Here is a 96,666-nt window from a genome sequence, read left to right as displayed (position 1 = left end):
GATCAACGTCCACGACGAGGCGGCCTAGTAGCCGACCTGGTTCTCCCGGTCGTACACCCATCCGATCTGTTTGAGCAGGACCTGTGGGAGCAAAGCTTGCTCGCGAGGCGGCCTGACAGCCGACCTGTCTCTCCCGGTTGTACTTCGATCAAACTGTGGGAGCGAGCCTGCTCGCGAAGGCGGCCTTGTAGCCGGCCTATCTTTTCACGGATGTACCCGATCAGTTGTGTGTGGATTTGTTCGCGAAGGTCGCCTGAAGGCCCTGGTGTGAAGGTTGGTCATTTCATGCCTAAGAAAAATATGTTGACTTTTCAAGTAGACCTAATCTTTCGCTGTCCACATTCCATAAAACGTGGACAGTTCCCCGTGCTGTTTTTTGAGCTGTCAAAAATATTTACGAGTCCGTTCTGAGAAGATCCCAGCAGAGGTCGAAGCAATATGCCTATGTCCCGCCGACTACCAAACCCGTGGCGAGGGAGATTGCTCCCGCTGGGGCGCGAAGCGGCCCCAAGAGCAGCGACTGCATCCATCTGGCGTACCGAGGTGTCAGGTTTGGGGCCGCTTCGCAGCCCAGCGGGAGCAATCTCCCTCGTCACGGGGGTTGCAGCGCCAGGAGGTGTGATGAGTCATTCATTTTTGTCGGAAGGATCACCGGCCCCGAAAGGAAACATCCCACAGCTTTTTAGGGTTGTCGCTCGGAAGTGGGCTCTCTAACCTTTGAACGTCGCTGCCATTCAGCGACCGGGTGTGGAAACCTGAACCTTTTAACAGTGCATGGCTGAACATCGTGTTGCCGACGTCTCATTTCGTCTGCAAACTGCGTCTTGGCGGCTGTGCGTGGGCAGACTTCGGTCTGGCCGGGTCCTGTTAACCGGTATTTCCACCCCGCGTACCGCTGCCACCTATTGTCGCGTGGAAACGACACAGGGATGGTTCCAATTTTATACAGGAGTATTACATATGGATAAGTCAGTCCCCGACCCACCCTTCAACAAAACCAACCCCCTTTCCGGCTTCGACGCCATCGAAGACCTACTCAAAGACCGCGCCGCTGCCGAGCGCGCCCTCAATCATTACCTCAAACCAAAAGCTCCAGAGCCAAGCACCGATCAGCGCATCGACAGCCTGTTCTCCGTCACCGCCAAAGCCGACGCTGACACACTACTGACCAGCACCTCCGAAACCCTGGCCTCGATAAAAGCCATGGCCGAGGACCTGGCCTTTGAAGTGGAGGGCACGCGGCGCAGCGTGGCGCTGGGGATTCATCAGTTAGTAGAGTTGTGCCAGTTGCTGGTTGACAAGGCGTTGGATCAGTTGGAAGCGCCGGCGAGCCCAGCACCTTGAGAGCCTCTGTACAGGCATACACCTGACAGATCTGACAGTAGCGACGCTGCGCACCTGGAGGTAGGTTGGATCCAGGCGCGCTCCACTTCTGTAGCGATGCCGTCATTGCTTAATTCATTGGAAGAGGTGTAATCATGGCCGCTAAAGAAATTCGCATATCTATCGAAGACCTGGATCGTGACGGTAGCCCTGAGGTTCTATTTGAGTTCTACAGCGGTAAGGAGCTTGATTTTTCAACCTCTGTGTCCTCCTCGTTGAAAAATGGTCGCTACGACAAGGTGGACGTAAAAGGAGATGCCGACGGAGATGGCGATTTTGATGCGCAGGATGATGAATTGTTCATCCAGCTCGCTAAAGCGGCCGTTGCCTTGCTGAAATAAGAATGTGATGTAAGGACCGTGTCGCCAGGCTAAGGGGTCCTTCCACAACAGGCGGATCAATTGCCATGAGTGCAATTGACCCGCCCCCTCGAATGGTTACTGCATCAACACCTCAACCATCCCTTCCGCCGTCATCGACACCTGGCTGGTGCCCGCTTCCACTTCAGGCGTAACCGACCCTGCATCCATCGACGCCGCTTTCATCATCATCTGCGGGCGCATGTACGGTTGTGGATAACCATTGGTATTGAAGTTCAGGTTGACGATTTTGTAACCCTTGCCGCCCAGGGCGTCGGTGGCCAGTTGGGCGCGGGCCTTGAAGGCGTTGACGGCGTCCTTGAGCAGGGCATCTTCGCTGCTTTTGCGGGTGGCGGTGGCGATGGCGAAGTCCATGCCGGCCATTTTCAGGTCGCCCAGCAGTTCGCCAGTGAGTTTGGACAGGGCGGCGAAGTCGGCGCTTTCCAGGCGCAGTTCGGCGCGCTCGCGCCAGCCGGTGATTTTCCCGCCTTTGTTGTCGTAGACCGGGTAGCTGTTGCGGCTGCCTTGGCGCAGGTTGATGTCCTTGACCTGCTTGGCCTGGCCGATGGCTTTGTTCAGCGTGGTGCTGACGGCGGCGGCGAGTTTGGCCGGGTCGGTGTTCTGTTCCTCGGTGTAGAGGGTGACGATCATCAGGTCGCGGGCCACTTCCTGGCTGACTTCGGCGCGCAGGGAGATCTGGTTGTAGTGAAGCTCATCGGCGGCCAGGGCCGGCAGGCTGGCGACGGTGCCGAGGCTGAGGGCGAGCAGGGCAGCGGGGCGACTGAACGTGTGCATGAAAGCTCCTTGGAATGATGCGCAGGGGTTGGTTCCGGGCCTGCGTGAACGATAAGACTCTAGCTTTTATGAGTGGGTTCGCACAGTTACAACTTCTATACAGATGCGAAGGTCGGTGGAGCTTTTGTGGCGAGGGAGCAAGCATCCGGGGCTGTGGCGCTTTGCCGCATATCTGCCGCTGCAAGCCGCGCCTTGGTTATACTCCGTGCGATTCGCCTGGAGCGCTCATCAGGAGAGCTCATGCTCGCCCCTTTGCAACTGACTTCCGCCTCTCGCCAGAACCTCTGGCGCCTGACGTTCATCCGCATCCTGGTCCTGGCGGCCCAGGCCGGTTCCGTGGGGCTCGCCTATTGGTTCGACCTGCTGCCGCTGCCCTGGCTGCAACTGGCGATCACCCTGGTCTGTTCCAGCGTGCTCTGTGCGCTGACGGCGATTCGCCTGCGTGCCTCATGGCCGGTGACCGAGCTGGAGTATGCCGTGCAGCTGGCCGGCGATTTGTTTATCCATAGCGCGCTGCTGTATTTCTCCGGCGGCTCCACCAACCCCTTCGTCTCTTATTACCTGGTGCCACTGACCATCGCCGCCGTGACGTTGCCGTGGCGATTTTCGCTGATTCTTTCTGGCATCGCCCTGGCGCTGTACACCTTGCTGCTGGCGCGCTTCTACCCGCTGGAAACGTTCCCCATCGCCCGGGAAAACCTGCAGATCTACGGCATGTGGCTGAGTTTCGCCCTGGCCGCGGGGGTCATCACTTTTTTTGCCGCGCGCATGGCCGAGGAGCTGCGCCGCCAGGAAGAACTGCGGGCCATTCGCCGCGAAGAGGGCCTGCGCGACGAGCAGTTGTTGGCCGTGGCGACCCAGGCCGCTGGCGCCGCTCATGAGTTGGGTACACCGCTGGCGACCATGAGCGTGCTGCTCAAGGAGATGCGCCAGGATCACCACGACCCGGCGCTGCAGGACGACCTCAGTGTGCTCCAGGACCAAGTCAAGCTCTGCAAGGAAACCCTGCAATACTTGGTGCGCGCCGCCGAGGCCAATCGCCGGCTGGACATCGACATGCAGGCGGTCACCTTCTGGCTCGACGATGCTCTGAACCGCTGGCACCTGATGCGCCCCGAAGCCAGTTATCGCTTCCAGTGCCTGGGCAAGGGCGTAGTGCCGCGCATGGCGCCGCCGCCGGACCTGACCCAGGCGTTGCTGAACCTGTTGAACAACGCCGCCGATGCCTGCCCCGAAGGCCTGGAAGTGGCGCTGGACTGGAATGCCGATGAACTGACCATCAGTATTCGCGACCACGGCGCCGGTGTACCGCTGGCGATTGCCGAGCAGATCGGTAAGCCGTTCTATACCACCAAGGGCAAAGGTTTCGGCCTGGGCCTGTTTTTGAGCAAAGCCAGCGTGACACGCGCCGGCGGCTCGGTGAAACTCTACCCCCATGAGGAAGGCGGCACGCTCACCGAGCTGCGCCTGCCCCATGCCGACCGAGGAGACGAACATGAGTGACGAGATCCAAGTCGACGGCGAAGAACTGCCGCACCTGTTGCTGGTAGATGACGACGCCACGTTTACCCGCGTCATGGCCCGGGCCATGTCCCGTCGCGGTTTTCGCGTCAGCACCGCAGGTTCTGCCGAGGAAGGCCTGATCATCGCCCAGGCCGACCTGCCGGACTACGCCGCCCTGGACCTGAAAATGGACGGCGACTCGGGCCTGGTGCTGCTGCCCAAGCTGTTGGAGCTGGACCCGGAGATGCGCGTGGTGATCCTCACCGGTTATTCGAGCATCGCCACGGCGGTCGAAGCCATCAAGCGCGGTGCCTGCAATTACCTGTGCAAACCGGCGGACGCCGATGATGTACTGGCGGCGCTGTTGTCCGAGCACGCTGACCTTGACACCCTGGTGCCGGAAAACCCCATGTCGGTGGATCGCCTGCAATGGGAGCACATCCAGCGGGTGCTGACCGAGCACGAAGGCAATATCTCCGCCACGGCCCGCGCCTTGGGCATGCACCGGCGGACTTTGCAGCGCAAATTGCAGAAGCGGCCCGTGCGCCGCTGAACCTGCGCTGAACAGGTGTTGTCCACCCTCGCGACACATCGGGCCGTTGTTTTATGATCGGCCCGAGTTTTTTCCCTATTGAGCCTTAACCATGAATCAGAACGCTGAATATTCCGCGGTCAATGACGCGGTGCGCGGGCAGTTTTTCCGCCGTGTCTGGCAAATGACCACGCCGTACTGGCGCAGTGAGGAGAAGGGCAAGGCCTGGACGCTGTTGATCGCCGTGATCGCACTGTCACTGTTCAGCGTGGCAATCTCGGTGTGGATCAACAGTTGGTACAAGGATTTCTACAACGCCCTGCAAGCGAAGGACAGCGCGGCGTTCTGGCAGTTGATCCTGTATTTCTGCGGCATCGCGGCGGTGGCGATCCTGGGCGCTGTCTACCGCTTGTACCTCACGCAGATGCTCACCATCCGCTGGCGGGCCTGGCTCACTGAGCAGCATTTCGCCCGTTGGCTCAGTGACAAGAACTATTACCGACTGGAGCAGGGCGGTTATACCGACAACCCGGACCAGCGGATTTCCGAAGACCTCAACAGTTTTACCACCAATACCCTGAGCCTGGGCTTGGGATTGCTGCGCACCGTGGTCAGCCTGGTGTCGTTCTCGATCATTTTGTGGGGCGTATCAGGCAGCCTCGAAGTGTTCGGCTACACCATCCCGGGCTACATGTTCTGGTGCGCGCTGGTGTATGCGGCGGTGGGCAGTTGGCTGACGCACCTGATCGGCCGACGTCTGATCGGTCTGAACAACAACCAGCAACGCTTCGAAGCCGACCTGCGTTTCTCCATGGTACGGGTACGCGAAAACGCCGAGAGCATTGCACTGTACAACGGCGAGCCGAACGAGAACCGTCGCCTGAGCGGGCGTTTCGGCCTGGTCTGGCATAACTTCTGGGACATCATGCGGGTGTCCAAGCGCCTGACGTTCTTCACCTCCGGCTACGGCCAGATCGCGATTATTTTCCCGTTCATTGTCGCCGCGCCGCGCTACTTCACCGGCAAGATCCAGTTGGGCGAGCTCATGCAGATCAACTCGGCCTTCGGCAATGTGCAAGAGAACTTCAGCTGGTTCATCAGCGCTTATGCCGAGCTCGCTGCGTGGCGCGCCACCTGTGATCGTCTACTGAGCTTTCGCCAGGCCATGAGCGACAACGAAGACCGCGTGCCGGCCATTGACGTGCAAAACCAGGGCGATGCGTTGAAGGTGCGCAACCTGGGACTGGACCTGGCCGACGCTCGCCATCTGCTCAACAACGCCGACATGACTGTGGAGCCGGGCGAACGGGTGATGCTCAGTGGTCGTTCGGGCAGTGGCAAGTCGACACTGCTGCGGGCGATGGGGCATTTATGGCCGGCAGGGCACGGGACGATCCGGCTTCCGGCGGCGCGTTACCTGTTCCTGCCGCAGAAGCCTTATCTGCCGATTGGCAGCCTGCGTGAGGTATTGAGTTATCCACAGGCCGGCGATATCTATCCCACCGAACGTTATGCCCAGGTGCTAGACACCTGCCGCCTGCCCCACCTGATTGCACGGCTGGATGAAAGCAACCACTGGCAGCGCATGCTCTCGCCCGGCGAGCAGCAACGCTTGGCCTTTGCCCGCGCATTGCTTTATGCACCGCAATGGTTGTACATGGACGAAGCCACGTCGGCGATGGATGAAGAAGACGAGGCGACCCTGTACCAGGCGCTGATTGACCAGTTGCCGGGCCTGAGCATCGTCAGCGTTGGCCACCGAAGCAGTTTGAAACGGTTCCATCCACGACATGTGCGTATCGAAAATGGCCAACTCCTGGAGCGTGCAGTGACCGCCTGAGCACCACAAAACCTGTGGGAGCGGGCTTGCTCGCGATAGCGGTGTATCAGTTGATATGGATGTGGCTGACCCGCCGCCAGCGCGAGCAAGCTTGCTTTCACAAGGGTTTGTGGTGAGTCGGATGTTTTCGTCTACAACCGATTCAGTGTGGGAGCGAGCCTGCTCGCGATGGAGGCGACCCGGCCCCTGCACAAGACTCATTGATGCACCCACGGTGATCGTACAACCACGTTGCGCTATGATGATGCCATTCAGCCGTTTACCGAGACACAGCCCCATGGAAAACCCGATCGAAGTACCACGCTTTCCCCGCAAGCGTCGCAGCCTGGCGCAGGAGCTGGTGACGGTGTTGACCGAGCAGATTCGCGACGGCCTGCTCAAGCGTGGCGATAAATTGCCCACCGAGTCAGCGATCATGGAAGCCCATGGTGTCAGCCGTACCGTGGTGCGCGAGGCGATTTCCCGCTTGCAGGCGGCCGGCCAGGTGGAAACGCGCCATGGCATTGGCACTTTCGTGCTGGACACGCCGAGCCCAAGCGGTTTTCGCATCGACCCGGCCACGGTGGTCACTTTGCGTGACGTGCTGGCGATCCTGGAATTGCGCATCAGCCTGGAGGTGGAATCCGCTGGGCTTGCGGCGCAGCGACGCAGCGACGAGCAACTGGCCGCGATGCGCGCCGCCCTCGACGCCTTGAACGAAAGCGCCGCCCACGCCAGCGATGCGGTGGCCTCGGACTTCGCCTTCCACCTGGAAATCGCCCTGTCCACCGGCAATCGCTACTTCACTGACATCATGACTCACCTGGGCACCAGCATCATTCCACGTACCCGGGTGAACTCGGCGCGTTTGGCCCACGATGACCAGCAGCGCTACATGAATCGTCTGAGCCGTGAGCACGAGGAGATCTACGACGCCATCGCCCGCCAGGACTCCGAGGCGGCCCGCGCGGCCATGCGTCTGCACCTGACCAACAGCCGTGAAAGGCTGCGCCAGGCCCATGAAGAGGCGCAGGCACAGGGCTAGCTGCTGTCAGTTGAGATGAGGTGAGTCACACAGATACTGCGTTGCTGCTCGCTTACCAGCCGACAAACGCACGGAGATGGCTACTACGCCTTGACCCGCAACATTTGCGGCTCGGATGTATCGGGATCCCAGCTCTCGTAGCTAACCTCATAACGAAGCTCAACCAATTTGCCGATGTAAGCTGTCAAGTCGGCATTGGTTAGCGTCATTGTCACATCCTTGCAGGGCGTACCTTCCTCGCCCTCGGTCAGCGGTGTAAACGCGCCTACCGGAGTTGGAGACGTCGAGCCGACGCCCAGAGTCAGTCGGGCGTTTGAGTAGGGGTCGAAATCTGCATCCGGAATCTTCACGGTCAACGTCTCTACCTGTGACAAGTTGATCGTGACTTCCCCTGTGGTTGGAAAACCCTTGAGCGTCGGTTTCGCATAGCTCTTCGCCATGATGTCACTCCCTGTGAGGCAGCCCTGATCGTCGCGTACGGGCGACTCACTTAAAAGATTGTGAAAGGGACTACGGCCGTGCACAGCACAGCCATGCCTGGGTTATGCCCCCTTGCCATAACGGCGGCTACTGACAGAGTTGACAGTCGCGATGAGCGGTCCTAGTGCTCGTTCGGCAAGTTTCGTCAGTCTTTTCCCTCCGGCTCAAAAGCCCGATTTACAAGGTTTTGCGACAAACGCCTCAACCCCGACACCCGACAAAAGACGAAATGCAGTTGACGTTCATATTTTAAGTTGTACGATGACCTACAACTTCGCATGAAGCTGAACCGTTTCCTACAACACATCATTTGCGTCCAGGGTGTTCGAATAATGAATCCACAAGAACTGAAGTCCATCCTCTCGTCGGGCCTGCTGTCGTTCCCGGTCACCGATTTCACAGCCCTTGGCGATTTCAATCGCGACAGCTACATCAAGCGCCTCGAGTGGCTGGCCCCGTATGGCGCCTCTGCATTGTTCGCTGCGGGCGGCACCGGTGAATTCTTCTCCCTGGCCGCCAGCGAGTATTCCCAAGTCATCAAGACCGCCGTCGATACCTGCGCCACCAGCGTGCCAATCCTTGCCGGTGTTGGCGGTGCCACTCGCCAGGCCATCGAATACGCCCAAGAAGCCGAGCGCCTGGGTGCCAAGGGCCTGTTGCTGCTGCCGCATTACCTGACCGAAGCCAGCCAGGACGGCGTTGCCGCCCACGTTGAAGCGGTGTGCAAATCGGTGAAAATCGGCGTGGTGGTGTACAACCGCAACGTCTGCCGCCTGAACGCCACGTTGCTGGAGCAACTGGCCGAGCGCTGCCCGAACCTGATCGGCTACAAGGATGGCCTGGGCGATATCGAGCTGATGGTGTCGATCCGTCGCCGCCTCGGCGATCGTTTCAGCTACCTGGGCGGCCTGCCGACCGCTGAAGTCTACGCCGCGGCCTACAAGGCCCTGGGCGTGCCGGTCTACTCTTCGGCGGTGTTCAACTTCATCCCGAAAACCGCGATGGATTTCTACCACGCCATTGCCCGTGACGATCACGAGACTGTCGGCAAGATCATCGACGACTTCTTCCTGCCGTACCTGGACATCCGCAACCGCAAGGCCGGTTACGCGGTGAGCATCGTCAAGGCTGGCGCGAAGATCGTTGGTTATGACGCGGGCCCTGTGCGCACGCCGCTGACCGACCTGTTGCCCGAAGAATACGAAGCCCTGGCCGCGCTGATCGACAAGCAAGGCAAGCAGTAACAGACCCGATAAGGCCGCTGAGCAATCAGCGGCTTTTTGCGTAAGGCTTGATCGTTCCCACGCATCGCGTGGAAGCGCAGCCAGGGACGTTCTGCGTTCCTAGACCGCTTTTGTAGAAGGAGTAGCTCCGTGGCAGATTCAAAGCGTTTCGATAACTACATCAATGGTCAGTGGGTGGCCGGTGCTGACTACTGCACCAACATCAACCCGTCTGATTTGTCCGATGTCATCGGTGAGTACGCCAAGGCTGACGCAGCGCAAGTCAATGCCGCCATCGAAGCCGCCCGCGTCGCCTTCCCGGCCTGGTCGACCTCGGGCATTCAGGCCCGTCATGATGCGCTAGACAAAGTCGGCAGCGAGATCCTCGCCCGCCGTGAAGAGCTCGGCCAACTGCTGGCCCGGGAAGAGGGCAAGACCCTGCCCGAAGCCATTGGCGAAGTGACCCGCGCCGGCAACATTTTCAAATTCTTCGCCGGTGAATGCCTGCGCCTGTCGGGCGATTACGTACCGTCGGTGCGCCCAGGCGTCAATGTTGAAGTTACCCGCGAAGCCCTCGGCGTGGTCGGCCTGATCACGCCGTGGAATTTCCCGATCGCCATTCCGGCGTGGAAAATCGCCCCGGCCCTGGCCTACGGCAACTGCGTGGTGATCAAGCCCGCCGAGCTGGTGCCGGGCTGTGCCTGGGCCCTGGCCGAGATCATTTCCCGTGCCGGTTTCCCGGCGGGTGCGTTCAATCTGGTGATGGGCAGCGGCCGTGTGGTTGGCGAAGTGCTGGTCAATAGCCCGAAAGTCGACGGCATCAGCTTTACCGGTTCGGTGGGCGTGGGGCGGCAGATCGCCGTCAACTGCGTGTCGCGCCAGGCCAAGGTGCAGTTGGAGATGGGCGGCAAGAACCCGCAGATCATCCTCGATGACGCCGACCTCAAGCAGGCTGTCGAACTGGCGGTGCAGAGCGCGTTCTACTCCACCGGGCAGCGTTGCACGGCTTCAAGTCGCCTGATCGTCACCGCCGGTATCCATGACACGTTCGTCGAGGCCATGGCCGAGCGCATGCAGTCGATCAAGGTGGGTCATGCATTGAAGGCGGGCACTGATATCGGCCCGGTGGTTTCCGAAGCTCAGCTCAGCCAGGACTTGAAGTACATTGATATCGGCCAGAGCGAAGGTGCACGGCTGGTCAGCGGTGGTGGTTTGGTGACGTGCGACACTGAAGGTTACTTCCTGGCGCCGACCCTGTTCGCCGACAGCGAAGCCTCGATGCGCATCAGCCGCGAAGAGATCTTCGGCCCGGTGGCCAACGTGGTGCGCGTGGCTGACTACGAGGCGGCACTGGCGATGGCCAACGACACCGAGTTCGGTCTGTCGGCTGGTATCGCCACCACGTCGCTGAAGTATGCCAACCACTTCAAGCGCCATTCCCAGGCAGGCATGGTGATGGTCAACCTACCGACCGCCGGCGTGGATTATCACGTGCCATTCGGCGGGCGCAAAGGCTCGTCCTATGGTTCGCGTGAGCAAGGTCGCTACGCGCAAGAGTTCTACACCGTGGTGAAGACTTCCTACATCGGCTCCTGATACAGCGCAACACCCTTGTAGGAGCTGCACTCGACAGCTCCTACAGGGCGTAACACCGCGCTGACCCGTATAAAAATAATGAGTGGAAGTAGATTTACATGCAAGAAACCAAGCCGACTCGCGTCCGCTGTTTGATCCTGCTCATGCTGTTTTTGGTGACGACGATCAATTACGCCGACCGCGCAACCATCGCTATCGCCGGCTCCAGCCTGCAGAAAGACCTCGGCATCGATGCCGTTACCCTCGGTTATATCTTCTCCGCCTTCGGCTGGGCCTACGTGGCCGGGCAGATTCCGGGCGGCTGGCTGCTTGACCGGTTCGGGTCAAAAAAAATCTATGCTTTGAGCATCTTCACTTGGTCGCTGTTCACCGTGCTGCAAGGCTATGTCGGTGAGTTCGGTGTCTCCACCGCCGTGGTGGCGCTGTTCATGTTGCGTTTTCTGGTTGGGCTGGCCGAGGCGCCTTCCTTCCCAGGCAACGCCCGCATCGTCGCGGCCTGGTTCCCCACCGCTGAACGCGGCACCGCTTCGGCGATTTTCAACTCGGCCCAGTATTTCGCGACGGTGTTGTTTGCACCGCTGATGGGCTGGATTGTCTACCGCTTCGGCTGGCAGCACGTGTTCATCGTGATGGGCGTGGTCGGTATCGTGTTCTCGCTGGTCTGGCTGAAAATTATCCACAGCCCGCGTCAGCACCCGATGATCAACGAGGCCGAGTTCAATTACATCGCCGCTAATGGGGCGATGGTCGACATGGACCAGGATAAGGGCAAGGATAAGAACACCGACGGTCCGAAGTGGGATTACATCCGCCAACTGCTGACCAACCGCATGATGCTCGGCGTGTATCTGGGCCAGTACTGCATCAACGGCATCACCTACTTCTTCCTGACCTGGTTCCCGGTGTACCTGGTGCAGGAGCGCGGCATGACCATCCTCAAGGCTGGTTTCATCGCGTCCCTGCCGGCGATCTGCGGTTTCATCGGCGGCGTGCTGGGCGGGGTGATTTCCGACTACCTGCTGCGCAAGGGCCACTCGCTGACTTTCGCCCGCAAGGCGCCGATCATCGCTGGCCTGCTGGTGTCCAGCAGCATCGTGGCGTGCAACTACGTGGACATCGAATGGATGGTGGTGGGCTTCATGGCCCTGGCCTTCTTCGGTAAAGGCGTCGGCGCACTGGGCTGGGCCGTGGTCTCCGATACTTCGCCAAAACAGATCGCCGGTTTGAGCGGTGGCCTGTTCAACACCTTCGGTAACCTGGCATCGATCACCACACCAATCGTCATCGGCTACATCATCAACGCTACCGGCTCGTTCAAGTGGGCGCTGGTGTTTGTCGGCTGCAACGCGCTGGTGGCGGTGTTCAGCTACCTGGTCATCGTGGGGCCGATCAAACGTGTCGTGCTCAAAGAACCCACGGCCAAGGGTGATCAATTTTCCAGCCTGTCTGAAGCTAAATCCTGAAGGAGCGGCGTCCATGCAACTGATTGAACATGCCGATTCGCCGCGTTATATCCGCCTGCATGAGCGGGACAATGTGGTGATCGTCGTCAATGACCAGGGCGTACCGTCCGGGACCGAGTTCCCGGACGGCCTGGTCACCGTCGACTTTGTACCGCAGAGCCACAAGGTCACGCTGCAGGATATTCCCCAGGGCGGCGAGGTGATTCGCTACGGTCAGGTCATTGGCTACGCGCTGCAACCGATTCCCCGTGGCAGTTGGGTCAAGGAGGACCAGTTGCGCATGCCCACCGCACCGCCGCTGAACAGCCTGCCGCTGTCCACCGATGTACCGCTGGCCGATGCGCCGCTGGAGGGTTACACCTTCGAGGGCTACCGCAACGCCGACGGTACCGTCGGCACGCGCAATATCCTGGGCATCACCACCACGGTGCAGTGCGTGACCGGGGTGCTGGACCATGCGGTCAAGCGCATCAAGGACGAGTTGCTGCCCAAGTACCCCAACGTCGATGACGTGGTGGCGCTGACCCACAGCTATGGCTGTGGCGTGGCGATCACTGCCACCGACGCCTACATACCGATCCGCACCGTACGCAACCTGGCGCGCAACCCGAACCTGGGGGGCGAAGCACTGGTGATCAGCCTGGGCTGCGAGAAATTGCAGGCCGGGCAGGTGATGCATGAGAACGACAGCTCGGTGGACCTCAGCGAGCCTTGGTTGTATCGCTTGCAGGATGCCAGTCACGGTTTCACCGAGATGATCGAACAGATCATGGAACTGGCCGAGACCCGCCTGAAGAAACTCGACCAGCGCCGCCGTCAAACCGTACCGGCTTCGGAGCTGATCCTGGGCATGCAATGTGGTGGCAGCGATGCGTTTTCCGGCATCACTGCCAACCCGGCGCTGGGCTTCGCCTCGGACCTGCTGCTGCGGGCCGGGGCGACGGTGATGTTCTCCGAAGTCACCGAAGTGCGCGATGCGATCTACCTGCTGACCTCTCGGGCACAAACCCAGGAAGTGGCTCAGGAACTGGTGCGCGAAATGGACTGGTACGACCGTTACCTGGCCAAGGGCGAAGCCGATCGTAGCGCCAATACCACGCCGGGCAACAAGAAGGGCGGGCTGTCGAACATTGTCGAAAAATCCCTGGGCTCGATCGTCAAGTCCGGCAGCAGCGCGATCAATGGCGTGCTCGGCCCAGGCGAGCGCTTCAAGCAAAAAGGCCTGATCTTCTGCGCCACGCCGGCCAGTGACTTTGTCTGCGGCACGCTGCAACTGGCGGCGGGGATGAACCTGCACGTGTTCACCACCGGTCGCGGCACGCCGTACGGCTTGGCCATGGCTCCGGTGGTGAAGGTCTCGACCCGCACCGAACTGGCCCAGCGCTGGCCGGACCTGATCGACATCGACGCCGGCCGGATCGCCACCGGACGCGCGACTATCGAAGAGTTGGGCTGGGAGCTGTTCCACTACTACCTGGACGTGGCCAGCGGCAAGAAACAGACCTGGGCCGAGCGGCACAAGCTGTACAACGACATCACCTTGTTCAACCCTGCGCCGATTACCTGATCCTGGCCTTGGGGGGTAGCGATTGATCGTTCCCACGCTCCGCGTGGGAATGCCTCAACGGACGCTCCGCGTTCGATTCTTGGAACGCGGAGCGTCCTTGGCTGCATTCCCACGCAGAGCGTGGGAACGATCAGTGGGAAAGTGGCTTATCATTAGCCACCTAACGACACCCCTCTCAAGGTCCCCGGCATGCTGGCAATTTTCCTCGAAACCCTGAACATCACCGCGCCGGTGTTTGCCATGTTGTTTCTGGGGACGTTGCTCAAGCGCATCTATTGGATCAACGACAATTTCATCCACATGGCCTCGTCCCTGGTGTTCAACGTCACCATGCCGGCGCTGTTGTTCCTCGGTATCCTGCATGCCGATCTCCACGCGGCATTGCAGCCGGACCTGTTGATCTATTTTTCCATTGCCACCCTGGTGTGCTTTGCCGTGGCCTGGGGCTGGGCGATCTGGCGTTGCCCGCGTGAGGACCGTGGCATCTATACCCAAGGCGCCTTTCGCGGCAACAACGGCGTGATCGGCCTGGCACTGGCAGCGAGCATGTACGGCGACTACGGGATTTCCCTGGGGGCGATTCTTGCGGCGCTGGTGATCCTGTTCTACAACACTCTGTCGACCATTGTGCTGGCGGTCTACAGCCCGGTGATCAAGTCCGATCCCTGGAGTATCTGCAAAAGCGTGGTCAGCAACCCGCTGATCATCAGTGTGGTCGTAGCCGCGCCGTTGGCCTATTGGCAGGTAGGCCTGCCGAACTGGTTCGAAACCTCGGCCAAATACCTTGCCCAGATGACCTTGCCCCTGGCGTTGATCTGCATCGGTGGCACGTTGTCGCTGGCGGCCCTGCGTAAGAGCGGCAAGATGGCCTTGAGTTCGAGTCTGGTGAAAATGATCGGCCTGCCGCTGCTGGCCACCCTGGGCGCCTGGCTTTGGGGGTTTCGCGGGACGGAACTGGGGATCCTGTTCCTGTACTTCGGCAGCCCCACCGCCGCCGCCAGTTACGTCATGGCCCGGGCGGCCGACGGCAACCATGAACTGGCGGCGGCGATCATCGTGATCACCACGCTGATGGCGGCGATCACCACCAATTTGGGGATTTTTGTGTTGCAGTGGGGTGGGTGGATCTAGCTTCAGATTTGCAGCGTTCTTTCGATCCATTCGCGAGCAAGCCCCACATTCGACCGCGTTTCCATGGAAGAACGCCGTCAATGTGGGAGCGGGCTTACTCGCGAAGAGGGCTGACCTAACACTGCAAGACTCAGGCTTTTACTCCGGCTTCTGGTAGCTATCGATCACTTCCTGCGCCGCCCGAAATGCATCGATCGCCGCCGGCACGCCCGCGTACACCGCGCAATGCAGCAATGCCTCGCGAATCTCTTCCACCGTACAGCCGTTGTTCAGCGCGCCACGCACGTGGCCTTTGAGTTCCTGGGGGCACTTGAGGGCGGTGAGGGCGGCCAGGGTGATCAGGCTGCGGGTCTTCAGCGGCAGGCCTTCGCGGCTCCAGACGCTGCCCCAGGCATGCTCATTGACGAAATCCTGCAATGGCTGGGTGAATTCGGTGGCGTTGCCCAGGGCGCGGTCGACGAACGCGTCGCCCATGACCTGGCGACGCATGTCCAGGCCGGTCTTTGGAGTGTCGGTCATGGCAAATCCCTCTTGTGATGTTGACGGCGCCAGGCGCGCAGGGAGGTGAACAGCAAAAACGCGAGCAGGGTCGGCAGCACATAGAACAGCATCAGCCGTTCCAGTTGGCCGGCCAGGGGCATGCCGGTGGTGAAGGAGATCACGTGCAGCCCATAGGCCAGGTACAAACCCAGTAACAGCAGGCCTTCGGCGCGGGTGACACGATACCCGGAATAGAACACCGGCAAGCACAGCACCGCCACGCCGAGCATCACCGGCAGGTCGAAGTCCAGGGCGTTCGGTGAGACCGACAGTGGCGTGGGGGCGGCGAGGGCGGTTATGCCCAATACCCCGAGCAGGTTGAACAGGTTACTGCCGATGACGTTGCCGACCGCAATGTCCCGCTGGCCGCGCAGGGCGGCGATCAACGAGGTGGCCAGCTCCGGCAGCGAGGTGCTGACGGCGACAATGGTCAGGCCGATGATGCGTTCCGAGAGCCCCAGGTCCGTCGCCACTTCCACCGCTGCGGCCAGCAGCAGGTGCCCGGCGAAAACCAGCATGGCCAAGCCCAGCACGATCATCGACAGGCTCTTGGGCCAGGATCCCTGGGCCACGGTGATACGCAGGGCGTGCGGCCGCCCCGAGTGTCGCGATTGGCGTAGCAACAGACCCAGGTACACCACCAGGGCCACCAGCAGCCATACGCCGTCCAACCGGGTCAGTTCCTCATTCCAGGCCAGCACGAACACCAGCAGGCTGGCACCGATCATCAACGGGATGTCCAGGCGCACCAGTTGGCGTGAGACGCGCAACGGAATGATCAGCGCCGACAGCCCGAGGGTGACGAGGATGTTGAAGATGCTGCTGCCGATCACGCTGCCCACGGCGATGTCGGCGTTTTGCGCCAGGGTCGCCTGCAGGCTGACGGCCATTTGTGGGGCGCTGCTGCCGAACGCGACGACGGTCAGGCCGATGATCAGCGGTCGTACCTGCAAGCGTGCCGCCAGGCCCACGGCGGCGCGCACCAGCAGTTCGGCACCGCCGATCAGCAACAGCAGGGCGCCGAACAATTCGATCAGGCTGAGCAGCGGTAGGGCGGTGAGTAGGGAAATGGCCGGGCTCCGTCTATCAGTCGTCGAGGGCTTGCACCCGCACCCGTGCGGTGCCGCTGCGCAACATGCCCAGTCGCTCGGCGGCTTCGCGGGACACGTCGATCAAACGGCCACGAGTATACGGGCCGCGGTCATTGATGCGGACCACCACACTGTCGTTGTTTTTCAGGTTGGTGACTTTCACCCGGGTGCCGAACGGCAACCGGCGATGGGCGGCGGTCAGGCCATTCTGGTTGAAACGCTCGCCGCTGGCGGTGCGCTTGCCATGGTGCCGGGCACCGTAATAGGAGGCGACGCCGGCCTGGTCGTAGCCGTGTGGATCGACCGTCCCGCTCTGGCTGGCGCAACCGGCCAACAGGGACAGTAGCGCGCAGGCGCCGAGGAGACGCTTCATGTAGGGTTTTCCAAATACAAATGTGGGAGCGAGCAGTGGGGGCAAAGCCTGTGGGAGCAAAACTTGCTCGCGACGAACGATAACGCGGTCCACTGAGGGATCGAGGTGTCTTCATCGCGAGCAAGTTTTGCTCCCACAGGCTCGCTCCCGCAAGGGCGAAGGGAGCCAGGCGTGATATCTGGCTCCATGGCAATCAGCCCTCGAGCTTGCTTTTGAGCAGTTCGTTGACCTGTTGCGGGTTGGCCTTGCCCTTGGAGGCTTTCATGGCCTGGCCGACGAAGAAGCCGAACATCTTGCCGCGCTTGGCTTCGTCTGCCGCACGGTACTGTTCGACCTGCTCGGCGTTGGCCGCGAGCATTTCATCGAGCACGGCGCAAATGGCGCCGCTGTCGGTGACCTGCTTCAAGCCGCGCTTCTCGATGATCTCGTCGGCGCTGCCTTCACCATTGGCCATGGCTTCAAACACCATCTTGGCGATCTTGCCGGAAATGGTGTTGTCCTTGATCCGCACCAGCATGCCGCCCAGTTGCTCGGCCGAGACCGGCGACTCATCGATTTCCAGGCCCTGCTTGTTCAACAGGCTGCCCAGCTCGACCATCACCCAGTTGGCCGCCAGCTTGGCGTCGCCGCCGATGCTTACGACTTTCTCGAAGTAATCGGCTTGTTCGCGGCTGGTGGCCAGGACGTTGGCGTCATAGCTCGACAGCCCGAATTGCGCCTGGAAGCGCTCGCGTTTTTGCGGTGGCAGTTCCGGCAGGGTGGCGCGTACTTCGTCGAGGAACGTGTTCTCGATGACCACCGGCAGCAGGTCCGGGTCGGGGAAGTAACGGTAGTCGTTGGCTTCTTCCTTGCTGCGCATCGGACGGGTCTCGTCCTTGTTCGGGTCGTACAGGCGGGTCTGCTGGATGACCTTGCCACCGTCTTCGATCAGTTCGATCTGGCGCTGGATCTCGCTGTTGATCGCCTTCTCGATGAAGCGGAACGAGTTGACGTTCTTGATCTCGCAGCGGGTGCCGAATTCGACCTGGCCTTTGGGGCGGATCGACACGTTGCAGTCGCAGCGCAGCGAGCCTTCGGCCATGTTGCCGTCGCAGATGCCCAGGTAGCGCACCAATGCGTGGATCGCCTTGACGTAGGCCACGGCTTCCTTGGCGCTGCGCATGTCCGGCTCGGAGACGATTTCCAGCAGCGGCGTGCCGGCGCGGTTCAGGTCGATACCGGAGGCACCGTTGAATTCTTCGTGCAGGCTCTTGCCGGCGTCTTCTTCCAGGTGCGCACGGGTGATGCCGACGCGCTTGACCGTGCCGTCTTCCAGGGCGATGTCCAGGTGGCCCTTGCCAACGATCGGCAATTCCATCTGGCTGATCTGGTAGCCCTTGGGCAGATCCGGGTAGAAGTAGTTCTTGCGGGCGAACACGTTGTGTTGGCCGATCTCGGCGTCAATCGCCAGGCCGAACATCACCGCCATGCGCACCGCTTCGGCGTTGAGTACCGGCAGTACACCGGGCATGCCCAGGTCGACCAGGCTGGCCTGGGTGTTGGGCTCGGAGCCGAATGTGGTGGAACTACCGGAAAAGATTTTCGACCGGGTGGTGAGCTGTGTATGAATCTCCAGCCCGATCACGACTTCCCATTGCATGTGTTTCTCCTCAGAAGTCTTATCAGGGGATTTTGAAACGTCGCGAGCGAAGGTAAGGCAAGGCGAAAACTGGCGAGAAAGCGGAGTTGACTTTAGTCAATGAGCATTTCGAGCCAGTTTTCAACGCAGCATTACCGAGCGCAGCAGTTTCAAAACCCCTGAGGGGTGCGGGTGTGCCAGTCAGTGTGTAACTGATACTGGTGAGCCACGTTGAGCAGGCGGCCTTCCTGGAAATACGGCGCGAGCAACTGCACGCCCACCGGCAGGCCATCGACGAAACCGGCCGGCATGGACAGGCCCGGCAAGCCGGCGAGGTTGGCGGTGATGGTGTAGACGTCTTCCAGGTACTCGGCGACTGGGTCACTGTTCTTGGCGCCGAGTTTCCAGGCCGGGTTTGGCGTGGTCGGGCCGAGGATGATGTCGACCTCGTTGAAGGCGGCCATGAAGTCGTTCTTTACCAGGCGGCGGATTTTCTGCGCCTTGAGGTAGTAGGCATCGTAGTAGCCGGCGGACAACGCGTAGGCGCCGACCATGATCCGGCGCTGCACTTCGGCACCGAAGCCTTCGCCACGGGAGCGCTTGTACAGGTCGATCAGGTTTTCCGGGTTCTCGCAGCGATAGCCGAAGCGCACACCGTCGAAACGCGAGAGGTTCGAGGACGCTTCCGCCGGGGCGATCACGTAGTACGCGGGAATCGCGTGCTGCATGTTCGGCAGGCTGATTTCCTTGATGACCGCGCCGAGCTTCTCCAGCTCTTTGACGCTGTTGTGGACCCGCTCAGCGATACGTGGGTCGAGGCCGGCGCTGAAGTACTCCTTCGGCACGCCGATGCGCAGGCCTTGCAGCGAGCTGTTGAGGCTGGCGCTGTAGTCCGGAACTGGCTCATCGATGCTGGTGGAGTCGTTCGGGTCGAAGCCGGCCATGCCTTGCAGCAGGATCGCGCAGTCTTCTGCGGTGCGGGCCAGTGGGCCACCCTGGTCGAGGCTGGAGGCGTAGGCGATCATGCCCCAGCGCGAGACGCGGCCGTAGGTCGGCTTGAGGCCCGTGAGGTTGGTGAACGCCGCCGGTTGGCGAATCGAGCCGCCGGTGTCGGTGGCGGTGGCGGCCGGCAACAGGCGCGCAGCCACGGCGGCGGCGGAGCCACCGGAGGAGCCGCCCGGTACGTGCTCCAGGTTCCACGGGTTTTTCACTGCGCCGTAGTAGCTCGACTCGTTGGCCGAGCCCATGGCGAATTCGTCCATGTTGGTCTTGCCCAACGTCACGGCGCCGGCGGCGGCCAGCTTGGCGACCACGGTGGCATCGTACGGGGCCTTGAAGTTGTCGAGCATCTTCGAGCCGCAACTGGTGCGGATGCCCTGGGTGCAGAACAAGTCCTTGTGGGCAATCGGCGCACCGAGCAGGGTACCGGTTTCGCCGTTGGCGCGCCGGGCGTCGGCGGCCTTGGCCTGGCTCAGGGCCAGCTCTTGGGTGAGGCTGATGAAGCTGTTGAGCTGCGGATCAAGCTGGGCGATGCGCGCCAGCAGGACCTGGGTCAGCTCTTCGGAAGAAAACTTTTTATCGGCGAGTCCGCGGGCGATCTCGGCCAGGGTCATGTGATGCATGAGAGGCTCTTTCCCTTTAGTCGATGACTTTCGGAACCAGGTACAGGCCGTTTTCGACCGCTGGTGCGATGGACTGGTAGGCCTCGCGGTGATTGGACTCGGTCACGATGTCGGCGCGCAGGCGCTGGCTGGCTTCCAGCGGGTGGGCCAGCGGTTCGATACCGTCGGTATCGACCGCCTGCATCTCGTCGACCAGCCCCAGAATGCTGTTCAGGGCAGAAGTGATGTGTGGAAGATCGGCTTCATTAAGGCCCAGACAGGCCAGATGAGCGATTTTTTCCACGTCGGAGCGTTCAAGCGCCATGGGATTCTCCAGTGGAAAACAAAACGGACGTAGTCTGCCCGTGTGTTAGATTGTCGGAACACTACCGCATTTCTACGGTCCAGTGCCCTGTATCACAAATACTGTTCCTTTTTGACAGCGTCTATTGCCGTCATGCTGCGTTGCCGCTTCTCGCCATCGCGGGCTATGACTCTTCGCGGCGCCTTGCCTGGCGACAATAGTCACTCGGCAAAAAAAGGAACGCATTCGCGAAACAGGGCATTGGCCGCGATTGTGGGGTTTGGTGCACAGAAAAGCGGCCAATTTAACATATTGGCGCCTTGCCCAAAATCCCTGTCGTTGTTAGAGTTTGCCGCACTTTTTTACCCACGCGTTGCCTAGGGTCCCTTTCCCATGTTCAAGAAACTGCGTGGCATGTTTTCCAGCGATCTTTCCATTGACCTGGGCACTGCCAACACCCTTATTTACGTGCGCGAGCGCGGTATCGTTCTGAATGAACCCTCGGTCGTGGCCATCCGCACCCACGGTAACCAGAAAAGTGTCGTGGCTGTCGGTACGGAAGCCAAGCGCATGCTGGGCCGTACACCGGGCAACATCGCGGCCATTCGCCCAATGAAAGACGGCGTGATCGCCGATTTTAGCGTCTGCGAAAAGATGCTGCAGTACTTCATCAACAAGGTTCACGAAAACAGCTTCCTGCAGCCCAGCCCTCGTGTGCTGATCTGCGTTCCATGCAAGTCCACCCAGGTAGAGCGACGCGCTATCCGTGAATCGGCCCTCGGCGCCGGTGCCCGTGAAGTGTTCCTGATCGAAGAGCCAATGGCTGCTGCCATCGGTGCCGGCTTGCCGGTGGAAGAAGCCCGCGGCTCGATGGTCGTCGACATCGGTGGTGGTACCACTGAAATCGCGCTGATCTCCCTCAACGGTGTGGTCTACGCCGAATCCGTACGTGTGGGCGGCGACCGTTTCGACGAAGCGATCATCACTTATGTGCGTCGCAATTACGGCAGCCTGATCGGCGAATCCACCGCCGAGCGTATCAAGCAGGAAATCGGCACGGCCTATCCGGGTGGTGAAGTGCGTGAAGTCGACGTGCGCGGTCGCAACCTGGCCGAAGGCGTTCCACGGGCCTTTACGCTCAACTCCAACGAAGTGCTCGAAGCGCTGCAAGAGTCGCTGGCGACCATCGTCCAGGCCGTCAAGAGCGCCCTGGAGCAATCGCCGCCGGAGCTGGCGTCGGACATCGCCGAGCGCGGCCTGGTGCTGACCGGTGGTGGCGCGCTGCTGCGTGACCTCGACAAGCTGCTGGCCCAGGAAACCGGGCTGCCGGTGATCGTTGCCGAAGACCCGTTGACCTGCGTTGCCCGCGGCGGTGGCCGTGCGTTGGAAATGATGGACAAGCACACCATGGACCTGCTCTCCAGCGAATAAGTTGGCTGGAACGTCTATGTTGTTCGCTCCCGGGCAGCACTTTGCAGTGCTGCCCGTTGGCGTTTATCTTCTGTCATTCGTATCCAGGCCGGTTTGATGCCGTATGAATAAAGAAAACATTTGCCTGGGAGGAGCGGCCTATTAAACCGCTTTTCGCTAAAGGCCCCTCATTGGGTGTACGCCTGCTGGTGTTGACCGTGCTCTCGGTCGCGCTGATGGTGGTCGATGCCCGCTTCACGCTGCTCAAGCCAGTGCGCAGCCAGATGTCGCTGGTGTTGATGGAGTCCTACTGGATCACCGACCTGCCGCAGCGCTTGTGGCAAGGTGTGGCCAGCCAGTTTGGCAGCCGGACCGAACTGGTCGCCGAAAACGAAAAACTCATGACCGAAAACTTGCTGTTGCAGGGGCGCATGCAAAAGCTGGCGGCCCTCACCGAGCAGAACGTGCGGCTGCGTGAGTTGCTCAATTCTTCTGCGCTGGTCAACGAGAAGGTCGAAGTGGCCGAATTGATCGGCATGGACCCCAACCCCTTCACCCACCGCATCATCATCAACAAAGGGGAGCGCGACGGCGTCGTCCTCGGCCAGCCGGTGCTTGATGCCCGGGGCCTGATGGGCCAGGTGGTGGAGTTGATGCCCTACACCTCCCGGGTGTTGCTGCTGACCGACACCACCCACAGCATTCCTGTGCAGGTCAATCGCAACGGCTTGCGCGCGATTGCCAGCGGCACCGGCAATCCGGAACGCCTGGAACTGCGGCACGTGGCCGATACCGCCGATATCAAGGAAGGCGACCTGCTGGTCAGCTCCGGTCTTGGCCAGCGCTTCCCGGCCGGTTATCCGGTGGCTACGGTCAAGGAAGTCATCCATGACTCCGGTCAGCCGTTTGCCATCGTTCGCGCGGTGCCGACGGCCGCATTGAATCGCAGCCGCTATCTGCTGCTGGTATTTAGCGACAACCGCACGCCCGAAGAGCGTGCCAACGATGCCGCCGTGGCCCAGGAAGCCCAGGACCGCCAGGGCGGCGAGTCGGCTGCGACAGCAACGCCTGCGCCTGTCCCGGTCACGGTGCCAAAACCACCAGTGCCTGCACCGGCGACGGCGGCTCCGGCCACCACGCCAGCGGCAACCCCGGCCACCGCACCCGCCGCGCCTGCCGTGAAACCGACCCGGTCGGCCAGAAACGTGTCCGCCGCGCAGCCAGCTCAGCCAGCCCGGCCCGCCGTCAAACCGCCAGCCGCCACGCCGGCCACCGCGCCAGCCTCCAGGGGAGCACGAGAAGAATGAGCAGTACCCAATCCGGTAACGGCTGGATGGTCTGGCTGACCTTCGCCATCGGCCTGTTGCTCAGTGTTTCGCCGCTGCCGCAGTTCATGGAAATCCTGCGCCCACTGTGGCTGGCCCTGTTGCTGGCCTTCTGGGCACTGGCCTTGCCGCACAAGGTCGGCATGGTCACCGCCTGGTGCCTGGGCCTGGCCGAGGACGTGCTGTATGGCACGTTGCTGGGGCAGAACGCGCTGATTCTGACGCTGATCACCTTCCTGGTGCTGTCGTTGCAACAACGCCTGCGGATGTTCCCCATGTGGCAGCAGTGCCTGGTGATCCTGGTGATCTTCGGCCTGGCGCAACTGGTGCAACTGTGGCTCAGCGCGCTGACCGGCAATCGCCAGCCGACCCTGGCGCTGATCTTGCCAGCCCTGGTCAGTGCCTTGCTCTGGCCATGGGTCAGCTTCGGTTTGCGTGGCCTGCGCCTGCGTTTCAAAATCAACTGATTCGCTCAGGATATCTACACTTTTTGATGACTCACATCCCTGTGGCCAGAGGGTTCTGTAGGCGCTGGCGAAGCCTGCGATCTTTTGATTTTGATCTTTCGCTTGCGACTCAATTGTCTGGGACAAGATCGCAGCCTCGCTTCGCTCGTCAGCGCCTACACAGTTCCTACGGCGCAGCCCGGCGGGAGCAATCTCTGGCCACAAAAGCCGGCCGCGTTAGGGAGATGTCTTGATGAAACCGCTTTACCTCGCCTCAGGCTCGCCGCGTCGGCGTGAACTGCTCACGCAGATCGGCGTGCCCTTTACCGCCATCGGCGCAGACATCGACGAAACGCCCCTGGACCACGAAACCCCTGCGGCCTATGTCGAGCGCCTGGCGCGTGGCAAGGCCGAGGCGGGGCGGCGAGCCTTGGACGCCGGCTTCGATGTCTGCGTGTTGGGCGCCGATACGGCTGTGGTACTGGACGGACGAATTCTCGGTAAGCCCGTGGACCAGGCCGATTCCATGACGATGCTCTTGAGCCTGTCCGCTCGCGAGCATGAAGTATTGACCGCCATTGCCATACTGGATGGGCAGCGTTGCCAATCCCGCGTTGTGCGCAGCCGGGTGCGCTTTCGTTCGATCACGGAACAGGAGGCGGCGGCCTATTGGGCCAGCGGAGAACCCCGGGACAAGGCCGGCGGCTATGGTATTCAAGGACTGGGCGCGGTGTTCGTGGCCGGGCTTGAAGGCAGTTATTCCGCCGTGGTTGGCCTGCCGCTGTGCGAAACCGCAGAACTGTTGGGCCATTTCGGCATACCCTGTTGGCAAACCTTGAGCGCGCGCTGAGCGCCGTCTGACTTGATGCGGCCATAATCGTGAATATGCCTGAACGAGACCCTGCCATGAGTGAAGAGATCCTGATCAACATCACACCGATGGAATCGCGCGTGGCGGTGGTTGAAAACGGTGTGCTGCAAGAGGTCCACGTCGAGCGTACGCAAAAGCGTGGCATTGTCGGCAATATCTACAAAGGCAAGGTGGTGCGGGTGCTGCCGGGCATGCAGGCGGCATTCGTCGACATCGGCCTGGACCGCGCGGCGTTCATCCATGCTTCGGAAATTTCCATGCGTGAAGGGCCGGCCGTGGAGAGCATCAGCGCGCTGGTGCATGAAGGCCAGAGCTTGGTGGTGCAGGTCACCAAGGACCCCATCGGCTCCAAGGGCGCGCGCCTGACCACGCAGCTGTCGATTCCGTCGCGCTACCTGGTGTACATGCCGCGTACCGCCCACGTTGGCATTTCCCTGAAGATCGAAGACGAAGCCGAGCGCGAGCGCCTCAAGCAGGTGGTCAGCGACTGTGTGGAAAAAGAAGGCATCAAGGAAGTCGGTGGGTTCATCCTGCGCACCGCCGCCGAGGGGGCCGGTGCCGATGAGATCCTCATGGACATCCGCTACCTGCGCAGGCTTTGGGACCAGATAGCCGCGCAGATCAAGACTATTGCCACCCCCAGTGTGATCTACGAAGACCTGGGCCTGGCGCTGCGAACTTTGCGCGATCTGGTCAGCCCCAAGATCGAGAAGATCCGCATCGACTCCCGGGAAACCTTCCAGAAAACCACCCAGTTCGTGGCCGAACTGATGCCCGAAATCGCCGACCGTCTCGAGCATTACCCCGGCGAGCGGCCGATTTTCGACCTGTATGGCGTCGAGGACGAAATTCAGAAAGCCCTGGAGCGCAAGGTGCCGCTCAAGTCCGGTGGTTACCTGGTGGTCGATCCGGCCGAAGCCATGAGTACCATCGACGTCAACACCGGGGCGTTCGTCGGCCATCGCAACCTGGAAGAAACCATCTTCAAGACCAACCTGGAAGCCGCCACGGCCATTGCCCGGCAACTGCGCCTGCGCAACCTGGGCGGGATCATCATCATCGACTTCATCGACATGGAGGATGAAGAGCATCAGCGGCAGGTGCTGCGGACCCTGGAAAAACAACTCGAACGCGACCACGCCAAGACCAACATCATCGGTATCACCGAGCTGGGCCTGGTGCAGATGACCCGCAAACGCACCCGCGAAAGCCTCGAACAGGTGCTGTGCGAGCCGTGCAGCAGTTGCCAGGGCCGCGGCAAGCTCAAGACCCCGGAAACCGTGTGTTACGAAATCTTCCGGGAAATCCTCCGCGAGGCGCGCGCCTATCAGGCGACTGGCTATAGAGTGTTGGCGAACCAGAAAGTGGTGGATCGCCTGCTCGACGAGGAGTCAGGCAATGTCGCGGAGCTGGAAGCGTTTATCGGACGCACGATTCGCTTTCAGGTGGAAACCATGTATTCCCAGGAACAATACGACGTGGTGTTGCTCTGAAGAGCTTGGGAAGCGGCGGGCCCGCGGATTTGATTGTCTTTGCCAGGGGAGCCTACTGACATGGAGCGTCTGACACGCATGACGGCGACGCTGACCCGCTGGGGGCTGGGGCTGTGCGCGCTGCTGCTGGTGTTGCTGGCGTTGTACGTCAGCCTCGGTCGTGAGCTGATCCCGCTGGTGGCCGAATATCGCGCCGAGGTCGAGACCCGGACCGCCGCCGCCTTGGGCATGCCTGTGCACATCGGCAGCCTCGACGGTAGTTGGAGCGCCCTGTCGCCAATCCTGGCGGCGCGCGACGTGGTGGTCGGTGAAGGCTCCAACGCCTTGCACCTGGATCAGGTGCGAGCCGTGCCAGACCTTTGGGACAGCCTGCTGGCGCGGCAGGTGCGCATCGCCCACTTGGAAGTCAGCGGCCTGAAGATCAGCCTCAAGGAGGGCGCCGACGGCAAGTGGGCCCTGGAAGGCCTGCCGGTGAAGGAGGACCAGCCCCTCGATCCGCAGCAACTGCTCGAGCGCCTGCAGGTGGTTTCCAAGCTCTCGGTGCTCGATAGCCAAGTGACCTTGCAGCCCCTTGAGCAACCACCGCTGACCCTCACCTACGTCGGTTTGAGCCTGCGCATCGGCGCCACCCGCCAGCGGCTGGAGGTCCGCTTGACCCTGCCTGACGGGCAGCCCGTGGCGATCAACCTGCGCACCCGTATCCGCGCCAGTAATTGGAAGAATGGCCAGGTCGAGGCGTACCTGAGCCTGCCGCAAAGCGACTGGTCACAATGGCTGCCGAAACGCCTGACCCAGCAATGGAATTTTTCCCGGATCAAGGCCGGTGGCGAGTTCTGGCTGAGTTGGGGCGGCGGTACGCTGCAAAGCGCGGTCATGCGCTTGAACGCTCCTGACATCCTGGGTGCTTACGCCGAGCGCAAGCCGGTGCAGATCCATAACCTGGCGCTCAATGGCTATTTTCAGCGTGGCGACCAGGGGTTTACCGCGACCTTCGATTCCCTGGCGATGAACCTGGGTGAAACCCGCTGGGAATCACGCCTGCAACTGCAACAGAGTGCCGCCACCGAACAGGCCGAGGAGCGCTGGCACCTGCAAGCCGACCGTCTCGACTTGACCCCGCTCACGCCTTTACTCAATGCCCTGGCACCGTTGCCCGAAGGCCTGGCGACGACCATCGACCGTCTCAAGGTGACCGGTGCCCTGCGCAACGTGCTGCTGGACTACCGGCCGCAGAACACCGGTGACCAGAAAATCAGCTTCGCCACCAACCTGGACACCGTGGGCTTTGATGCCTATCGCGGCGCCCCGGCTGCGCGCAATGTATCGGGGAGCCTGAGCGGCGACCTCGGTGGCGGCGAGCTGCGCATGGACAGCAAGGATTTTTCCCTGCACCTGGACCCGATTTTCGCCAAGCCCTGGCAGTACCTGCAGGCCAACGCCCGGCTAACCTGGAAGCTCGACAAGCAAGGCTTCACCCTGATCGCGCCGTATTTGAAGGTGCTGGGCGAGGAGGGCCGGATTGCCGGCGACTTCCTGATCCGTCTGCATTTCGACCACAGCCAGGAAGACTACATGGACCTGCGGGTCGGCCTGGTGGACGGTGACGGACGCTACACCGCCAAGTACCTGCCGGCGGTCCTCAGCCCGGCGCTGGATGAGTGGCTGCGCACGGCCATCGTCAAGGGTGCGGTGGATGAGGGCTTTTTCCAGTATCAAGGCTCGCTCAATCACGGTGCTGAGGACGCGGCACGCAGTATCAGCCTGTTTTTCAAGGTGCATGACGCCGAACTGGCGTTCCAGCCGGGCTGGCCTTCGGTCAGCAAGGTCAGCGGCGATGTCTTCGTCGAAGACAGCGGCGTACGCATCTTCGCCAGTCAAGGCCAATTGCTCGATACCCAGGTCAAGGATGTTTCGGTGAGCATTCCCCATGTACCCAGCGGGCAGAGTTCTCATCTGCTGCTGGACGGCGGGTTCGCCGGTGGGCTGGGCGACGGTCTGAAAATCCTCCAGACCGCGCCGATCGGGACCGCCGAGACTTTCGCCGGCTGGGAAGGCGAGGGCGATCTGCAAGGCAGCGTGAAGCTCGACATCCCCCTGGTCAAAGCCGAGCAACCGAAGATTCTGGTGGACTTCGCCACCGACAAGGCCCGTCTCAAACTCAGCGAACCGCTGCTGGAACTGACCCAGCTCAAGGGCGATTTCCGCTTCGACAGCAACAAGGGGCTGAGCGGCAAGGGCATCAGTGCCCGGGCGTTCGACCGGCCCGTGACCGCGCAGATTTTCGCCGAGGGCCGCGCCGGAGCACTCAACACCCGGGTCGCCGCGTCCGGGCAGGTAGAGGTCAAGAAACTCACCAGTTGGTTGAATGTCACCCAGCCGTTGCCGGTATCTGGTGTCGTGCCCTACCAGTTGCAAGTGATCCTCGACGGCGCCGACAGCCAGTTGTCAGTCAGTTCCAACCTCAAGGGCGTGGCACTGGACCTGCCGGCACCCTTTGGTATGGCCGCCAATGTCGGACGCGACACGGTGTTTCGAATGACCCTGCAAGGGCCGGAGCGGCGTTATTGGGTCGATTATGGCAACCTGGCCAGGTTCACTTACGCCGCGCCGAGCGGCAAATTAGCCGACGGTCGCGGCGAATTGTTGCTGGGTGCCGGCGATGCCGTTCTGCCTGGGGCCAAGGGGCTGCGACTGCGCGGCACGCTGTCGGAACTGGACGTGAGTCCTTGGCAGGACCTGGTGAACAAGTACGTCGGTCAGGATCCGGGCGGCAGTGCCAAGCAACTGCTGAGCAGCGTCAATCTGACCGTTGGCAAGCTCACGGCCATGGGCACCACCCTGGACCAGGCGTCGGTGCAACTGGACCGCAAGCCGAACGCCTGGGCCTTGCGGCTTAACAGTCAGCAGGCCAAGGGCGATGTAAGCCTGCCGGATGCGAAGGCCACCCCGATTGGTATCAAGCTTGATTATGTGCGCTTGCCGGCCACAGATCCGACGGTCCAGGCGGATGAAAACGCTCCGGACCCTTTGGCGTCGGTCGATCCTGGCAAAATCCCGGCCATGGATATTGCCATCGACCAACTGTTTCAGGGCCCTGATCTCATCGGTGCGTGGTCGTTGAAAGTGCGACCGACCGCCAAGGGCATCGCGCTGAGCAATCTGGACATGGGCCTCAAGGGCATGGTGTTGAACGGCAGTGGTGGTTGGGAGGGTTCGCCCGGCTCCACCAGCAGTTGGTACAACGGCCGTATTGGCGGCAAGAACCTGGGTGACGTGCTCAAGGGCTGGGGTTATGCCCGGAGCGTGACCAGTCAGACATTCCGCCTGGATGTCGACGGCCGCTGGCCCGGCTCGCCGGCGTGGGTTGCCACCAAGCGCTTTTCTGGCAGCCTCGACGCGTCACTGAGCAAGGGCCAGTTTGTCGAAGTGGAAGGTAGCGCCCAGGCGCTACGGGTATTTGGCCTGTTGAACTTCAACTCCATCGGCCGCCGCTTGCGCCTGGACTTCTCCGACCTGTTCAGCAAGGGCCTGAGTTACGACCGGGTCAAAGGGCTGCTGGTGGCGAGCGACGGTGTGTACGTGACCCGCGAACCCATTACCCTGACCGGGCCGTCGAGCAACCTGGAACTCAATGGCACGCTGGACATGGTGGCCGACCGAGTCGATGCCAAGCTGCTGGTGACGCTGCCGGTGACCAACAACCTGCCGATCGCCGCGCTGATCGTTGGCGCACCGGCGGTGGGTGGGGCGCTGTTTCTGATCGACAAACTGATCGGTGACCGTGTAGCGCGCTTTGCCAGCGTAAGATACGACGTCAAGGGGCCGTGGAAAGAGCCGAAGATTACCTTCGACAAGCCGTTTTGACAGTTCGACGCCAACTCCCTTGTGGGAGCGGGCCTGTGGGGGCAAAGCTTGCTCGCGATTGCGGTGTTTCAGCCAGCCTGTATGTTGGATGTACCTGCCTCATCGCGAGCAAGCTTCGCTCCCACAGCCGCCTCCGGCGAGGATAAAAAGAGGGAAGCTTCATGCCAGTCGCAGTGATTCAAATGGTCAGCCAACGCGATGTGCTCGCCAACCTGGCCCGCGCCCATGTGCTGCTGGAGCAGGCTGCCGCAGGCGGCGCCAGGCTGGCCGTGCTGCCGGAGAATTTTGCCGCGATGGGACGGCGGGACATTGCCGATATCGGTCGAGCCGAAGCCTTTGGTCAGGGACCTATCCTGCCCTGGTTGAAACAGGTCGCGCGAGACCTCAAGTTATGGATTGTGGCCGGCACATTGCCGTTGCCACCGGTGGACCAGCCCGAGGCCAGGTCCCATGCCTGTTCGTTGCTGGTCGACGATCAAGGCCAGATCGTGGCGCGCTACGATAAGCTGCACCTGTTCGATGTCGATGTGGCGGACAATCGCGGGCGCTATCGCGAGTCGGATGACTATGCTTATGGCGCCAACGTGGTGGTTGCCGATACCCCCGTGGGTCGGGTGGGCCTGACGGTCTGTTATGACTTGCGGTTCCCGGAGCTCTACAGCGAGCTGCGGGCTGCCGGGGCCGAACTGATCGCGGCGCCGTCGGCGTTTACCGCGGTAACCGGTGCGGCCCATTGGGAGGTGCTGATCCGCGCCCGGGCTATCGAGACCCAGTGCTACGTGCTGGCGGCCGCCCAGGGCGGCGTGCATCCGGGGCCGCGGGAAACCTTTGGCCACGCCGCGATTGTCGACCCATGGGGCCGTGTGCTGGCGCAACAGGATCAAGGTGAGGCCGTGCTGCTGGCCGAGCGCGACAGCAGCGAACAGGCGTCCATCCGGGCGCGCATGCCGGTGGCCAGCCATCGGCGCTTTTTCTCGCAGGGCGCTCGACAGCGGCCTGTCCAAGACGACGAATTCAAGGCGTAAATCATATGAGCGGGTTGTTGTCCTCAGTCAGTGAACACCTTCTAGCCCCCGGCGGCGTGACCCTCGAAAGCCTGCAAGGCGTGCTGGGCGACCTGGCCGGCCCGGGCATCGATGCGGCCGACCTGTATTTCCAGGGGCAGATCTCCGAGTCCTGGTCGCTGGAAGACGGCATCGTCAAGGAAGGCAGTTTCAACCTCGACCAGGGCGTGGGCGTGCGCGCCCAGTCCGGGGAAAAGACCGGTTTTGCCTACAGCAACGCCATCACCCTCGAAGCCCTTGGCGCTGCTGCCCGTGCGGCCCGCTCGATCTCCCGCGCCGGGCAGAACGGCACGGTCCAGGCGTTCAGCAGCCAGGACGTGGCACAGTTGTATACGCCGGATAACCCGCTGGAAGTCATGAGCCGCGCCGAAAAAGTCGAGCTGCTCAAGCGCATCGACGTTGCCACCCGTGCCCTCGACCCGCGCATCCAGCAAGTGTCGGTCAGCATGGCCGGGGTCTGGGAACGGATCCTGGTGGCTTCCACCGACGGCGGCCTGGCGGCGGACGTGCGGCCGCTGGTGCGGTTCAACGTCAGCGTGATCGTCGAGCAGAATGGTCGCCGTGAGCGCGGCGGCCATGGCGGCGGCGGGCGCACCGACTACCGTTATTTCCTCAGCGAAGACCGCGCCATGGGCTACGCCCGCGAAGCGCTGCGTCAGGCGCTGGTCAACCTGGAGGCCATTCCGGCCCCGGCAGGTACGTTGCCGGTGGTGCTGGGGTCCGGTTGGTCCGGCGTGCTGCTGCACGAAGCAGTCGGCCACGGCCTGGAAGGCGATTTCAACCGCAAGGGCAGTTCGGCCTATAGCGGGCGCATGGGGGAAATGGTCGCCTCGAAACTCTGCACCATTGTCGATGACGGCACCCTGGCCGGGCGTCGCGGCTCCCTGAGCGTCGACGATGAAGGCACCCCGACCGAATGCACCACACTGATCGAGAACGGCGTGCTGAAGGGCTACATGCAGGACAAACTCAACGCCCGGCTGATGGGCGTGGCCCGTACCGGCAACGGTCGCCGTGAGTCCTACGCGCACCTGCCGATGCCGCGCATGACCAACACCTACATGCTCGGTGGCCAGAGCGATCCGGCGGAAATCATCGCCTCGGTGAAAAAAGGCATCTATTGCGCCAACCTCGGCGGCGGCCAGGTGGACATCACCAGCGGTAAGTTTGTGTTCTCCACCAGTGAGGCCTACCTGATCGAAGACGGCAAGATCACCGCACCGGTCAAGGGCGCGACCCTGATCGGCAATGGGCCGGAGGCGATGAGCAAGGTGTCGATGGTCGGTAACGACCTGGCGCTGGACAGCGGTGTGGGCACGTGCGGCAAGGACGGGCAATCGGTGCCGGTGGGCGTCGGCCAGCCGACCCTGAAGATCGATGCGATTACCGTGGGTGGCACGGGCGCATAAGCATGTACACGATCTCTGTAGGAACCCTGTAGAAGCTGTGTAGGAGCCGTGCAGGAGCTGTGTAGGAGCTGTCGAGTGCAACGAGGCTGCGATCTTTCCCCTGCCACTTGAATCTCAAGCGAAAGATCAAAAGATCAAAAGATCAAAAGATCAAAAGATCAAAAGATCGCAGCCTGCGGCAGCTCCTACAGAGCGGATGGAACTCAGCGCAGGCCGCGTTGGGTTTCGTCCAGCTCACGGATGTACTTGAAGATTTTACGGCTCGAGGCCGGTGGCTTGTTCTGCGCCAGTTCGTGCTGGGCCTGACGGATCAGGGAGCGCAATTGCTGACGATCGGCCTCCGGGTAGTCGATGACGAATTTTTCCAGGGTGCCGTCGTCGCCTGCGATCAAGCGATCGCGCCAGCGCTCCAGGTTGTGGAAACGTTCGTTGTACTGCCGGGTGGAGGCATCGAGTTGATCGAGCAGGACCAGGATGGCGTCAGTGTCCTGATCGCGCATCAGTTTGCCGATGAATTGCAGGTGCCGTTTACGCGCGATATTCGCGGTGTGCTTGGGCGCATCGGCCAGGGCCCGACGCAGGGCGTCGGTCAAAGGCAGTTTGGCCAGCAAGTCAGGCTTGAGTGTTGTCAGGCGCTCGCCGAGGTCAACCAGAGCATGCAGCTCGCGTTTGACCTGGGATTTGCTTTTTTCACCCTCGTAGAGGGAGTCGTCGTAAGAATCAACCATGGTGGCAGTCCGCAAAGAAACGCCGCCATGATAACCAGTCGGGGGCCGCTTGTCCGGCCCGGTCGCTCGATGGCCATCACCGAAAAGAGAATTTTAGTGGAGAACACCATGAGTGCAGTTCAAAGCGTCGGCCCGCAAGCATTGCCGGCACTGCAGGAGCAAGTTGAGCAGATCCTTGCCGAGGCCAAGCGCCAGGGCGCCAGTGCCTGTGAAGTAGCGGTGTCCCTGGAGCAGGGGCTGTCGACGTCGGTGCGCCAGCGCGAGGTGGAAACTGTCGAGTTCAATCGCGACCAGGGCTTTGGCATCACCTTGTACGTGGGCCAGCGCAAGGGGTCGGCCAGCACTTCGGCAAGCGGTCCGGAGGCCATTCGCGAGACCGTCGCCGCGGCACTGGCGATTGCCAAGCACACCTCCGAAGACGAAGCCTCGGGCCTGGCTGATGCCGCGCTGATGTGCAAGGAACAGCGGGACTTCGACCTGTTCCACGCCTGGGACATCACCCCCGAGCAGGCGATCGAACAGGCACTGCGTTGCGAAGCCGCGGCATTCGAGGCTGACAGCCGGATCAAGAACGCCGACGGTACGACGCTCAATACCCACCAGGGCTGCCGGGTCTATGGCAACAGCCACGGTTTCATCGGCGGTTATGCATCGACCCGCCACAGCCTCAGTTGCGTGATGATCGCCGAAGCCAACGGCCAGATGCAGCGCGATTACTGGTACGACGTGAACCGCCAGGGCACCTTGCTGGCGGACCCGGTAAGTATTGGCCAGAAAGCCGCGCAACGGGCGGCCAGTCGCCTGGGCGCGCGGCCGGTACCAACCTGTGAGGTTCCGGTGCTGTTTTCGGCCGAGCTGGCCGGCGGCCTGTTCGGCAGCTTCCTGTCGGCGGTGTCCGGCGGCAACCTGTACCGCAAGTCGTCGTTCCTCGAGGGCGCGTTGGGCCAGAAACTGTTTCCGGAATGGATGACTATCGACGAGCGTCCGCACCTGATGCAGGCCATGGGCAGCTCGGCGTTCGACGGCGACGGCCTGGCCACTTACGCCAAGCCGTTCGTGGAAAACGGCGAGTTGGTGTCCTACATCCTCGGCACCTATTCGGGTCGCAAGCTCGGCATGCCGAGCACCGCCAATGCCGGTGGCGTGCATAACCTGTTCGTGACCCATGGTGAAGAAGACCAGGCGGCCTTGCTGCGGCGCATGGGCCGGGGCCTGCTGGTGACCGAACTGATGGGCCACGGACTGAACATGGTCACCGGGGACTATTCCCGCGGCGCGGCGGGTTTCTGGGTCGAGAACGGCGAGATCCAGTTCCCGGTCCAGGAAGTGACCATCGCCGGGAACATGCGCGACATGTTCAAGCAGATCGTAGCGGTGGGCAACGATCTGGAACTGCGCAGCAACATCCGCACCGGTTCGGTGCTGATCGAGCGAATGACGGTGGCGGGTAGCTGACCTCAGTCGCCATGAAAAAGCGCGTCATCCTCGCGGGTGACGCGCTTTTTTTGTGTTCACAAACCCCTGTGCCGAGGGAGCAATCGCTACCGCGACGATGAATTTGTGCTGCTTCGTGGTTGTGTTGGTTATTATTATCATCTAATAATAAGTCTCATTCACCGAGTGAGCCCCGGTCATGAGTTCTGCCTTGCACGAACAACCCTGCCTTGAAAACTGGCGCTGGATGAGCCGCCAGATCCGTTGCGCGATGAACCCGGACGAGCCGCGGTTGATCGAGCACTACCTGGCTGAGGGCCGCTATCTGGCCTGCTGCACCGCCACTTCGCCATGGATGATCTCCGAGACCGCGTTCCGGCTGCTGCTCGACACCGCCTCGGATGTCGCGCTGCCCTGGCATTGGCGCAATCTCTGCCTCGACCAGGCCTGGCGCCCTCTGCGTGAGCTCGAACAACAATCACTGTGCCGCTGCCGCCTCAAGCGCTGGCAGGGTCATGCCTGGGCGCTGGCGACCTGCGCCTTGGAACCGTCGATTCCTCATATTGAACTGGTGCAAGGATCTCCCGATGAGTAATACCCGTATCGAACGCGACAGTATGGGCGAGCTGCAAGTCCCGGTGGATGCTCTCTATGGCGCCCAGACCCAGCGCGCCGTGAACAACTTTCCGGTCAGCGGACAGTGTATGCCGGCGCAGTTCATCCGCGCCCTGATCCTGGCCAAGGCTGCCGCCGCCCGGGCCAACGTAGAGCTGGAACAAATCAGCGCGGCCCAGGGCAAGGCCATCGTCGATGCGTCTCTGGGATTGCTCGAAGGCCGCTTCATGGACCATTTTCCGGTGGACATCTTCCAGACCGGCTCCGGCACCAGCTCCAACATGAACGCCAACGAAGTGATCGCGACCCTCGCCAGTCGCCTGCTGGGGGAAACGGTCAATCCGAACGACCACGTCAATTGCGGCCAGAGCAGCAACGACATCATCCCCACCAGCATTCATGTCAGCGCTGCGCTGGCCTTGCGTGAGCAACTGCTGCCGGCGCTGTTGCGCCTGGTGCAGGTGATCGAGCGCAAGGCCGCAGAGGTTCACCCATTCATCAAGACGGGTCGCACCCATCTGATGGATGCCATGCCGGTGCGCCTGAGCCAGGTGCTTGACGGTTGGGCGCAACAGCTCAAGGCCAATATCGACCACTTGGAGGATGTGCTGCCGAGCCTGCAATCCCTGGCCCAGGGCGGGACGGCGGTCGGCACCGGGGTCAATGCCCATCCACGTTTCGCCGAGCTGTTCAGCCAACAACTGACGCAATTGACCCAGGTGCAATTCACCCCGGGCAAGAATTTGTTCGCGCTGATCGGCTCCCAGGACACCGCCGTAGCGGTTTCCGGGCAGCTCAAGACCACTGCCGTGTCGCTGATGAAAATCGCCAACGACCTGCGCTGGATGAATTCCGGGCCGCTGGCAGGCCTGGGCGAGATCGAGCTCGAAGGCTTGCAACCGGGCTCCTCGATCATGCCCGGCAAGGTCAACCCGGTCATTCCTGAAGCGACCGCGATGGTGGCGGCCCAAGTGATTGGCAACGACACGGTGATTACTATCGCCGGTCAATCGGGAAACTTCGAATTGAACGTGATGCTGCCGATCATCGCCCAGAACCTGCTGAGCAGCATCGCCTTGATGTCCACTGCCAGCCGCTTGCTGGCGGACAAGGCCATCGCCAGCTTCAGGGTCAACGAGGCTCAGCTCAAGGAAGCGTTGTCGCGCAACCCGATCCTGGTAACCGCGCTGAATCCGATCATTGGTTACCAGAAGGCCGCTGAAATCGCCAAGAAGGCTTATCAGCAAGGCCGGCCGGTCATCGATGTCGCCCTGGAGCATACCGACCTGACCCGCCGCGAACTCGAAGTCCTGCTGGACCCGGAGAAGCTCACCGCTGGCGGCGTGTAATCCCGGCACCTGTGTGGAGGACTCATCATGGAACACTGGAAACGTACGATCGAACGGGCCAATCGCTGTTTCATGCTGGGTGAGTTGGTAGACGCCCGCGAAGCCTACCTGCAAGCCCTGGCGCTGGCCCAGGTGTTGTTCGAGCGTTGGGCGGATGCCGACGAAGCCGTGGCCGCGTGTGTCGTCTCCCATCACAACCTGGCGGACCTGCACTTGCGCCTGAACCAGCCGGAGGAGAGCGCCGAGTATCTGTGTGCGATCCACCAAAGGTTGTTGCAGGCGATGCAGGACGAACGCTTGGCGCCGGCCCTGCGCACCGCCGCGCTGCGTCAGAGCCACAAGACCTATGTCGAACTGCTGAATTTCATCAGCGAGCACGGTGAGTACCCACGCACCCAGCGCCTGCTGCACTGCACTGCCGCTACGCCCCGGCAGCGCAATGCCCCTCTTCATCATGGAGTTCATTGAAAATGGCTTTTACCTTACCTGCATTGCCCTACACCTATGACGCCCTGGAGCCGCACATTGATGCGCAAACCATGGAGATCCACTACACCAAGCATCACCAGACCTACATCAATAACCTCAACGCAGCGGTGGACGGCACCGAATACGCCGGGTGGCCCGTCGAAAAACTGGTGTCCAGTGTTGAGCAGTTGCCGGCAAGCCTGCAGGCCGCGGTGATCAACCAGGGCGGCGGTCATGCCAACCATTCGCTGTTCTGGGAAGTGATGACACCCCGGGGCGGCGGCCAGCCCGATGGCGCCTTGGCGGCGGCAATCGAAGCGCAGTTGGGCGGTATCGAGGGTTTCAAGGAAGCCTTCACCAAAGCGGCGCTGACCCGTTTCGGCAGTGGCTGGGCCTGGTTGAGCGTGACCCCGCAAAAGACCCTGGTGGTGGAAAGCAGCGGCAACCAGGACAGCCCGCTGATGAATGGCAACACACCGATTCTTGGCCTGGACGTCTGGGAGCACGCCTATTATCTGCGCTACCAGAACCGTCGTCCGGAATACATCAGTGCCTTCTACAACGTGATCAACTGGCCTGAGGTCGCCCGGCGCTACCAGGTTGCGTTGGCTTCGAGTCCTTCGTGAAAGCAACTCAAGGCTGACTATGGATACTCAAACACTGGCGATTGGAAGCGGACGGATGTTCCGCTATGCCTTGGGATCGCTGTTGCTGTTGGCCGGGATGACGTTGTTGGCGGCGCAGGGCCTGGCTTGGTTGGACCTGGACCCCAGGTTGTTGCGCGCGCTCGAGGGCGGCGGGCTCTGCGCCTTGGGCACCGCGCTGGGGGCGGTGCCGGTGTTGGTCATCCGGCGCATGCCCCAGGTGGTTAGCGATTCACTGCTGGGCTTCGGTGCCGGGGTGATGCTCGCGGCGACGGCGTTTTCGCTGATCGTGCCAGGCATTGCCGCAGCCGAACAATTGGGGTTAACGCCTTGGGCGGCCAGCGGTCTTATCAGTTTCGGCATTCTATTGGGAGCATTCGGGCTGTATCTGGTGGACCGCAAGGTCTCGGCCAGCCCCGAAAGGCGGGTCGCGGTGCCAGGTCGCCCGATCATTGCGGCGCGGATCTGGTTGTTTGTGTTTGCCATCATTGCCCACAACATTCCCGAAGGCATGGCAGTGGGGGTGTCGGCGGGCGGCGGCATGCCGGATGCCGATAGCCTGGCGATGGGCATCGCCTTGCAGGATGTACCCGAAGGGCTGGTGATCGCGCTGGTGCTGGCTACGGCGGGGATGTCGCGGGCCAAGGCGTTCTTGATTGGCGCGGCGTCAGGGCTGGTCGAACCCGTGTTCGCGCTGCTGTGCGCCTGGTTGGTGAGCCTGGCCGAGATGCTCTTGCCTCTGGGCCTTGCGTCGGCGGCCGGGGCGATGTTGCTGGTGGTGACTCACGAAGTCATTCCCGAATCTCGCCGCAATGGTCACGAGAAACTGGCGAGCCTGGGGCTGCTGGTGGGTTTTTGCCTGATGATGGTGTTGGATACGGCGTTGGCGTGATGCAAAAAAAACGCGGGGTCTGGAGCTTAAGGGGCGAGGGCGCTTCGCTTGGCTGCGCCGTTGGAGTTGTGTAGGAGCTGTCGAGTGCAACGAGGCTGCGATCCTTCCACCCCCCATTGAGTCAGGAGTGAAAGATCAAGATCAAAAGATCGCAGCCTTCGGCAACTCCGACATGCAGTCCCGCGGGAGCTGCTCGCCTCGGGTTTGGGGCAGTTATTCGCCTTCGTCGAAGTATCTGTTGATCAGGTCCACCAGGGCGTCCAGCGCTTCCTGCGCCTCTTCACCTTCGGTGTGCAGGTGGATCCTGGTGCCCTTGCCGGCAGCGAGCATCATCATCGCCATAATGCTTTTACCGTCAATTGCGGTTTCGGGTGTCCGGCCAACCCTGATGGTGGTGTCCTTGAACTGGCCCGCGACTCCGACGAACTTGGCCGACGCTCGGGCATGCAAACCCAGCTTGTTGATGATTTCAATTTCCTGAGCAGGCATCGCGATGTGAATCCTTTAGCTGAGGTCGCGGTGGCGAACCTGGACGTTCTTCAGGGATTGTTGCAGGAGTTGCCCCAGACGTTCGGTCAGGTAGACGGAGCGGTGATGGCCGCCGGTACAACCGATGGCGATCGTGACATAGGCGCGGTTGCTCGCGGCAAAGCGGGGCAGCCATTTGAGCAGGTAGCTGGAGATGTCCTGATACATTTCCTCGACATCCGGCTGGGCGGCCAGGTAGTCGATCACCGGCTGGTCGAGCCCGGACTGCTCGCGCAATTCCGGTTTCCAATAAGGATTGGGCAGGCAGCGCACATCGAACACCAGGTCGGCGTCTACGGGCATGCCACGCTTGAAACCGAACGACTCCACCAGGAACGCTGTACCCGGCTCGGGTTGGTTGAGCAGGCGCAGCTTGATCGTGTCGCGCAACTGATACAGGTTCAGGTGCGTGGTGTTGACCTTCAGGTCTGCCAGGTCAGCGATTGGCCCCAATAGCTGGCTTTCATCCTCGATGGCTTCGGCCAGGGAGCGGTTGGCATTGCTCAGTGGGTGGCGCCGGCGGGTTTCGGAAAAACGCTTGAGCAGTGTTTCTTCATCGGCATCCAGGTACAGCACGTCACACTGGATATGCCGGCTGCGCACTTCCTTGAGCAGTTCAGGAAAACGCGACAGGTGGCTTGGCAGGTTACGCGCATCGATGGACACCGCCACCAGTGGCTGCGCCAGCTCGGTGTGGATCAGGGCACGCTCGGCCAGTTCCGGCAGCAGGCCGGCGGGCAAATTGTCGATGCAATAGTAGCCGCTGTCCTCAAGCACGGCGAGGGCTGTACTTTTACCGGAGCCGGAGCGGCCACTGACAATGATCATGCGCATTTTTAATGACCGTTCTGCTCGTCCAGGACAACCTGGTACAACGCTTCGTTGCTCGGTGCGCTGCGCAGTTTTTCGCGCACTTCCTTGCGGTCCAGCATGCTAGCGATCTGGCGCAGCAGCTCGAGGTGCGCATCGGTCGCCGCTTCCGGTACCAGCAATACAAACAGCAGGTCGACCGGGGCGCCGTCGATGGCGTCGAAATCTATAGCGGTTTCAAGGTGCAACAGCGCGCTGATCGGCGCGGCACAACCCTTGAGACGGCAGTGGGGAATGGCGATGCCGTTGCCAAAACCGGTGGAACCGAGTTTTTCACGGGCAACAAGGGCCTCGAAGACGTCCTGCATTTCCAGATCCGGCACCTCGCGGTGGATCAGGTTGGCAATGTGTTCGAGGGCTTTCTTTTTACTGCCGCCCGGCGCGTTCACCTGGGAACGGCCGGGGGTCAGGATGGTTTCTAGTCGGATCATGGATTGGGGGGGTTAACGACCGGTTGCGCCCTGGAGGAGGCTCTGGGTCTTTTCCTTATGCTTTTTGAGTTGGCGATCCAGCTTGTCGGTCAGCAGGTCAATCGCGGCATACATGTCTGTGTGCTCTGCGTTGGCAACCACTTCTCCGCCGGGGATATGCAGCGTGGCTTCGATTTTCTGCAGCAGTTTCTCGACGTTCATCGTGACTTGCACGTTGGTGATCTTGTCGAAATGCCTCTCCAATCGGTCGAGTTTTTCGCCGATGTAGGTGCGCAGGGGGTCGGTCACTTCCAGTTGGTGTCCACTGATGTTGACTTGCATACAGCTTCTCCTTCGTTGCCAGTGCATAAAGCGGCAGGCAGAAATGCCTGCCACTGGAACGCTGTGGCGTGGCTCGTTACATCAACCGCTTGCGTTCGCTCGAAGGCGCGATCCCGAGGGATTCGCGGTATTTGGCGACGGTGCGGCGGGCCACCTGAATGCCTTGTGCCTCCAGTAAACCAGCGATCTTGCTGTCACTCAACGGCTTTTTCTGATTTTCCGCAGCCACCAGTTTTTTGATGATCGCGCGGATGGCCGTGGACGAGCATTCGCCGCCTTCGGAGGTGCTGACGTGGCTGGAGAAAAAGTATTTCAATTCATAGATGCCCCGAGGGGTATGCATGAATTTCTGGGTGGTTACCCGGGAAATCGTCGACTCGTGCATGCCCACTGCCTCGGCAATGTCATGCAGGACTAACGGTTTCATTGCTTCATCGCCGTACTCCAGGAAGCCGCGCTGATGCTCGACGATCTGGGTGGCCACTTTCATCAGGGTTTCGTTGCGGCTTTGCAGGCTCTTGATGAACCAGCGCGCTTCCTGCAGCTGATTCCGCATGAAGGTGTTGTCGGCGCTGGTGTCGGCGCGCTTTACAAAACCGGCGTACTGGGCGTTGACCCGCAGCTTGGGTACCGACTCCTGGTTGAGCTCCACGAGCCAGCGATCATTGTGCTTGCGCACGATCACGTCGGGGACCACGTATTCAGGTTCGGCGGATTCGATCTGCGAGCCAGGGCGTGGGTTGAGGCTCTGCACCAGCTCGATGACCTGGCGCAGCTCATCTTCCTTGAGCTTCATGCGACGCATCAGTTGGCTGTAGTCGCGGCCGCCCAGCAGGTCGATGTAATCGGTGACCAGCCGCTTGGCTTCGACCAACCACGGTGTCTTGGCGGACAACTGGCGCAGTTGCAGCAACAGGCACTCGCCCAGGTTGCGGGCGCCGATGCCGGCCGGTTCGAACTGCTGGATGCGATGAAGGACGGCTTCGATCTCGTCCAGCTCGATGTCGAGCTCGGGGTCGAAGGCTTCCAGGATTTCTTCGAGGGTCTCGTCCAGGTAGCCCTGGTTGTTGATGCAATCGATCAGGGTCACAGCGATCAGGCGATCGGTGTCTGACATCGGCGCCAGGTTCAGCTGCCACAGCAGGTGGCTTTGCAGGCTTTCGCCAACGGAGGTGCGGGTGGTGAAGTCCCACTCGTCGTCATCGCTGCTTGGCAGGCTGCTGGCGCTGGTCTGGTAGACGTCTTCCCAGGCCGTGTCCACGGGCAGTTCGTTGGGGATGCGTTCGTTCCATTCGCCGTCCTCGAGGTTGTCCACCGTCGGGGCGGCTTCCTGGTAGGCCGGTTCCGGGATTTCGGTATTGGTCTTCTGCTCGACGTTGTCGGCCAGCGGGTCGGTGTTGTCGAAGTCGTCGCCTTCTTCCTGGCGTTCGAGCATCGGATTGGACTCCAGGGCCTCCTGGATTTCCTGTTGCAGGTCCAGGGTCGACAATTGGAGCAGGCGGATGGCCTGTTGCAGCTGCGGTGTCATCGTCAGCTGCTGGCCCATTCTCAAGACTAGCGATGGTTTCATGGCAGGGGCTTAACACCTTATTCGCCGGCGCACATGCGCCATCCACTACAGGGCGCCGAAGCGCCAAACTTAAGCAAATTATATGCCTGAAACTGAAGTGTTTGCCTAGAGCGTCGCCATAATAAAATTAAACGACGCTCGGGCAATTCGCCAGACACTTGTGCTTACAGGCGGAACTCATGGCCCAGGTACACTTCCTTGACCAGGTCATTGGCCAGGATCGCTGCGGAGTCACCTTCGGCGATCAGCTGGCCGTCATTGACAATGTAGGCGGTTTCGCAGATATCCAGCGTCTCGCGCACGTTGTGGTCGGTGATCAGTACGCCGATCCCCTTGGCCTTGAGGTGATGGATGATCTGCTTGATGTCGCCCACCGAAATGGGGTCCACGCCGGCGAACGGTTCGTCGAGCAGGATGAACTTCGGTGCGGTGGCCAGGGCGCGGGCGATTTCCACGCGACGCCGCTCGCCACCGGACAGGCTCATGCCCAGGTTGTCGCGAATGTGGTTGATGTGGAATTCCTGCAACAGGCTTTCCAGCTCCTGGCGACGACCGGCCTTGTCGAGTTCCTTGCGGGTCTCGAGGATCGCCATGATGTTGTCGGCAACCGAAAGTTTGCGGAAGATCGACGCTTCTTGCGGTAAATAGCCGATACCTGCCTTCGCCCGGCCGTGCATCGGCTGGTGGCTGACGTCCAGGTCGTCGATCAGCACGCGACCCTGGTCGGCCTGGACCAGGCCGACGATCATGTAGAAGCAGGTGGTCTTGCCCGCGCCGTTGGGGCCGAGCAGGCCGACGATCTGGCCGCTGTCGATGGACAGACTGACATCACGCACGACTTGACGGCTCTTGTAGCTCTTGGCCAGGTGCTGAGCTTTCAGAGTTGCCATTACTGGGCCTTCTGCTCGTCGGTTTTCTTTTTCGGTTGGATCACCATGTCGATCCGCGGACGCGACTCGGTCACCTTGCTGCCGGTGGCGCGACCGGCGCTGGCGAGTTTCTTGTTGGTGTCGTAGACGATTTTCTCGCCTTGGGTCACGTTGTTGTCCTTGTCGATGACCTTGGCGCGGTCGATCAGGACTACGCGATCCTTGGCGGCGTGGTACTGGATGGTTACCCCGTAGCCCTGTACAGGTTTGGTATCGCCTGCGGTTTGCATCTGTTCGAAATAGGCCAGGTTGCCCACCGAGGTTACTACGTCGATGTCGCCGGACGAGGTGCGGGTGATGGTCACGGTATTGCCGGTGACCTTCATCGAGCCCTGGGTGATGATCACGTCGCCTTTATAGGTGGCGACGCCATTCTTGTCGTCGAGCTGGGCATCGTCGGCCTGGATGCGGATAGGCTGGTTACGGTCGTCGGGAAGAGCCCAGGCGCTCGCGCTTCCCAGTGCTGCGCCCAGACTGAGCAAAATAGGGAGGGTTTTAGCGAGCTTCATACTGTCCTCTTACGTTCGATAGCAGGTGTATCCTGCTTTCCTTCAAATACGCTTTCATTCCCGTGCCGGTCGATACACCCCCGGCGCCGTCGATTCTAACGGGTTGCTCGGTCTGCGCATATTCTTGCTGTGGGAACACGGTCATGCGCGTGCTGGTGATGATGGTTGTACGGTTTTTCTCGTCGGTTCGGGCGATGCGCACCGAGTCGATCAGTTCGACTTCGGTGCCGCCGGAATTGACTTCGGCGTGCTCGCTCTGCACATGCCAAGGAAACTCGGTGCCGCGGAACATGTTCAGGTCGGGCTTGGTGACCAGCGTAATGTCAGTGGCCTTGACGTGGTCGACCTTGTCGGACGTCATCTCATATTGCACTTTGCCGTCGGGCAGGTACTGCAGGGTATGCGTGTTGGTCGCGTACCAGTCGATCTTTTCCTCGATCTGGGCGGCAGGCCGGTCGAGAAACCGTTCGGGGCTGATGTTCCAGTAGCCCACCGCCGCGAAAATCGCCGCGATACAGCCGAACACCACGATGGTGCGAATTTTCTTGCTCAGCATAAATGGCTCACAGGTACGCGGCGTTGGCCGCTTCAAGGTGGCCCTGGGCGCGCAGGATCAGTTCACAGAATTCGCGGGCCGCACCTTCGCCGCCTCGCGCCGTGGTGACGCCGTGGGCGTGCTCGCGGACGAAGCTGGCCGCATTGGCGACCGCCATGCCCAGGCCGACCCGGCGAATCACCGGCAGGTCTGGCAGGTCGTCACCGAGGTAGGCTACCTGTTCATAGCTTAGGTTGAGTTGACCCAGAAGCTCGTCCAGCACCACCAGTTTGTCTTCGCGCCCCTGGTAAAGGTGCGCGATGCCGAGGTTCTTCGCGCGCCGTTCGACCACCGGGGTCTTGCGGCCGCTGATGATAGCGGTCTGCACGCCGGCGGCCATCAGCATTTTGATGCCTTGGCCGTCGAGGGTGTTGAACGTCTTGAACTCGCTGCCGTCTTCAAGGAAGTACAGGCGACCGTCGGTCAGCACGCCGTCGACGTCGAATACCGCCAACTTGATGGCTTGACCGCGTTGCAACAGGTCTGTGTTCATTTACATGACTCCCGCACGCAGCAAATCGTGCATGTTCAAGGCGCCCACCGGACGGTCTTCGTCGTCGACGACCACCAGGGCGCTGATTTTGTGGTCTTCCATGATTTTCAGGGCCTCGGCGGCGAGCATCTCGGCGCGGGCGGTCTTGCCGTGGGGCGTCATGACTTGCTCGATGGTGGCACTGTGGATATCGATGGTGCGGTCCAGGGTGCGGCGCAGGTCGCCGTCGGTGAAGATCCCGGCGAGCTTGCCGTCGGCCTCCAGGACCACCGTCATGCCCAGGCCCTTGCGGGTCATCTCCATGAGTGCGTCTTTGAGCAGCGTGCCGCGCAGCACTTGCGGCAACGCCTGGTCCGCGTGCATCACATTTTCAACTTTCAGCAGCAGGCGACGGCCGAGGGCGCCACCCGGATGGGAAAAGGCGAAATCTTCCGCGGTGAAGCCCCGGGCTTCCAGCAGCGCCACGGCCAGGGCGTCGCCCATGACCAGGGCCGCGGTGGTGGAAGAGGTCGGTGCCAGGTTCAGCGGGCAGGCTTCGTGTTCGACATGAACATTGAGGTTGACTTCGGCGGCCTTGGCCAGCGGCGAGTCCGGGTTACCGGTCATGCTGATCAACTGGATGCCCAGGCGCTTGATCAGCGGCAGCAGTGTGATGATTTCATGGGTGGAACCGGAGTTGGACAGGGCCAGGATGACGTCGTCCCGGGTGATCATGCCCATGTCCCCGTGGCTGGCTTCGGCCGGATGGACAAAAAAGGCCGTGGTGCCGGTGCTGGCGAGGGTGGCGGCGATCTTGTTGCCGATGTGCCCGGACTTGCCCATGCCTACCACGACCACGCGGCCTTTGGCGGCCAGAACCATCTCGCAGGCGCGTACGAAATCAGCGTCGATATGGGGCACCAAGCCTTGCACGGCTTCAAGCTCGAGGCGGATGGTACGTTGTGCCGATTGAATCAGGTCGCTGGATTGGCTCATGTCAGAAATCGTATAGCCCGATGAAAAGGCGGCGATTATAGCGGCAATGAACAATTCCCTCACGTAAGTTCGTCATGCTTTGTTCGAGGGGCCGCAAGGTTCGACATAAAATATGGCTTTTTACCTTAAGCCAGGCTTAACAGGCGGGGCGTTGGCCTTGGGCGCTTGGCTGTTGCAGTGATATAGTTCGCCGCCGGTTTGTGTGCCCGGCGGTACCGCCGCTTGTCGGCTGCCCTGGGCATTCGAATGTGAGGCTGCATCGCAAGGAGTTTAGATGAGTGCCGACAACGCCTACGCGGTCGAGCTGAAGGGACTGTCCTTCAAGCGAGGGACGCGCAGCATTTTCAATGACATCGATATTCGCATTCCGCGCGGCAAGGTCACCGGCATCATGGGGCCTTCCGGGTGTGGCAAGACCACGCTGCTGCGGCTGATGGGGGCACAACTGCGCCCCAGCGCCGGCGAAGTCTGGGTCAATGGCCAGAATCTTCCCGAGTTGTCTCGCGGCGACCTGTTCGATGCGCGCAAGCACATGGGGGTGCTGTTCCAGAGTGGTGCGCTGTTTACCGATCTCGACGTGTTCGAGAATGTGGCGTTCCCGCTGCGGGTCCATACCGACCTGCCGGAAGAGATGATCCGTGACATCGTCCTGCTCAAGTTGCAGGCCGTTGGGCTGCGTGGCGCCCTCGACCTGATGCCCGACGAGCTGTCCGGCGGCATGAAGCGTCGGGTCGCGTTGGCGCGGGCGATTGCCCTCGATCCGAAGATCCTCATGTACGACGAGCCCTTCGTCGGGCAGGACCCGATTGCCATGGGTGTGCTCGTGCGCCTGATCCGCCTGCTCAATGATGCGCTGGGCATCACCAGCATCGTGGTCTCCCATGACCTGGCCGAAACCGCCAGCATTGCCGACTACATCTATGTGGTTGGCGATAGCCAGGTACTGGGTCAGGGCACGCCCCAGGAGCTGAAGGACTCGGACAACCCGCGCATTCGCCAATTCATGAAGGGTGATCCGGACGGGCCGGTGGCGTTCCATTTCCCGGCCACGGATTACCGTACCGATCTGCTGGGGAAGCGCTGATGCGCAAGAAATCACTGTTGGAAAGAATTCGCCTGTTTGGCCACTCCGGCATCGATGTGGTGGCGGTACTGGGCCGTTCCTCGCTGTTCCTGATGCACGCCTTGCTCGGTCGCAACTCGACGGGCGGCGGTTTTGGCCTGCTGGTCAAGCAGTTGCACTCGGTGGGCGTGATGTCCCTGGTGATCATCGTGGTCTCCGGGATCTTCATTGGCATGGTGCTGGCGCTGCAAGGCTTCAGCATTTTGTCCAGCTACGGTTCGGAGCAGGCTGTCGGGCAGATGGTTGCGTTGACGCTGCTGCGTGAGCTCGGCCCCGTGGTGACCGCGCTGCTGTTCGCCGGGCGTGCCGGTTCGGCGCTGACGGCCGAAATCGGTAACATGAAGTCCACCGAGCAGTTGTCCAGCCTGGAAATGATCGGTGTCGACCCGCTCAAGTACATCATTGCCCCGCGCCTGTGGGCCGGTTTCATTTCCCTGCCGGTGCTGGCGATGATTTTCAGCGTCGTGGGGATTTGGGGCGGCTCATGGGTGGCTGTCGACTGGCTGGGGGTCTATGAGGGCTCCTACTGGTCGAACATGCAAAACAGCGTCGACTTCCTCGATGATGTCCTCAATGGCGTGATCAAAAGTGTCGTATTCGCTTTCGTCGTGACCTGGATCGCCGTGTTTCAAGGCTATGACTGTGAGCCCACGTCTGAGGGGATCAGCCGAGCCACAACCAAGACCGTGGTGTACGCCTCGCTGGCGGTCCTGGGCCTTGACTTTATTCTGACCGCCTTGATGTTTGGAGATTTCTGATGCAAAACCGCACCCTGGAAATCGGTGTCGGCCTTTTCTTGCTGGCTGGCATCCTGGCTTTGCTGCTGCTGGCCCTGCGGGTCAGTGGATTGGCGCCGACGGCAAGCACCGATACTTATAAACTTTATGCCAATTTTGACAATATCGCCGGTTTGACGGTCAGAGCAAAGGTGACCATGGCCGGTGTCACCATCGGCAAGGTCACGGCAATCGATCTGAATCGCGAGGATTTCACCGGTCGGGTGACGCTGCAGTTGGAAAAGCGTGTGGATAACCTGCCGACTGATTCCACTGCATCTATCCTCACGGCTGGGCTGCTGGGGGAGAAATACATTGGCATCAGCGTGGGTGGGGACGATGCCGTGCTCAAGGACGGTGGCGTCATCCACGACACGCAGTCTTCCTTGGTGCTTGAGGACCTGATCGGTAAATTCCTGCTCAATACCGTTAGCAAAGACGCCAAATGAGGAGCTTTTGAATGATCTCTATCTTGCGACGTGGCCTGTTGGTGTTGCTCGCGGCGCTGCCGCTGATGGCTAACGCCGTGGCTGCGCCTTCGGCCCATGACATCATCCAGGACACGACGAGCCGGTTGTTGGCAGACCTTTCGGCCAACAAAGAGAAATACAAGCAGGACCCCAGCGCGTTCTATGATGCGCTGAACGGCATCGTCGGCCCCGTGGTGGACGCCGAGGGCATCTCCAAGAGCATCATGACCGTCAAGTACTCGCGTAAGGCGAGCCCGGCGCAGATGATCCGCTTCCAGGAGAACTTCAAGCGCAGCCTGATGCAGTTCTATGGCAACGCCTTGCTTGAGTACAACAACCAGGGCATCACGGTTTCGCCGGCCAAGGACGAAAACGGCAACCGCACCAGCGTCGATATGCAGGTCAAGGGCAACAACGGCGCGATCTACCCAGTCTCCTACACACTCGAGAAAATCAACGACGAGTGGAAGGTGCGCAACGTGATCATCAATGGCATCAACATCGGCAAGCTGTTCCGTGATCAGTTCGCCGACGCGATGCAGCGCAATGGCAACGACCTGGACAAAACCATCAACGGTTGGGCCGGTGAGGTCGCCAAGGCCAAGGACGTGGCCGAAGACGCCAAAGAGAAGCAGGCACAATGATCGAGTCGGTGAGTGAGTCGGCCGTTCGTCTGGATGAGGCTGGCACGCTGATGCTCAGTGGCGTGCTGGATTACCGCACCGGCCCGGCTCTGCGCAAGCAGGGTCAGGCGCTGATCAAGTCCGTCAGTGCCGCCGAGGTGGTCATTGACTGTTCGGCGGTGCAGAAGTCCAGCAGTGTCGGCTTGTCGCTGCTGCTGTGCTTCATGCGGGACGCCAAGGCTGCCGGCAAAATGTGGAGCATCCGTGGGATGCCCGAAGACATGCGTGAAATAGCCCAGGTCAGCGAGCTGACCGAGTTGTTGGCGCACCCCTGACCCACATCGTTGGAAAAGTCCCCCCGTCAGAGTCCTGCTTCGCGGGGTTCGCAGGCACGGGGCTTTTTTGTATGATGTGCGACCCGCGCGCACAGGGCGCCGATTGAGGTTGAGCATGCAGGCTGTAGAAGTGAAGAGCTTCCTAGAAGGAAAGCTGCCTGGTACGCAGGTGGAAGTTGAAGGCGAAGGCTGCAACTTCCAGTTGAACGTGATCAGCGATGAACTGGCGGCGTTGAGCCCAGTGAAGCGTCAGCAGAGCATCTATGCCCATTTGAACCCATGGATCGCCGATGGCAGCATCCACGCGGTCACGATGAAATTTTTCAGCAGCGCGGCCTGGGCCGAGCGCACCTGAGCCCAAGGGCCTCGAGATTCTTATGGATAAACTGATTATTACCGGCGGCGTTCGTCTTGATGGCGAAATCCGTATTTCCGGGGCAAAGAACTCCGCCCTGCCGATCCTGGCCGCGACTCTGCTGTGCGATGGCCCGGTGACCGTGGCCAACCTGCCGCACCTGCACGACATCACCACGATGATCGAGCTGTTCGGTCGCATGGGCATTGAGCCGGTGATCGACGAGAAGCTCAGCGTCGAGATCGACCCGCGCACCATCAAGACCCTGGTCGCCCCGTACGAGTTGGTGAAGACCATGCGTGCGTCGATCCTGGTGTTGGGCCCGATGGTCGCCCGTTTCGGTGAAGCCGAAGTTGCCTTGCCTGGCGGTTGTGCCATTGGCTCGCGTCCGGTGGACCTGCACATTCGCGGCCTTGAAGCCATGGGCGCGGTGATCGACGTCGAAGGCGGCTACATCAAGGCCAAGGCGCCGGAAGGGGGCTTGCGCGGCGCACACTTCTTCTTCGATACCGTCAGCGTGACCGGTACCGAGAACATCATGATGGCCGCCGCACTGGCCAGGGGCCGCAGCGTGCTGCAAAACGCCGCGCGTGAGCCTGAAGTGGTCGACTTGGCGAACTTCCTGATCGCCATGGGCGCCAAGATCAGCGGTGCCGGCACCGACACCATCACCATCGATGGCGTCGAGCGCCTGCATTCGGCCACCTACAGAGTGATGCCGGACCGGATCGAAACCGGTACCTATCTGGTGGCCGCTGCCGTCACCGGTGGCCGCGTCAAGGTCAAGGACACCGATCCGACCATCCTTGAAGCCGTCCTTGAGAAACTCAAGGAAGCCGGTGCCGAAGTCACCTGCGGCGAAGACTGGATCGAAGTGAACATGCACGGCAAGCGGCCAAAAGCCGTCAACGTGCGGACCGCACCGTATCCGGCGTTCCCGACCGACATGCAGGCGCAGTTCATCTCCCTCAACGCCATTGCCGAAGGCACGGGCGCGGTGATCGAGACGATCTTCGAAAACCGCTTCATGCATGTCTACGAACTGCACCGCATGGGCGCCAAGATCCAGGTCGAAGGCAACACGGCCATCGTCACGGGGACCGAGAAGCTCAAGGGCGCGCCAGTGATGGCTACCGATCTGCGGGCCTCGGCCAGCCTGGTGATCTCGGCCCTGGTTGCCGAAGGTGATACCCTGATCGACCGCATCTACCACATCGACCGTGGCTACGAGTGCATCGAGGAAAAACTGCAGATGCTCGGCGCCAAGATCCGCCGCGTACCGGGCTAGTTCCGGCTGCATGGGCACAAGGACGTGCCCGTTGATTTCGTTTCAGGTCGAGGGTGTTTGCGCCCTCGATGTGTGTCCGGCGCCGCTTGCGACCGGGCATGAGTACCTTGATAAGGACTGACGTTTCCCATGTTGACCATCGCACTGTCCAAGGGCCGCATCCTTGACGACACCCTGCCGCTTCTGGCTGAAGCGGGCATCGTGCCGACCGAGAATCCGGACAAGAGCCGCAAGCTGATCATCCCCACGACCCAGGCCGATGTGCGCTTGCTGATCGTGCGTGCCACCGATGTGCCGACCTACGTGGAACATGGCGCCGCCGACCTGGGCGTTGCCGGCAAAGACGTGCTGATGGAATACGGCGGCCAGGGCCTGTACGAGCCCCTGGACCTGCAGATTGCCCGCTGCAAGCTGATGACCGCGGGTAAAGTAGGCGCGTCGGAGCCCAAGGGGCGTTTGCGCGTGGCGACCAAGTTCGTCAACGTTGCCAAGCGTTATTACGCCGAGCAGGGCCGTCAGGTCGATATCATCAAGTTGTACGGTTCGATGGAACTGGCGCCGCTGATCGGCCTGGCGGACAAGATCATCGACGTGGTCGACACTGGCAACACCCTGCGGGCCAATGGTCTGGAGCCCCAGGATTTCATCGCTGACATCACCTCCCGGCTGATCGTCAACAAGGCTTCGATGAAAATGCAGCACGCCCGTATCCAGGCTCTGATCGATACCCTGCGCAAGGCAGTGGAATCGCGACACCGCGGCTGATTCACCTGCGCGACCTTGAGTCGCGCCCGTCTATCCGTGTCATAGCCAATTTTCTCAGGTGCCCACGCGAATGGACTGGTAGCTTAGGGCGCCTGAGCATTTGCCATTAATGAGGCCCTCGCTATGACCGCTCCCACTTCGATTCGCCGACTCAACGCTGCCGACCCGGATTTTGCACATCATCTGGATCATCTGCTGAGCTGGGAAAGCGTGTCTGACGATTCGGTCAATCAGCGGGTGCTGGATATCATCAAGGCTGTGCGCGAGCGTGGCGATGCGGCCCTGGTGGAATTCACCCAGAAGTTCGACGGCCTGCAAGTGGCGTCCATGGCCGACCTGATCCTGCCGCGCGAGCGCCTGGAACTGGCCCTGACCCGGATCACCGCCCCCCAGCGCGAAGCCCTGGAAAAAGCCGCGTCCCGGGTGCGCGACTATCACGAAAGGCAGAAACAGGATTCCTGGAGCTACACCGAAGCCGACGGCACGGTGCTGGGCCAGAAGGTCACGCCGCTGGACCGCGCTGGCCTATACGTGCCGGGTGGCAAGGCGTCCTATCCGTCCTCGGTGCTGATGAATGCCATTCCGGCCAAGGTCGCCGGCGTGACCGAAGTGGTCATGGTCGTCCCGACCCCGCGCGGTGAAATCAACGAACTGGTGCTGGCCGCCGCCTGCATCGCTGGCGTGGACCGAGTGTTCACCATCGGCGGTGCGCAGGCCGTGGCTGCGTTGGCTTATGGCACCGAAAGCGTGCCGCGGGTCGACAAAGTGGTCGGGCCGGGCAATATCTATGTCGCCACCGCCAAGCGCCACGTGTTTGGCCAGGTCGGTATCGACATGATCGCCGGCCCCTCGGAAATCCTTGTGGTGTGCGACGGCCAGACCGACCCGGACTGGATCGCCATGGACCTGTTTTCCCAGGCCGAGCACGACGAAGATGCCCAAGCGATCCTGGTCAGCCCGGACGCCGAGTTCCTCGACAAGGTCGCCGCCAGCATCGACAAGCTGCTGCCGACCATGGACCGCGCCGAGATCATCAACACTTCGATCAATGGTCGTGGTGCGCTGATCAAGGTCGATGACATGGCCCAGGCCATCGAAGTCGCCAACCGCATCGCACCGGAACACCTGGAACTGTCGGTCGCCGACCCGCAGGCCTGGTTGCCGCAGATTCGTCACGCCGGTGCGATCTTCATGGGGCGCCACACCAGTGAGGCCCTGGGTGACTATTGCGCAGGCCCCAACCACGTGCTGCCGACTTCCGGCACCGCGCGCTTCTCGTCGCCGCTGGGGGTGTATGACTTCCAGAAACGTTCGTCGATCATCTTCTGCTCCGAGCAGGGCGCATCCGAACTGGGCAAGACTGCTTCGGTGCTGGCCCGTGGCGAATCGCTGAGCGCTCACGCGCGCAGTGCCGAGTACCGCATTCTTGACGAGCCATCCATCGAAGGGCAGGGGAACTGAAATGAGTAAATTCTGGAGCCCGTTCGTCAAGAACCTGGTGCCCTACGTGCCGGGTGAACAGCCGAAGCTGACCCGGTTGGTCAAGCTCAACACCAACGAGAACCCCTACGGCCCATCGCCCAAGGCCCTGGCGGCGATGCAGGGCGAGCTGAGCGATAATCTACGCCTGTACCCAGATCCCAACAGCGACCTGCTGAAAAGCGCCGTGGCCCGCTATTACGGCGTGCAGAGCAATCAGGTGTTCCTGGGTAACGGTTCGGATGAAGTACTGGCGCATATTTTTCACGGCCTGTTGCAGCACGACCGGCCGCTGTTGTTCCCGGACATCAGCTACAGCTTCTACCCCGTATATTGCGGGCTGTACGGCATCCAGTTCGATGCGGTGCCGTTGGATGAGCAGTTCCGGATCGACCCGGCAGACTACGCCAAACCCAATGGCGGGATCATTTTCCCCAACCCGAATGCGCCGACCGGCTGCCTGCTGGCGCTGGAGGCGGTCGAGCAGATCCTCAAGGCCAGCCCAGACTCGGTGGTGGTGGTCGACGAGGCCTATATCGACTTCGGCGGCGAGACGGCCATCAGCCTGGTGGATCGCTATCCGAACCTGCTGGTGACCCAGACCCTGTCCAAGTCCCGCTCCCTGGCGGGGCTGCGCGTGGGCTTGGCGGTGGGCCATCCGGACCTGATCGAAGCGCTGGAGCGGATCAAGAACAGCTTCAACTCCTACCCGTTGGATCGCTTGGCGAATGTCGGCGGCGCGGCGGCGTTCGATGATCGCGAGCATTTCGACCGGACCTGCCAGTTGGTCATTGAGCACCGTGAATGGGTCGTGGCCCAACTGCAAGCCAAGGGCTTTGAAGTGCTGCCCTCGGCGGCCAATTTCATCTTCGCCCGCCACCCCCGGCACGATGCGGCAGGGTTGGCAGCGAAACTGCGGGAGCAGGGTGTGATCGTGCGGCACTTCAAACAGGAGCGGATTGCCCAGTTCCTGCGGATCAGCATCGGTACACCGGAGCAGAACCAAGCGCTGATCGAAGCCCTTGGCGAACTCTAAACCCCTGCATTGAACCTGTGGGAGCAAAGCTTGCTCGCGAAGGCGTAGTGTCAGTCACCTCAATGTTGGCTGGACTGACGCCTTCGCGGGCAAGCCCGCTCCCACAGTTGTTTTGTGGCGTTCACAAAATCGGCGTTCCAGTGCACATCCCCCTGTGCGAGCTTGCTCGCGATGGGGCCTTTGGATCAGACCCTGAACTGATTGATCAACCGCCGCTGCTGCTCCGCCAATTTGGTCAATCCGGCGCTGGCCGCACTGGACTCGTCGGCGCCGCTGGCTACCTCGTTCGCTACTTGCCCGATGTTGATCACGTTACGATTGATGTCATCGGCTACGGCGCTTTGTTCTTCGGCAGCGCTGGCGATCTGGGTGTTCATGTCGTTGATCACCGACACGGCCTGGGTGATCGTTTCCAGGGCCTGGGCCGCTTTCGCCGCATGCTGCACGCTTTCGTCGGTACGGTGCTGGCTGTCTTCCATCACCCGCACCACGTCCCGGGTGCCTTGTTGTAACTGTTGGATCATCGTCTGGATTTCTTCGGTCGCCTGTTGCGTCTTTTGCGCCAGGTTGCGCACTTCATCGGCGACCACCGCGAAACCACGGCCCTGTTCACCGGCCCGGGCGGCTTCGATGGCCGCGTTGAGAGCCAGCAGGTTGGTCTGCTCGGCGATCCCGCGGATGGCGGTGAGGATCGCGTTGATGTTCTCGCTGTCCTTGGCCAGGGTCTGCACCACACCCACCGCCTTGCCGATTTCCACGGCCAGGGCACCAATGGAGGTGGAGGTGTCCCGCACGATCTGCATGCCCTGGCTGGCAGCCTGGTCTGCATGGCTGGCGGCTTGGGCGGCTTGGGTCGCGTTACGGGCCACGTCCTGGGCGGTGGCAGTCATTTCGTGCACGGCCGTGGCGACCTGATCGATCTCCGACATCTGCTTGTGCACGCCCTGGTTGGTGCGGATCGCGATATCGGCGGTGTGCTCCGACGAATCGCTGACGCTCTGCACCGACGTCACCACCTGAGTGATCATGCCCTGCAACTTGCTCAGGAAGGTGTTGAAGCCCCTGGCGATCGCCCCCAATTCATCGGCGCGGTCGCTGACCAGGCGACGGGTCAGGTCGCCCTCGCCCTGGGCGATGTCATCGAGCATCGCCACCATTTGCTTGAGCGGCCTGGCAATGCCGTGGCCCACCAGCCAGATCACCAGCAGACCGATGCCGGCAATCACCAGGCCCACCATTGCCATGCCGAAGATGTCGGTCTGGCGCTGTTGGTCGAGGTCTTTCTGCAGCGCCTGCAAGTCGGCCATGACCGCGTTCAGCGGCAGCTGCAACATCAGCGTCCAGCGAGCGTTGGTCTCGCCGATGCCGAACGGCATGTACACCTCGATATGCCCGTGTTCTTCGTCGATGTCGTAGCGCACTTCGCCAATGCTCAGCCTGGCGAGGTTATCCAGAGCACTGGCGTCCAGTAGGTCACTGGCCTTTTCCCCGAGTTTGCTCGGGTCCTTGGTGAAGGCCACCAGTCGGTTGTTGCTGGAGAGCAAGGCCATTTCCCCGGCGCCGTCGTACAACTTGCCATCGGCGGCCACGAGCATGTCCTGGATGAAGTTCACTGACAGGTCGGCGCCGACGATGCCCTGGAACTTGCCATCGATCATGATCGGTTCGATGAACGAGGCGAGCATGGTCATCGTGCTGCCAACGCGATAGGGCGCCGGGTCGATCACGCAGGCTTTCTTGCTGTCCCGGGAGCACAGGTAGTACTCACTGGCGCGGATGCCGGTGGAAAGCAGTTTCTGGTCGGTTACATCGGCGAGTTTTTCCAGGCCCAGGGAGCCGTCCTGGTTACGGAACCACCACGGCAGGAAACGCCCGTTGGTTTCCATGCCCACCACCTGGCTGTTCACATAATTGGCATCGTCGTGGTCGATGGCGTTCGGCTCCCAGGCGATGTAGGCGCCGAGGATCTTCGGGTTGCGCACCACGGTTTCGCGCAACAGGCTGATCATTTGCTCGCGGGGCACCTTCAGTTGCGGGTTGCCGTCCGTGCCGTTCATGCCCATCAAGGCGTTGCTGGTGGCCAGGCCACGGGCGAGCAGCAACGGGGCTTCCAGTTCCCGCTGGATCAGGCTGGCCTGGGTACGGGCCAGGGCCCTGAGGCGTTGTTCGATGAGTTGTTCGAACTGTGCCTTGGTCCGCTGTTGCACCATGTCCTGGGTGCGCGCGCCGGCAAACAGCGCGTACAGCACAAGGGCGGCCACCACGCTGAGCACAATGGCACCGGCCAGGGCTGCCACGGAAAACTGGATCGATCTGAATTTCATAAAGGCTCCGGACGCGTAAATGACGTCTGGATCAGTTATCGGCATTTCTGTGGCGCGGCATGAGGCGCTGTTCGTCGGCTGACTGTTTTAGCTGCGTGAGTGTCGTAAATGGCTCGTGTGGGGTCTGTCCGAAAAAAACGCTAATCGCTCGTTGTGTATCTGGCGCTGATACAAATCAAGGCCTAGGATACGCCCACGTTTCCAGGGAGCTTCTTTTATATGAACAAGACATTGATGGTGAGTGCTCTGAGCGCGGCTCTGCTGCTCGCCGGTTGCCAGTCGGTCAATACCACCAGCGGCGGAGCCGTGGGGGTGGAACGCAAGCAGTACATGTTCAGCATGCTGTCGACCGATGAGGTCAACCAGATGTACGCCCAGTCCTACCAGAAGACGATGGGTGAGGCGAGCGCCCAGGGCGTGCTGGACAAGACCAGTAAGGATGCCAAGCGCATCCAGGTCATTGCCGACCGCTTGATTGTCCAGGCGCCTGTGTTCCGCCCGGATTCGGCGCAGTGGAAATGGGAAGTGAACCTGATTAAGAGCGATGAGCTCAACGCCAATTGCGGTCCTGGCGGCAAGATCATGTTCTACACCGGTCTGATCGACAAGTTGAAGCTGACCGACGCTGAAATCGCCGCGATCATGGGCCACGAAATCGCCCACGCCCTGCGCGAGCACGGGCGCGAAGCGATGTCCAAGGCCTATGGCATCGAGATGGCCAAGCAGGGCGCTGGCGCCTTGTTCGGCCTGGGCCAGGACAGCCTGGCGCTGGCCGACACCGTCGCCAACTACGGCATGACCTTGCCCAACAGCCGCGGCAACGAGAACGAAGCCGACCTCATCGGTCTCGAACTGGCCGCCCGCGCCGGCTACGACCCGAACGCGGCGATCACCTTGTGGAACAAGATGGCCAAGGCCTCGGAAGGCGCGCCACCAGAGTTCATGAGCACCCACCCGTCGTCGAGCAGCCGTATCGCTTCGTTGCAGGCGGCGATTCCGAAGGTGATGCCGCTGTATCAGCAGGCCAAGAAGTAAGCATCGTTGTGGGAGCAGAACTTGCTCGCGACAGGGGCGAGGCAGACGTCAATCAGGCCGCGTCGTCGTTTATCGCGAGCACGCTATGCTCCCACCGTTATCCTCTGCCCAAGGTGTGACAGAAGGTCAAACCCATCCACTACTCTGCATCGCCTTGTACACCGCCACGATCGCCAGGACGAAGAATGCCGAGGCGGCCAGGCGGCGGATCAGGGCCAGGGGCAGCTTCTCGGCGGCGAAATTGCCCGCCAGGACCACCGGCACGTTGGCAATCAACATGCCCAAAGTGGTGCCGATGATCACCAGCCACAACTCCGGGTATTGCGCGGCGAGCATCACCGTGGCGATCTGCGTCTTGTCGCCGATTTCCGCCAGGAAGAATGCAATCAGCGTGGTCAGGAACGGGCCGAACTTGCGGGCCGTGTTCGCTTCCTCATCGTCCAGTTTGTCCGGGACCAGGGTCCACAGCGCCGTGGCCGTGAAGCTTGCCGCCAATACCCAGTGCAACACCGCATTGGAGAAAAAACCGCTGACCCAGGCCCCTACGGCCCCGGCGGCTGCGTGGTTGGCGAGTGTTGCGGCAATGATGCCGGCGATGATCGGCCAGGGTTTGCGAAAGCGAGCGGCCAGGATAAGCGCGAGCAATTGCGTCTTGTCGCCGATTTCGGCCAGCGCAACGATAGCGGTAGGTACGAGGAGTGAGTCCAGCATCAGGAGTTCCTAAAGGGGCGGGTCGACACGGCTATGACACGTACAGCCTTCCCGCCCCGGGTAAGGTGTGCGTGTCATAGGTCTTGTCAAACCCAGCGACCATCTGCGTGGACGCTTGGGCCGCATACGCCATGGTCTGCTGACCAAGTATGTTGACGTATGCCGGGCGAGCATGACGCTCGCGGGAGACTACTCCCCTAGGACGGAGCGGATTCTGCCTAGGCAAATTCGATTGAGCAAGTGCTGTTTCCTAAAAGATTTCAACCGCGCTTGGCCCGGTAGATGCGAAAGCCCTGGCCTTCGGCCTTGATGGCGCAGACGCCCAAATGCTCCTCGATCAGCGGCTGGTACTTGAGGAAACTATTGGCAACCAGCCGCAGTTCTCCACCGTTTTTTAGATGTTTGGCCGCTTTTCGCAGCAGATTTTCCGTGGCGTGGTAATCGGTGTGCACGCCGACATGGAACGGTGGGTTACTCAGGATCGCGCTCAAGCCCATCGGCGCGGCGTCGATGCCGTCACCGGTCAGCACCTCGGCCTCCAGGCCGTTGGCGGCCAGGGTCAGGCGACTGCTGGCGGCGGCGAATGCGTCGACGTCCAACAGGGTGACGGTATTGTGCGGATAGCGCCGCTTGACCGCCGCCCCCAGCACCCCGGCACCGCAGCCGAAGTCCAGCAAATGCCCGCTGGGCAGTTTATCCAGGTGTTCCAACAGCAGCGCACTGCCGCGGTCCAGGCGACCATGGCTGAACACCCCTGGCAGGCTGATGACCTTCAGCGGGCCTTCGGCCAGGGGCAATTCGTAGGTCTGGGCCAGGCTTTCCAGGGGCATGGCCTCGGGCGCGTTGGCGACGGTGACCTGCCACAGTTGGCAATGCCGCGCACTGTCGAGCTTGCGCGGCTTGCCGAACGGGTTGAGCTGTTTGGACGCCCCTTCGATGCCGCTGCGCTTTTCCCCCACCAGGTACACCTCGCGCCCGGCCAGGCGCGCCGCCACGGCATTGAGGATGTAGTCGGTCAAGTCCTTGGCTTTGGGCAGGAACACCACGGCGGTGTCGAACCCATGCTCGGGTACGTTCACGCCAAAGTGGCAGCGCTCGGGGAAGCGAGCGTCCAGCGCCGCCTGATCCCCGGCATGCCAGCACCAGCCATGAGCCTCTGGCAAACGGCCGAGCAGATCGTCAGCGGGCAGGCCGGCCAGCAAGACCGAACCCTGGAATAACTCGGCCTGACGAAGCAGTACTTCACTGCGCGGATCCATGGTCTGTTCCTTGAGAAAAAGTGCGGCAGTTTATCAACTGACGACCCGCCGCGCTGTACCGCTGAAAAAGCCCTGGGCGTTTTCGCTCATTTGCCCGACGATCCGTTGCCGCGCCTCGCGGCTGCCCCAGGCGTTGTGCGGTGTGACGATCAAGCGGGGAATATCGCCGGCCAGCAGCGGGTTGCCTTGGGTCGGCGGCTCCACGCTGAGCACGTCGGTGGCGGCGCCCCCCAAGTGACCGTTGCGCAGGGCTTCGGCCAGGGCCTGTTCGTCGATCAGGCCGCCACGGGCGGTGTTGACCACGAATGCACCGGGCTTGAGCTGCGCCAGTTCGCGGGCGCCGATGAAGTTCCGAGTGTGCTCGTTGAGCGGGCAGTGCAGGGTCAGGGCATCGACCTGCGGCAACAACTGCTCCAGCGGCAAGCGGTCGGGACGGACCGGGCGCCCGGGGATCTGCCCCAGCAGCACACGCATGCCAAAGGCTTCGGCCAACCGCCCGACGGCACTGCCCAATTCGCCATGGCCCAGCAGGCCCAGGGTCTTGCCTTCCAGTTCGACAATCGGATAGTCCAGCAGACAGAACTGCGAAGCCTGCTGCCAACGACCTTCACCCACTGCTTTTTGATAATCGGCCAGGCGCGTCGCCAGGTTCAGCAACAGCATGATCGTATGCTGGGCCACCGACGGTGTGCCGTAACCCTGGCAATTGCACACCGTGATGCCATGGCTGCGGGCGGCGGCCAGGTCGACATTGTTGGTGCCGGTGGCGCTGATCAGGATCAACTTCAGTTCGGGGCTGGCCGCCATGGCCTGTGCATCGATCACGATCTTGTTGGTGATCGCCACGGTGGCGCCCTTGAGCCGCTCGATGACCTGCTCCGGCGTGGTCCGGGCAAACAGTTGCAGGTCGCTGAAGCAGTTGCGCAGCGGGCCCAGGTTCAGATCGCCGAGGTCAAGGGAAGGGTGGTCGAGGAAAACTGCACGAGCGGTGTTCGTCATCAGCTGTACCTTTTATGTCAAGAACCGAAGGCGTAATGTGGCGAGCCTATCAGATGAAATGCGGCCATGGCGGTGTGTACCCGTGGCGAGAGAGCAAGCGCTGGGCTCTGTAGGAGCTGGCGAAGCCTGCGATCTTTTGATCTTTCGCTTGAGATTCAAGTGTATTGGGAAAGATCGCAGCCTCGTTTCACTCGGCAGCTCCTACACAGCACCTACACGGCTCTTACACAGTTATGGGATTTCATCCAACAAAAGATTGTCGCAAGGAGCTCCATCATGTACCTCACCGAATTCCTCACCGTCGCCCTGATCCACTTGTTGGCCGTTGCCAGCCCCGGGCCGGATTTTGCCGTGGTTGTGCGCGAAAGCGTGACCCATGGCCGGCGTGCCGGGACGTGGACGGCGCTGGGCGTCGGCACAGCGATTTTCCTGCACGTAGGGTATTCGCTGTTGGGTATCGGCCTGATCGTGTCGCAATCGATCGTGCTGTTCAACGCGCTGAAGTGGGCCGCCGCCGCGTACCTGCTGTACATCGGCTTCAAGGCACTGCGGGCGCAACCGGCCAAGCCCACCGAGGACAACCTGCACAAGGAGGCCGGTGAGCGTACCGCCCGGGGCGCATTCACCTCGGGCTTCGTCACCAATGGCCTGAACCCCAAGGCCACGTTGTTTTTCCTGTCGCTGTTCACCGTGGTGATCAACCCACACACACCGTTGGCCGTCCAGGCCGGTTACGGCGTGTACCTGGCGGTTGCGACGGCCGCCTGGTTCTGCCTGGTGGCGCTGCTGTTCAGCCAGCAACGGGTGCGTGCCGGTTTTGCGCGCATGGGCCACTGGTTCGACCGGACCATGGGCGCGGTGCTCGTCGCCATTGGGGTGAAGCTGGCGTTTACCGAGGCGCATTGATCCAGCTCCTACAGGGTGTGCGCAGGTCCCGGAAGATGGCTCAAGGCTAGTATTTGCACGCTGATCAAATCATTCCTTTGGCTGATTTGATCCGTGTATAAGCACTCTAGAGTGCTTCACTCCAGCCAAGACCGTGCAGTCAGAAAAAGGGACTCTTATGTTGCAGACTCGCGTTATTCCTCCCGCCGAAGGCGCTTATCAATACCCGCTGCTGATCAAGCGGCTGCTAATGTCCGGCACGCGTTACGAGAAAACCCGCGAGATCATCTACCGTGACCAGTTGCGCTACAGCTATCCGACGCTGATAGAGCGGGTCGCGCGGCTGGCCAACGTGTTGACCGAGGCGGGGGTCAAGGCCGGTGATACCGTGGCGGTGATGGACTGGGACAGCCATCGCTACTTGGAATGCATGTTCGCGATCCCGATGATTGGCGCGGTGATCCACACCATCAACGTGCGCCTGTCACCGGAGCAGATCGTCTACACCATGAACCACGCCGAGGACCGCTTCGTGCTGGTCAACAGCGAGTTCGTCGGCTTGTACCAGGCGATTGCCGGGCACCTGACCACGGTGGACAAGACCCTGCTACTGACCGACCTGCCGGAAAAAACCGCTGACCTGCCGAACCTGGTGGGTGAATACGAGCAATTGCTGGCCGCCGCCGCCCCCAGCTACGACTTCCAGGATTTCGACGAAAACTCCGTCGCCACCACGTTCTATACCACCGGCACCACCGGCAACCCCAAGGGCGTGTACTTCACCCATCGGCAACTGGTGCTGCACACCATGGGCGTGGCGACCATCATGGGGTCTATCGACAGCGTTCGGCTGCTGGGCACCAACGACGTGTACATGCCCATCACGCCGATGTTCCATGTCCACGCCTGGGGCCTGCCCTATGTCGCGACCATGCTCGGGCTCAAGCAGGTTTACCCAGGTCGCTACGATCCCGAATTCCTGGTCCAGCTGTGGCGCAAGGAAAAGGTCACCTTTTCCCATTGCGTGCCGACCATCCTGCAAATGATCCTCAGCGCCAAGGGGGCTCAGGACACCGATTTCAGCGGTTGGAAAATCGTCATCGGTGGCAGCGCCCTGAACCGCAGCCTGTACGAAGCGGCCAAGACCCGGGGCATCCAGCTCACTGCCGCCTACGGCATGTCGGAAACGGGCCCGCTGGTATCCTGCGCTCACCTCAACGATGAACTGATGGCCGGCAGCGAAGACGAACGCACCACTTACCGGATCAAGGCCGGTGTGCCGGGGCCGCTGGTGGAGGCGGCGATCGTCGACACCGAGGGGCGTTTCCTGCCGGCCGACGGCGAGACTCAGGGCGAACTGGTGCTGCGGGCACCGTGGCTCACCGAGGGCTATTTCAACGAGCCGCAGAAGGGCGCCGAACTCTGGGCCGGCGGCTGGCTGCACACCGGTGACGTTGCCACGCTGGACAACATGGGCTTCATCGACATCCGTGACCGCATCAAGGATGTGATCAAGACCGGTGGCGAATGGATCTCCTCCCTGGCCCTGGAAGACCTCATCAGCCGTCACGTGGCGGTACGTGAAGTAGCAGTGGTCGGCATTCCCGATCCGCAGTGGGGTGAGCGACCATTTGCCTTGCTGGTCGTTCGCGAAGGGCATCAGATCGGGGCTCGCGAACTCAAGGAGCACCTCAAGCCGTTCGTCGAGCAGGGGCACTTGAGCAAGTGGGCGATCCCGAGCCAGATCGCTCTTGTTACTGAAATTCCCAAGACCAGCGTCGGCAAGCTCGACAAGAAGCGCATCCGCGTCGACATCACCGAATGGCAGAGCAACAACAGCACCTTCCTCTCCACGCTTTAGGCCATTTTGCCGTGCCCGAAAGGGCACGGCAGCCCCACCAAGCAAGCGCTTGCCTTGTCAAACCGAAAATTTCAGCCATCCTTGCCGTGCCGGCATCTGTCGGACTGGCGAAAGGACTGTTCCAGAGTGGTCGAGGGCTGCAAATCACACTTTAGAGGGATCAAGCCGTACTACCTGCTGGCTATAGTCCGCGTAAGAATTTTCAAAACGGGACGCACGTGCTAAACGGGCGCGCAACTTTGAACGGAGGGCGGCAGGTGTCGTTCCCAGCCGTTGGAAGGGTTCTTTGAAAATCCTGTCTGCCATAACAATAAAGCACATGGAGTAGCGTCGATGACCACAGCAACCACGTTCTGGCGCCGGGCAAAACTGCCTTTGGCGGTCAGCCTTGCCTCTTCGCTCGCCGGCCCAGCGTTCGGCGTCAGTTTCAACATCGGTGAAATCGAAGGTCAGTTCGACTCATCCCTGTCGGTGGGGGCGAGCTGGTCCACGGCAAACGCCAACAAGGACCTGATCGGTGTCAACAACGGCGGCAAGGGCTTGTCGCAGACCTCCGATGACGGCCACTTGAATTTCAAGCGTGGGGAAACCTTCTCGAAGATCTTCAAGGGTATCCATGACCTGGAACTGAAGTACGGTGATACCGGCGTGTTTGTGCGCGGCAAGTACTGGTACGACTTTGAGCTCAAAGACGAACATCGCCTGTACAAAGACATCAGCGATAACAATCGCAAGGAAGGCGCCAAGTCTTCCGGCGGGCAGATCCTCGATGCGTTCGTCTATCACAACTACGCCATTGCCGATCAGCCGGGTTCGGTCCGCCTGGGCAAGCAGGTGGTCAGCTGGGGTGAAAGTACCTTCATCCAGGGCGGCATCAACTCCATCAACCCGGTCGATGTGTCCGCGTTCCGTCGCCCCGGTGCCGAGATCAAGGAAGGGCTGATCCCGGTCAACATGTTCTACGTCTCCCAGAGCCTGACCGACAACCTGTCGGCCGAAGCGTTCTACCAAATTGAGTGGGATCAGACGGTTGTCGATAACTGCGGGACGTTCTTCTCCCAGCCGGATGTGATCGCGGATGGGTGCTCGGATAATCTGCGGGTGCTGAACAAACGATCCACTATTCCTGGCGCATTCTTGCCATTGCTGTCTGCTAACGGCGTAGACATCAACGAAGAAGGTGTGTTGGTGCGCCGTGGACCGGACCGTGACGCTCGGGATACTGGCCAATGGGGCGCTTCCCTGAAGTACATGTTCGAGCCGCTGGACACCGAGTTCGGTGCCTACTTCATGAACTACCACAGCCGGGCGCCTATTTTCAGTGCGACCGGTGCGCCACAGTCCGTCTATAACGCAGCGCCATTCCTTGGCCCTCTGGCTCCGCTGGTCATCGCCGGCAACTCTCAATACTTTGTCGAGTACCCAGAAGACATACGCCTGTATGGCTTGAGCTTCTCCACCACTCTGCCCACCGGCACGGCATGGAGCGGTGAGCTGAGCTATCGGCCGAACGCGCCGGTTCAACTGAGCACCACGGACATCCTGTTTGCCGGGGTTCGTCCGCTGGGTGGTCCCGTGCTGGGCAATGCTTCGCTGCTCACCGGGGTGCCGGGCCAGGATCTGCATGGCTATCGTCGTAAAGAGATCACTCAGTTCCAGACCACATTCACGCACTTCCTCGACCAGGTCATGGGCGCCAGCCGTCTCACCCTGGTGGGTGAAGTTGGCGTGACCCATGTGGGCGGCCTGGAAAGCAAATCCGACCTTCGTTACGGCCGTGATCCAGTGTTCGGCCCAGGGCAGCTTCCTGGTGGCGCCTGCGGCCTGCTCAATACCTCTACCGGAAATGGCGGGGGCATGGCTGGCAGTACCGGCTTGAACACCAACTGCAACAACGATGGCTTCACCACAGCCACTTCCTGGGGCTACCGTGCGCGCGCCATCTGGGAATACCCGGACGTCTTCGCCGGTGTGAACCTCAAGCCCAACGTGGCCTGGTCCCATGACGTCAAAGGCTACTCGCCAGGCCCTGGCGGCAACTTCGAAGAGGGCCGCAAAGCCGTCAGCCTCGGGCTGGATGCCGAGTACCAGAACACCTACAACGCCAGCCTGGCCTACACCAACTTCTTTGGTGGCGACTTCAGCACTGTGGACGATCGTGACTTCCTGGCGCTCAGCGTCGGCGTGACCTTCTAAGCACCGTATTTCAGGACGACACACTATGAAAATAACAAAGAATCTATTGCAGGCCGGTGTTCTGGGGCTCTCCCTGTTGGCTGCCAGCGTCATGGCGGCAGTGCCCGCCGCCGAGGCCGACAAACTCGGCAAGAGCCTGACGCCGATGGGTGCCGAGATGGCCGGCAATGCCGACGGCTCGATCTCGGCCTGGAAACCCATGGCCAAGAATGCCGGTGCCGTGGACAGCAAGGGCTTCCTCGCCGATCCATACGCCAGTGAAAAACCACTGTTCATCATCACCGCGCAGAACGTCGACCAGTACAAGGACAAGCTCGCACCGGGCCAGTACGCGATGTTCAAGCGTTACCCGGAAACCTTCAAGATGCCGGTCTACCCGACCCATCGCGGTGCCACCGTGCCGGACGAGGTGTTCGCCTCCATCAAGAAAAACGCGGTCAACACCAAGCTGGTTTCCGGCGGCAATGGTCTGGAAAACTTCGAGACGGCCGTGCCGTTCCCGATTCCCCAGAGCGGCGTGGAAGTCATCTGGAACCACATCACCCGCTATCGCGGCGGCAGCGTGACGCGCCTGGTCACCCAGGCCACCCCACAGCCCAACGGTTCGTACAGCCTGGTGTACTTCCGCGACCAGTTCGTGTTCCGCGACAAGATGAAGGACTTCGATCCAGCCAATCCGGGCAACATCCTGTTCTACTTCAAGCAGCAAGTGACCGCGCCGGCGCGTTTGGCCGGTGGTGTGTTGCTGGTGCACGAAACCCTCGATCAGGTGAAGGAACCGCGTTCGGCGTGGGTCTACAACGCTGGTCAGCGCCGTGTGCGCCGTGCCCCGCAAGTGTCTTATGACGGCCCGGGTACCGCTGCCGACGGCCTGCGTACCTCTGACAACCTGGACATGTACAACGGCGCGCCGGATCGCTACGACTGGAAGCTGGAAGGCAAGAAAGAGCTGTACATCGCCTCTAACAGCTACAAGATCGATTCGCCGCAACTCAAGTACGCCGACATCCTCAAGGCCGGCCACATCAACCAGGACCTGGCGCGCTACGAGCTGCGTCGTGTCTGGCACGTGACCGCGACGCTGAAGGAAGGCCAACGCCACATTTACGCCAAGCGTGACTTCTTCATCGATGAAGACACCTGGCAAGCCGCGGTGATCGACCATTACGACGGCCGTGGTCAACTGTGGCGCGTGGCCGAGGCCCATGCCGAGAACTACTACGACAAGCAAGTACCGTGGTACGCCCTGGAAACCCTCTACGACCTGCAGTCCGGCCGCTACCTGGCACTGGGTATGAAGAACGAAGAGAAATCGGCCTACGACTTCGGCTTCACCGCCACCACCGCCGATTTCACCCCGAACGCCCTGCGTCAGCAGGGCATCCGCTAAACCGCTTTACCCGAGGCCGCATCCTCGAAGAAACGCCCCGACTGGTTCGGGGCTTTTTTTTGAGTCCCCCAGTGCCAAAGGAGCTTGCTCCCGCCGGGCAGCGCCTTTTAGCCACCGCGTAGAAGCTGTGTAGGAGCTGTCGAGTGCAACGAGGCTGCGATCTTGTCCCAGACAGTTGAGTCGCAAGTGAAAAATAAAGATCAAGATCAAAATCAAAAGATCGCAGGCTTCGCCAGCGCCTACAAAAAACCAGCGGGGGCAAGCTCCCTCGCCACAAGAACGGTGGCGGCCTGAGTTTTTCAAGTCGGTCGGCTTGTAGTCTTTTTGTAGCCATTTGTAGCACTCCCTTCAATACCTCCTCGTTTACCGCTAGTCTGCGGACATCTGCAACGCCGCCACCCGCATTTCAACAAGAGCCGGCCATGACTGATTTGTCTTCACTTGCGGATTCTGCCCGCGCAGCCATCGTGGTACAGGGCGGGCGTTTCTACCGCCCGCCCTTGCCTGACGGCCATGTTGTGCGGCCGCGGTTGTGCGAGCGCTTGAGCGCAGGGCTCGGCGGCAGGTTGCTGTTGGTCAGTGCCCCGGCGGGGTTCGGTAAAAGCTCCCTGGCGGTGGAGTTCTGCCAGAGCCTGTCGACCCATTGGCGAAGCCTTTGGCTGGGACTCAGTGTCCGGGACAACGATCCGGGGCGTTTCCTGGAGCGGCTGCTCGAAGGGCTCCAGGCTTTTTTCCCGCAACTGGGCGCTCCGGCACTGGGGCTGCTGAAAATGCGCCAGCGTCATCAACCCTTTGCCTTCGAAGAATGGCTCGATGGCCTGCTGGACGAGCTGTCCCCGCATTTATCGCCCCGCGAACCCTTGCTGCTGGTCCTCGACGATTACCACCTGGCCCAAAGTCCGGTGCTGGATCGCTGCCTGCAATTTTTCCTCAATCACCTGCCCGACGGGTTGCTAGTCCTTGTCACCAGCCGCCAGCGCCCGGACTGGCATTTGGCGCGCTTGCGCCTGTCCCGGCAGTTGCTCGAACTCAATGAACAGGACCTGCGCCTGACCCATGACGAAGCCTTGACCCTGCTCCAGCATCACAGCAGTTCGCTGCGTGGTGAGGCGCTGGAAAATCTTATCCAGCGCAGCGAAGGCTGGGTGGCCGGGCTGCGTTTCTGGTTGCTGGCCGCCTCCGAAGCCGGTACCGAAGGCCTGTTGCCCCAGGCCTTGCACGGCGGCGAAGGGCTGATTCGCGATTACCTGCTCGAAGAGGTCATCGACTGCCTGCCCACCGAGGTGCAGGCGTTTCTCTACGACACCGCCCCTCAGGAACGCTTTTGCAGCGAGCTGTGCGACGCTGTGCGCGAGGCCCATGACAGCGCCGAAATCCTGCGTTACCTGGCGGCCCACCAGGTGTTTCTGGTTCCGCTGGACGAGCACGGCCATTGGTACCGCTACCACCACTTGTTTTCCGACTTGCTGCGCAGTCGCCCCAGCGCACCGGCCATGGTCCCGGCCGCGACCCTGCACTTGCGGGCCTGCCGCTGGTTCAACGCCCAAGGCCTGATCGACGAAGCCGTGGAGCAGGCGCTGCGGGCCGGGCACCTGGACGTGGCGGCGAACCTGGTGCAGAACCTTTCGGAGGAACAACTGCTGGCCGAGCAGAACGTCGGCATGTTGCTGCGCTGGAAAATGGACTTGCCCGACAGCCTGCTCATCAGCACCCCGCGGCTGATCGTGCTCTACAGCTGGGCGTTGGGACTGGCCTGCCAGCTGGACGCTGCCGAAGAGCTGGCGGCGCACTTGAGTCGTTTCCTGCCGGCCCCCTCGGCCACCGCGCAAAAATCCATGCTCGCCCAATGGCTGGCCCTGAGCGGGATCGTCGCTCGTGGCCGGGGGGACCGTGAGGCCACCCTGCGTTATTGCAGCGAAGCGTTGGAGAGCCTGCCGCAAAAACGCTACGGCCAGCGCCTGATGTGCCTGTCCACGTTGTCGAACCTGGCGATTGCCGACGGCGACCTGTGGCGCGCCCGGAACCTGAACCGTGACTCCCTGGAGCTGGCACAGCGGGTCGGCAATCCACTGTTCGAGGCCCTGGCCCATTACGATCGTGCCCGGGGCCTGCAGGCACGGGGAGAGATCCTGCGGGCGCTGGATGAAGTGCACCAGGGCCTGCAACGTTTGCACAAGCTGTCGCCCCAGCGGCTTTATGCGGTGCGGGCGCGCTTGATCATGTACGAAGGTTTTTTGCTGACCTTGCGGATGCAACCCCAGGCCGGCCTTGCGCGCCTGCAGGCGGGCCTCACCGAAGCCCGCGCCTGCCGCGACATCAGCGTGCTGATCGGTCACTGCGTGATCGCACGTATCGAGGGCTACCGCGGCGAGTTCGCCCGGGCCTTCGCCGAATTGGCTGAAGCCGAGCGCCTGATGCACATCTGGGATGTTCCGCCGATCTACTATCTGGCGATGATCACCCTGGTCAAATGCGAACTCTGGCTGGCCCAGGGTCGCACCGAGCTGGCCGAAGCCTGGCTGGCCCGGCTGGGCCAGACCTACACGGGCGAACGGGCCGCTGCGCCGCCGGAATTCCATCCGCAGCTGCCGCTGCATGTCGAGTTGCAACAAGCGGTGCTGGAGTCCATCCGAGGCCAACCAATACTCGCGCAAGGGCGGCTCGATGCCTTGCTTGAACACGGTCAGCAAAGTGGCCGGCAGATGCTCAGCGTGATGGCGCTCAACCAGAAAGTCGCTTTGCTGCTGAGCATCGGGCGTGAACCCGAAGCCCGTCGCGCCCTGGCCCAGGCTTTCGAAGCCGCCAGCGGTGGGGTATTGCAGCCTTTCGAATGGTTGTTCGGTGAGCACCGTGAATGGTTGCGCGAACAACTGCTGCAGGCACCCCCTGGCACCTTGCGCGAGCATCTGCTCGAACGCCTGCCCTCGACGGTGGCCCCGTCTGCCGACCCAACGGTGCCTGTCGAAACCCTCAGCAGCCGCGAGCGGGCGGTGCTGCAGTTGATTGCCCAAGGGTGCTCGAACCAGGAAATCAGCGAGCAGTTGTATATCTCGCTGCACACCGTCAAGACCCACGCCAGCCACATCAACAGCAAACTCGGCGTCGAGCGCCGCACCCAGGCGGTGGCGCGGGCGAAGGCGTTGGGGTTGTTGGGCTGAGCAAGGTTTTGGGTCGGGTGAGAAGTCTTTGTGCTAAAAAACGCTCAACCCGTGATAAGGAATGCTTGATGCTCCCCCAGTACAAAACCATCCAATCGCCCGTCGGCCAACTGATCCTCGTCGCCCGGGAGACACGGTTGGCGGCCATCCTGTGGGAAAACGAGCGGCTCAATCGGGTGCGCCTGGGACCTTTGCAGGAGGACAGCCAGCATCCGGTCCTCAAGGAAACCGAACGTCAGTTGCTGGAGTACTTCGCCGGCCAGCGCTGTCGTTTCGAGCTGGAACTGGACTTCGCAGGGACTGATTTCCAGATCCGGGTCTGGCAAGCCCTGTTGACCATCCCCTTCGGTGAAACCCGCAGCTACCGCGACATCGCCATCCAGATCGGCCAACCGACCGCGGTCCGGGCGGTCGGTGCCGCCAATGGGCGCAACCCCATCTCGATCATCGCCCCGTGCCACCGCGTCATCGGCAGCTCCGGCAGCCTTACCGGCTTCGCTGGCGGCCTGGCGGCGAAACAGTTGCTGCTCAGCCTTGAAGGTCAGCAGAGCTTGCAATTGGCGTTCTGAACCGATTTCACTCCTCTATCCCTTGTGGGAGCCGGCTTGCTCGCGAAAGCTGAGTGTCAGGCATCTTGTTTGGCGACTGATACACCGCCTTCGCGAGCAAGCCCGCTCCCACAAACGTTCAGGCCGGCGGGGATTTGGGAGGCCGCATGCGCGTCGGCGGTTGGCCGTTGGCGTTGTGTTGGTAGATCTGCGCGGGCTGCCCCTGTTCATTGAAGAATACCTGGCCAATGCCTGCGCTGTTCCACAGCCGCTCACCGGCCTCGGCGTGTTCCGGAGTGTGGGGGACGATGCGCATGCTGCGGCGCTTGGTGAACCAGTTCAGGGGCGAGCGCGGCGAGTAGAGCCATCGGTTCAGGCGATCGAACCATTCCAGCAACACAGGGGGGAATTCATTTTTGATGCCGCTGCTGGTGATCTGCCAGATGCGCGGGCCACCCTTGCGGTGTGGGATCAATACTTCGTAAACGAAGGAGTAATGCACGTCCCCGGACAGCACCACGTAATTACCCGGTGTACGCGAGTGACGGAAAATATTCAGGATCACCTGAGCAGCGCCGCGATGGGCCATCCAGTTTTCCGCATCCACTAGCAGCGGATAACCGCACCAACTGAACATCCGCTGCACAGTCTCGATCAGCTTCACACCGAAGATCGGCGCCGGTGAGACGATGATCGCCGACGAGTGATCCAACAATTCTTGCTGCAACTCGCTCAGGGCCTCCCAATCCAGAAGGCCGGAAGGCTGCTTGAGGTTGTTCTCGCTGCGCCAGCGACGGGTGCGGGTGTCGAGTACCACCAGGGCAGGGGTGCTCGGCAGCACATAATGCCATTGCTGGAAAGCCAGCAGGGTGTCGATCAGTTGGTCCTGAGGCTCGCTGTCGAGGTAGCGGTCCCGGGCGGTGTCGCTCAGGGCCAAGGTTTTCGGGAGTACGTCAGCGAAGGCATCCGGGTTGTTGCCCCAGCCCTGGCAGAGCATGTAAGCGATCAGGGCGTTGCCGATGATGCGTTTGGAGAACGGATGGCCGTAGGCGGTTTCCTCCCACTGCGCAGACAGATTCCAGTCATCGGTTATGTCGTGGTCATCGAAAATCATCAGGCATGACAGGTGCGCAAACACCCGGGCCACGCCGCCCAGCCCGGTCTTGAACGCGTCGATGTGCTGTTGTTCCAGGTCGTAGCGCTGGCGCCGTTCGACGGTCAGTTCAGGCCGTTGCACCGCGATCAACGACCAGGGCACCGGCGACCACACCAGCAGGTACATCGCCATGACCTCGGCGAAGGTCACCAGGTGATTGTCGGCGCTGCTGCTGGTGAAAATCGGCTTGCGGGCCCCGCCGAAAAAACGCTCGCGCAGGGTTTCGTTACTCTCCAGTGCGGGCAACAAATCGGCACGATGGTAATAACTGGCCGGGTGCTGATAGAGCTTGGCGCTGTCTGCCACCACGGCACCGTCCAGGCATTCCTCGAACAGCCCCAAGCGTTCGATCAGCGCATGAATCGCTCGCAACATGGGCCCGGCGACGTCGTCGGCATAGACCTGGTCGCCGCTCATCATCAGCAATGCCGGGCGTCGCGCCGGGGCTTGCGCCAACAGCCGGTCGATACAGAGCAGGCCGTCGCTGGCTGGGTAATGGGGTTTGCGGCAGGAGCCGTGGACCAGTTGCTCGATGTGCGAATGCAACATGAAGTTCGGGCGCTGCGCGCCGTCATACAACAGGTGCGGCGCCCACTCGGCAATGGGGGCGCCGTCCACCAGCAGGTCGTAGTCGATCGCCACGTCCTGGGGCAGGGGATTGTCGAGCCGCACATCGATCAGATGCACAAACGCCCGCTGCCCCACCGGCACCACAGTGCAGCACGACGCATCCAGTGCCAGATCGCCTACGCCGTCTACGCGCAACGTCAGCGTTAATGTTTGCGTGCCCACTAGCCACATCACCAGTCGGGTGGGCTCCAGCCGTCTCAACAGTGGGCCGACCAGGACGGGGGGCAGGGTGGTGGTGTCGGGAGTGGACGGCAGCATTCGCGGATAAAAGCTCTGTACAGAGAGAGGCGGGGATCATAACGCAATGTGCTTTGTCGCAGGGGAAGGTAGGTCCCCGCCTTTGTGGCGAGCAAGTGTGCTCCCACGGTGCCTGTAGGAGCTGTCGAGTGCAACGAGGCTGCGATTTTTCCCCAAACTTGAGTCTCAAGCGAAAGATCGCAGCCTTCGGCAGCTCCTACAGGCCCAGCGGGACCGTGTTGCATCACTGGGCGTTGTTGGAAGCCTCAGCCGCCTTGATCAGATCCGGCCCGATCTCCTGTTCAAACTTCGCCCATACCGGCTTCATTTTTTCGCGCCAGGCACTACGCTCCTCCGGTGTGAGGGTAATGATCTCGGTGGTCTTGGCGTCCAGCACATGCTGCTTGTCCTGCTGGTTGAATCGCTCCGCTTCCTGGTTGGCATAGTCGGTGGATTCGATCACGATCTTGTCCAGTTCGCTGCGGATATCCGGCGGCAGGCCGTTCCAGAAGTCCGAGGTGGTGATCAGCATGTAGTCGAGTATGCCGTGGTTGGACTCGGTGACGTATTTCTGCACTTCGTTGAGCTTCTGGTTGTAGAAGTTCGAATAGGTGTTTTCCGTGCCGTTGACCAAACCGGTGCGCAAGGCCTGGTACACCACTGAGAAAATCATCGGTTGCGCTTTGGCGCCCACTGCCTGGAACTGTTCCTGCAGCACCGCGGATGTCTGTATCCGGAACGTCTGGCCGCGGGCATCCCCGGGGGTGCGCAGCGGCTTGTTGGCCGATAGCTGCTTCATACCGTTGTGCCAATAGGCCAGGCCGGTGATGTTCTTGCTTTCCATGGATTTGAGCAGCTTCTGGCCCTTGGGGCTGCGCTGAAAGCGGTCCACTGCGGCGATGTCGTCGAACAAGAAGGGCAAGTCGAACAACTGCACCGACTTGGTGTACTGGTCGAACTTGGCCAGCGACCGCGCAATGATCTGCACGTCTCCCAACAGCAACGCCTCCATCTCTTTATCGTCGCCATACAACGTGGCGAGCGGATACACCTCGACCCTCACCTTGCCGGGTAGGCGCTCCTCCACCAGCTTCTTGAACCTCAACGCGCCCTGGCCCTTGGGCGTTTGTTCTGCCACGACATGGGAAAACTTGATCACGATCGGTTCAGCCGCCGTGGCCGTTGCGAGCAGGCTGAAACTCAAGGTATAGACGAGCGCTTTCCATAGAGGCATTAGCATTGTTAGGCTTCCCTTTTATTATTCGAAGACACAACACCCGTGTTTGGCCCAACACCTGCGTGGCGAGGCGCGTTACGCTTTCGCCACGCAGTGTGTGTTTGTCGGGCTTAATTCATCCCCAACCAATTCGGTAGCGCCATCGAGATCCACGGCACATAGGTGATCAGCATCAGGAACGTCAGCAGAATCATCAACCATGGCATGGCCGCACGGATGGTGGCGGGCAGGGACATGCCGGTTACCGCCGAGGTGACGAACAGGTTCAGCCCCACCGGTGGTGTGATCAAGCCGATCTCCAGGTTCACCACCATGATGATGCCCAGGTGGATCGGGTCGATGCCCAGCTTCATGGCGATGGGGAATAGGATTGGCGCCAGGATCAGGATGATCGCCGATGGCTCCATGAACGCACCGGCGATCAGCAGCACAATGTTCACCACCAGCAGGAAGGCCACCGGCGTTAACCCGGCCTCGATCACCCATGCCGTGATTTGCTGCGGCAGTTGCTCGGTGGTCAGCACATGGGCGAAGAGCATGGCGTTAGCGATGATGAACATCAGCATGATGCTCAGCTTGGCCGACTCCAGCAGCACCTTCGGTGTCTCGCGAAAAGTGAGGTCCTTGTAGACGAACAACGCAATGAACGCCGAATACACCGCCGCCATCGCGGCTGCTTCGGTCGGGGTGAACATCCCGGAATAAATCCCGCCGAGGATGATGACCATCAGCAACAGACCCCAGATCGCTTTGCGCGCGGTGGTCAACCATTCACGGAACGTCGCCCGGGGCATGGCTGGCAGGTTTTTCTTCACGGCGACGACGTAGATCGCCACCATCAGTGAAACCCCCAGCAGCAGGCCGGGTACTACACCGGCCATGAACAACTTGCCCACTGATGTTTCGGTCGCCGCGGCGTATACCACCATCACGATCGAGGGTGGAATCAGGATGCCCAGGGTGCCGGCATTACACACGATACCTGCGCCAAAGGCCTGTGGATAACCCGAGCGCACCATCCCGGCAATGGCGATGGAGCCGACCGCCGCTACTGTCGCGGGACTTGAGCCCGACAACGCGGCAAACAACATGCATGCCAGCACCGCGGCAATCGCCAGGCCGCCACGGATATGCCCGACGCAGGCGTTGGCAAAGTCGATCAGCCGCCGCGCCACGCCGCCCGTGGTCATGAACGCGCCAGCCAGCAGGAAGAACGGAATCGCCAGCAATGTGTAGTGCTCGGAGGTTTCGAACAGCTTGATCGCCAGGGAGCGCACCGAGTCGGGGCTGAAGAAAATGATGGTCAGCGAACCGGCCAGCCCCAGCGATATGGCGATGGGCACGCCGATGAGCATCAGCACGAACAGTGCGATGAACAGGAAGGCAATGGTCATGGCTTGTCTTCCTCGTGCTCGGTCAACTTCATGGCTTCGGCCGCTTCATCGGCCAGGCCCAGGCCGGTCTGGCGATTCATCAGGATGCGCACGAGAATTTCGGCGAAACGAATAAACACCAGAGTGAACCCTACTGGCACGATCAACCCGATGTGCCACTGCATGATGCCGTAATGGCCGAGATCCTCGGCGCCGATCTGGGCAATCATCAGGGTGTTGATCCATTCGAAACTTGCCACCGCCAGCAACCCGGCGTAGGTGAGGCAGCACAGGCAAGCGATGACGCCAATGAAACGCTGGACCGGTTTACTCGCCAGTTTCACCAGCGCATCGACGCCGATGTGCCCGGCCGTGCGCACGCCGTACGACAGCCCGAAAAAAATCAGCCAGCCAAACAATGCCTTGGTCAGAGAGCTGCTCCAGGTCATCGCCTGGGCCATGCCCATGACGGAGTCGCCAATGGCGAACATCGATTCGCTCGCGGCAGGCCAGTTGTCACCGAGGCTGTAGAACACGCTGTAGAGATTGTTGAGGACCACGTAGACGAAAGTAACCAACGTCATGGCGGCCAGAAGGAAGGCAATGAAACCTTCCTCGAAGTGTTCCCAGGTGCGCCGAAGGGCGTTCATGGAGTGACCTCTCCTGGTGGGGGACGACAGGCCGGCGCTGCCAGGGTGGCAACGTCGGCCAACCAATCACTGGGCCTTGTTGGAGGCTTCTGCGGCTTTGATCAGGTCAGCGCCGATATCACCTTCGAACTTCTTCCATACCGGTTTCATCTTGTCGCGCCACTCGGCACGCTCTTGCGGCGTGAGGGTAATGATCTCGGTGGTTTTGGCGTCGACGATCTTCTGCTTGGCGTCCTGGTTCAGTTGCTCGGCTTCCTTGTTCACCTGAGTCGTGACTTCTTTGATGATCTTGTCCAGTTCAGTACGAACGTCTGGGTCCAGGCCATTCCAGAACTTTGTATTGGTGATCAGCATGTAGTCGAGTACACCGTGGTTGGATTCGGTGATGTACTTCTGCACTTCATGCATTTTCTGGCTGTAGATGTTCGAGTAGGGGTTTTCCGCACCGTTGACTACGCCAGTCTGCAGCCCTTGATAGACCTCGGCGAAGCTCATCTTGCGCGGGTTGGCGTTCACGGCCTTGAATTGTTCTTCCAGCACGGCCGATGCCTGTACCCGGAACTTCAGGCCGCGGGCATCCTTGGGTTCACGCAGCGGTTTGTTCGCCGACAGCTGCTTCATGCCGTTGTGCCAATAAGCCAGGCCGGTAATGTTCTTGCTTTCCATGGACTTGAGCAGCTTCTGGCCTTCAGGGCTCAACTGGAAGCGGTCCACCGCGGAAATGTCATCGAACAGGAACGGCAGATCGAACAACTGCACGGTCTTGGTGTATTGCTCGAACTTGGCCAGCGATGGCGCGATGATCTGCACGTCCCCCAACAGCAGGGCTTCCATTTCCTTGCCATCGCCGAACAGCGAGGAGTTGGGGTACACATCAACCTTTACTTTGCCTGGCAACCGTTCTTCCACCAGTTTCTTGAACAGCAGCGCGCCTTGGCCTTTTGGTGTTTGTTCGGCGACCACATGGGAGAACTTGATCACCACCGGATCTGCCGCCATGGCCGTGCTCATCGCACTAAGGGCCAATGTGCAAGCGAGCGCTTTCCAGATAGGTTTGAACATTACGGGCTTTCCTCTTTTTTTTTAATATTTTCGTGCGGGCTCATTCAAAACACAGCGCACGGCGGAACAATGATGAGTCTAGGCAGAAAAACAACTAGTCGGCGACGCTCAACGGGAAAAACCGCCATTCGGCTGTTCGTCTCGACGGGTTGCGCTAGAGCCTTCCTTGCGTCGGGCTGAAACATCACAAACGGCTCATTTCCAAAGGTTTCAGTCAACAACCGTGTCTGGGGCAGGAAACCATAAAGGAGCGGTGATGGCTACTGGCTTTCAATCCCTGGCCAGTGAATCCATGGGGTGAGGGGGACTGCTAGGCTCGTCTTCCAGATCATCGTGTTGGCGGTCGGCACATTTAATTTGGTGTTCATGGCCGTTGGTCGTTATTTCGGGCCGTTCTACGAGCACGAAGCAGACCAGAGCGGCAACTTGGCGATCTGGTTGTTTGGCAATGTCGGGGGGCGTGGCTGCGGCGGTGGGCATTGTCTGGCGTCGACGACGCAAACCTCGGATCTAGCCAGGCAGGCGAAGTCTGAACAAAACCTGTGGCAGGGCGTTTATCTTCCGCAGTTACCGCCTCCCACAGTTTTTGATCTTGGGTGGTCACAGCAGCGCCCCCGGGGACGCTGCTGCAAGAGGGAAGGGCTCAAACCGCTGCCGGGTTCTGCTTCTCCGGGTCAATGCCATAAAGCACAATCGCCTCGGCCACTTTTTCCCGCGGTATCCCCCCGTCATCAGCCAGCGCCTTCAAGGCCGCCAATACGATGAAATAGCGATCCACTTCGAAGAACCTGCGCAGCGATTCACGAGTGTCAGACTGGCCAAAGCCGTCGGTGCCCAAGGCCACGAAGCGGCGTTTGGGCACGAACGGGCGGATCTGGTCAGCGAATATCTTCATGTAGTCGGTCGCGACCACCACTGGCCCCTGTTTATCCAGCAGGCAGCTTTCAACATGGCTGATACGAGGTGTCTGCTGTGGATGGAGCAGGTTCCAGCGTTCGGCATTCTGGCCGTCCCGACGCAGTTCGGTCAGGCTGGTGACGCTCCATACTTCGCTGCTGACGCCGAAGTCCTGCTCCAGCAACTGCGCGGCGGCGATGACTTCGCGCAGGATCGAACCGCAGCCCATGAGTTGCACATGCTTGCCTTCGATGGGCTGCGCAGGGGCTGAGAGCCGGTACATGCCTTTCAAAATAGCTTGCTCGACCCCTTCGGGCATGGGCGGATGAGCGTAGTTTTCGTTGAGCAGTGTGATGTAGTAATAAATGTCCTCGTTGTCGACATACATTCGCCGCATGCCGTCCTGGATGATCACCGCCAGTTCATAGGCATAGGTCGGGTCATAGGACACGCAGCAGGGGATGGTGGAGGACAGCACATGGCTGTGACCATCGTCATGTTGCAGGCCTTCGCCCATCAGCGTGGTCCGTCCGGACGTGGCTCCGAGCAGGAACCCCCGGGCACGGGCATCGCCTGCCGCCCAAGCGAGGTCGCCGACGCGCTGGAAGCCGAACATCGAGTAGAAAATGTAGAAGGGCACCGTCATCACACCATGGGTGCTGTAGGAAGTGCTCGCTGCGATCCAGGAAGAAATCCCGCCGGATTCGTTCAGGCCTTCCTGCATGATCTGGCCGTCCCTGGCTTCCTTGTAATAGCTCAGTTGGCCGGCGTCCTGAGGCGTGTACAACTGGCCGACATGGGAATGGATACCGATCTGGCGGAATAGGCTTTCCATGCCGAACGTACGTGATTCGTCCGGGACGATTGGCACGATCAGCTTGCCGATGTTCGGGTCCTTGAGCAGGGTGCCGAGGATGCGCACGAAGGCCATGGTCGTGGAGATCGCCCGCTCGCCGGTGCCTTTGAGCTGGGTATCCAGGGTCGATAATGGCGGGATTTGCAAAGTCTGCACCGCACTGAAGCGCGCAGGCACGTAGCCGCCCAACTGAGTGCGCCGGGCTTGCAGGTAAAGGGCTTCGACGCTGTCCGCTGCGGGCTTGAGATAGGGCATGTCGCCCAACTGATCGTCCGTGAGGTCCAGGCCGAAACGATCACGGAACGCCTTGACCGCGTCCTCGCCCATCTTTTTGAGTTGGTGGTTGATGTTCTGGCCTTCACCCGCTTCGCCCATACCGAAGCCTTTCACGGTTTTCGCCAGGATAACCGTAGGCCCGCCGGTGTGGCGCATGGCGGCAGTGTAGGCGTTGTAGACCTTCTCCGGGTCATGGCCGCCGCGCGACAGCTTCCAGATGTCGTCATCGCTCAGGTCACTGACCAGCGCCTGCAACTCGGGGTATTTGCCGAAGAAATGCTCACGCACATAGGCGCCGTTCTGGGATTTGTAGTTTTGATAGTCACCGTCCACGCACTCCATCATCCGTTGGCGCAGCAGACCGCTCTTGTCCTTTTCCAGCAGGGCATCCCAGCCGCTGCCCCAGATCACCTTGATCACGTTCCAGCCGGCCGCGCGGTACAGGCTTTCGAATTCCTGGATCACCTTGCTGTTGCCGCGTACCGGTCCGTCGAGGCGCTGTAGGTTGCAGTTGACGACAAAAATAATGTTGTCGAGCTTCTCCCGGCCCGCGAGGGAAATTGCCGCCAGCGATTCCGGCTGGTCCATTTCACCGTCACCGAGGAACGCCCAGACTTTGCGCCCCTGATGTTCCTTCAGCCCACGATCTTCCAGGTAGCGCATGAACCGCGCCTGGTACGCGGCGGTGATCGGCCCGAGCCCCATGGATACCGTGGGGAATTGCCAGAAATCCGGCATGAGCCTTGGGTGCGGATAGGATGAAACACCGTCGCGGTCGGTCTCGCGGCGGAAGTTGTCCAACTGTGTTTCGTCCAGGCGGCCTTCCAGATAGGCGCGCCCGTAGATGCCCGGCGAGGAGTGGCCCTGGATGTACACCATGTCGCCACCGAACTGCTCGGTGCGGCCACGGAAGAAGTGCTCGAAACCCACATCGTAGAGAACGGCCGCCGAGGCATAGGAGGCGATGTGCCCGCCCACGTTCGAATGCTTGCCGGCGCGCAGCACCATGGCCAACGCGTTCCAGCGGATGTAGGCGTTTATCCGGCGTTCTATGGTCAGGTCGCCTGGATAAGGCTGCTGACGGTCGAGTGGAATGGTATTAACGTAGGGCGTGGTGACGCGCCCGTAAAAGTCGCCATGGCGGTTGGCGTCGAAATCCAGCATCTGGTCAATCAGGTAGTGGGCGCGAGGGCGCCCTTCGACGCTCGCCACCGATTCAATGGATTCGAGCCACTCGCGAGTCTCTTGTGGATCCTCGTCGAGAAACATGGATTGTTGTGCCATCGTTGTCGTCTCCTGGACAGTGCTGCAGCACCGAGTCGTTTGGTGCCTGACTAAGGGGCGTGGGTCGACGCCAGCCTTCAAGATTTTGTAGTTGCATGTGCAACTATGTATGAGAACTTAGCCTGCCGCGCGCTACAATTGCAACTAAATCGATTTCATCAGAAAGGTGCTGCATGTCTTCCAGCGAGCCGGATACCTGGTTCAGATTCGTCAGGGCCCACCGTTGCCTGATCCGTGAAATAGAGCGTCGCCTGGCCGCTGCCGGGCTGCCTGCCTACGCTTGGTACGACGCGTTATGGGGCCTGGAAAGCGGCCCCGACGGCGCACGCCGCATGAGTGAACTGGCCGACGTCATGGCCATCGAGCGCTACAACCTCACTCGCCTGGTGGACCGCCTGGAGGCCGAAGGTCTGGTCACGCGCAGCCGCGCCAGTGATGACGGACGAGGCGCATACGCCGCCATCACCGAGCACGGGAAGGTATTGCGCAAAAAGATGTGGAACATTTACGAAGGGGCAGTGGACGAGTTGTTCTTGTCGCAATTCGATGGCGCACAGCAGCGCGTCTTCAGTGACGCGCTGGAGCGAGCGGCCAGTGCTGCGCGCAACAGCGGACGAGCGCGCTGACGCCGACCTGCTCATGGCAACTGATACCGCGCCATGGCTTGTTCGACACGCGCCTGGGTGATGGCGCCTTCCTGAACCAAGGCTTGCAGGGCCAGCACCACGATCCAGTGCTTATCCACCTTGCCCATGGCGGGGCCGGTCGAGCCAGCTCCGAGCGCCACGAACTGTGATCTGACATGTGCTCCGATCTGCTCGGCGACATGCTGGGCATACCCGGTCACGGCCACCACCGGCCAGTCTTCGGTGTCGAGGCAATCGAGCAAATGCGCTGACTGTCGCGGTATCCCCGGATGCAAGCGATTCCAGCGTTGCGCTTCATCTGCGTCGCGGGCCAGACGGGTGTAACTGGGGCAACTCCACAATTCGCTGGCGACGCCCCAGTCGTCGCGCAACATGTGCGCCGCAGCTACCACTGACTGCAAGGCTAACCCCGCACCCAGCAAGCGCACCCGTGGGAGCGCTGAATCGGTATCGATCTCGGCCAGCCTGTACATGCCCTTGAGGGCCTGGCTCGCGCAGAGGGGGTCGGTGGGCGTGATGAAGTCATCGGGTTGGTCGTGAAGCGCCATGTAGTAAAAGCCGTCATTGCCTTCTACATACAAACTTTGCAAAGCCGCCAGGGCAATGGCGTGCGCCTCGGCACCGCTGGCGGGATCGAACGGCAGGCATTGCGGGTTGGCGACCAACCAGAGCGGTACCCAGGGATGGGCACCCTTGGGCCAGCGCGAAGGCGAGGTCTCTATGTCATTGCACAAAATGCCCCGGTTGGCCGATTCACTGGACAGCGCGCAAAGCTCGGCCGACGTCGCGGAACGGGTCAGGTACAGCAATGGTTTTTCACTGGCGCGGGCTGTGGCGCTGAAACGCAGGGGCCAGGCGCTGATACGGGATTGCTTTATGTCGTCCGACTGCGGGTGGGTGCGTATGACCCAAATATTTTGGGCGGCACCTGAATCACTTTCCAATCGATTGGCAATATCGATCATGGTGTAGAGCGGAGATGCGCAAGCCGTATACGTTCGGATTTTTTCGATGCATACCTGAGCAGCTCGCCCTGTGTCAGGTGTTTTTTTGAAAGTGGAAAAACCGATCATGAACCAAGGCGCTCCGTGCATTGGGTAATGCCGGGACCCTACTGCACCTTGCAATGTAATTGCAAGTGCAATGGTTTTGCCTCGGTGTCAGCGTTCGCAGCAAGCGCGCGAGCGGGCTCCGAGCCTGTTGAACTCAGGGCTCCAGCGCTGGCCCCTTCAACTCGATCTGATTGCCATCCGGATCGAAGCAGTAGATCGACCAGCCCTTGCCCTCCGCGCCATAGCGCATCTGCGCTTTCTCAACGGTCAGGCCGGTCGAGGCCAAATGCGCGAGGAGGGCTTGTTCATCAAACGGCTCGATGCGCAGGCAGAGGTGATCGACATTGTGCCCTTGCTTACCGGCCGCCGGCCCTCCCTGTCGACCGAGAGGCCCGTCGATGGCCACCAGGTCAATCATCGAAACACCGGTGCCCAGATGAACCATGCCTAGATCGTCCCGACGCTTCTTGAGTTCACAGCCAAGCACCGACGTATAAAAAGCGAGGCTGCGCTCGATGTCTTTTACGCGCAGGACGATGTGGTCAATACGTTGAATCGTGAAGTTTTTCATACGGGCCTCATGTGTTCAGTGATGGACGCTACGGGTTACTTCACCTTAGCGATTGATGCTGGAATGTTATCGCAACACAAAACCCTGTGGGAGCTTGCTCGCGAAGGCGCAGGCACATCCACCTCGAACCCGCGCTGTTTGGAACAGAAATGCCGCACGCTATCAATGCTTCTGATTCCGTGCGAAAAACATGATTCAACCGAGGCTGAAGGCTTCCTGGAAAATCTTGATCAAATGGTTGCCGTTTGCGCCGAGCCAATCGGCTTTTCCATCAAGCGCAAGCGCAGTTCTGGCTTATCTTGTCTGGGCCCGATATCCGTCCAACCATGGTGACTATAAAACTGCGCCGCCCTCTGGTTCGTTTCGCTCACCGACAATCTCATTCGCTCGCAGCCCAGCCCTGCAAGAAAGTTGGTCGCGTAAGCCAGCAGCAACTTCCCAGCACCGCGGGATCGCCACTCAGGGGTGAGATAGAAAAAGTGGATGTAACCCACGGCAGGTGCTGTCTTTAGCAGCGACATCTCTATCTGCCCCGCAATCCGTGTTTCATCCCAGGCATGGACAACGCCGCCAGGCACCTCGGCTGTTTTTTTTTGCAGCGACTGAAGGTATCGCTGCCTACCCTCGGGGCCGTGAAGCTGTTGTGGGCAACCAAACGCACACAGCAGCATGTCCTCAAAGAAATGCACGCAAACGTCGCTGTCCTGATCAAGGTTGATTGGACGAAAACTCAGGGACGAGTCTGAAGCGTTTTCTGTAATCATTGGGCTGCACTCCAGGCCTCATTTTGGCGGGCAATATGGAACAAGGTCCCTCGCTGGACGGTGCGAAATACGCTGTCTAGAGTGAAGTATTCGCTCTGGATGCAACATCGGGAGGGATTCCAATGAACCACCTTAACGACTACACCAATCAAGACGAAGCGCTGAATAAAAAAATCCTGGCGCTGGCCCCCAAAGAGCGGCGAGACGGTCAAAAAACCACATTGTTTTTTACGCCGGATACCGAGTTTGACTCTAAACCATTGACCTTGACGACCGGCAGCTATCCCTTTACCCCGATAGGGAGCCTTGGCATTACGCAGGTGAATACCAACGGGCAGGAATGGCGATCTATACGACATCAAATGACCAACAGGCACGGTATTCCCTCTGACCCTGGGAATTCTGATCGGGTGGATCAACTGGTATTGCTGGATACCGAGGATGCCGTGAAGATCAAGGAGGCGGTAGCCCGTGACAAACAGTTCACGAAAGGTAGCTACTACCACCCAGATGTCGCGCAAGTGTTTGGAACAACCAACCCGATTACCACCTACGCAGCCGAGCAGGTTATTGAGCGTAGAGCCGCCTTGTGCCAAGCCATTCCTGACCCGATTGCATTGAGTTATTGGAATCTGCTCCAGTCGGACCCCGCCGCCCAAACGAAGATTTACAACTGGCTACAAACATACGGCGGCATCTCTCATAAGTTCTCCGTGCATGATCGAAAGTCAGGAGACCGGATTCAAAACCACTTCCAAAACCTGGAGAAATCCAACGCCGTGCATTTTGGCAGCGAAACCCGGGGGGAGTATGCGGCGGCAAAGCTACTGATTACCGTGCTCGGGAATGAATACCAGATGAAAATCGGTAAGGCGTCTTCGGGGCGCAACAATGGGATCGACCAGATATGGGTCAAACGCAATCTGCAAAGCGGCGTGGTGGAGGAATACATCATCGTTGAATGCAAAGGCAGCGTGGATGCTGAACTCAACGAAGCCAAGTATGGGTGGCAGATGTCTCCTTGCTGGGCCTTTCACTGCCTAGATTGGCTTGCTGGGGAAAAACGCCAATCTTTCCAGCACATCCACGACGGATGTCTACGCAAAAACAGCCATGGTGATCAAAATTCTCAATGCATTGATCAACCCTGGCCCACCCTTGGTGAGAGGCCTGGTCATTCAACCGATGACGAAATCAGTCACCGCGCCCAACTCAATCGAACTGATCGATCTTGGAACCTCTGACCTGGTCGAGCAATACACGAACGCCGTGGCGGGCCACTCAAAATTCCAGAATACCCAAGTGTTTAACGGATCTTTTTTCTAGCCTCCGGTGGGCAAAAAACGCGGGGCCTGCAACCGACCATCAATGGATTTCAAGACCATGAAAAAACAAGAACAAGAAAACTTGCTCAACACCCTGAAGGGCCGCTTCGACCAAAATCCCCAACGCCACCCAAGCATCTCTTGGGGCGACGTCCAAAGCCGGCTCGAAACCAACCCCAACGCACTAAAATCCCTCCAGGCCATGGAAGCCAGCGGAGGCGAGCCCGACGTGATCGGCCTCGATCCGAAAACCGGCGCTGTCACCTTCTGCGATTGCGCCAAAGAAAGCCCGACCGGTCGCCGAAGCCTCTGCTACGACCGCGCCGCCCTGGACGCACGCAAGGAGAACAAACCTAAAGGCAGTGCCGTCGAAATGGCCGAAGAAATGGGCATTGCCCTGCTGACGGAAGACCAGTACCGAGCCTTGCAAACACTCGGCGAGTTTGATGCCAAGACATCCAGTTGGCTGGCAACCCCTCCAGCGCTTCGCTCGCTCGATGGGGCGATTTTTGGCGACTACCGTTATGGCCGGGTGTTCATCTACCACAATGGCGTGCAGTCGTATTACGCGGCGCGTGGGTTTCGTGGGTTGCTACAGGTTTAAAGGGCGACCCAAACCTGTGGCGAGGGCGCTTGCTCGCGCTCTGGGCTGCGATTTTTTGATCTTGATCTTTTGCTCTTGATTCGATGGGGAGTGGAAAGATCGCAGCCTCGTTGCACTCGACAGCTCCTACACAGCTCCTGCGGTACAGTCGAGCGGGAGCTAGCGCCCTTACCACGAGTTGACGATGGTCAGACGGGGAGACTCTTCGATCCCAACTACGGTGTCGGCGTCTATCAATCGAGGACCGATCTGTGTAACGACCTGCACGCGCTGCTGGCGAGCTACGTCGTTCCCGGCGGGCATGTGACCGAGAGTTATCTGTTGGAGTTTGATCACGTGGTCGAGGTCGAGGTCGACAGCGAGGATGAGTTTGGTGATTTCCAGAAGGCGCCCGCAACACCCCACTAAGCGGCATTGGATTCAGCTCACATCAGTGGCCCGGAAACTCGAATCGATAGCAAACCGGTGAACTCGCGTCTGCCCGTTTCTCCACCTCATTCTCCAACCATTCAGCCAACACCACGGCATTGTTCTCGACCGTGGATTTGGCGGCATACACCAGGGTGAGGTTGCCGCCTTGTGCAACATCCACCAACCGCCACCAACACTGCGGCTGCGCGGCCAGTTCCTTGCGATAGGCGACTTTGAACTGCTCAAACGAAACAACCCTCGCCTTGAACGCCTTGCGCAGCTCATGGGAAGGCCCAACCTCCGGCAGCCACTCAGCAATCGCCAACGCATCCTTGCGGCAATTACGCGGCCACAAGCGGTCCACCAGAACCCGCACGCCATCCTCGGCGCTGGCTGTTTCATAGGCGCGTTTGCACTGGATCATCGAAACCTGCCTGTCGAAGTGAGACCGTCTCAGCATAGGCCGTCGGCAATGAGGCGGCCATGGGTAACCTGTCGCCTTCAAGTCTTCGCCGCACCTGCCGCTATCGGTATAACGATTTTTACCGATCCACCAATTGGTTTTGCAATAACTGTTGCTTTGCGGCAATCAATTGGTAAACGCACGATAAGAGAACGTAGCGAATGGACGACGGACGATACGAAAGGCGGGCGGCGATGGCTGGAGGCGCGGCGGTGTCGTCCGAGTCACCGCATATTCTGCTGATCGACGATGTCCCGGAAGATATCCGTGCGACGCTCGTCCTATTGAAGACGCAACCCTGGCGCATTTCCCTGGCCAGCGATGCTCATCAGGGTTATCAGCGGGCACTGGCCTTGCGTCCGGATTTGATCGTGCTGGACGTGCACATGCCGCACATGAACGGTTTCAGCCTGTGCCGGCTGTTGCGCGAGGCCCCGGCGACCCGGCACACGCCCATCCTGTTTCTGTCATCGGCCAACAGCGCCATCGAACGCCTGGAAGGGCTCACCGTGGGCGGGGTGGATTACATCCCCAAATCCTGCGCACCCGAGGAAGTGCTGGCGCGTATCAAGATTCACCTGCAATTGACTTGGCGCGCGCCGTCAACCGCTCAACACAACCCGGTCGATCCGGAGCCGGAGGGCGACGAGATCGTCCTGCGTGCCGCGATGCGGTTGATTGAAGGCCTCCTTGATGACATGCCCTCCCTGGCCCATCTGGCGCAAAAAGTCGGCACCCACGAGAAACGTCTCTCGCGGATCTTTCGCGAGCATTTGGGGCTGACCGTATTCGCTTACATTCGCGACGCACGACTGCGGCGTGGCCAGGATTTGCTCGTCGAAAGCGTGATGAGCGTGCAGGACGTGGCCGAGCTGGTGGGCTTTCGCAACGCCTGCAACTTTACCACGGCCTTCCGTCAGCGAATCGGCATGACGCCCAGCCAGTTTCGCCAGCAAGCCCTGGGCATCACCGAAACCGAGTCGGCCGGGCGCGCCTGATGCGGCTTCTACAGTTTTTATTGCTGACGATAGCGTTGTTATCCACAGGCTTGCTGCGCGCCGCGCCTGTGGATATCTGCCGGGCTGATCACCTGGACCTGATGCCTGCGATACAGATTTTCGAGGACACCCAGGCCAGCCTGAGCCTGGATGACGTCGCGCAACTGCCCGAAACACGTTTCAACGCCGCCACTCCAGGCTGGCCGACCCAAGGCTACAGCCGCTCCGCGTTCTGGTTGAAATTGCAGCTCAGCAACTCAAGCACTGCGGCGTGTTCGCGCCTGCTGGTGGTCGGCGCGCCGCGCCTGGAAGACCTCCGCGTCTATCAACCGGGGCTGGATGCCCATGCCGGTGGCGCTTATCCCTTGGCCGAATGGCCCCAGCCGGCGACACGTCAGCCGGCGTTCCCGGTCTCTTTGCCAGCAGGGGAGAGCGCCACGCTGTTCATCCGCGTGGCGAGCAATTTCCAGATGTTGCTGGAGCCGGAACTGTGGTCGGAACCGGCGCTGCTGCGCAGTCAACAACAGACCTTCCTGAGCGACGGGCTCACCCTCGGCATTGTCCTGCTGGTTGTCCCGTTCGGTTTCATCGTCGGCTGGATCCTGCGCTCCCAACTGCTGAGCGTGAACGCGGGCGCGGTCCTGAGCTACATCCTGCTGACGTGCATCCTCAACGGCTATCTGATCTATTGGCCCACCGCACTCGGCTGGACGCGCGAGCTACTGACCTGCGCCAGCGCGGCCTCGTTCGTACTCTTCCTCGCCTACATGCGCGTGCTGTTGCAGGTTGCCCGCCTGCCCAGAATCATCGGCTGGAGCTATTGGCTGCCGCTGTTGGGTTGCATCCTTGGCCGACTCTGGTGGCTAAAAGTCGATCCCGTCCAGGGTGCGCAGATCGTCCAGATATCCCTGAAAAGTTTCTACGGTGTGCTGCTCGCCACGTTGTTCATGGCCAGGCGCAGACGACTGAGCTACAGCTGGATGGCCTGGCTGGTGCCGGGGCTCTTGCTTGGGCAACTGCTGATGCGGCTGTTCTTCCCCCAGGAGCAATTGCCCTGGCAGTCGCCGCAAAGCAAACACAGCTTATCGTCTACATTGCCGGGTGTAGCGTTGCTGGTGTGCACGTTGATCATGGAAGTCAGCCGCAGCCGCCACCGGGAAAAACAGGCCCTGTCCACCCTCGAACAACAACGCCAAGCCGAGCAGGCGCGGCTGGAAAGCACCGTGGCGCTGCGCACGTCGCAGTTGCGCGACTCCCTCGCGGCGCGCAGTGCCTTGATGGCGCGGATCAGCCACGACCTGCGCTCGCCCCTGGTGCGCATCATCGACTACGCGCGCCTGTTGCACGCCGGGCCCAACCGCGACTATCAAGCGACGATCGAGCGCAACGCCCGCCAGCAACTGGAGCTGATTGACGAGATGCTCGAATTCTCCCGTGGCGAGCTGGAGCAGATGCAACTGACCCTCGCGCCGGGTTATCTGTATGGCTTCCTCAAAGAGATCGCCGATGAAGCGAGCTTTCTCGCCGCGCGCCAGGGCAACCGCTTCGAGGCTGTTTTGGCGGACGACTTGCCGCCAGTCGTAGAGGCCGATTTCAAACGCCTGCGGCAGATCCTCATGAACCTCCTGGCGAACGCGGCAAAATTCACCCGCAACGGCCAGATCCGTTTCCAAGTGGGCGCTTTTCCAGGGACAAGCGCCGATACCGTGGGGCTGCGCTTGAGCGTGATCGACACCGGTATCGGCATCGACCCGCAAGAATTCGAACAACTGCTGCAACCGTTCCGCCGCGGCCACAACGTGCAACGCTACGAAGGCAGCGGGCTGGGCCTGTCCATCGTCACGCAACTGCTGGAACGCATGGACAGCCGCCTCGAACCGCAAGCGGCGGGGCAGGGCAGCCACTTCAGTTTTCGCCTGCAACTGAAGTGCGCCCAGGAACACGACCTGGAAAACGGCATCGTCGATAACAACGCCACGCCGTTTGACGGCCAGGGCAAGCACGTGCTGCTGGTGGACGACGTCGAGCAGAACAGCGACTGGCTCTACGACCTGCTGGCCGGCTACGGTTTCGACGTGAGCATGGCGGCAAACGGCGAAGACGCCTTGGCCTGCCTGGCAGAACAGCCGGTCGACCTGTTGATCAGCGACCAGATGATGCCCGGCATGGACGGCTGGGAACTGCTATGCCAGGTGCGCGAACGCTGGCGCCATTTGCCGGTGATGCTTTATTCAGCGATCCCGCCGCGCAGACCGGAAAGCTATCCAAAGGATCTGGCCTTTGACGCGGTACTGCTCAAACCCGCCGACAGCCGTGAACTGCTGGCGTGGGTCAAGGCACTGGCCCGCCCAGACACGGTACGCCGCGCGACGGCTTGGGAGCGATAGCATGCGAGGTTTGGGTTACCTTCTGCTGTTACTTGGCAGTTTTTCAGTGTTGCCCTGGGCGCCGGCGCATGCCGAACAAGAGGCGCCCACCGCCCTCACGCTCGACGAAACCACCGTCACCGCTCGGCGCCGCGAAGAAGACCCACAGCACGTGCCGATCCCGATCAACGTCCTCTACGGCGAGCAACTGGACGAGGCCGGTCTGCACCGGCTCCAGGACATCCAGCGGCGCGTGCCCGGCTTGATTGTTTCCGGCCACGACGCCCGCTACGCCGGCTTCGGCCTGCGCGGCTTCGGCGCGACCGCCTACAACGATGGCCTGGAAGGCAGCGTCGGCACTTACGTCGATGGCGTTTATCAGGCACGCCAAGACATGGCCTTCACCGAAATGATGGACATCGAGCGCATCGAAACTTTACGTGGGCCGCAAGGCACCTTGTTCGGCAAGAACACAACGGCGGGCGCGCTGAACATCATCACCCGCCAGCCAACGTTCCAGCCCGAAGCCAACCTGGAAGCCCGCTACGGTGAACACGGTTTGCGGGAATATCGCGGGACGATTTCCGGACCGCTGCAGGGCGACGTGCTCGCCGGTCGACTCAATGTGTTCGAGAGCTCCAGCGATGGCTCCGTGGAAAACCTGCGAGACGGCAGCCGCCTAGGTGACGCCGACAGCCAAGGCCTGCGCGGCCAGTTGCTGTGGACACCGAACAGCGACTTCAGTGCGCGCCTGATCGCCGACCATGCCGAGCAAAACGAAGCCGGCAACGTCCTGCTGGTCAATCACTACAGCGAGCAAACCCGCAAGCGCGCCCAGTTTGCCGGGTATCCGCTGGCGGAACCCGATCCTTACAAACGCGAATCCCGCATCGACGCGCCGGGCCATCCGCGAACCCTGCAGAATGGCGTGTCATTGGAATTGAATTGGGACCTGGACGAGGCGATGCGCTTGACCAGCATCACCGCCTACCGCGACTGGGACTACCGCGCCGACCGCGACGCTGACAGTACCGCACGTGCAGTGATGCAATCCGAAGCCGAATTGAACCACCGACAGTTCAGCCAGGAATGGCGCCTGTCCGGTACGGCCGGCTCGTCCGTCGACTATGTAGCGGGGTTCTATTACTTGCGCCAACAGCTCGACCGTGAGATCGACGTCGAATACGGCAAGGACGCCGCGTCCTGGTTCGTCGGCGATCAACTTGAACAACTGAAGAAACTCTATAGCATCACCTTCACCGATCCGAGGCAGGTGCCTTCGGTGCTGCTCAATGGCGCCCAACAACGTTACGACGGCGAGCAGAAGGGCGACAGCCGAGCCATTTTCGGCCAGCTTTCCTGGCGCCCGATTGAGCCGCTGGAACTCACCGCCGGCCTGCGTTACAGCCAAGAGCGCAAGGACGGCTGGATCTCCCGCGACGCCAGCAACCTCGCCCCGCTGACCGGCTTGCCCCCGGTGTTCCAGGCCGGAGGGCAATTGCTGCGCGACATCGCCCTCGGCCGCGGTTACTACCGCGAGGATTCGATTAAAGAAAGCAACGTCTCCAGCCTCCTCAGCGCCAGCTACCGTTTTAGCGAGGCGGTGATGGGTTACCTCAGCTGGTCGCGGGGCTACAAGGCTGGCGGCATCAATTTCGATGTGGTCGGCCCGTTCACCGCGCCGACCTTCGAGCCAGAGCGCGCCACGTCCCTGGAACTGGGCATGAAGACACGCTTCTGGGACGAGCGCGCATTGCTCGACCTCGCCGTCTACCAGACCGACGTCGACAACTACCAAGCGCTCACCTACAGCCCGCCCACGTCGGTGTTCGCGCCCCCACTGCGGGACAACCTGATCAACGTCGGCAAGGTCCGCCTGCGCGGCATCGAACTCGATTCCGCCTGGCAACTCACCCCCCGACTCACCGGACGCCTGGGTCTGGCCTGGAGCGATGCCCGCTACCGCCGCTTCCCCAACGCCCCATGCCCACCGGCCTCGGGCCAATGGACCTGCGACCTCAGCGGCGAGCGCCTCTACAACGCGCCGGAATGGAACCTCAGCAGCGGCCTCGACCATATCCACCCGCTGCCCTGCGGGCTGGAAGCCTACAGCGGCATCGACTACAGCTTTCGCACCGGCTACTCCGGCACCCTCGAAGGCGGCGAAGGCAGCTATCAACCCAGCTACGACCTCACCAACCTGCGCCTGGGCCTGCGCAGCCAGGACCGCGCCTGGGAAGTGGAAGGCTGGGTGCGCAACGTCTTCGACCGACACTACATCACCGCCGTGTATTCACTGCTTGGCGCTGGCGACTACGGCGTGATGACCGGCAGCGAACGAACCCTCGGCACCACCGTCAGGCTTCGCTATTGACCGAAATAAACCGCGTCGGACAAAACGCCAAACGATTACCGCCGGCCTTTTTCGACAGGTACATGGCCTGATCTGCCTTGCTGATCAGCCCATCGACCTCATGCCCATGCTCAGGAAAAAACGCCACCCCGATACTCGCTGCAATCTCCACCGTCTGCGCACCAATCAAAATCGGCGCATTCGCCGCCACCAGCATCCGCGTGAGCAACGACTCGCTGTCCTCCACCGCCTGCAAACCCACCAGCCCCGCAACAAACTCATCGCCCCCGAGGCGCGCCAACGTATCGCCCTCACGCAAGGTTGCATTGATCCGCGCCGCGACAATCTGCAACACCCGATCCCCCCAGTCATGGCCATAACTGTCGTTTAGCGCCTTGAACCCATCCAGGTCGATAAACGCAATCGCCACCTTTTGCTGATAAATACGCGCCTTGCCCAACGCCTGACGCATCCGTTCGGCCAACAACAACCGATTGGGCAACTGCGTGAGCGCGTCATACCGCGCATCCCGCTCCAGCAACTGCAGACGCTGCTTTATCTGCGTCATGTCGCTGAACAGCGCCACGTAGTGCTGAACATTGCCGTGACGGTCATGCACCGAACTGATGCTGATCCGCGAGGTCATTTCCCGGCCATCCTTGTGGTTGCTTTGGATTTCGCCGGACCAATGGCCGTGGAAATCCAGCGCGTTTTTCATTGGTGCGTAAAAAGCGGTGAGCCGACGGACCATGCGATGGGAGTTCAACTCGCGGCCTTTGAGCTCGTCTTGACCGTAACCGGTGAGGCGGGTGAAGGCCTCGTTCACGGCGATGACCCGGCCGAATGGGTCGACAAGGATGATGCCTTCGCGGGCGTGGCTGAATACGGTGGCGGCTAGCTCTGGGCAGACGGTGTTGAGGCGACGGTCCAGCGTGGCTTCGTCACGGGTGGCCGGCCATGTTTCGGAGTCGAAGCCTTGCTGCGCCAGATAGCCGGCCAGGGATGAGAGCGCCTTGTGCAGCCGAGTCAGGGCATTCGTGGCGAGCCTGGAGTTGAGGCAGTGGCTACGGATGAAGGTGCGTAGGTTCATGGGGGGTACACGGTGCTCGGTTGCAGCGCTTGGGTGAGTAAGCGGAGCATTATCGAGGCGCGGAACTGCCGAGGACTTTGCTGGAGCGGATGGGAGCTTTGCGGGAGGGGATGGATTGGAAAGATTTTTCCCATGGGTCAGTCGGGTCTGTCAGACATTGGGCGGCTGCGGCTTGCAAGCCGACGTTGCCTTGCGCCTTTGCCTACAACTACGCCAGAATCCGCCGGCTTGTTCGCCTGGGGTTGCGTCGGTAGTTTGGGACCTGTCACTGCTCATCAGTGATCGGGTTTAGCAGCTCGTGGTGAAACAGGTTGTGCAAGGCGTCATCCAGTCAGGAATCTCCATCCTGCACTTGATGGTGGCTGTGCGCAGGGCGTCCCCGGACGCGCCGGTTTCTTGTTTCCCCGGTCTGCTAACCTGCGTACAGCTGCCTCCCATCGTTTAGCAGCGAGCGGGTGATGGCTCCAATTACAGGAAGCAAGACGATGGCAAAAGATACTCCGAATCCTCCTGATACGAACGAGCATGTCTCCCGGGCTCAGTCTGCTCGCAACAAAAAAATCGACGATGCTGCCACGCGAGCGTTGGATTACTACCTGAAACCCAAGCCTAAGAGCGAAACGTCTGACAAGTCGGACTCCATTTTTCGGATTGATCCGAGTGTGGATTCTGAGTGTTTGTTGGCGAATCTCAGTGAGAATTTGGCTTCGGCGAATGCCATGATCAGTGATTTGGCGTTTGACCTGGATGGGTCGCGGCGGCGGGTTGCGATGGGGATTTTGCAGGTGATTGAGGTGAGTGAGTTGTTGGCTAATCGGGCGTTGGATATTGTTGAGGTCAGGTAGGTTCGGCGGGTAAACCCTGTTCTTCGGTCAAAAAAAGGTCTTGCCAAGCAAGACCTTTTTCACTGTCTCAAGTCGGATCAACCCCTTGCGATGGCCTCTCCGAGTTGCTGATTGGTCATCGCCTCGCCAGCAATACCCCAAGCACCGTCTACGGCATGCACGATGTTGACCCAGATGTTTGTCTTGGGCAGTTGGCCGCCGGACATCTCATGGATAATGTTGGTTACTTCCTCAATGTAGCCAATCTGTATTTCGCGGTTGGCGAATGCAAAGGCAGGCACCTTCCATTCGATGAAAGCGACAGGCGCTTCGGTGGAGCCAGAGAAGGTGTTTTCTGCGGTCAAAACATGAATGGAACCGACGATGTTCGGGGTCATGGCCTTGTTGCCGCTCAGGCCATGCCACCTCAGCATGGCGTCAGACAGCTGGGTGAAAGCAATGTTCTCGCTGCCTTTAGGCAGGACACCTTCAGTAAGCGTAAGGGTGAGAGGCATTTCCATACTCCTGTAAGCGAGCTGTACGTCGCATCGGCGATCGCATCGACCGTAAGATAACGATCGTTATTTCAATTTACATAACGATCGTTACATTGCCAAGTACAATCTGGATTTCACTCGCCCGGAATCCTGTAGGGAGGTATGCATGTCTCGATCCGAACGAAAGCTGCAGACGCGTCAACGAATTCTCGATGCCGCAGGCCGTGGCTTTCGCAAAGCCGGCTTTGGCGGTATTGGTGTGGATGGCTTGGCAAAGGAAGCAGGTGTTACGTCCGGCGCCTTCTACGCCCACTTCGACTCCAAGGCTGCTGCATTTCGTGAGTCGGTCGCACAGGGGATGGCTGAATTCAAGGACGGTGTGCGCCACTTCCAAGGCCAGCACGGGCACACCTGGTGGCCTGAGTTCGTGTGTTTTTACTTGGGAGAGAAGCGTAAATGCGAACTGTCAGAGAGCTGCGCCCTGCAGAGTCTTGCGTCAGAAATTTCCAGGTCTGATCCCAACTCACGCGCGGAGTTTGAGGCTGAACTGCTCAACGTCGCCGCCTTGATCGTGGCCGGCCCCACGTCGGAGCACGCTCCTGCCGACACAGGTGAAGCCCTGTTCGCATTGTCCACGCTGGTTGGTGCCGTAACACTCGCACGAGCGGTATCCGATCCGGCAGTGGCCGAAAAAATCGCAGCCGCGGCGCAGCAGACATTACTGTCTGGGCATCGTTATCGAGACCCGTCGTGAGCCAGAGTGCGTGACTCGCAACAGCAGCTCTAGAAAGCCCTGCGACTTGAATGGGTAAGCAGTCTGAAAGATTCCAGTCGCTAGGCCGTAAGACGTTGGACGACCAGAACCCCAAGCCCACGTCGCCTTGCGCCATTGCCTACAACTACGCCAGAACCCGCCGGCTTGTTCGCCTGGGACCGCGTCGGTAGTTTGGGTCCTGTCACTGTTCATCAGTGATCGGGTTTAGTCGCCCGTCGCTGCTAAGTCGCTCAAGCGTCCATCAGTCAGGTATCCCTCATCCCTGCACTCGATGGTGGCTGTGTGCAGGGCGCCCTCGGGCGCGCCGATTTCTTAGCTCGTCGGTCGACTAACCTGCGTACAGCGGCGTCCGCCCAACTCACATTGTGTGACTCAGGCAGCTATCAATCACTTTTATGCCATTTGCCCTGATCCCTGCGGCTAAGTGCTCCAATGCCGATGAGCTGATATGGTTGCGAACTGATTCCTGTGGCGGAGCCTGCGGCCCACGAAGCTTCATCTGCAGCGCATTGATTTACAGGGAACGGGATAACTGCAAGTGGAAGCGTCTGCTAGCCAAGGAGAGATTGCGCGATGGAGCAGTATTTTGTATGGAACACCGACCCTGTACTGATGCGGTTCGGAGTGATCGATATCCACTGGTACGGCGTCCTGTTCGCAGCCGCGTTTGGCTTCGGTATGGCAATAATGAGGTTTATCTTCAGACGAGAAGGTAAGCCTGAGGGTGACCTGGACGCTCTGCTGATCTATCTCGGCTTGGGTACAGTGCTCGGCGCCCGGCTTGGGCACGTGCTGTTTTACGATCCAGCGTTTTACTTCAGCAATCCTGCGGAAATCCTAGCCATCTGGAAAGGCGGGCTAGCAAGCCACGGCGGCGCTATTGGACTCGCCCTTAGCCTCTATCTATTCTGCCGACGTCGTTCCGACATAGGCTATCTCTGGCTGCTGGACAGGATTGCCATAGTAGCTCTTTTGGGCGGCGGCCTGATCAGAGTGGGCAATTTCTTCAATTCTGAGATCGCCGGTGTTCCGACGGATATTCCATGGGCAATTGTATTCTCCCGAATTGATACGCTGCCTAGGCACCCCACACAACTCTATGAAGCATGCGTCTATTTTGTAATGTTTTTGCTGATGTTCTTGCTGTACCAGAAACGCCGCACCACCCTGGAACCGGGGTTCCTGAGCGGGTTGTTTTTGTCAGCAGTCTTCTCGGCGAGATTCCTGCTTGAATTCACCAAGATGCACCAAGCCAGCTATGACTATCCCCTGCCACTAAACGTTGGCCAACTGTTGAGCATTCCGCCTGTTCTCGTCGGGCTGACGCTCATGGTTCTAGCCAAGCGGAGTGGCAGAAAATTGCTATGCGAGCAAACGAGTTAGGCAATCGGTCGGCTGTGGGTAAGAAGGGTGAGACCTTGCCACAGATACGGCAGCAGATGTGGATGCCTGCCTAGCTTAAATAAGGCGAGTTCTGAGTGGACAATATTTCGACAGTCCAAGCGACTATTTCAGATGACCCCATTCGGTGGCGATTACTTGAGATGGTGCGTCCCCCAAATTGCCAGACTGCTGGATAGGAGCAGGTTTCGACCGAAACGCGATTTGGGACGACGTGGTCTGGGCACTCTGCTGCCCTGGTGCTTTGTACAGACCTTGGACGTTTTCATAGTGGCAACCAGGCGCGTTGGTAAGAAAAAATTTCTAGATGGGGGTTGACCACGTACTTTAATGCTGTACTATTCGCCTCCCGCTAACGAGCACTTCGATGCAGCGTTTGGCTTAAGCAATTGATTATATTAAAAAAATCAGTAGCTTTTAAGGAGAGGTGCTGTAGAATGCGCGCCTCGGTTGAGACGAAAGGCTCAACCAATCGCTCTTTAACAACTGAATCAAGCAATTCGTGTGGGTGCTTGTGGAGTCAGACTGCTAGTCAACAGATTATCAGCATCACAAGTTACTCCGCGAGAAATCAAAGATGTAACCAACGATTGCT

General features: G+C 60.6%; 86 protein-coding genes, 2 pseudogenes and 1 riboswitch. Of the genes and pseudogenes, 52 read left to right on the top strand and 36 right to left on the bottom strand.

The annotated features are described in order from the left end of the window. Positions 1-960: 960 nt before the first annotated feature. Both AACY31_RS20235 and AACY31_RS20230 read left to right on the top strand, forming a co-directional pair. On the top strand, positions 961-1,344 hold the full coding sequence (locus tag AACY31_RS20235) for a DUF6124 family protein (protein WP_339492360.1): 384 nt from the start codon (positions 961-963) through the stop codon (positions 1,342-1,344). Positions 1,345-1,478: 134 nt separating this feature from the next. After that, positions 1,479-1,724 carry a hypothetical protein gene (locus tag AACY31_RS20230; RefSeq protein WP_339479019.1) on the top strand — a complete coding sequence of 82 codons (246 nt, stop codon included), beginning with the start codon at positions 1,479-1,481 and terminating at the stop codon, positions 1,722-1,724. Between the two features lie 96 nt (positions 1,725-1,820). Here AACY31_RS20230 and AACY31_RS20225 read toward each other — a convergent pair whose 3' ends face one another. Continuing rightward, positions 1,821-2,537, bottom strand: coding sequence for an SIMPL domain-containing protein (locus AACY31_RS20225; protein ID WP_339479018.1), 717 nt, complete (start codon positions 2,535-2,537; stop codon positions 1,821-1,823). Between the two features lie 240 nt (positions 2,538-2,777). Between AACY31_RS20225 and AACY31_RS20220 the strand changes: the two genes are divergently transcribed. From AACY31_RS20220 to AACY31_RS20205, 4 genes are all read left to right on the top strand, one after another. Beyond that, positions 2,778-4,040, top strand: coding sequence for an ATP-binding protein (locus AACY31_RS20220; protein WP_339479017.1), 1,263 nt, complete (start codon positions 2,778-2,780; stop codon positions 4,038-4,040). Further along, positions 4,033-4,593, top strand: coding sequence for a response regulator transcription factor (locus AACY31_RS20215; protein WP_339479016.1), 561 nt, complete (start codon positions 4,033-4,035; stop codon positions 4,591-4,593). The genes AACY31_RS20220 and AACY31_RS20215 overlap by 8 nt, the downstream gene beginning before the upstream one ends. Positions 4,594-4,684: 91 nt before the next feature. After that, positions 4,685-6,412, top strand: a complete 1,728-nt coding sequence (locus AACY31_RS20210; protein WP_339479014.1) for an ABC transporter ATP-binding protein/permease — start codon at positions 4,685-4,687, stop codon at positions 6,410-6,412. A 277-nt stretch (positions 6,413-6,689) separates the two neighbouring features. After that, complete coding sequence (locus tag AACY31_RS20205) at positions 6,690-7,436, top strand: FadR/GntR family transcriptional regulator (RefSeq protein WP_003197797.1); 747 nt, start codon at positions 6,690-6,692, stop codon at positions 7,434-7,436. Between the two features lie 83 nt (positions 7,437-7,519). Here AACY31_RS20205 and AACY31_RS20200 read toward each other — a convergent pair whose 3' ends face one another. Further along, positions 7,520-7,876 carry a hypothetical protein gene (locus tag AACY31_RS20200; RefSeq protein WP_189664601.1) on the bottom strand — a complete coding sequence of 119 codons (357 nt, stop codon included), beginning with the start codon at positions 7,874-7,876 and terminating at the stop codon, positions 7,520-7,522. Positions 7,877-8,248: 372 nt separating this feature from the next. Here AACY31_RS20200 and kdgD point away from each other — a divergent pair, with 372 nt between their 5' ends. The 5 genes from kdgD to AACY31_RS20175 all read left to right on the top strand — a co-directional run bounded on the left by kdgD (position 8,249) and on the right by AACY31_RS20175 (position 14,896). After that, on the top strand, positions 8,249-9,160 hold the full coding sequence (gene kdgD / locus AACY31_RS20195) for a 5-dehydro-4-deoxyglucarate dehydratase (protein ID WP_339479010.1): 912 nt from the start codon (positions 8,249-8,251) through the stop codon (positions 9,158-9,160). A gap of 129 nt (positions 9,161-9,289) precedes the next feature. After that, a complete protein-coding gene (locus AACY31_RS20190; RefSeq protein WP_339479009.1) occupies positions 9,290-10,735 on the top strand; it encodes an aldehyde dehydrogenase family protein in 1,446 nt (481 codons plus the stop codon). Between the two features lie 98 nt (positions 10,736-10,833). Beyond that, the gene (locus tag AACY31_RS20185) at positions 10,834-12,198 is read left to right on the top strand and encodes an MFS transporter (RefSeq protein WP_339479007.1); all 1,365 of its coding nucleotides are present in this window, start codon (positions 10,834-10,836) and stop codon (positions 12,196-12,198) included. A 13-nt stretch (positions 12,199-12,211) separates the two neighbouring features. After that, entirely contained in the window at positions 12,212-13,765 is a 1,554-nt protein-coding gene (garD, locus tag AACY31_RS20180) for a galactarate dehydratase (protein WP_339479005.1), read from the top strand. A gap of 189 nt (positions 13,766-13,954) precedes the next feature. Then, positions 13,955-14,896 (top strand): AEC family transporter, encoded by a 942-nt coding sequence (locus AACY31_RS20175; RefSeq protein ID WP_339492356.1) that lies wholly within the window; start codon positions 13,955-13,957, stop codon positions 14,894-14,896. 138 nt (positions 14,897-15,034) lie between these two features. On the opposite strand, the gene AACY31_RS20170 is transcribed toward AACY31_RS20175, so the two are convergent. The 6 genes and pseudogenes from AACY31_RS20170 to gatC all read right to left on the bottom strand — a co-directional run bounded on the left by AACY31_RS20170 (position 15,035) and on the right by gatC (position 20,444). Next, positions 15,035-15,415, bottom strand: coding sequence for a carboxymuconolactone decarboxylase family protein (locus AACY31_RS20170; RefSeq protein ID WP_003177973.1), 381 nt, complete (start codon positions 15,413-15,415; stop codon positions 15,035-15,037). Next, positions 15,412-16,473: a calcium/sodium antiporter gene (locus tag AACY31_RS20165; RefSeq protein WP_339479197.1), complete on the bottom strand. Its 1,062-nt coding sequence runs from the start codon at positions 16,471-16,473 to the stop codon at positions 15,412-15,414. The genes AACY31_RS20170 and AACY31_RS20165 overlap by 4 nt, the downstream gene beginning before the upstream one ends. Before the next feature lie 49 nt (positions 16,474-16,522). Next, positions 16,523-16,900, bottom strand: coding sequence for a septal ring lytic transglycosylase RlpA family protein (locus AACY31_RS20160; RefSeq protein ID WP_339505014.1), 378 nt, complete (start codon positions 16,898-16,900; stop codon positions 16,523-16,525). Between the two features lie 193 nt (positions 16,901-17,093). Further along, positions 17,094-18,545 (bottom strand): annotated as a pseudogene (gene gatB, locus AACY31_RS20155) (Asp-tRNA(Asn)/Glu-tRNA(Gln) amidotransferase subunit GatB); the annotation flags it as partial. A 143-nt stretch (positions 18,546-18,688) separates the two neighbouring features. After that, positions 18,689-20,140 (bottom strand): Asp-tRNA(Asn)/Glu-tRNA(Gln) amidotransferase subunit GatA, encoded by a 1,452-nt coding sequence (gatA, locus tag AACY31_RS20150; protein ID WP_339478999.1) that lies wholly within the window; start codon positions 20,138-20,140, stop codon positions 18,689-18,691. 16 nt (positions 20,141-20,156) lie between these two features. Further along, on the bottom strand, positions 20,157-20,444 hold the full coding sequence (gene gatC / locus AACY31_RS20145) for an Asp-tRNA(Asn)/Glu-tRNA(Gln) amidotransferase subunit GatC (RefSeq protein WP_003177981.1): 288 nt from the start codon (positions 20,442-20,444) through the stop codon (positions 20,157-20,159). A gap of 372 nt (positions 20,445-20,816) precedes the next feature. On the opposite strand from gatC, the gene mreB reads away from it, so the two are divergent. The 8 genes from mreB (at position 20,817) to tldD (ending at position 32,305) form a co-directional block, all read left to right on the top strand. After that, complete coding sequence (gene mreB / locus AACY31_RS20140) at positions 20,817-21,854, top strand: rod shape-determining protein MreB (protein WP_002555108.1); 1,038 nt, start codon at positions 20,817-20,819, stop codon at positions 21,852-21,854. Positions 21,855-21,994: 140 nt separating this feature from the next. Continuing rightward, positions 21,995-23,140 carry a rod shape-determining protein MreC gene (gene mreC / locus AACY31_RS20135; RefSeq protein ID WP_339505015.1) on the top strand — a complete coding sequence of 382 codons (1,146 nt, stop codon included), beginning with the start codon at positions 21,995-21,997 and terminating at the stop codon, positions 23,138-23,140. Further along, positions 23,137-23,625, top strand: coding sequence for a rod shape-determining protein MreD (gene mreD, locus AACY31_RS20130; RefSeq protein ID WP_339478996.1), 489 nt, complete (start codon positions 23,137-23,139; stop codon positions 23,623-23,625). Before mreC ends, mreD begins: the two co-directional genes overlap by 4 nt. A gap of 232 nt (positions 23,626-23,857) precedes the next feature. Continuing rightward, entirely contained in the window at positions 23,858-24,454 is a 597-nt protein-coding gene (locus AACY31_RS20125; protein WP_339478995.1) for a Maf family protein, read from the top strand. A 56-nt stretch (positions 24,455-24,510) separates the two neighbouring features. Beyond that, a complete protein-coding gene (rng, locus tag AACY31_RS20120) occupies positions 24,511-25,968 on the top strand; it encodes a ribonuclease G (protein ID WP_339478994.1) in 1,458 nt (485 codons plus the stop codon). 60 nt (positions 25,969-26,028) lie between these two features. Then, positions 26,029-29,832 (top strand): YhdP family protein, encoded by a 3,804-nt coding sequence (locus tag AACY31_RS20115; RefSeq protein WP_339478993.1) that lies wholly within the window; start codon positions 26,029-26,031, stop codon positions 29,830-29,832. Positions 29,833-29,993: 161 nt separating this feature from the next. Continuing rightward, on the top strand, positions 29,994-30,857 hold the full coding sequence (locus AACY31_RS20110; protein WP_339478991.1) for a carbon-nitrogen hydrolase family protein: 864 nt from the start codon (positions 29,994-29,996) through the stop codon (positions 30,855-30,857). Between the two features lie 5 nt (positions 30,858-30,862). Continuing rightward, entirely contained in the window at positions 30,863-32,305 is a 1,443-nt protein-coding gene (gene tldD, locus AACY31_RS20105) for a metalloprotease TldD (protein ID WP_339492350.1), read from the top strand. A 203-nt stretch (positions 32,306-32,508) separates the two neighbouring features. On the opposite strand, the gene yjgA is transcribed toward tldD, so the two are convergent. Continuing rightward, positions 32,509-33,033 carry a ribosome biogenesis factor YjgA gene (yjgA, locus tag AACY31_RS20100; protein WP_014336624.1) on the bottom strand — a complete coding sequence of 175 codons (525 nt, stop codon included), beginning with the start codon at positions 33,031-33,033 and terminating at the stop codon, positions 32,509-32,511. A 108-nt stretch (positions 33,034-33,141) separates the two neighbouring features. Between yjgA and pmbA the strand changes: the two genes are divergently transcribed. From pmbA to AACY31_RS20070, 6 genes are all read left to right on the top strand, one after another. Beyond that, complete coding sequence (gene pmbA, locus AACY31_RS20095; protein WP_339478989.1) at positions 33,142-34,488, top strand: metalloprotease PmbA; 1,347 nt, start codon at positions 33,142-33,144, stop codon at positions 34,486-34,488. A gap of 178 nt (positions 34,489-34,666) precedes the next feature. Then, the gene (locus AACY31_RS20090; RefSeq protein ID WP_339478987.1) at positions 34,667-35,062 is read left to right on the top strand and encodes a FagA protein; all 396 of its coding nucleotides are present in this window, start codon (positions 34,667-34,669) and stop codon (positions 35,060-35,062) included. After that, complete coding sequence (locus AACY31_RS20085) at positions 35,055-36,431, top strand: class II fumarate hydratase (RefSeq protein ID WP_339478984.1); 1,377 nt, start codon at positions 35,055-35,057, stop codon at positions 36,429-36,431. The genes AACY31_RS20090 and AACY31_RS20085 overlap by 8 nt, the downstream gene beginning before the upstream one ends. A 27-nt stretch (positions 36,432-36,458) precedes the next feature. Continuing rightward, positions 36,459-36,899 carry a hypothetical protein gene (locus tag AACY31_RS20080; RefSeq protein WP_339478982.1) on the top strand — a complete coding sequence of 147 codons (441 nt, stop codon included), beginning with the start codon at positions 36,459-36,461 and terminating at the stop codon, positions 36,897-36,899. A 2-nt stretch (positions 36,900-36,901) separates the two neighbouring features. Continuing rightward, entirely contained in the window at positions 36,902-37,525 is a 624-nt protein-coding gene (locus AACY31_RS20075) for a superoxide dismutase (protein ID WP_339478980.1), read from the top strand. 19 nt (positions 37,526-37,544) lie between these two features. Further along, positions 37,545-38,435, top strand: a complete 891-nt coding sequence (locus AACY31_RS20070) for a ZIP family metal transporter (RefSeq protein ID WP_339478978.1) — start codon at positions 37,545-37,547, stop codon at positions 38,433-38,435. A 213-nt stretch (positions 38,436-38,648) separates the two neighbouring features. Here the strand turns inward: AACY31_RS20070 and AACY31_RS20065 are convergent, their stop codons facing one another. From AACY31_RS20065 to AACY31_RS20020, 10 genes are all read right to left on the bottom strand, one after another. Beyond that, positions 38,649-38,924, bottom strand: coding sequence for an HPr family phosphocarrier protein (locus AACY31_RS20065; RefSeq protein WP_339478976.1), 276 nt, complete (start codon positions 38,922-38,924; stop codon positions 38,649-38,651). A gap of 15 nt (positions 38,925-38,939) precedes the next feature. Beyond that, positions 38,940-39,797 (bottom strand): RNase adapter RapZ, encoded by an 858-nt coding sequence (gene rapZ / locus AACY31_RS20060; protein ID WP_339478974.1) that lies wholly within the window; start codon positions 39,795-39,797, stop codon positions 38,940-38,942. 2 nt (positions 39,798-39,799) lie between these two features. Then, complete coding sequence (ptsN, locus tag AACY31_RS20055; RefSeq protein WP_003197847.1) at positions 39,800-40,264, bottom strand: PTS IIA-like nitrogen regulatory protein PtsN; 465 nt, start codon at positions 40,262-40,264, stop codon at positions 39,800-39,802. A 12-nt stretch (positions 40,265-40,276) separates the two neighbouring features. Continuing rightward, positions 40,277-40,585: a ribosome hibernation-promoting factor, HPF/YfiA family gene (hpf, locus tag AACY31_RS20050; RefSeq protein WP_339478973.1), complete on the bottom strand. Its 309-nt coding sequence runs from the start codon at positions 40,583-40,585 to the stop codon at positions 40,277-40,279. A 76-nt stretch (positions 40,586-40,661) separates the two neighbouring features. After that, positions 40,662-42,155, bottom strand: a complete 1,494-nt coding sequence (locus AACY31_RS20045; RefSeq protein ID WP_339478972.1) for an RNA polymerase factor sigma-54 — start codon at positions 42,153-42,155, stop codon at positions 40,662-40,664. A gap of 164 nt (positions 42,156-42,319) precedes the next feature. After that, positions 42,320-43,045 carry an LPS export ABC transporter ATP-binding protein gene (gene lptB / locus AACY31_RS20040; RefSeq protein ID WP_072346987.1) on the bottom strand — a complete coding sequence of 242 codons (726 nt, stop codon included), beginning with the start codon at positions 43,043-43,045 and terminating at the stop codon, positions 42,320-42,322. Further along, positions 43,045-43,593, bottom strand: coding sequence for a lipopolysaccharide transport periplasmic protein LptA (lptA, locus tag AACY31_RS20035; protein WP_339478968.1), 549 nt, complete (start codon positions 43,591-43,593; stop codon positions 43,045-43,047). The genes lptB and lptA overlap by 1 nt, the downstream gene beginning before the upstream one ends. Beyond that, positions 43,580-44,149, bottom strand: a complete 570-nt coding sequence (gene lptC, locus AACY31_RS20030) for an LPS export ABC transporter periplasmic protein LptC (protein ID WP_063322911.1) — start codon at positions 44,147-44,149, stop codon at positions 43,580-43,582. Before lptC ends, lptA begins: the two co-directional genes overlap by 14 nt. A 7-nt stretch (positions 44,150-44,156) precedes the next feature. Continuing rightward, the gene (locus tag AACY31_RS20025; RefSeq protein WP_339478966.1) at positions 44,157-44,681 is read right to left on the bottom strand and encodes a KdsC family phosphatase; all 525 of its coding nucleotides are present in this window, start codon (positions 44,679-44,681) and stop codon (positions 44,157-44,159) included. Next, positions 44,682-45,656 carry a KpsF/GutQ family sugar-phosphate isomerase gene (locus tag AACY31_RS20020; RefSeq protein WP_339478964.1) on the bottom strand — a complete coding sequence of 325 codons (975 nt, stop codon included), beginning with the start codon at positions 45,654-45,656 and terminating at the stop codon, positions 44,682-44,684. 274 nt (positions 45,657-45,930) lie between these two features. Here AACY31_RS20020 and AACY31_RS20015 point away from each other — a divergent pair, with 274 nt between their 5' ends. The 10 genes from AACY31_RS20015 to hisC all read left to right on the top strand — a co-directional run bounded on the left by AACY31_RS20015 (position 45,931) and on the right by hisC (position 53,906). Beyond that, positions 45,931-46,740: an ATP-binding cassette domain-containing protein gene (locus AACY31_RS20015; protein WP_339478962.1), complete on the top strand. Its 810-nt coding sequence runs from the start codon at positions 45,931-45,933 to the stop codon at positions 46,738-46,740. Then, positions 46,740-47,537, top strand: coding sequence for a lipid asymmetry maintenance ABC transporter permease subunit MlaE (gene mlaE / locus AACY31_RS20010; RefSeq protein ID WP_339478961.1), 798 nt, complete (start codon positions 46,740-46,742; stop codon positions 47,535-47,537). The genes AACY31_RS20015 and mlaE overlap by 1 nt, the downstream gene beginning before the upstream one ends. Then, complete coding sequence (mlaD, locus tag AACY31_RS20005; protein ID WP_339478960.1) at positions 47,537-48,004, top strand: outer membrane lipid asymmetry maintenance protein MlaD; 468 nt, start codon at positions 47,537-47,539, stop codon at positions 48,002-48,004. Before mlaE ends, mlaD begins: the two co-directional genes overlap by 1 nt. An 11-nt stretch (positions 48,005-48,015) precedes the next feature. After that, a complete protein-coding gene (locus AACY31_RS20000) occupies positions 48,016-48,669 on the top strand; it encodes an MlaC/ttg2D family ABC transporter substrate-binding protein (RefSeq protein ID WP_339492346.1) in 654 nt (217 codons plus the stop codon). Positions 48,670-48,677: 8 nt separating this feature from the next. Then, complete coding sequence (locus AACY31_RS19995) at positions 48,678-48,983, top strand: STAS domain-containing protein (RefSeq protein WP_339479193.1); 306 nt, start codon at positions 48,678-48,680, stop codon at positions 48,981-48,983. 115 nt (positions 48,984-49,098) lie between these two features. Beyond that, the gene (locus AACY31_RS19990) at positions 49,099-49,338 is read left to right on the top strand and encodes a BolA family protein (protein ID WP_007953556.1); all 240 of its coding nucleotides are present in this window, start codon (positions 49,099-49,101) and stop codon (positions 49,336-49,338) included. Positions 49,339-49,360: 22 nt separating this feature from the next. Then, entirely contained in the window at positions 49,361-50,626 is a 1,266-nt protein-coding gene (gene murA, locus AACY31_RS19985; RefSeq protein WP_339478958.1) for a UDP-N-acetylglucosamine 1-carboxyvinyltransferase, read from the top strand. Between the two features lie 129 nt (positions 50,627-50,755). Then, on the top strand, positions 50,756-51,391 hold the full coding sequence (gene hisG / locus AACY31_RS19980) for an ATP phosphoribosyltransferase (protein ID WP_339478957.1): 636 nt from the start codon (positions 50,756-50,758) through the stop codon (positions 51,389-51,391). A 123-nt stretch (positions 51,392-51,514) separates the two neighbouring features. Next, a complete protein-coding gene (hisD, locus tag AACY31_RS19975; RefSeq protein WP_339478956.1) occupies positions 51,515-52,852 on the top strand; it encodes a histidinol dehydrogenase in 1,338 nt (445 codons plus the stop codon). 1 nt (position 52,853) lies between these two features. Next, the gene (gene hisC, locus AACY31_RS19970; protein ID WP_339492345.1) at positions 52,854-53,906 is read left to right on the top strand and encodes a histidinol-phosphate transaminase; all 1,053 of its coding nucleotides are present in this window, start codon (positions 52,854-52,856) and stop codon (positions 53,904-53,906) included. A gap of 185 nt (positions 53,907-54,091) precedes the next feature. On the opposite strand, the gene AACY31_RS29020 is transcribed toward hisC, so the two are convergent. Both AACY31_RS29020 and AACY31_RS29015 read right to left on the bottom strand, forming a co-directional pair. Continuing rightward, complete coding sequence (locus AACY31_RS29020; RefSeq protein WP_445261570.1) at positions 54,092-54,835, bottom strand: methyl-accepting chemotaxis protein; 744 nt, start codon at positions 54,833-54,835, stop codon at positions 54,092-54,094. A 114-nt stretch (positions 54,836-54,949) separates the two neighbouring features. After that, positions 54,950-55,144 (bottom strand): annotated as a pseudogene (locus tag AACY31_RS29015) (HAMP domain-containing protein); the annotation flags it as partial. Between the two features lie 1,305 nt (positions 55,145-56,449). On the opposite strand from AACY31_RS29015, the gene AACY31_RS19960 reads away from it, so the two are divergent. Continuing rightward, positions 56,450-57,265 (top strand): M48 family metallopeptidase, encoded by an 816-nt coding sequence (locus tag AACY31_RS19960; RefSeq protein ID WP_339478949.1) that lies wholly within the window; start codon positions 56,450-56,452, stop codon positions 57,263-57,265. A gap of 126 nt (positions 57,266-57,391) precedes the next feature. On the opposite strand, the gene AACY31_RS19955 is transcribed toward AACY31_RS19960, so the two are convergent. The 3 genes from AACY31_RS19955 to AACY31_RS19945 all read right to left on the bottom strand — a co-directional run bounded on the left by AACY31_RS19955 (position 57,392) and on the right by AACY31_RS19945 (position 60,234). Then, entirely contained in the window at positions 57,392-57,976 is a 585-nt protein-coding gene (locus AACY31_RS19955; protein WP_339478948.1) for a TMEM165/GDT1 family protein, read from the bottom strand. A gap of 88 nt (positions 57,977-58,064) precedes the next feature. After that, a riboswitch (yybP-ykoY riboswitch) is annotated at positions 58,065-58,187 on the bottom strand. Positions 58,188-58,236: 49 nt separating this feature from the next. Further along, positions 58,237-59,235, bottom strand: coding sequence for a class I SAM-dependent methyltransferase (locus tag AACY31_RS19950; protein WP_339478947.1), 999 nt, complete (start codon positions 59,233-59,235; stop codon positions 58,237-58,239). Between the two features lie 33 nt (positions 59,236-59,268). Continuing rightward, a complete protein-coding gene (locus tag AACY31_RS19945; protein WP_339492342.1) occupies positions 59,269-60,234 on the bottom strand; it encodes a 2-hydroxyacid dehydrogenase in 966 nt (321 codons plus the stop codon). Between the two features lie 276 nt (positions 60,235-60,510). Between AACY31_RS19945 and AACY31_RS19940 the strand changes: the two genes are divergently transcribed. From AACY31_RS19940 to AACY31_RS19910, 7 genes are all read left to right on the top strand, one after another. After that, complete coding sequence (locus AACY31_RS19940; RefSeq protein WP_058543357.1) at positions 60,511-61,140, top strand: LysE family translocator; 630 nt, start codon at positions 60,511-60,513, stop codon at positions 61,138-61,140. Positions 61,141-61,297: 157 nt separating this feature from the next. Continuing rightward, the gene (locus tag AACY31_RS19935; protein ID WP_339478943.1) at positions 61,298-62,980 is read left to right on the top strand and encodes a fatty acid--CoA ligase; all 1,683 of its coding nucleotides are present in this window, start codon (positions 61,298-61,300) and stop codon (positions 62,978-62,980) included. A gap of 333 nt (positions 62,981-63,313) precedes the next feature. Continuing rightward, positions 63,314-65,176 carry a DUF1302 domain-containing protein gene (locus AACY31_RS19930; protein WP_339478942.1) on the top strand — a complete coding sequence of 621 codons (1,863 nt, stop codon included), beginning with the start codon at positions 63,314-63,316 and terminating at the stop codon, positions 65,174-65,176. Positions 65,177-65,201: 25 nt separating this feature from the next. After that, positions 65,202-66,566, top strand: coding sequence for a DUF1329 domain-containing protein (locus AACY31_RS19925; RefSeq protein WP_339478941.1), 1,365 nt, complete (start codon positions 65,202-65,204; stop codon positions 66,564-66,566). Between the two features lie 162 nt (positions 66,567-66,728). After that, positions 66,729-66,860 (top strand): hypothetical protein, encoded by a 132-nt coding sequence (locus tag AACY31_RS19920; protein ID WP_339478939.1) that lies wholly within the window; start codon positions 66,729-66,731, stop codon positions 66,858-66,860. 128 nt (positions 66,861-66,988) lie between these two features. Continuing rightward, the gene (locus AACY31_RS19915; RefSeq protein WP_339478938.1) at positions 66,989-69,724 is read left to right on the top strand and encodes a LuxR C-terminal-related transcriptional regulator; all 2,736 of its coding nucleotides are present in this window, start codon (positions 66,989-66,991) and stop codon (positions 69,722-69,724) included. Between the two features lie 68 nt (positions 69,725-69,792). Further along, positions 69,793-70,293: a methylated-DNA--[protein]-cysteine S-methyltransferase gene (locus AACY31_RS19910; protein ID WP_339478937.1), complete on the top strand. Its 501-nt coding sequence runs from the start codon at positions 69,793-69,795 to the stop codon at positions 70,291-70,293. A 118-nt stretch (positions 70,294-70,411) separates the two neighbouring features. Here AACY31_RS19910 and AACY31_RS19905 read toward each other — a convergent pair whose 3' ends face one another. The 6 genes from AACY31_RS19905 to aceE all read right to left on the bottom strand — a co-directional run bounded on the left by AACY31_RS19905 (position 70,412) and on the right by aceE (position 79,930). Next, on the bottom strand, positions 70,412-72,316 hold the full coding sequence (locus AACY31_RS19905; protein ID WP_339478936.1) for an alkaline phosphatase D family protein: 1,905 nt from the start codon (positions 72,314-72,316) through the stop codon (positions 70,412-70,414). Between the two features lie 223 nt (positions 72,317-72,539). Next, complete coding sequence (locus tag AACY31_RS19900; protein ID WP_339478934.1) at positions 72,540-73,535, bottom strand: TRAP transporter substrate-binding protein; 996 nt, start codon at positions 73,533-73,535, stop codon at positions 72,540-72,542. Positions 73,536-73,642: 107 nt separating this feature from the next. Next, positions 73,643-74,926 carry a C4-dicarboxylate TRAP transporter large permease protein DctM gene (gene dctM, locus AACY31_RS19895; protein ID WP_339478933.1) on the bottom strand — a complete coding sequence of 428 codons (1,284 nt, stop codon included), beginning with the start codon at positions 74,924-74,926 and terminating at the stop codon, positions 73,643-73,645. After that, positions 74,923-75,555, bottom strand: coding sequence for a TRAP transporter small permease (locus AACY31_RS19890; protein WP_339478932.1), 633 nt, complete (start codon positions 75,553-75,555; stop codon positions 74,923-74,925). The genes dctM and AACY31_RS19890 overlap by 4 nt, the downstream gene beginning before the upstream one ends. A gap of 66 nt (positions 75,556-75,621) precedes the next feature. Further along, positions 75,622-76,617, bottom strand: a complete 996-nt coding sequence (gene dctP, locus AACY31_RS19885) for a C4-dicarboxylate TRAP substrate-binding protein DctP (RefSeq protein WP_445261569.1) — start codon at positions 76,615-76,617, stop codon at positions 75,622-75,624. A gap of 643 nt (positions 76,618-77,260) precedes the next feature. After that, entirely contained in the window at positions 77,261-79,930 is a 2,670-nt protein-coding gene (aceE, locus tag AACY31_RS19875; RefSeq protein WP_339478930.1) for a pyruvate dehydrogenase (acetyl-transferring), homodimeric type, read from the bottom strand. A 173-nt stretch (positions 79,931-80,103) separates the two neighbouring features. Between aceE and AACY31_RS19870 the strand changes: the two genes are divergently transcribed. Continuing rightward, positions 80,104-80,556 carry a MarR family winged helix-turn-helix transcriptional regulator gene (locus AACY31_RS19870; RefSeq protein ID WP_339478929.1) on the top strand — a complete coding sequence of 151 codons (453 nt, stop codon included), beginning with the start codon at positions 80,104-80,106 and terminating at the stop codon, positions 80,554-80,556. 11 nt (positions 80,557-80,567) lie between these two features. On the opposite strand, the gene AACY31_RS19865 is transcribed toward AACY31_RS19870, so the two are convergent. The 3 genes from AACY31_RS19865 to AACY31_RS19855 form a co-directional block, all read right to left on the bottom strand. Next, on the bottom strand, positions 80,568-81,650 hold the full coding sequence (locus tag AACY31_RS19865) for a transketolase-like TK C-terminal-containing protein (RefSeq protein ID WP_445261568.1): 1,083 nt from the start codon (positions 81,648-81,650) through the stop codon (positions 80,568-80,570). Between the two features lie 133 nt (positions 81,651-81,783). Continuing rightward, positions 81,784-82,200, bottom strand: a complete 417-nt coding sequence (locus AACY31_RS19860; RefSeq protein ID WP_339478927.1) for a VOC family protein — start codon at positions 82,198-82,200, stop codon at positions 81,784-81,786. Positions 82,201-82,430: 230 nt separating this feature from the next. Then, on the bottom strand, positions 82,431-82,964 hold the full coding sequence (locus AACY31_RS19855; RefSeq protein WP_339492339.1) for a GNAT family N-acetyltransferase: 534 nt from the start codon (positions 82,962-82,964) through the stop codon (positions 82,431-82,433). A 122-nt stretch (positions 82,965-83,086) separates the two neighbouring features. On the opposite strand from AACY31_RS19855, the gene AACY31_RS19850 reads away from it, so the two are divergent. Together AACY31_RS19850 and AACY31_RS19845 are read left to right on the top strand one after the other, a co-directional pair. Next, positions 83,087-84,208: a hypothetical protein gene (locus AACY31_RS19850; protein ID WP_339478923.1), complete on the top strand. Its 1,122-nt coding sequence runs from the start codon at positions 83,087-83,089 to the stop codon at positions 84,206-84,208. Between the two features lie 139 nt (positions 84,209-84,347). Further along, the gene (locus AACY31_RS19845; RefSeq protein WP_339478922.1) at positions 84,348-84,893 is read left to right on the top strand and encodes a DUF4256 domain-containing protein; all 546 of its coding nucleotides are present in this window, start codon (positions 84,348-84,350) and stop codon (positions 84,891-84,893) included. A gap of 430 nt (positions 84,894-85,323) precedes the next feature. Here AACY31_RS19845 and AACY31_RS19840 read toward each other — a convergent pair whose 3' ends face one another. Beyond that, on the bottom strand, positions 85,324-85,728 hold the full coding sequence (locus AACY31_RS19840; protein WP_339478921.1) for a DUF488 domain-containing protein: 405 nt from the start codon (positions 85,726-85,728) through the stop codon (positions 85,324-85,326). Between the two features lie 200 nt (positions 85,729-85,928). On the opposite strand from AACY31_RS19840, the gene AACY31_RS19835 reads away from it, so the two are divergent. Genes AACY31_RS19835 through AACY31_RS19825 form a run of 3 tightly spaced genes read left to right on the top strand, consistent with a single transcriptional unit; the run spans position 85,929 to position 91,505 of the window. Continuing rightward, on the top strand, positions 85,929-86,765 hold the full coding sequence (locus AACY31_RS19835; protein WP_445261567.1) for a response regulator transcription factor: 837 nt from the start codon (positions 85,929-85,931) through the stop codon (positions 86,763-86,765). Next, positions 86,765-89,152, top strand: a complete 2,388-nt coding sequence (locus tag AACY31_RS19830) for a hybrid sensor histidine kinase/response regulator (RefSeq protein ID WP_339505011.1) — start codon at positions 86,765-86,767, stop codon at positions 89,150-89,152. Before AACY31_RS19835 ends, AACY31_RS19830 begins: the two co-directional genes overlap by 1 nt. Before the next feature lies 1 nt (position 89,153). Then, positions 89,154-91,505, top strand: coding sequence for a TonB-dependent receptor (locus AACY31_RS19825; protein ID WP_339505009.1), 2,352 nt, complete (start codon positions 89,154-89,156; stop codon positions 91,503-91,505). Here the strand turns inward: AACY31_RS19825 and AACY31_RS19820 are convergent. Beyond that, positions 91,489-92,574 carry a sensor domain-containing diguanylate cyclase gene (locus AACY31_RS19820; RefSeq protein ID WP_339478916.1) on the bottom strand — a complete coding sequence of 362 codons (1,086 nt, stop codon included), beginning with the start codon at positions 92,572-92,574 and terminating at the stop codon, positions 91,489-91,491. The genes AACY31_RS19825 and AACY31_RS19820 overlap by 17 nt on opposite strands. Positions 92,575-93,059: 485 nt before the next feature. On the opposite strand from AACY31_RS19820, the gene AACY31_RS19815 reads away from it, so the two are divergent. Further along, positions 93,060-93,419, top strand: a complete 360-nt coding sequence (locus AACY31_RS19815; protein WP_339478914.1) for a DUF6124 family protein — start codon at positions 93,060-93,062, stop codon at positions 93,417-93,419. Between the two features lie 77 nt (positions 93,420-93,496). Here the strand turns inward: AACY31_RS19815 and AACY31_RS19810 are convergent, their stop codons facing one another. Continuing rightward, on the bottom strand, positions 93,497-93,913 hold the full coding sequence (locus AACY31_RS19810) for a 4-oxalocrotonate tautomerase (protein ID WP_339505008.1): 417 nt from the start codon (positions 93,911-93,913) through the stop codon (positions 93,497-93,499). Positions 93,914-94,061: 148 nt separating this feature from the next. On the opposite strand from AACY31_RS19810, the gene AACY31_RS19805 reads away from it, so the two are divergent. Both AACY31_RS19805 and lgt read left to right on the top strand, forming a co-directional pair. Further along, on the top strand, positions 94,062-94,649 hold the full coding sequence (locus AACY31_RS19805; protein WP_339478912.1) for a TetR/AcrR family transcriptional regulator: 588 nt from the start codon (positions 94,062-94,064) through the stop codon (positions 94,647-94,649). A 594-nt stretch (positions 94,650-95,243) separates the two neighbouring features. Continuing rightward, the gene (gene lgt / locus AACY31_RS19800; RefSeq protein WP_339478909.1) at positions 95,244-96,053 is read left to right on the top strand and encodes a prolipoprotein diacylglyceryl transferase; all 810 of its coding nucleotides are present in this window, start codon (positions 95,244-95,246) and stop codon (positions 96,051-96,053) included. Positions 96,054-96,666: the final 613 nt, after the last annotated feature.

Origin of the sequence: Pseudomonas sp. RL_105y_Pfl2_101 (assembly GCF_963970585.1) — a bacterium.
Taxonomy (GTDB): Bacteria; Pseudomonadota; Gammaproteobacteria; order Pseudomonadales; family Pseudomonadaceae; genus Aquipseudomonas.
Note: the sequence above shows the minus strand (reverse complement) of the source record. Positions and strands in the feature narration are given on the sequence as shown.

Bases quoted from the DNA above. Each gene is read 5' to 3' on its own strand.
- AACY31_RS20235 (WP_339492360.1), top strand. From the start codon at position 961: ATGGATAAGTCAGTCCCCGACCCACCCTTCAACAAAACCAACCCCCTT.
- AACY31_RS20230 (WP_339479019.1), top strand. From the start codon at position 1,479: ATGGCCGCTAAAGAAATTCGCATATCTATCGAAGACCTGGATCGTGAC.
- AACY31_RS20225 (WP_339479018.1), bottom strand. From the start codon at position 2,537: ATGCACACGTTCAGTCGCCCCGCTGCCCTGCTCGCCCTCAGCCTCGGC.
- AACY31_RS20220 (WP_339479017.1), top strand. From the start codon at position 2,778: ATGCTCGCCCCTTTGCAACTGACTTCCGCCTCTCGCCAGAACCTCTGG.
- AACY31_RS20215 (WP_339479016.1), top strand. From the start codon at position 4,033: ATGAGTGACGAGATCCAAGTCGACGGCGAAGAACTGCCGCACCTGTTG.
- AACY31_RS20210 (WP_339479014.1), top strand. From the start codon at position 4,685: ATGAATCAGAACGCTGAATATTCCGCGGTCAATGACGCGGTGCGCGGG.
- AACY31_RS20205 (WP_003197797.1), top strand. From the start codon at position 6,690: ATGGAAAACCCGATCGAAGTACCACGCTTTCCCCGCAAGCGTCGCAGC.
- AACY31_RS20200 (WP_189664601.1), bottom strand. From the start codon at position 7,876: ATGGCGAAGAGCTATGCGAAACCGACGCTCAAGGGTTTTCCAACCACA.
- kdgD (WP_339479010.1), top strand. From the start codon at position 8,249: ATGAATCCACAAGAACTGAAGTCCATCCTCTCGTCGGGCCTGCTGTCG.
- AACY31_RS20185 (WP_339479007.1), top strand. From the start codon at position 10,834: ATGCAAGAAACCAAGCCGACTCGCGTCCGCTGTTTGATCCTGCTCATG.
- garD (WP_339479005.1), top strand. From the start codon at position 12,212: ATGCAACTGATTGAACATGCCGATTCGCCGCGTTATATCCGCCTGCAT.
- AACY31_RS20175 (WP_339492356.1), top strand. From the start codon at position 13,955: ATGCTGGCAATTTTCCTCGAAACCCTGAACATCACCGCGCCGGTGTTT.
- AACY31_RS20170 (WP_003177973.1), bottom strand. From the start codon at position 15,415: ATGACCGACACTCCAAAGACCGGCCTGGACATGCGTCGCCAGGTCATG.
- AACY31_RS20160 (WP_339505014.1), bottom strand. From the start codon at position 16,900: ATGAAGCGTCTCCTCGGCGCCTGCGCGCTACTGTCCCTGTTGGCCGGT.
- gatA (WP_339478999.1), bottom strand. From the start codon at position 20,140: ATGCATCACATGACCCTGGCCGAGATCGCCCGCGGACTCGCCGATAAA.
- gatC (WP_003177981.1), bottom strand. From the start codon at position 20,444: ATGGCGCTTGAACGCTCCGACGTGGAAAAAATCGCTCATCTGGCCTGT.
- mreB (WP_002555108.1), top strand. From the start codon at position 20,817: ATGTTCAAGAAACTGCGTGGCATGTTTTCCAGCGATCTTTCCATTGAC.
- mreD (WP_339478996.1), top strand. From the start codon at position 23,137: ATGAGCAGTACCCAATCCGGTAACGGCTGGATGGTCTGGCTGACCTTC.
- AACY31_RS20125 (WP_339478995.1), top strand. From the start codon at position 23,858: ATGAAACCGCTTTACCTCGCCTCAGGCTCGCCGCGTCGGCGTGAACTG.
- rng (WP_339478994.1), top strand. From the start codon at position 24,511: ATGAGTGAAGAGATCCTGATCAACATCACACCGATGGAATCGCGCGTG.
- AACY31_RS20115 (WP_339478993.1), top strand. From the start codon at position 26,029: ATGGAGCGTCTGACACGCATGACGGCGACGCTGACCCGCTGGGGGCTG.
- AACY31_RS20110 (WP_339478991.1), top strand. From the start codon at position 29,994: ATGCCAGTCGCAGTGATTCAAATGGTCAGCCAACGCGATGTGCTCGCC.
- tldD (WP_339492350.1), top strand. From the start codon at position 30,863: ATGAGCGGGTTGTTGTCCTCAGTCAGTGAACACCTTCTAGCCCCCGGC.
- yjgA (WP_014336624.1), bottom strand. From the start codon at position 33,033: ATGGTTGATTCTTACGACGACTCCCTCTACGAGGGTGAAAAAAGCAAA.
- pmbA (WP_339478989.1), top strand. From the start codon at position 33,142: ATGAGTGCAGTTCAAAGCGTCGGCCCGCAAGCATTGCCGGCACTGCAG.
- AACY31_RS20090 (WP_339478987.1), top strand. From the start codon at position 34,667: ATGAGTTCTGCCTTGCACGAACAACCCTGCCTTGAAAACTGGCGCTGG.
- AACY31_RS20085 (WP_339478984.1), top strand. From the start codon at position 35,055: ATGAGTAATACCCGTATCGAACGCGACAGTATGGGCGAGCTGCAAGTC.
- AACY31_RS20080 (WP_339478982.1), top strand. From the start codon at position 36,459: ATGGAACACTGGAAACGTACGATCGAACGGGCCAATCGCTGTTTCATG.
- AACY31_RS20075 (WP_339478980.1), top strand. From the start codon at position 36,902: ATGGCTTTTACCTTACCTGCATTGCCCTACACCTATGACGCCCTGGAG.
- AACY31_RS20070 (WP_339478978.1), top strand. From the start codon at position 37,545: ATGGATACTCAAACACTGGCGATTGGAAGCGGACGGATGTTCCGCTAT.
- AACY31_RS20065 (WP_339478976.1), bottom strand. From the start codon at position 38,924: ATGCCTGCTCAGGAAATTGAAATCATCAACAAGCTGGGTTTGCATGCC.
- rapZ (WP_339478974.1), bottom strand. From the start codon at position 39,797: ATGCGCATGATCATTGTCAGTGGCCGCTCCGGCTCCGGTAAAAGTACA.
- ptsN (WP_003197847.1), bottom strand. From the start codon at position 40,264: ATGATCCGACTAGAAACCATCCTGACCCCCGGCCGTTCCCAGGTGAAC.
- hpf (WP_339478973.1), bottom strand. From the start codon at position 40,585: ATGCAAGTCAACATCAGTGGACACCAACTGGAAGTGACCGACCCCCTG.
- AACY31_RS20045 (WP_339478972.1), bottom strand. From the start codon at position 42,155: ATGAAACCATCGCTAGTCTTGAGAATGGGCCAGCAGCTGACGATGACA.
- lptB (WP_072346987.1), bottom strand. From the start codon at position 43,045: ATGGCAACTCTGAAAGCTCAGCACCTGGCCAAGAGCTACAAGAGCCGT.
- lptA (WP_339478968.1), bottom strand. From the start codon at position 43,593: ATGAAGCTCGCTAAAACCCTCCCTATTTTGCTCAGTCTGGGCGCAGCA.
- lptC (WP_063322911.1), bottom strand. From the start codon at position 44,149: ATGCTGAGCAAGAAAATTCGCACCATCGTGGTGTTCGGCTGTATCGCG.
- AACY31_RS20025 (WP_339478966.1), bottom strand. From the start codon at position 44,681: ATGAACACAGACCTGTTGCAACGCGGTCAAGCCATCAAGTTGGCGGTA.
- AACY31_RS20020 (WP_339478964.1), bottom strand. From the start codon at position 45,656: ATGAGCCAATCCAGCGACCTGATTCAATCGGCACAACGTACCATCCGC.
- AACY31_RS20015 (WP_339478962.1), top strand. From the start codon at position 45,931: ATGAGTGCCGACAACGCCTACGCGGTCGAGCTGAAGGGACTGTCCTTC.
- mlaE (WP_339478961.1), top strand. From the start codon at position 46,740: ATGCGCAAGAAATCACTGTTGGAAAGAATTCGCCTGTTTGGCCACTCC.
- mlaD (WP_339478960.1), top strand. From the start codon at position 47,537: ATGCAAAACCGCACCCTGGAAATCGGTGTCGGCCTTTTCTTGCTGGCT.
- AACY31_RS20000 (WP_339492346.1), top strand. From the start codon at position 48,016: ATGATCTCTATCTTGCGACGTGGCCTGTTGGTGTTGCTCGCGGCGCTG.
- AACY31_RS19990 (WP_007953556.1), top strand. From the start codon at position 49,099: ATGCAGGCTGTAGAAGTGAAGAGCTTCCTAGAAGGAAAGCTGCCTGGT.
- murA (WP_339478958.1), top strand. From the start codon at position 49,361: ATGGATAAACTGATTATTACCGGCGGCGTTCGTCTTGATGGCGAAATC.
- hisG (WP_339478957.1), top strand. From the start codon at position 50,756: ATGTTGACCATCGCACTGTCCAAGGGCCGCATCCTTGACGACACCCTG.
- hisD (WP_339478956.1), top strand. From the start codon at position 51,515: ATGACCGCTCCCACTTCGATTCGCCGACTCAACGCTGCCGACCCGGAT.
- hisC (WP_339492345.1), top strand. From the start codon at position 52,854: ATGAGTAAATTCTGGAGCCCGTTCGTCAAGAACCTGGTGCCCTACGTG.
- AACY31_RS29020 (WP_445261570.1), bottom strand. From the start codon at position 54,835: ATGTCGGAGATCGATCAGGTCGCCACGGCCGTGCACGAAATGACTGCC.
- AACY31_RS19960 (WP_339478949.1), top strand. From the start codon at position 56,450: ATGAACAAGACATTGATGGTGAGTGCTCTGAGCGCGGCTCTGCTGCTC.
- AACY31_RS19955 (WP_339478948.1), bottom strand. From the start codon at position 57,976: ATGCTGGACTCACTCCTCGTACCTACCGCTATCGTTGCGCTGGCCGAA.
- AACY31_RS19950 (WP_339478947.1), bottom strand. From the start codon at position 59,235: ATGGATCCGCGCAGTGAAGTACTGCTTCGTCAGGCCGAGTTATTCCAG.
- AACY31_RS19945 (WP_339492342.1), bottom strand. From the start codon at position 60,234: ATGACGAACACCGCTCGTGCAGTTTTCCTCGACCACCCTTCCCTTGAC.
- AACY31_RS19940 (WP_058543357.1), top strand. From the start codon at position 60,511: ATGTACCTCACCGAATTCCTCACCGTCGCCCTGATCCACTTGTTGGCC.
- AACY31_RS19935 (WP_339478943.1), top strand. From the start codon at position 61,298: ATGTTGCAGACTCGCGTTATTCCTCCCGCCGAAGGCGCTTATCAATAC.
- AACY31_RS19930 (WP_339478942.1), top strand. From the start codon at position 63,314: ATGACCACAGCAACCACGTTCTGGCGCCGGGCAAAACTGCCTTTGGCG.
- AACY31_RS19925 (WP_339478941.1), top strand. From the start codon at position 65,202: ATGAAAATAACAAAGAATCTATTGCAGGCCGGTGTTCTGGGGCTCTCC.
- AACY31_RS19915 (WP_339478938.1), top strand. From the start codon at position 66,989: ATGACTGATTTGTCTTCACTTGCGGATTCTGCCCGCGCAGCCATCGTG.
- AACY31_RS19910 (WP_339478937.1), top strand. From the start codon at position 69,793: ATGCTCCCCCAGTACAAAACCATCCAATCGCCCGTCGGCCAACTGATC.
- AACY31_RS19905 (WP_339478936.1), bottom strand. From the start codon at position 72,316: ATGCTGCCGTCCACTCCCGACACCACCACCCTGCCCCCCGTCCTGGTC.
- AACY31_RS19900 (WP_339478934.1), bottom strand. From the start codon at position 73,535: ATGCTAATGCCTCTATGGAAAGCGCTCGTCTATACCTTGAGTTTCAGC.
- dctM (WP_339478933.1), bottom strand. From the start codon at position 74,926: ATGACCATTGCCTTCCTGTTCATCGCACTGTTCGTGCTGATGCTCATC.
- AACY31_RS19890 (WP_339478932.1), bottom strand. From the start codon at position 75,555: ATGAACGCCCTTCGGCGCACCTGGGAACACTTCGAGGAAGGTTTCATT.
- dctP (WP_445261569.1), bottom strand. From the start codon at position 76,617: ATGTTCAAACCTATCTGGAAAGCGCTCGCTTGCACATTGGCCCTTAGT.
- aceE (WP_339478930.1), bottom strand. From the start codon at position 79,930: ATGGCACAACAATCCATGTTTCTCGACGAGGATCCACAAGAGACTCGC.
- AACY31_RS19870 (WP_339478929.1), top strand. From the start codon at position 80,104: ATGTCTTCCAGCGAGCCGGATACCTGGTTCAGATTCGTCAGGGCCCAC.
- AACY31_RS19865 (WP_445261568.1), bottom strand. From the start codon at position 81,650: ATGATCGGTTTTTCCACTTTCAAAAAAACACCTGACACAGGGCGAGCT.
- AACY31_RS19860 (WP_339478927.1), bottom strand. From the start codon at position 82,200: ATGAAAAACTTCACGATTCAACGTATTGACCACATCGTCCTGCGCGTA.
- AACY31_RS19855 (WP_339492339.1), bottom strand. From the start codon at position 82,964: ATGATTACAGAAAACGCTTCAGACTCGTCCCTGAGTTTTCGTCCAATC.
- AACY31_RS19850 (WP_339478923.1), top strand. From the start codon at position 83,087: ATGAACCACCTTAACGACTACACCAATCAAGACGAAGCGCTGAATAAA.
- AACY31_RS19845 (WP_339478922.1), top strand. From the start codon at position 84,348: ATGAAAAAACAAGAACAAGAAAACTTGCTCAACACCCTGAAGGGCCGC.
- AACY31_RS19840 (WP_339478921.1), bottom strand. From the start codon at position 85,728: ATGATCCAGTGCAAACGCGCCTATGAAACAGCCAGCGCCGAGGATGGC.
- AACY31_RS19835 (WP_445261567.1), top strand. From the start codon at position 85,929: ATGGACGACGGACGATACGAAAGGCGGGCGGCGATGGCTGGAGGCGCG.
- AACY31_RS19830 (WP_339505011.1), top strand. From the start codon at position 86,765: ATGCGGCTTCTACAGTTTTTATTGCTGACGATAGCGTTGTTATCCACA.
- AACY31_RS19825 (WP_339505009.1), top strand. From the start codon at position 89,154: ATGCGAGGTTTGGGTTACCTTCTGCTGTTACTTGGCAGTTTTTCAGTG.
- AACY31_RS19820 (WP_339478916.1), bottom strand. From the start codon at position 92,574: ATGAACCTACGCACCTTCATCCGTAGCCACTGCCTCAACTCCAGGCTC.
- AACY31_RS19815 (WP_339478914.1), top strand. From the start codon at position 93,060: ATGGCAAAAGATACTCCGAATCCTCCTGATACGAACGAGCATGTCTCC.
- AACY31_RS19810 (WP_339505008.1), bottom strand. From the start codon at position 93,913: ATGCCTCTCACCCTTACGCTTACTGAAGGTGTCCTGCCTAAAGGCAGC.
- AACY31_RS19805 (WP_339478912.1), top strand. From the start codon at position 94,062: ATGTCTCGATCCGAACGAAAGCTGCAGACGCGTCAACGAATTCTCGAT.
- lgt (WP_339478909.1), top strand. From the start codon at position 95,244: ATGGAGCAGTATTTTGTATGGAACACCGACCCTGTACTGATGCGGTTC.